This window comes from Cupriavidus alkaliphilus (genome assembly GCF_014191175.1).
Lineage (GTDB): Bacteria > Pseudomonadota > Gammaproteobacteria > Burkholderiales > Burkholderiaceae > Cupriavidus > Cupriavidus alkaliphilus.
In genome coordinates, this window is the sequence record NZ_JACHWE010000002.1 from 792,451 (window position 1) to 905,626 (window position 113,176).

Sequence of the window (113,176 nt, forward strand, 5' to 3'; positions counted from 1 at the left end):
GTACAGCAACGCGAACTCCTTCGAGGTCAGGTCGATCTTCTGGCCGGCGCGCACCACGCGGCGGCGGATGGCGTCGATCTGCAGGTCGGCCACTTCGATGAATTCGCTCTCGCGCAGCGGGCCGCGGCGCAGGATGGTGCGGATGCGCAGCACCAGTTCCGCAAAGGCAAAGGGCTTGACCATGTAGTCGTCGGCGCCGAGCTCGAGGCCCTTGAGGCGGTCCGACAGCTCGTCGCGCGCGGTCAGGAACAGCACCGGCGTGTCGCGCTCGCGGCGCAGTTCGCGCAGCACCTCCCAGCCGTCCAGGCCGGGCAGCATCACGTCCAGCACGATCAGGTCATAGGGATGCTCGCGCGCGTGGGCCAGGCCATCCGCGCCGTCGCGGGCCAGGTCCACCACGAAGCCGGATTCGGTCAGCCCCTTGTGCAGGTAGTCGCCTGCCTTGGGTTCGTCCTCGACAATCAGGATACGCATGATTCAGTCACTTTCGGGCGGCCCAGTGCCGCCATGGCGTAACGCTAGCCGAGGATGGCGGCAAATGGGTAAAGATTGCATAAATGTCATCGCCATGCCAACGCATTGCCACGGCATGGCCGCGCAAATCCCCGGCAATCCCCGGTAGAATGCGCGCTCACCTCCCGCGCGCGACTGGCCCGCGCGCATCGTCTTCCATTCTGCCGGTTTCCCTGCGATGAAACGCCTGCCTGATTCCTTGTTGCTGTCTCTTGTCCTGCTTGCGCTGCCCGCAGCGGGCGGCGCGGCGGCGGACAGCCGGATGTGCGGCGCGGTGCAGGCGGCTGGCCTGTCGCTGCCGGACCGGCACGTCGCGGCCAAGCTGGCAGCGGAAGCGTCGCTGGATGGCGCTGCCGACGCAGGCTGCGGCGGCAGCGCGGTGCGCGTGATGGCCGAACCCGCCGGCGCCGGCGCGCCGTTGCAGCTGGGCGAGCCGGATGTCCCGCAGGACACTGCCGCGGGCGGCGCCCCGCAGTCTGCCGACGTGCTGCGCGAACTGCCGCCCGAGGTCTTCGTGCACCGCTCTCATGTGGCGCCCATGGCCACGCCGGCGGCATTTACCGGCATCCTGCCGATGCTGCCGGTGCTGCGGCTGCTGCCCCCGCACTGCTGAGCGCGACGCTCCGCAGGGATTTAAAGGGGATTTAACCGCGCCTTAATCGACGCGGAAGAATTCGATCGACTGCCCGGCGTTGACCGCCCGCTGCAACCAGTCAGGATATTCGCCCTGCCCGTCCCAGCTCTGCCCCAGGGCATTGCGGTACAGCGGGCGCGCGCCCGCGGACTTCGGCGCCGCGGCGGTGGCCGCCGGCGGCGCGGTTTCTTCGGCGCCCGCCGATGCCGTCGCGACGTTGTCGAAGCACCCGGCCTCGACGAGGTCGTCGAGGGTCAGGGCATGACGGTCCATTTGCTCGCGGATCCACGCCACCGCAGCGAGTTTGGCTGAATCAGACTCGGACATGACTCTTGTGAGAGGCCCGCTGCATTTCCGCGGGCAATGAAAAACCGGCGATGGAACCACAGGCCGGTCGGACAGCCATGATTCTACAGCCTTTGCCAGGCGACAGCTTCTCCGGCGTGCTTGCGGTGCCGACTAATGCCCGCGGGATGACGGCATTGTCATGTGGCAGTCATGCTCGTGTGGGTGGCCGCCACCTAGACTAGCCACACCGCCGCCCATTCCGGGCCGGCAACCTTACGGAGAAGCGATCCATGCACGCACTCAGGCAAGTCTTTGTCGCCACCGCCCTTATTGCCGGCGTTGCCGGCGCCGCGCAAGCCGCGCCCCGCAGCGTCGATCCGTTCAGCGATGGCGCGCACGGCATCACCAGCACGCGCAGCCCGTTCAGCGACGGTGCCAACGCCGCCACCGGCACTCGCAGCAGCTTTGCCGACGGCGCGCACACCGCCACCGGTGCGCGCAACCCGTTCGCCGACGGTGCCCACAACCCCAACGGCCCGCGCGACAGCTTCAGCGACGGCGCCTGATGGCCCCTGATGGCCCCTGATGGCCCCCGATGGCCACTGAGGGCTCCTGACGGTCCCTTGAAGCGCCGCGCGGCGCGCCCGCTTCAGCGCACCTCGCCGTAGATACGGCGCGCATCGGCCGCGTCCGCAAGCGGCCGGCCCAGCGTCAGCCCGCCCTGCACCGCCTGCGCCACCAGCGCGTGGTTGCCGGGCGCACGGCTGCCGTCGCGCAACAGCAGGTTGTTCTCGAAGCCCACCCGCACATGGCCGCCGAACGCGGCGGCCGCGGTCACGCAGGCATTCTCCTCGCGACCGAACGCGCAGATCGCCCACGGCAGCGCATCGCCGCCCTCGGCCGAGGCCTGCAGGAACGGCAGCAGGTCGTGCGGCGACGACACCTGTCCCGCCGCATAGCGTCCCAGCACATACAGCACCGACCACGCGCCCGGCGGCACCATGCCGCGCGCGCGCATTTGCTGCCAGCGGCGCACGTCGGCCGCGTCATACAGGATCACCTGCGTCATCACGCGCTCGCGCGCCAGCCACGCGAAGAACGCCGCCAGCTCGCTGTCCGCAATCTCCGGCACCGCCACTTCGCGCAGGCCGACCGAAACCGCCTCGGGGCGCAGCGCGCGCACCATCGCCATCTGCTCGGCGGCCTGGTACACGCCGGCGGCCTCGCTGGTCACCTGCACCAGCAGCGCGTCGCCGACCGCCTGCCTGACCGCCGCCAGCGCATCGCGGTAGGTCTGCACATCGAGCGAATGGCGGCCCTCGGCATCGCGCACGTGCATATGCATCATGGCGGCGCCGGCATCCAGGCAGGCACGCGCTTCCGCCGCCAGCGCCGCCGCGGTCAGCGGCACCGCGGGATGGTCGCTGGCGCGCTTGTAGGCGCCGTTGGGCGCCACGGTGACGATCAGCGGCGATTCGGCCAGGGCAGCGCGTTGCGGGACAGGCTGGGTGGCGGCCTGGGATGGGATATCGGTCATGGCTGGATCTCGGGCAGTTCGGGCGCGATCAGCGCCAGGCCGGCGCGCAGCAGGTGGTCATAGCGCGCGCGCTCGGCGGCGATGGTTTCGGGCGTCCATGCGTAAAAGCCTTCGCCGCGCTTCATGCCGTGGCGACCGTCGGCGGCGCGCTCGGACAGGCAGCGCGCGGGATGGTCGTCGTTGCAGAAGGTCGGGTACATGGTGGCGCCAGCGGCGGCATGCACGTCGATGCCGGCGTGGTCGCGCTGCAGCACCGGTCCCGCCGCCAGGAAGCGAAAACCGAAGCCGAAGCGCACCGCCGCATCGACGTCCTCGGGCGAGGCAATGCCGCGGTCGATCAGGCTGAAGGCCTCGCGCGACAGCGCATGCTGCAGCCGGTTGGCGAGGAAGCCGGGCAGGTCCTTGCGCACCTTCACCGGCACCATGCCGCAGCGGCGCATGAACGCGGCCAGCGCGTCGGCATGGCCCTCGTCGCTGGCCTCTCCCATCACCACCTCGACCAGCGGCACCAGGTGCGCCGGCATGAAGAAGTGCAGGCCGAGCATGCGTTCACGCGTGTCCAGGCCGGCGCCGATCGTGCTGATCGGGAAGCTGGAGCTGTTGCTGGCCAGCAGCGTATGCGGGCGCGCCCGCGCCACCAGCTCGGCAAACAGCGCCTGCTTCAGCGCCAGGTTCTCGGGAATGCATTCGATCACCAGGTCGACCGATGCCCAGTCCACGGCGTCGAGCGTCGCCGCCACCGCAAGGCGTTCCGCGCCCGCGTCGCGGCCGATCATGGCGAGGTTGGCGCGCACGCGCGCGGGCAGCGCGCCGGCACGCCCGGGATCGGGTTCGACAATGGTGGTGCGGCACAGCGCGCGCGTCAGCACCACGGCGACATCGGCGCCCATGGTGCCGCCGCCCACCACCACGGCATGGGCGGCGCCTGGGCGGCCCGGCACCAATGGCGTGGGCGCGGGGCTGGCGTCGGGGCTGGAGTCGGGGCTTGGATTGGGCATGCTTTCTCCTGGCATCCCGCCAGTGTAGAGAACCCGCTTTGATTGAAGAAGTCGATTCTCTGGATAAAATGATCACCAAATCAGATCAATCGCCTTAACGTTCCGGCCGCCGGATGCTGCCGGAGCGCGCTCCCATGAACATCAACCTGTCGATGCGCGACATCGAAACCACGCTGGTGCTGGGCCGCACGCTGAACTTCCGCCAGGCCGCCAGCCAGCTGCACCTGTCGCAATCCGCCCTGTCCACGCAGATCCTGCGCATCGAGGATTCGCTGGGCGTGCGCCTGTTCGACCGCACCACCCGCACCGTGCGCCTGACCGCCGCGGGCCAGGTCTTCATGCAGCAGGCCGCGCTGCTGCAGGCGGCGTTCCGCGGCGCCATCGACGCCGTGACCGGCATCGCCAGCGCCGAGCGCGGCCAGGTGGCGGTGGCCGCGCTGCCGTCGCTGGCGGCGCGGGTGCTGCCGCGCGTGCTGATGGCCTACCACCAGGCGCGCCCCGAGGTCGCGCTGAAGGTGTTCGACACCTTGTCCGGACCGGCTTTCGACCTGGTGCGCGCCGGCGATGTGGATTTCGCACTGACCGCCGCCAACCCGCAGCAGGCGGATCTGCAGTACGAGCCGCTGCTGTCAGACCGCTTCGTGCTGCTGATCCCGTCGGCGCACCCACTGGCGCGCAGCCCGGGCCCGCTGCGCTGGGCCGATACCGCCGCCGCGCCGCATGTGTCGATGACCCACCCCAGCAGCGTGCGGCAGTACGCCGAATGGGCCTTCCTGCAGAACCGCATCCGCTTCCAGCCGGTATTCGAGGCCGAACGCCTGGCCACCATCGCCGCCATGGTCGAATGCGGCTTCGGCGTGGCCGCGCTGCCCGAGATCGCCGCTGGCACGGTGCGCCAGCCCGGCATTGTCGAGCGCCTGCTGACCGCGCCGGTGACCGAGCGCTCGATCGGCCTGGTCACCGCGCGCAACCGCAGCCTGTCGCCGGCGGCGGCGGAGCTGGCGGCGGCCGTGCGCGCGCGGCTGGCAAGCCCGCCGCCGCCGAATGCGGCGCCGGCGGCCCCGGAGGCCGGCGCATGAGCATCATCGTCGATATCCTGATCCTGGCCGGCGTGCTGCTGGCCATCGTCGCCGTGGTGCAGGTGGCCGCGTCGCGGCTGGTGCTGCCGGAATCCACGCTGCTGTCGGCCATCGGCATCGCCATCGGCGCGGGCTATGTGGCGATCGACGCCGCCCACCCCGACTTTGCCCGCCACTTCCTGCACCCGCTGATCGACCCGGCCTTGCCGCCCGAGGCCTACCTGTGGATCTTCCTGCCGCCGCTGCTGTTCCACGCCGCGCTGACCGCCGACGTGCGCGGCATGCTGCCCGACGCGGCGCCGATCCTGCTGCTGGCGGTGGTGGCCGTGGTGGTGGCCACCGGTGTCATCGGCGTGGCCACCGCGGCGGCCAGCGGCATGCCGCTCGCGGTGTGCCTGCTGCTGGGCGCGGTGGTGGCCACCACCGACCCGGCCGCGGTGATCGCGATCTTCCGCGACGTGGGCGCGCCGGCGCGGCTGATCCGGCTGGTGGAGGGCGAAAGCCTGCTCAACGACGCCGCCGCCATCGCCATCGTCGGCGTGCTGGTGGCGATGCTGACCGGGCATGGCGCGCAGGCGACGCTGGCGGCGGGCCTGCGCGAACTGGCGTGGGCCTTTGTCGGCGGGGTGCTGTGCGGCGCGCTGGCCGGACGGCTGGTGTCCGACCTGCTGCCGCGGCTGGCGGGCCTGGCCATGGCGGAAAGCGCGCTGACCCTGGCGCTGCCCTATCCGCTCTACCTGCTGGCCGAGCAACTGCTGGGGGTGTCGGGCGTGGTCGCCGTAGTGTGCGCCGGCCTGATGGTCAGCGCGCTCGGTCCGACGCGGCTGGCGCCGCCCAACTGGCGCCACCTGCGCATGATGTGGGAGCAGTTCGCCGGGATCGCCGGCGCCGTGGTGTTCCTGCTGGCCGCGGTGCGCGTGCCGTCGATGCTGGCGGGCGTGACCGGGCATCACGGCTGGCTGCTGCTGGCGCTGGTGCTCGCGGCGCTGGCGGCGCGCCTGCTGACGCTGTTCGGGCTGCTGCCGCTGCTGTCGTGGCTGCGGCTGAGCGCCCCCATCGACGGCGCCTTCAAGCTCGCCATCGCCTGGGGCGGGCTGCGCGGTGCGGTCACCCTGGTGCTGGCGCTGGGCATCGCCGAGAACAGTGACCTGCCCTACGAAACGCGCCATTTCGTCGCCATCCTGGCGACCGGCTTCGTGCTGGTCAGCCTGCTGCTCAACGGCACCACGCTACGCGCGCTGATCCACCGGCTCGGCCTGGACCAGCTTTCGCCGCAGGAGCGCGCATTGCAGCTGCAGGCGATCCGCCTCTCCACCGAGGAAGTCGAGGCAATGATGGCGCGCGTGGCCGACTCGTTCGACCTGCCCCCCGCGATCGCGCGCGAGGCGGCGCAGAAGTACCGGCATGGCATCGAGCTGGGCTCGGCGGAATTCGATTTCGACACCGCCCTGTCCGAGCGCGACCGCCTCAGCATCGGCCTGGTCACGCTGGCCACGCGCGAGCGCGAGCTGATTCCCGAATACGGCGACGGCGTGATCTCGGTGGCCAACCTCGACGCGATGATGCGCAACACCGCGCAGATGATCGACGCGGCGCGCGAGCAAGGCCGCATCGGCTACAACCGCGCCGCGCGGCATATCCTGGACTATCACCTGGGTTTCAGGGTGGCGCTGTTCCTGCATCGCCGGCTAGGCATCGACCGCCCGCTGGCGCGCGCGCTGGCCGACCGCTTTGAACTGCTGATCTGCCGCCAGACCGTGCTCGACCGGCTGCGCCGCTATAACCGCTCGATGCTGACGCCGGTGTTCGGCGCGCGCATGGCGACGGTGCTCGACGGGGTGCTGGAAGACCGCTCGCGCGCCGCCGCCGAGGGCCTGGCCGACATGCGCGGCAAGTTCGGCGCCTATACCGTGGCGCTGGAGCGGCGCCTGCTGATGCTGTTCGCGCTGCGCAAGGGCCGGCTGTCGCTGGAAGCGATGCGCGAGGAGGCGGTGATTTCCAAGGAAGCGTTCAACCAGATCGCCCAGGTGATCCAGCAGGCGTGGAACGCCAGCCTGGTGCGCCCGCCGCTGCGCGGCGTGACGGAACCTGCGGCCGGGCCCGGCGTGGCGCCGGGCCCGCAGCCGCAAGGCGGGGCAACAGGCGGGGGTTCAGGAAGGGTCTTTGGTGCGGGTACGCGAGACGGCCGCCATGATGCCGATGCCGAGCACGATCAGGCAGGCAATGCCGATATAAACCGGCGCCAGCCCGGCCGTCGACAGGCCCCAGGCAATGCCGCCCACCAGGACCAGCAGGCCGATGAGATATAGCGCGAATGACATGAGTCGGCTCCTTCGGGGGTGCAACCTGTGTTCAATGTAGGCAGCGTGCGCGGCGCAAGGGATAGGACAAGGGCGGATGCTGGCGTAGGCGGGTTCTGACCCGCTTGTGACTTGTCAGGTCCTTCGCCGCCCCCTGCCTGTCATGCCCCAGCGCCCTCGGTTCTGTATCTGTCCGCGGCGCCACCCGGCCCGTATACTCAGGAACCGGCGCACCCGCGCCGCACCGATCCCGAACCTCAAACAAGCAACGGAGCAGCAGCATGCGTGTCGCATTCCTCGGACTGGGCGTCATGGGTTTCCATATGGCCGGCCACCTGGCCGCCAAAGGCCACGAGGTCACGGTCTATAACCGCACCGCGGCCAAGGCGCAGGCCTGGGTCGAGCGCTTCGGCGGCAAGGCCGCCGCCACCCCCGCGCAGGCGGTGGGCGACGCGCAGGTGGTCTGCTCCTGCGTCGGCAACGACGACGACCTGCGCGCGGTGCTGACCGGGCGCGACGGCGCCTTCTTCGGCGCGCCCAGCGGTTGCATCTTCGTCGACCACACCACCGCCAGCGCCAACGTCGCGCGCGAACTCTACGCGGCGGCCGGCGAGCGCGGCCTGCACTTTGTCGACGGCCCGGTCTCGGGCGGCGAAGTGGGCGCGGAAAAAGGCATCCTGACCATCATGTGCGGCGGCGACGCCGACGCCTTTGCGCGCGCCGAGCCGGTCATCGCCGCCTACGCGCGCGCCGTCACCCGCATCGGCGAATCGGGCGCGGGGCAGCTGGCCAAGATGGTCAACCAGATCAGCATCGCGGGCCTGATCCAGGGCCTGTCCGAGGCCATCGCCTTCGGCGAGCGCGCGGGCCTGGACATGCGCCTGGTGCTGGATGTCATCAGCAAGGGTGCGGCCGGTTCCTGGCAGCTGGAAAACCGCGGCCCCACCATGATCGACAACAAGTTCGACTTCGGCTTCGCGGTGGACTGGATGCGCAAGGACCTTGGCCTGTGCCTGGACGAAGCCCGCCGCAACGGCGCCGGCCTGCCGGTCACGGCGCTGGTGGACCAGTTCTACGCCGACCTGCAGCAGATGGGCTGTGGCCGCGCCGACACCTCGTCGCTGATCAAGCGGCTGCGCCAGCATAGCGACAAGGGCTGAGGCGACGGGCGCGCCACCCCCGCCGTCGTCCGATTCCTACAGGGCAATCGGCGCTTCACGGAAGGGCCGCGCCGCGTCACACGCCTAAAGTGGACGCATGAGGGCACGGCCGCTGCGATGTCTTCCCCAGACGTCGTGCGGCGGGCCCGGCCACGAGGCAGGAGACCATCATGTGGAAACTCGCAGGCGCGCTTCTGGTAGGCGCAAGCATGGCGCTGGCCGGCTGTACGGCGGCGGGCGCGGTGGCCGGCGGTGTCGCCGGGCATGAACTGACCGACGGCAGTGCCGCCGGCACCATCGGCGGCGCCGTGGTGGGTGGTGTGATCGGCCACGAGCTCGCCGACTGACGGGCCGGTCCGTCCGACCGAAAACCAGGCCGCTGCGCGCGGCCTGGCTTGTTTTCGCCGTGGCTACGCCGGGTGGCTTGCGCGCCGGCGCAAGCGCCGCCACAGCAGCATCGGCAGCCGCACCACCAAGCCGGCCAGCAGCCGCAGGTGCATGCCGGTCAGCAGCAGGTTGTCGCGCAGGTAGCGGAAGTGGGAGACGCCGCCCTCGCGCCGGTCGAAGTAGCGCACCGGGGCGTCGAGATTGATGGGACGCACGCCGCGCCAGCACAGCCGCACCGCCACCTCGGGATCGAAATCGAAGCGCCGCATCCAGCGGCTGTCCTGCATCACCGCACGCAGCGGCGCGACCGGGTAGACGCGAAAGCCGAACAGCGAATCGCCGATGCCGGCCCACAGCGTCTCCACATCCACCCAGAAATTGGACATGCGCCGCCAGTAGACCCGCTCGCGCGGGGCGCTGGCGTCGAAGCGCGGGCGGCCCAGCACCATCGCGCCGGGGTCGCGCTGCGACACCGCCATGAATTCGGGGATCAGGTGGCCCGGATGCTGGCCGTCGGAATCCATCACCAGCACATGCGTGTAGCCTGCCGCCGCGGCCCGTTCGATGCCGTGCAGCACCGCGGCGCCCTTGCCCTGGTTGCTCGGCAGCACCAGCACCTGCAGCCCGGGGTCGGTGGCGGCCTGCGCCTCCAGCCATTGCGTGCTGCCGTCGGTGCTGCCGTCGACCACCACCCACACCGGGGTCCAGGCCGCGCGCGCGCCGCGCAGCACCTCCTGCAGGCGCACGCCGGGGTTATAGCTGGGGATCAGCACCAGGTGGGTCGCCGAAGGCGGCGCGCCGCCTTCCACCAGCGCCGGCGCGGGCGTGGCTTGCTGCGGCATGTCGTGGTCCTGTCCTGGCTGAGGGGAAACGGTGGCCGGGCTAGCGCGTGCGGTGTTGCGCCAGGTAGGCGGCCAGGCTGCCCAGTGAAGTGAAGATGGTCTTGTTGTCGGGATTGTCCGAGCGCAGCTCGACGCCGTACTTGCGCGATACCAGCAGGGCGATCTCGAGGATGTCGATCGAATCCAGCCCGAAGCCTTCTCCATAGAGCGGGGTCGCGGCGGTGATGTCCTCCAGCCGCAGTTCGGCGATGTCGAGTTCGTCGAGGATCAGGCGGGCAAGTTCGGTTTCGAGTTCGGTCATGTTGCTAGATGGCTGGAACGCCGCTGCGCCGCCCGTGCCGGGCAAGTCGATCCCGGTGCGGGCGTCGGGCACCCGAATGCTATCAAACGGGGCAATCCCGGGCCACTCGAGAGAAGTTTAGTAACAACATCAACAACCTATTGGGGAATCATGATCGCGTCCGGAGGGTCTTTTGGGGTATAAAGCGTTCGCTTCGCATGCCGCTAGGCGCCTTTCGGGCCCACCGCACGCCAAGCGCCTTACGCAACACATCCAGCTCCTACAGATGCCTTCGAGCCAGTCCGTCGACCGCCTTTCCCCGCCCGCCGCCGCGCCCCTGTCCGCGGCAGACGCCGCCGCCCCATGGTGGCGGCGCCATGCCTGGATCGGCGCGGTGGCGGCCTTCGTGGTCTACGAGTCGGCGCTGCATCGCGCGGCGCACCAGCCCGGCGCCGAGGTGGCCGCGCTGTGGCTCGGCGCGGCGCCGTTCCTGCTGATCGGCTTCGTCGCCTGCCGCCGGCTGGCCGGGGCGGTCCCGGCCCTGCTGGCGCTGCTCGCCGCGTGCGCGGCGCTGTGGCTGTGGCGCGCGCCGCTGTCCGGCCATTTCGGCTGGACCTACTACCTGCAGCATGCCGGCGCCAATGCCGCGCTGGGCGCGATGTTCGCGCTCAGCCTGCGCCGCGGCCGCACCCCGCTGTGCACGCAGATCGCCACCGCCATCCACGGCCCGCTGTCCACCGCGCATACGCGCTACACGGTGCGCGTGACCCAGGCCTGGACGCTGTTCTTCGCGGCAATGGTGGGGGTGTCGACGCTGCTGTTCGTGCTTGCGCCGGTGGCGGCCTGGTCCAGCTTCGCCAACCTGGCCACGCCGCTGCTGATCGCGCTGATGTTCGCGGGCGAGGCCGTGTACCGCCGCATCGCGTTTCCGGGCATGCGCCACCGCGGCCTGCTCGACGCGGTGCACGGCTACCGCGCGCTGATGACGGCCCGCGCGGCCCGGCCCGGGCTGCCGCGCTGACGCGCCGCCATCCGGCCCCTGCCCCGCGCAACAGGCACAGGCTTCGTCCATGACCTCACTCCCCATCGTTGCCCACGCCGCGCCCGATGACGTCATCGCCTGGGTGCACGGCCGGCCTGTCACCTTGCGGCAGTTCCTGGCCGATGCGACCCGCCTGGCAACGGCCTTGCCCGCCGGCGGCCATGTCTTCAACGCCTGCACCGACCGCTACCGCTTTACCGTCGGCCTGTGCGCGGCACTGCTGGCGGGCAAGCCCACGCTGCTGCCGCCGTCGCACACGCCCGAGACGGTGCGCCAGCTGCTGGCCTTCGCGCCCGACGCCTTCTGCCTGCATGACCAGGCCGACGCGGCCTTCGACATGCCGGCGCTGCACTACCACGATGGCCTGGCCGCCAGCGCCGCCGACGGGCCCGTCGAGATCCCGCGGATTCCGGCGGCGCAGGTCATGGCCTACGTGTTCACGTCCGGATCGACCGGCACGCCGGTGCCGCACCGCAAGACCTGGGGCGCCATGGCCGGCAGCGCGCGCGCCGCGGCGCAACGGCTCGGCTTGCTCGACGGGCGTGCGTGGACGCTGGCGGGCACGGTGCCGCCGCAGCATATGTTCGGTCTCGAAGCCACCGTGATGCTGGTGCTGCAGGGCCGCGCGGCGCTGGTGGCCGCGCCGGCGTTCTATCCGGCCGATGTCAGTGCGGCACTGGCCGCGGTGCCGGCGCCGCGCGCGCTGGTCAGCTCTCCCGTGCATCTGCGCACGCTGGTGCAATCCGGCCAGGCGATGCCGGCGGCCGACCTGGTACTGTGCGCCACCGCGCCGCTTGGCCGCCAGCTGGCCGCCGAGACCGAGGCGCTGTTCGCCGCGCCGCTGTGCGAGATCTACGGCAGCACCGAGACCGGCCAGCTGGCCACCCGCCGCACCGCACAGGAAGACGCGTGGACACTGGTGCCCGGAGTGCGGCTGCAAGCCCGCCCCAACGCCGCCGGCGACGATACCGAGACCTGGGCCGAGGGTGGCCATATCGAGCAGCCGGTGCCGCTGGGCGACGCGATCGCCCCGCTCGATGCGCAGCGCTTCCTGCTGCATGGGCGCAAGGCCGACCTGCTCAACATCGCCGGCAAGCGGACTTCGCTGGCCTACCTGAATCACCAGCTCACCGCCATTGACGGCGTGCGCGACGGCGCGTTCTTCATGCCCGACGACGCGCATGAGAGCGACACGGAAGGACACGTGGTGCGCCTGGTCGCCGTGGTGGTGGCGCCGGGCGTGGCGCCGGCCCGGTTGCAGCAGGCGCTGCGCGAACGGATCGACCCTGCCTTCATGCCGCGCCCTCTGTATTTTGCCGACTGCCTGCCGCGCAATGCCGCCGGCAAGCTGCCGCGCGAGACGCTTGCCGCGCTGGTGGCGACCCTGTCCGGCACCCAGCATCGCCATGCCGCGCCGCCGCCGGGCTTTGTCATCGACGCCGGCCACCCTGCCATGGCCGGCCATTTCCCGGGCCATCCGATCGTACCGGGCGTGGTGCTGCTGGACCATGCCGTGCTGGCGCTCGGCACCGCGCTGCGCCGCCCGCTGGCCGTGGCGCAGGCGAGCATGCTGAAGTTCCTGAGCCCGGTGCGCCCGGGCGAGCGCGTGGAGGTGCTGCACCAGTCCGAGGCGGCAGCCGATGGCGCCGAGACCATCCGCTTCACGCTGCGCAGCGCCGGGCGCGACGTTGCCAGCGGCACGCTGCAGGTGCGCGCCAGCGCGCCGCATGCGGGAGCCGTGCCATGCTGAGCTGGCTGTGGCGGCGCCAGGCGCCGCTGGATACGGAATGGTCGCGCCGCGAAGAGCGCGGCAGCATCACGCTGCTGCGGGTCATGACGTGGATCTCGCTGGCGCTGGGCCGGCCCGCCGGGCGCGTGGTGCTGCGCGCGATTGCCGCCTACTTCATGCTGTTCGCGCCGGCCGCGCGCCATGCCTCGCGCGCGTACCTGGACCGCGTGCTCGGACGCCAGGCCAGCTGGAGCGACGGCTACCGCCATGTGTTCACGTTCGCCTCGACCATCCACGACCGCATCTACCTGCTCAACGGCCGCTTCGACCTGTTCGACATCCGCCTGCATGGCGAACACCTGCTCGAAGCGGCGATGGCGCGCGGCCGCGGCGCCATCCTGCTGGGCGCGCACCTGGGCAGCTTCGAGGTGGTGCGCGCGCTCGGTCGGCGCCATCCGGACATGGAGGTCGCGATCACCATGTACGAAGAGAACGCGCACAAGCTCAACGACGTGCTGCAGTCGATCAACCCGGCGATGCGCCAGGATGTGATCGCGCTGGGCCGCTTCGACACCATGCTGCGCGTGCGCGACTACCTGGACCGCGGCTATATGATCGGCATGCTGGCCGACCGCACGCTGTCGCAGCGCGCCACCGACCCGGTGCAGCAGTGCGAATTCCTCGGCGCGCCGACCGGCTTCCCCACCGGCCCGCTGCGCATGGCGGCCATGCTGCGGCGGCCGGTGTTCTTCATCACCGGCCTGTACCGCGGCGGCAACCGCTACGATGTTCACTTCGTGCCGCTGGCGGACTTCACCGAGACCGCGCGCGGCCAGCGCGAAACGGCGGTGCAGGCGGCGCTGGCGGACTACGTGGGGCTGCTGGAGCGGTTCAGCCGCAGCGCCCCATACAACTGGTTCAACTTCTATGACTTCTGGCACGCCGGCCCGCCGCTGTCCGAGCAGCCGCCGCCGGGGAACGAGCCCTAACCCGTGAGCCCGCCACTGATGTTCTTCTTCGCGCGCCCTTTCCGCTATTCGTTGTCGACTGTGCTGGCAGGCGCTCTGCTCGCGCTTGCACCGCAGGCGGCCACGGCAGCAGCAGCCCCGGCAGCCACCGCAGCCACTGCCGCGTTCGGGGTCGACCAGCTGATGTCCACGCTGGCGCAGCGCAAGTCCGGGCGCGTGCTGTTTACCGAGACCAAGTACCTGGCGCTGCTCGACAAGCCGGTGCAGTCCTCGGGCGAGCTGCGCTTCACCGCGCCCGACCACCTGGAAAAGCGCACGCTCTCGCCCAAGGCGGAAAACCTGGTGCTCGACGGCGACATGCTGACCATCGAGCGCGACGGCAAGCGCTACACCATGCCGCTGCAGAACTACCCCGAGATCGCCGCCTTTATCGAGAGCATCCGCGCCACGCTGGCCGGCAACCGCGATGCGCTGGAGCGCTACTACAAGCTCGGCGTTGAGGGCCGCGCCAGCCGCTGGACGCTGACACTGACGCCGGCGGACTCGCGCATGGCCGCGGCCGTCAGCCAGGTGCGCATCGACGGCAGGCAGGATGCGCTGGAGCAGATCGAGATCCGGCAGGCCGACGGTGACCGCTCGGTGATGAAGATCCGGCCGGCCGCGAGCCGATGAGGGCGGCACCGCGCCGCCTGGCGCTGGCGCTGTGGGTGCTGGCACTGCTGGCCTGCGCCGCGGTCATCAGCCGCACCAGCTTCACCGCCGACCTGTCCGCCTTTTTGCCGCGGCTGCCCAGCGCCGAACAGCAGTTGCTGGTGAACCAGCTGCGCGACGGGCTGGTATCGCGCCTGATCCTGGTCGGCATCGAAGGCGGCGATGCCGATGGCCGCGCCACGGTCTCGCGCGCGATGGCGGCGCAACTGCGCGGCGACCGGCGCTTCGCCTCGGTGCAGAACGGCGAGCCGGTCAACCAGGCGGCGGACCGCGAATTCGTGTTCGCGCACCGCTACCTGCTCAGCCCCGCGGTGACGCCGGAGCGGTTCAGCGAGCACGGCCTGGCCCAGGCGGTGAATGATTCGTTCGCGCTGCTGGCCTCTTCCGCCGGGCTCTTCACCAAGTCATTGCTGCCGCGCGATCCCACCGGCGAGGTCGCGGCGATGCTGGCGCAGCTCGATGCCGGCCAGCGCGTGCCGATGCATGCGGGCGCGTGGGCCTCGCGCGACGGCAAGCGCGCGCTGCTGCTGGCGCAGACCGCCGGCGCGGGCTCGGATACCGATGCGCAGGCAGAGGCGATGGCGGCCGTGCAGCAAGCGTTCAACACCGCCGCCGCGGCCGGGCCCTACCAACTGGTGATGACGGGACCGGGCGTGTTCTCGGTCAAGGCGCGCGACACCATCCGGCACGATGTCGAGCGGCTCTCGGCCATCGGGCTGGCCATCATCGTCACGCTGCTGCTGGCGGTGTACCGCTCGGTGCCGCTGCTGGTGCTCGGGCTGGTGCCCGTACTCAGCGGCGCGCTGGCGGGGATCGCCGCGGTCAGCCTGGGCTTCGGCGGTGCCGTGCATGGCCTGACGCTGGGCTTTGGCACCACGCTGATCGGCGAAGCGGTCGACTATTCCATCTACCTGTTCGTGCAGTCCGCGCAGTACACGCGCAATGGCCAGCGCGACGAGCGCGCCTGGCTGGGCGGCTTCTGGCCGACGGTGCGCCTGGGGGTGCTGACTTCGGTCTGCGGCTTTGCGTCGCTGCTGCTGTCGGGTTTCCCGGGGCTGGCGCAGCTGGGGCTGTATTCGATCGCTGGGCTTGCCACCGCCGCGCTGGTCACACGCTTCGTGCTGCCGCAGCTGGTGCCGGCCACGCTGCAGCTGCGCGACGTCGCACCACTGGGCCGCAGGCTGCAATGGCTGACGGAGCGCGCGCCCCGGCTGCGCTGGCTGGTAGTGCTGCTTGTAGTGGGCACCTGCGTGGTGCTGGTCCAGCATCGCGGCAAGCTGTGGGGGCGGGAACTGCAGGCGCTGAGCCCGGTATCGGCCAGCGACCAGGCGCTCGACACCTCGCTGCGCGAGAACCTCGGGGCACCCGACGTGCGCTACCTGGTGGTGGTGTCGGGCCCGGACCAGGAATCCGTGCTGCAGGGCGCGGAGCGCGTCGCGCACGAGCTGGAACCGCTGGTGGCGCAGAACTTCATCGGCGGCTACGAGAGCCCGGCGCGCTACCTGCCCAGCGCCGCCACCCAGCGCGAGCGCCAGGCCAGCCTGCCGCAGCCCGATGTGCTGGCGCAGCGGCTGCATGCCGCCATCGCCGGCCAGCCGGTGCGCGCCTCGGTGTTCGCTCCCTTCCTGGCGCAGGCCGAAGCCGCCCGCACCGGGCCCCTGCTGCAGCGCGAGAGCTTGCGCGGCACCTCGATGGCGCTGGCGGTCGACGCCCTGCTGGTGCAGCGCGAAGGCCGCTGGAGCGCCACCCTGCCGCTGCGCGCGCCGGTGCATGCGCCGAACCATGCCAGCGCGGCCGACGGTGTCGACAGCGCCGCGGTGCGCGCCGCGATCCGGCGGGCGGGCGTGCCCGATACCCTGTTCGTCGATCTCAAGGGCGAATCCGACCGGCTCTATGCCAGCTACCTGCGCGAGGCCCTGCTGCTGTCGCTGGCCGGACTGCTGGCGATCATCGCCCTGCTGGCCGTGGCGCTGCGCTCGCCGCGGCGGGTGCTGGCGACGGTACTGCCGCTGGCCGCCGCCGCGGTGGTGGTGTTGGGCGGACTGGCGGCGCTGGGCCAGCCGTTGACGCTGCTGCACCTGGTCGGCCTGCTGCTGCTGGCCGCGGTCGGCTCCAACTACGCACTATTCTTTAATGGCCCGGCGGCAGACGGCCAGGCGGCTGGCGCTTCCCCGCACACGCTGGTGTCGCTGCTGCTGGCCAACCTGACCACGGTCGCCGCGTTCGGCCTGCTGTCGCTGTCGAGCCTGCCGCTGCTGCAGGCATTCGGCCTGACGGTCGGCCCCGGCGCCGTGCTGGCGCTGTGGTTTTCGGCCATCCTCGCGCCCGCGCCGCCGTCGGCGGCGGCGGGGAAGGCCGGGAGTGCAACATGAAGCCGCTATCCGCACCGGGCGTTGCCCTGCCCGAGGGGTCCCCCAGCCGTCGCTGGCGGCCCACCCCGCTGCTTTATGGCGCCGCCGCGGTCCATGTGGGCGCCGTCGGCGCGCTGCTTGCCTATCCGCAGGGCGCGGGCTGGGCCGTGGCAGGCGTCGGCGCGACCCACGCGGCGATGTGCGCGGCCGGCCTGTGGCCGCGCAGCACCTGGCTCGGGCCCAACCTGGTGCGCCTGCCGCCATCGGCCGAGGGCTGCGTGGCGCTGACCTTCGACGACGGCCCCAACCCGGACCTGACGCCGCGGGTGCTCGACTTGCTGGACCAGCACGGTGCCAGCGCGACGTTTTTCTGCATCGGCGAGCGCGCCGCGGCGCATCCCGAACTGGTGCGCGAGATCGTGCGCCGCGGCCATGCCGTGGAGAACCACAGCATGTACCACCGGCTGCACTTCTCGCTCTTCGGGCCCGCGCGCATGCAGCGCGATATCGCCGCCGCGCAGCAGGTGCTGACTGAGATCACCGGCCAGGCGCCGCGCTTCTTCCGCGCTCCGGCGGGTCTGCGCAATCCCTTCCTGGAGCCGGTGCTGTGCCGGCTCGGGCTGCACCTGGCGGCCTGGACCCGGCGCGGCTTCGATACCCTCAGCGGCAACAACGCCGCGCACGTGGCGCGGCGCCTGGCCGGCGGGCTGGCCGGGCGCGACATCCTGCTGCTGCACGACGGCAACCCCGGCCTGGACCCTGCCGGCCATCCCCATTGCACCACCGTGCTGCCGGGCCTGCTGGCCGCGATCGATCGCGCCGGACTGCGCTGCGTGACGCTGCGCGCCGCGGTGCCGCCGGGCTGAGCCGCCGCGGCTTGTTACAATTGCCGCTGCCTTCAGAGATTCCTTCCATTCGCCTCACCGAAGCTGTGTCCCCGCTCCTGTTCTCGCATTTCACCGCCACCAGCTGCCTCGGCGCCGGCCTCGACGCCACGCTGGCGGCGCTGCGCGCGCAGCGCGGCGGCCTGGCGCCGTGCCGCTTCGGCGACGTCGCCCTCGATACCTATGTCGGCGAAGTCGCCGGCCTCGACGCCGTCACGCTGCCGGCCGCGCTGGCCATGTTCGACTGCCGCAACAACCGGCTGGCGCAGCTGGCGCTGGAGCAGGATGGCTTTGCCGAGCGGGTGCGCGAGGCGGCGGCGCGCTATGGCGCCCACCGCATCGGTGTCTTTCTCGGCACCAGCACCGCGGGCGTGCTGCAGACGGAGCTGGGCTATCGCCAGCGCGATCCGGCCAGCGGCGCGCTGCCGTCGGACTTCCACTACGGCGGCACGCACAACCCCTACTCGCTGCCGGCGTTCCTGCGCCAGCAGCTGGGCCTGTCAGGGCCGGCGGCAGCGGTATCGTCGGCGTGCTCGTCCGGAGCCAAGGTGTTCAGCTCGGCGCGGCGCATGCTGGAGGCCGGGCTGATCGATGCGGCGGTGGTAGGCGGCGTCGACTCGCTGTGCCACACCACGCTGTACGGCTTCAATGCGCTGGAGTTGTTGTCGCGCCAGCCGTGCCGGCCCTACGACGTGGCCCGCAACGGCATCTCGATCGGCGAAGGCGCGGTCTTCGGCCTGCTCGAACGCGTGACCGGCAAGGTGGCGGACGATGCCATCCTGCTCGCAGGCATCGGCGAATCGAGCGACGCCCACCATATGTCGACGCCACACCCGCATGGGCTGGGCGCGCGCATGGCGATGGCGCAGGCGCTGGCCGGCGCAGGCATCGCGCCGGAGCAGGTCGGCTACGTCAACCTGCACGGTACCGCCACGCGCAGCAACGACGCCGCCGAAGCGCTGGCCATGGCCGCGGTGCTGCCCGGCACGCCGTGCAGCTCGACCAAGGGCGCCACCGGCCATGCGCTGGGCGCGGCCGGCGCGCTCGAGGCGGTGATCTGCGCGCTGGCGCTGCGCCACGGCCTGGTGCCGGCCGGCATCAACACCACGCAGGTCGACCCCGCGCTCGGCGTGAACTACCAGCTCGCCAACCAGGACACGCCGTTGCGCTACGCGATGAGCAATGCGTTCGGTTTCGGTGGATCCAACTGCAGCCTGCTGTTCGCCCGTGCGGACGCGGTTGCTCACTGAGCCAGCGCCATGCCACAGCCAATCTATCTCGAAAGCATCGGCCTGCTCGGCCCCGGCCTGAGCGGCTGGCAGCAGGCCAGTGCCGTGCTCGCGGGACGCACGCCATACGCGCACGCGGCCACTGAGCTGCCGCTGCCGTCGGGCCTGCCCCCGGCCGAGCGCCGCCGCACCGGGCCCACCGTCCGGTTGGCGCTGGGCGTGGGCCAGCAGGCAGTGGCGGCCAGCGGCTGCGATGCCGCGCAACTGCCGACGATCTTCACCTCGTCCAGCAGCGATGGCCACAACTTCCATGCCATCTGCGAAGCGCTGGCGCAGCCCGAGCCGCTGATGTCGCCCACGCGCTTCCACAACTCCGTGCACAACGCGACCGCCGGCTACTGGTCGATCGCCGCCGGCGCGATGCGCGCCTCCAACGTGCTGTGCGCGATGGATGGCAGCTTTGGCGCGGGTCTGCTGGAAGGCGTGCTGCAGGCCACCGCCGATGCGGAGCCGTGCCTGCTGGTCGCCTATGACACCGGCTATCCGGAGCCACTGCACACCTGCCGGCCGATTCCCGACCCGTTCGGCGTGGCGCTGCTGCTTACGCCGCAACCGAGCGCGCGCTCGCTGGCGCGCATCGCGGTGGCGCTGACACAGGCGCCGGCCACCGTGATGCCGGACACGGCGCTCGAAGCGCTGCGCAACTCGGCCCCGGCCGCGCGCGTGCTGCCGCTCCTCGCCGCCATCGCCCGCGGCGAGACCGGCACGGTGGTACTGGATTATCTGGACACGCTGCGGATCGAAGCCGAAGTCACCAGTCTCGGCAGCCAGGCCCATGCCTGAGGCGATCCGGGACCGCGCCTGGATCGCGGCGCGCATTCCGCACCAGGGCAGCATGTGCCTGCTCGACGGCGTGGCGGCGTGGGACGCGGCATCGATCCGCTGCACGGCAACCAGCCACACGCACGCGGAGAATCCGCTGCGCGCGCAGGACCGGCTGGCAGCGGTGTGCGGGATCGAATATGCCGCGCAGGCCATGGCCGTGCATGGCGCCCTGCTGGCCGAGGCCGTGCAGGCAGGCGGCGCGCCGCAGCGCCCGCGAACGGGCTATCTTGCGAGCGTGCGCAAGCTGGTGCTGCAGGTGGAACGGCTCGACGATATCCCGGCGCCGCTGGAAGTCACGGCTGAGCGCATCAGCGGCGAAGGGGCCACCGTGCTCTATGCCTTTGTCGTCAGTGCCGCGGGACGTACGCTGCTGTCGGGCCGCGCGGCGGTCATCCTGGATGCCGCCGCGGTTGGCGCTGACGCCGGCTGAAGCCTGCCGGCCAGCGCCCTCGCTTCAACGCGCCGGCAGGATCTTGCCCGACACCGTACCGAAGCCGACGCGGTAGCCGTCGCCCTGGCAGTAGCCGGTCATGATCACGTCGTCGCCGTCCTGCAGGAAGCTGCGCTGGCTGCCATCGGCCAGGGTCAGCGGCTCGGCGCCGTTGCGGGTCAGCTCGAGCAGGCTGCCGTAAGAGTCCGGCGTGGTGCCGCTGATCGTGCCCGAGCCCATCAGGTCGCCCACGCGCACGTTGCATCCCGACACGGTGTGGTGCGCCAGCTGCTGCGCCATGGTCCAGTACATCGCCTTGAAGTTGGTGCGGCAGATGGTGCTGGGGGCCGTTGCGCCGGCGGGCTGCAGTGCGACTTCCAGTGCGATGTCGTAGGCGTTCTTGCCCTGCTGCTGCAGGTACGACAGCGGCTCGGGCGATTGCGCGGGATTGTCGCGGCGGAACGGCTCGAGCGCTTCCATGGTGACCACCCATGGCGAGATCGAGGTCCCGAAGCCCTTGCTGTTGAACGGCCCCAGCGGCACGTATTCCCATTGCTGGATATCGCGCGCGCTCCAGTCGTTGAGCAGCACCATGCCGAACATATGCGCCGGCGCGTCGGCGGTGCTGACGGGCTCGCCCAGGGCCGAGGGCTTGCCGACGATAAAGCCCATCTCCAGCTCGAAATCCAGCTTGCGGCAGGCGCTGAAAACCGGGCGCTCCTCGTTCGGCAGCTTGATCTGGCCGTTGGGGCGATGCAGCGGCGTGCCGCTCACCACCACCGAGCTGGCGCGGCCGTTGTAGCCGATCGGGATTTCCAGCCAGTTCGGCAACAGCGCGTTGTCCGGGTCGCGGAACATGCGGCCGACGTTGGTGGCGTGCTCCTTCGACGAATAGAAGTCCGTGTAGCCCGGGATCTCGACCGGCAGGTGCAGGGTCGCGGCCGACATCGGCACCAGCGCCTGGTCGCGCAAGGCGGCGTTGTCGCGCAACGCGGCGTCCGCACCGGACAGCAGTGCCGTCAGGCGCCGGCGCGTCTCGCTCCATACCGGCTGGCCCAGCGCGATGAAGCGGTTCAGGCTGGCCGCGGCAAACGTGCCCCGGGCCGCTTCAGGCAGCAGGCCCGCCTGGTCCAGTGCGGCGAGGTCCAGGACCTGGTCGCCGATAGCGACGCCGACACGGGGCGCCTGGCCTTTGGTGGAAAACACGCCGTAGGGCAGGTTTTGCAGCGGAAAATGGGTGTTGCCGTCGTTGGCGCTGTCGATCCAGCTGGTTTGGGGGGCGGTCATCGGGTGCTCCGGAAAGTTTGGCGGGCACGCTTGGCGTGCCGGCAGTTGTCTTGCCTGGTGGCAGCCTGTGCTCTCGCCGGCCCGCTCCCGCGAGCGGGAGAAAAGACCGGCGGGATGGCGGGCACCAGCGCGTTAGCGGACGTTCGGGTTGAAATGCTTCTTCAGGCCCTGCCAGCAGGTGTAGTACTCCTGTTGCAGCGACGCCGACTGCGCGGCATACGGCGTCGGGCGGATCACGCCCGGCGTTTCGAACATGAACGCCATGGTGTTTTCGATGTGGTGCGGCGTCGAGGTGTCGGCGACGCTGGCCTTCTCGAACGTCTCGGCATCCGGGCCGTGGCCGCTCATGCAGTTGTGCAGGCTGGCACCGCCGGGCGCGAAGCCTTCGGCCTTGGCGTCATAGACGCCCGCGATCAGGCCCATGAATTCGCTGGCGATATTGCGGTGGAACCAGGGCGGGCGGAACGAGTCCTGCATGGCCAGCCAGCGCGGCCCGAAGATGACGAAGTCAATGGTGTCGACGCCCGGCGTATCCGACGGCGACTGCAGCACCAGGAAAATCGACGGATCCGGATGGTCGTAGCTGATCGAACCGATGGTGTTGAAGCGGCGCAGGTCATACTTGTACGGCGCGTAGTTGCCGTGCCAGGCCACCACGTCGAGCGGCGAGTGGCCAATGTCGGCGCGCCACAGATTGCCCTGGAACTTGGCCACCAGCTCGAAGCTGCCCTCGCGGTCTTCATAGCCGGCCACCGGCGAGAGGAAGTCGCGCGGGTTGGCCAGGCCGTTCGAGCCGATCACGCCCAGGTCAGGCAGCCGGAACAGCGCGCCGTAGTTCTCGCAGATATAGCCGCGCCCCTCGCCGTCAGGCAGCTCCACGCGGAAGCGCACGCCGCGCGGGATCACCACGATTTCGTGCGGCTCGACTTCCAGGCGGCCGAGTTCGGTCACCATCAGCAGCCGGCCCTGCTGCGGCACGATCAGCATCTCGCCGTCGGCGTTGTAGAAAAAGCGGTCCTGCATCGAGCGGTTGGCCAGGTACAGGTGGATGCCGCAACCGGTCATCGCTTCCGGGCCGCCATTGCCGGCCATGGTGACGATGCCATCGACAAAATCGGTCGGCACCGACGGCATTGCCGGCGGGCTCCAGCGCATCTGGTTCGGCGACGGCGGCACCTGGTCGAAGCGGCTCAGGAAACGCGACTGTTCGATCAGCGTGAACGGCTTGTGCATCGCCGCCGGGCGGATGCGGTACAGCCACGAACGGCGGTTGTGCGCACGCGGCGCCGTGAACGCGGTGCCCGACAACTGCTCGGCATACAGGCCATAGGGCGCGCGTTGGGGCGAGTTCTGGCCCACCGGCAGCGCGCCTGGCAGTGCCTCGGTGGCGAATTCGTTGGCGAAGCCGGACATATAGCCGTGCTCGGCAAGCTGGGTATGCGTGAGGTCCATGGTGTTGTTTGCGTCTCCGGGAGGTCCATCAGCGCAGCGCTGGCCGCACGGCGCTTGAATTACGTATTGTTCAATGGATTTACCATATCGTAATCATCGGAAGCGGGCGTGTCAAACCTCGGATGCGCGCGGGCAGCACACGGCGCACTTGCAGTTGTAGGCGGCGAAGCGGGAAATTGGGAAGGTGCCGCTGGCGGGCGCCAGAGCGGCAGGAAGAAAAGGCTGGAAAGCGCCGGCTCAGGCAGTCAGGCCTGCGGCGTCATGCCTGTCCGGTGCCAGAAACGGCTCTCGGGACAAAAGCGGCTCGGCGCGCGCCAGAGGGCACGCGCCGCTTGCGGAGGGTGGCCTGGAGGCCCGCTGCCGGACCGGCCCGCACAAGCATGCGCGCGGCCAGGCAGAAGGCGGATCAGACCGGTTTGTGGCCCTCGCCGGTACCGGGGCCGAAACCGCCGCCGGAGGCCGGGGTCGCGGCCGGTGCCGGCGCGCTGCCAGCGGGCTGGCCGGCCATCGAGGCAGCGGTCACGCCGCCGTTGCGGCTGGCAATGAAAGCGTTGACGTCGGCGGCAAGGTGCTGCGGCGCCAGCACCACTTCCAGGCCCAGGGCCTCGCAGGCCGCCAGGAAGGTCGACATGCGGGGGTCGGCCTGGCCTGATTCTGCCCGGAGGTAGGCCTCCCGGGAAATGCCCGCCTTGCGAGCGACGTCCTCCTGCTTGAGCTTGCGCGCGCGGCGCAGCGCCCGCAGTTGCCGGAACGGTTCGCTAGCGCCTCTCGGCACGGCTGTACTGTTCATGTCGGTCTCCAGTCACCAGTGAAAAAAAGTGCGCGGACGTGCATTCGAGTATAGAGCACGCAAAGCGTTCCGTATGTAACCGCCGAAACACTTTGTGCAGATTTCTTGCTGGCCCGTCATCTTGCGCCGGCATCTACCCGAAGGCGCCCATCCAAGCGTCGGACAGAGCACAACGCCTTCGCGCCGCCTTGACAGTAACGGGCCCTCGGAATTTGCGTTGACGTCACATGCATAGCTGTATGACGTTATGGCCTCCCGGACACAACAACGCAAGTCCGGGCAACTACCATGCATCCGGTTTCGTTGACAAACCGACCGGTCGTGCTATTCTTCGCTGCATGCAGAAAGGACATCTCACCCGCAAAGCCATCATCGAGCAGGCGCTGGACGCCGCCGCCAAGGTCGGCTTCGAGCAGTTGTCGCTGGCCACGCTGGCGGCCGATACCAATATGTCCAAGAGCGGCCTGTATGCGCACTTCAAGTCCAAGGAGATGCTGCAACAGGCGGTGCTGGACCTGGCGGTGGAGCGTTTCGGCGACATCGTGATCCGGCCGGCGATGCGCCAGCCACGCGGCATGCCGCGCTTGCAGGCGCTGTTCGAAGGCTACCTGGAGTGGCTGGGCGGCACGGTGACGCAGGGACGGTGCCTGTTTACCGCGCTGGGGCAGGAGTATCGCGACCGCCCCGGCTCGATCCGCGACCTGGTGGTGCAGTCGCTGAAGGACTGGCACAGCACCATCGCGCGGGTGGTGGGGGACGCCATCGAAGAAGGCCAGTTCGGGCCGAAGGTCGACCCGCGCCAGTTCGCCTTCGAGTTGTCCGGCATCGGCATGGCCTTCCAGCAGTCGTTCAAGCTGCTGGGGCGGCAGGATGCAGAAGCGATGGCGCGGAACGCCTTTGCGGCCCTGGTTGCGCGCGCGGCGGCAGACGCGCCCCATCGCGCGGGGACCTGACATCGGCGCCGGCGCTATCCCGCCGGCGGGCAGCACACCGCTCCGGCGGGCTTTTTTTGTACCGAAAAAAGCACGACTGGTCGGTCTTTTAAGCAGCGCGAGACGCCTCCGGCCAGCCCGGTTCCGATGACGCCGCGCAATCCAGAACCCATTGGAGGTGCAGGTCGTGACGCAAGCAGTCTCTTCTCCTTCCCCGGTTTCCCCTTCTCCCGCCGCGGCGGCGCCGGCCTTGCGCAACCCCGATGCGTCGGCGCCCGCCAGCCGCGACGGCACCGTGCAGCGTGCCCTGATGGGGTTGCAGCGCTTGCGCTGGCAAGCGGGCAGCGTGCTGATGCCCGCGGCGACGGCACGCCGGCTCGAGCGCATCTGGTTCAGCCCGCCGCGGGGCGCCGCCACCTCCGCCGCCCGGCACGCGCTGGACGGTGCGCGCGCCGACTGGGCCCTGGTGACCGGCCATGGACCCAGCCGGCGGGTGCGGGTCTACCGCTGGGGCAGCGCCGGGCCGGTGGTGCTGCTCGCCCATGGGTGGGGCGGCCATGCGGGCCAGTGGCATGCGGTGATCGACGGCCTGTTGGCGGCGGTCATGCGGGTCGTGGCCTTCGATGCGCTGTCGCACGGCGCCTCCGATGCCGGCGCGCGCGGCGCCGCGCAGACTTCGGTGCTGGAGATGTCGCGCTCGCTGCTGGCGGCAGCATGGCATGCCGGCCCCGTCCATGCCGTGGTGGCACATTCCCTGGGCGGCGCGGCGACGGCGCTGGCGCTGCGCGAAGGCCTGCCGGCGAGCGCCGCGGTGCTGCTGGGCGCGCCCGCCGACATGCGCGCGGCATGCGCCGCGCTGGCGTGGCAACTGGGCGTGGCGCCGGCGGTGCTGGGCCGCATGCAGCGCCACAGCGAACGCTGGCTGGGCATGCCATGGTCGGCCTTCAACGTGCCGGACCTGGGCCGGGCCCGCGCGGTGCCACCGACGCTGGTGATCCATGACCGCGACGACAAGGAGGTGCGCTGGGAAGACGGCGCGGCCATCGCCGGCGCCTGGCCTGGCGCGCGGCTGGAAACCACTACCGGCCTCGGCCACCGCCGCATCCTGCGCGATCCCGCCGTGATCCAGCGCATCGCCGAATTCATCCGGCCGCCATCCGCGCCACGCGAGATGCCGGTACCCGCCGGCCTGGCCGTGACCTGAACCAGGAGACCATCATGTACCTGGTAAGCAACGATATGACCGCCACCCTGCCCGCCCGCAGCTCGCTGCGGCTGGTGGCCGGGCCCGGCGAACGGGTGGCGGTGCGCTGCACCGCGGGCGAGCTGTGGCTGATCCGCGATGGCGATCCGAAGGACACGGCGCTGACGGCAAGCGAATGCTTTACCTTGTCCGATGCCGGCCATGTCGAGCTGTATGCGATCACCGCCGCCTCCCTGCACGTCACCCGCTGCAAGACAGCGCCCGATCCCGTTCGCGACGCATGGCGACAGCGGCTATGGCGCTGGCTGGGCCCGCGCAGCCAGGGCTATACCGGCGCCGGCCGCTGACCCAAACTGCTACCCCGTCTGCCATCCGCAGACAAACCCTGCCCGCCTGCCGCGCCCATCGCGTTGAAGGATGGGTGTGGGTCATGGCGGTTAATTGCGCAATTTTCGTTCCCAAACGTCGCGCCGCGCTGGATACGCCGGGGGAAGCGACACCGCGCCGGCACAGGACTAAGGCAGCCGCTGTATCAGGACTGATACACCGCGTGCCGCGCCGCGTGGCCGGCGCCGTGGCATCTCCCGCTGCGCGGCACGCCACGTCGGCTGGCGCGCGATATGCATCGCCGTGGGGTTGCTCAGGTTCCCCCGGTGTTGCGCCGGGACGCCCTGAACCACTGCCCCGGCTTGCTGCGATCGGTCGCGTGCGCGCAGCCGGGACGGCGTTCGATCGATCCTTACCGGAGATCCCGCCATGACCCGCTATATCGTGCTAGCCAGCTTCACCGACCAGGGCATCCGCGCCGTCAAGGACACCACCAAGCGCGCCGCCGCGGTGCGCGAGATGGGCGCACGCTTCGGGGTGCAGATGAAAGACATCTACTGGACCCTGGGCAAATATGACATCGTGCTGACCGTCGAGGCCCAGGATGACGCCAGCATGACCGCGTTCGGGCTGGCGGTCGGCGCGCTGGGCAACGTGCGCACGCAGACGCTACGCGCCTTCGACGTCGACGAGATGCAGGGGATTCTCGACAAGATGAGCTGAGCCGCCCTGGCACTGCCCTTGTCACGAATAACGCCCGCCACGGCACCAGGCGGGCGTTGTCGCGCCTGGCTTGCGTGATTCTTCCGTCAGTCCGACGGTGTTGTCAGACGATGCCCGATAGCTGGCCGGCTGCACACCGCAGACACTCGTACTGCCAACTCCGGGAGAGCGCCATGCCAGGCAAGAATATCCATGTCGTGCCAACCCATAATGGCTGGGCAGTCGAAGCGGAGGGCCGCTCCGGCAACCAGCAGCGCTTCACGTCGATGGACCATGCGATCGCTACCGGCATGGAGAAAGCCAGGCGCGCAAAGGTCGAGCTGCTGATCCACGGCAGGGATCACCAGATCATGGAGCGAAACTCGTTCGGAAGCGCTCCCGCTGACGCCGAAGGGTAGTGTCAGGGTACCATCGGCATCGTATCCGGGGCACATCTACTCATCGACAATCCGATGCGCAATCTGAAAGGCTTTTACATCCTTCTGGTCGCCGTCACCATTGCGTTCATCTGGATACTGCTGCCCTTCTACAGCGCGATCCTCTGGGGCACCATCCTCGCCATCCTGTTTCACCCCATGCACCGCAAGCTGACGGTGCGCTTCCGCAACCGGGAAAATCTCGCAGCGTTGACCACGCTGCTGGTCTGCGTGCTGATGGCCATTGTCCCGGTGTTCCTGATGATTGCCACGCTCGCGCAGGAAGTCGCCCTTGCCTACAACCAGATCAAGACCGGCAAATGGGATTTCGCCCAGTACTTCCAGACGGCCGTACAGGCCCTGCCCGATTCCGTCGAGGCATGGCTGAATGAAGTGGGATTGGCCGACGTAGCGGGGTTGCAAGCGAAACTGACCGAAGGTGCCGCCCGCATCAGCCAGTTCATGGCGGCCCAGGCTGTCGCCATTGGCCAGAACACGCTGCAGTTCGCCGTAGGCCTTGGCGTCATGCTGTATCTGGTGTTTTTCCTGCTGCGGGACGGTACCGTCATTGCCCATCGCTTCCGCGAGGCGATCCCGCTGAGCGACGCCCACACCCGCCGGCTGGTCGGCCGGTTCACCACCGTCGTGCGCGCCACGGTCAAGGGCAACGTCGTGGTGGCGGCGGTGCAGGGAATCCTGGGCGGGCTGGCCTTCCTGCTGCTGGGCATCAATGGAGCGTTGCTGTGGGGTACGCTGATGGCGTTCCTGTCCCTGCTGCCGGCCATTGGCGCCGCGCTGGTCTGGGGTCCGGCCGCGGTGTATTTCTTGCTGGCCGGCCCGGTCTGGAAAGGTATCGCGCTGATTGCCATCGGTACCCTTGTCATTGGCGCCGTGGACAACCTGCTGCGCCCTATCCTGGTCGGCAAGGACACCAAGCTGCCGGACTGGGTGGTGCTGATCTCGACCCTGGGCGGCATGTCCGTGTTTGGCATCAATGGCTTTGTGATAGGTCCGCTGCTTGCCGCGCTGTTTATGTCGTGCTGGGATATTTCGGTGATCGAGGATCGCGACGAGACCATGTGAGCGGCCACGGCGCCATTTCGTCATCTCGCCGTCTTTAGCGTGTTGACGAAGCAACTGGCAACGCATGGACAAAACTTCTAGAAACGCGAATTATTCTCATTTATTATTCGGCCTTTGCTTTTGCCCTGGGCCGTCATGCTCTTCCGCCGTCTTGCCATACCTGCCGCCGCCAGTTCGCTGCTGCTGCCTGCCGTTGTCTCCCACGCCGCCGAAGAACTCGCCACGCTGCCGTCCGTGACGGTCAGCGCCGCCGGTGACGGGCAGGCCGACGTCGGTTTCGCCACGCGCCGGGCGGCCGGCGTGACCAAGTCGGGCGAAGCCGCGGCCGACGCCGCGCAATCGATCACCGTGATCACGCGCGACCTGCTCGACAGCCAGCAGGCACAGAACCTCGGCGACGCGCTGCAGAACTCGGCCGGCGTGGTCACCAACACCTTTGGTCGGCGCGGCTGGGACGACTTCATCATCCGCGGCCAGCGTGCCTCGGAATCGGTCTTTGCCGACGGCCTGCTGGTCGACAGCAACAACCGCGTGGCGCAAGAGCTGTTCGGCGTGGAGCGCGTGGAAGTGCTCAAGGGGCCGGCTTCGATACTGTTCGGCGCGGTGCAGCCCGGCGGCCTGGTCAACATGGTCAGCAAGCGCCCGCGCGCGGAACTGTTCGGCGAACTGGGGCTCACCGTCGGCAACTACGGCTTCCGGCAGATGACGGTCGACGTGGGCACGCCGCTGGCCAACGACAGCAAGGCGGCATTCCGCCTGAACGGGCTGTTGATGAACAGCGACGATCCGACCGACTTTGTCTGGTATCGCAACCGCTGGATCGCGCCGTCGCTGACGCTCGACCTTGGCGCGCGCACGGACTTCACCATCCTGGCCAGCCACAACCAGCGCAACTACGTGCGCCAGCAGGGGCTGCCCGTGAATGGCACCGTGGTGCCGAACCGCAATGGCGTGGTGCCGGCCAACCGCTTTATCGGCGAACCGCATGCGCCGTCCTATGACGGCGAGCAGAACCGCATCGGCTACGCGCTGACGCACCGGTTCGACTCCGGCTGGACCCTGAACCAGAACCTGCGCTACCAGACATCGTCGCTGAGCGGTACGCTGGTCTCGGCCGGCACCATGGCGCTCAACAGCCAGTCGATGAACCGCAGCGGCACGCAGCAGAGCTTTTCGGGAAATTCGTTCGGCGTCGACACCAACGTGCAGCGGACCTTTGCATTCACGGGGCACGCGCACAGCGTGACCTTCGGCATCGACTACCGGCATACGAAGGAAGACCGCCTGCAGAAGACGTGCCGCGTCGCCGCGCTGAACGTCTACCACCCGGTCTACGGCGCCAGCATCAACTGCCCGCCCGCCTATAACCTGGATGCGACCGATACGCTGGATGCGCTCGGCCTCTACCTGCGCGACCAGGTGCGCCTGGCCGAGCGCTGGACCGTGACCGGCGGCGTGCGCTACGAATCGGCGCGGACCGGCACGACGGACCGGCTGGCATCATCGCGCCACACCAACGACAGCAACGCCGTCACCGGCAGCGCGGGCGTAATGTACGACCTGACGAACTGGGCGCGGCCGTACGCAAGCTTCGCCACGTCGTTCCTGCCGAACGCCGGCACCGATGCCAGCGGCGCCACCTTCAAGCCCGAGAAGGGCCGCCAGTACGAGGTGGGCGTCAAGTTCGACATGCCGGACAAGACCGGCCTGCTGACGCTGGCCGCGTTCGACCTGACGCGCACCAATGTGCTCAGCAGCGATCCGGTCAATACGGGATTCAGCGTGGCCGTGGGCGAACAGCGCTCGCGCGGGCTGGAAGTGGAACTGACGCAGGATCTCGGCAACGGCCTCAGCGTGTCGGCGGCCTACGCCTATATCGCCAGCGAAGTCACCGAGGACACCACCGCCGCCAACGTCGGCAAGCCATTGAACAGCGTGCCCCGGCACAGCTTCTCGGTCTGGAGCCAGTATCGCCTGCGTGGCGCGCTGGCCGGCTGGTATGTCGGTGCCGGCGTGCGGGGCGAGAGCGCCAAGCGCGGCTACAGCTTCAACTACACCGTGCCGGGCTACGCCGTCGCCGATCTTGCCGTCGGCTACGTCGCCTCGCACTGGCGCGCGGCGTTCAACGTCAAGAACGTGTTCGACAAGATGTACTACGCGGGCGGCCTGAACAACAACGTGCTGCCGGTGGGCAATCCGCGCGTCGCCATGCTCAATGTGACGATGAATTATTGAGGTCGAGGTGGTGTCCCGCCTGCGATGCGAAACACCACCGCTCCTCGCGGCTAGGCCGAAGCGGGCTCCAGGATCTGCCCGCCGCCATAGCTTGATTGCACCGGCACCGCGCCGCCCGCCGTCATCCTGATCGCGCAATACTTGAACTCGGGAATCTTGCCGAACGGGTCCAGCGCCGCGTTGGTCAGCTTGTTGATCGCGGCCTCGTAGTAGCAGAACGGCACGAACACCGCGCCGCGCGGCGTGCCGGCATCGGCGCGCGCATACAGCGTGACCTCGCCGCGCCGCGACGACAGCGTGACCACGCCGCCCGGCGTGCCGCCCAGCGCGTCGAGGTCCAGCGGATGCACCAGCGCCACCGGATCGGGTTCGATCGCATCGAGCACGCCGGCACGGCGCGTCATGCTGCCGGTATGCCAGTGCTCCAGCTGGCGCCCGGTGATCAGCACCATCGGGTAGTCCGCATCGGGGCGCTCCGCGGCCGGAATGATGTCGGCGGGGACAAAGCGGCCACGGCCGGTGGCGGTCGGGAAGCTGTCCGTGAAAATCACCGGCTCGCCCGGATCGCCCTCTTCCATGCATGGATAGGTCACGGCGTGCTCGCGCTCCAGGCGCTCCCAGGTCATGCCGCCGATGCTCGGCATTGCCTGGCGCATCTCGTTGAACACGTCCTCCACGCTGTCGTAGCGCCAGTCCAGCCCCAGTTGCGCCGCCATCTGCTGGACGATCCACAGGTCCTGGCGCGCCTGCCCCGGCGGATTCAGCGCCTGCCGGCCGAGCTGCACGGTGCGGTCGGTGTTGGTGAAGGTGCCGGTCTTCTCGGGGAAGGCCGAGGCCGGCAGCACCACGTCCGCCAGGTACGCCGTCTCGGTCAGGAAGATGTCCTGCACCACCAGGTGGTCGAGCGAGGCCAGCGCTTCGCGCGCATGCTCGGCGTCGGGATCTGACATCGCCGGGTTCTCGCCCATGATGTACATGCCGCGCACTTCGCCACGCTCGATCGCCTGCATTACCTCGACCACGGTCAGGCCCGGCTGGCGGTCCAGCGGCATGCCCCACAGCGCCTCGAAGCTGGCGATCGCCAGCGGGTCGTCGACGCGCCGGTAGTCCGGGTACATCATCGGGATCAGCCCCGCGTCGGAAGCGCCCTGCACGTTGTTCTGCCCGCGCAGCGGATGCAGGCCGGTGCCGGGCCGGCCGATCTGGCCCGTCATCAGCGCCAGCGCGATCAGGCAGCGCGCGTTGTCGGTGCCATGTACGTGCTGCGAGACGCCCATGCCCCACAGGATCATCGAACCCTTCGAGGTGGCATAGACGCGCGCGACCTCGCGGATGGTCTCGGCATCGATGCCGCAGATGGGTGCCATCAGCTCTGGGCTGTACGCGGCCACATTGCGCTGCAGCTCGTCGAAGCCGATGGTGCGGCTGTCGATGAAATCCCGGTCGACCAGGCCCTCGTTGACGATCACATGCATCATCGCGTTGAGCAGCGCCACGTCGGCATCGGGCTTGAACTGCAGGAAGCGCCAGGCGAAGCGCGCCAGGTCGGAGCGGCGCGGATCGGCCACGATCAGTTTGGTGCCGTTCTTCACCGCGTTCTTGATCCAGCTGGCCGCGACCGGATGGTTCACGGTCGGGTTGGCGCCGATCACGATCACCACCTCGGCCTTGTCGACGTCCATCACCGGGTTCGACACCGCGCCCGAGCCGATCCCTTCCAGCAGCGCCGCCACCGACGAGGCATGGCACAGCCGCGTGCAGTGATCGACGTTGTTGCTGCCGAAGCCGGTGCGCACCAGCTTCTGGAACAGGTAGGCCTCTTCATTGCTGCCCTTGGCCGAGCCAAACCCGGCCAGCGCGCGCTTGCCATGGGTGTCGCGGATCTGCGCGAGCTTGCCGCCGGCGAGCGCCAGCGCCTCTTCCCAGCTGGCTTCGCGGAACACGTCCATCACGTGGTCGGGATCCATGACGAAATCGCCCTGCTTGGGCACGCCGTCGCGGCGCACCAGCGGCACCGTCAGCCGCTGCGGATGCTGGACATAGTCAAAGCCGTAACGGCCTTTCACGCACAGGCGCTGGTGGTTGGCCGGGCCATCGCGCCCTTCCACGAACAGGATGCGGTTGTCCTTGACGTTGTAGGTCAGCTGGCAGCCGACGCCGCAGTACGGGCACACCGATTCCACCTGCTTGTCCGGCACCGCCAGCGCGGCATCGCGCGCCGGCATCAGCGCGCCGGTCGGGCAGGCCTGCACGCATTCGCCGCAGGCGACGCAGGTGGAGGCGCCCATCGGGTCGTCCATGTCGAACACGATGCGCGCATCGTCGCCGCGCAGCGCCAGGCCGATCACGTCGTTGACCTGTTCGTCGCGGCAGGCGCGCAGGCAGCGGGTGCACTGGATGCAGGCATCCAGGTTGACCGCGATGGCCGGATGCGACAGGTCCGCCGCCACGCGTTCGCGCGGGGCAAAGCGCGGCTTGCCGACTTCCAGCTTCGCCGCCCATTGGTCAAGCTCGTTGTGGCGCGTGTATTCCGCTTCCGGCATGTCCGACTGCAGCAGCTCCAGCACGGTGCGCTGGGCGCGGCGGGCGCGCTCGGATTCGGTCTGCACCTGCATGCCTGCGGCGGGATAGCGGCAGCAGGACGGCGCCAGCACGCGCTCGCCCTGGATCTCGACCATGCAGGCGCGGCAATTGCCGGCAGGCTCGAGGCCGTCCTTGTAGCACAGGTGCGGCACGTCGAAGCCTTCGCGCTGCGCCACCTTCAGCAGGCTTTCGCCGGGCTGCGCGCTGACTTCACGGCCGTTGAGGGTAAAGGTGACCGCTGGCTCGGCGGATTCGACTAGCGCGCGTTCGGCGCGGGTCAGTGCATTCATGTCTGTCTCTCAGGCTCGGGCCAGCATCAGGCCAGTTCGTGCGGGAAGTACTTGATCACGCAGTCGACGGGGTTCGGCGCGGCCTGTCCCAGGCCGCAGATCGAGGCATCGCGCATCACCGCGGACAGGTCATCCAGCGCCGCCAGGTCCCATTTCGGCTGGCGGATCAGGTCCAGCGCCTTGGCCGTGCCGGTGCGGCACGGCGTGCATTGCCCGCACGACTCATGCTTGAAGAAATGCATCAGGTTGCGCGCCGCCTGCGTGGCGCTGTCGTGGTCGGACAGGATCACGATCGCGGCCGAGCCGATAAAGCAGCCGTAGGGCTGCAGCGTGTCGAAGTCCAGCGGGATATTGCCCAGCGCCGCCGGCAGGATGCCGCCCGACGCGCCGCCCGGCAGGTAGCCGTAGAACGCATGGCCGTCGAGCATGCCGCCGCAGTATTCGTCGATCAGCTCGCGCACCGTGATCCCGGCCGGCGCCAGGTGCACGCCGGGGCGTTTGACCCGGCCCGAGACCGAGAACGAACGCAGCCCCTTGCGCCCGTTGCGCCCCTGCGAGGCAAACCACTCGGCGCCCTTCTCGATGATGTCGCGCACCCAGTACAAGGTTTCGAAGTTGTGCTCGAGCGTCGGCCGGCCGAACAGGCCCACCTGTGCCACATAGGGCGGGCGCAGCCGCGGCATGCCGCGCTTGCCTTCGATCGATTCGATCATCGCCGATTCTTCGCCACAGATATACGCGCCGGCGCCACGACGCAGCTCGATGCGCGGCAGGCCCGGAACCGGCGGGTCCTGCTGCAGCTGCCGCAGGGCTTCGGCCAGCAGCGCACGGCAGCCGGCGTACTCGTCGCGCAGGTAGATGTAGATCGCCGCCACGTCGACCACGCGCGCCGCGATCAGCATGCCCTCGAGGAAGCGGTGCGGATCGCGTTCCAGGTAGACGCGGTCCTTGAAGGTGCCCGGCTCGCCTTCGTCGATATTGACCGCCATCAGCCGCGGCGCGGCTTCGCCACGCACGATGCGCCATTTGCGCCCGGTCGGGAAGCCCGCGCCGCCCAGGCCGCGCAGGCCGGAATCTTCCATCGTGGCGAGTACCGCGGCCGGATCGAGCCCGCCGCCGGCCAGGTCCTTCAGCAAGGCATAGCCGCCGTCGCGCCGGTAAGCGTCGTAGTCGATATGGGGTTCGGGCGCATGGCGCACCGCTTTGGCCTGCACGGCAGTGCCGATCGCCTCGGCGCTTGCATTGTCGACCGGGTTCTGCCCGACCAGCGCGGCGGGCGCCTTCTCGCAGCGGCCGATGCAGGGGGCGGCGATCACGCGCACCTCGGTGCCGAGCAGCGCCGGCAGCTTGTCGATCAGCGCCTGCGCACCGGCCAGCTCGCAGGCAATGCCTTCGCATACGCGCACGGTCAGCGCGGGCGGCGGCGCGATCTGGCCGTCGGCATCCTCGCGCACCACGTCGAAGTGGTGGTAGAAGGTGGCGACCTCGTAGACCTCTGTCATCGACAGCCGCAGCTCGCTGGCCAGCGCCACCAGGTGCGGCATGGCGAGCTGGCCGTAGCGGTCGTTGATGCAGTGCAGGTGTTCGATCAGCAGGTCGCGCCGGCGCGGCATGTCGCCCAGCGCCACGCGCACTTCGGCCAGCGCGGCCGCGTCGACCTGCCGGCCCTTGGGCTGGCGGCGCTTGCGCTGCCGGCTGAGGCCCGTCGCCTCGAGGGGAATGACAACCTGGTTCATGGCGTGCCTGGATGTTGATTGTGGGTATGCGCTGCGCGATCAGGAAGGCGCCCGGCGGGCCGCCCTCCTGTCGTGCCTTGTTGTTGTCGTATTGTGCTACCGCGCGCGGCGGCTGTGCAGGCATCGCAGCCGCACGCGTCCGGGTACTGCCGGCGCCGGTGGGTGCCGTACTGCTTTCTTCATCAGGTCAGGTCTTCGGGCACGGTACGGTAGCCCATCGGCGCCGCCGTGTTGGCATGCACATACTTGCGGGCATGGGCCTCGCGCATCGGTTTGAGCACGAACAGCGCCATCGCCGCGGTCAGTGCCGCCATGCCAGCAGCCACCATGAACACCGCATGCCAGCTGCCGGTGGCGGCGGTGATCACGCTGGAGAACGGCACCAGCAACGCGGCCGTGCCCTTGGCGGTGTACAGCAGGCCGGCATTGGTGGCGGCAAACTTGGGCCCGAAGGTGTCGCCGCAGGTGGCCGGGAACAGGCTGTAGATCTCGCCCCAGGCGAAGAACACCACGCCCGTCAGCACCACGAAGGCAACCGGATGGTGGCCGTACTTCGACAGCAGCAGGATGCCGACGGCTTCGACCGCGAAGGCGAAGAACATGGTGCGTTCACGGCCGATATGGTCGGAGATCCAGCCGAAGAACGGACGCGTCAGGCCATTGAGCACGCGGTCGATGGTCAGCGCGAAGGTCAGCGCCGGCAGCGTCAGGCCGAGGATGGAGATCGGCGCCTCGTGCAGGCCGAAGTCCTTGGCGATCGGGCCCAGTTGCGCGGTGGCCATCAGGCCGCCGGCGGCCATCATCACGAACATCGCGTACATGACCCAGAAGATCGGCGACTTCAGCACCTCGCGCGGCGACGCGTTGTAGGTGGCGGCAGTCTTCAGCGTGGTCTTGACCTCGCTCAGGATCTTGGCCGACGGCGGGTACAGGGCCATGCCGAGGATGAATACCACCAGCCCCTGGCCCAGGCCGAACCACAGGAATGCCGCTTCATAGCCCGAGGTCTTGATCATGTTGGCGATCGGCACCACGGTGAGTGCCGAGCCGGCGCCGAAGCCCGCCGCGGTGATCCCCGCCGCCAGGCCGCGGCGATTCGGGAACCACTTCAGCGCATTGCCCACGCAGGTGCCATACACCGCGCCCGCGCCCAGGCCGCCGATGGCCGCCGCGACGTAAAGCATGGGCAGCGAGGACGCCACCGAGTTGAGCGCCCAGGCCACCGCGCACAGCAGGCCGCCGCCCACCACCACCGGGCGCGGGCCGTACTTGTCGACCAGGTAGCCCTCGATCGGTACCAGCCAGGTTTCGGTCACAACGAAGATGGTAAATGCGACCTGGATCGCGGTACGGCCCCAGCCGTATTTGTCGTCGATCGGGTTGACGAACAGGGTCCAGCCATACTGCATGTTGGCGATCATCGCCATGCAGATCACGCCGAATACCAGTTGCACCCACGGCGACGCAAAGCGTGACGTGGACTCCGTCTGCTGCAATTCCATGATGTCTCCTTATAGCGGCGAACCGCCAAGGTGGAAGATGGGCGCCTGTAGACGCCTCTGCGTTGACTCTCGGTCGAAGAACAGCTGAGCCGTTCCAGTGCTATACGGTATGTGATATATCAGGTAAGTCAAGCGTATTCGTCGCGGCTGTGCAGCATTCAGCCGCGTCACCTGGCGCCTTAGCCGTCACTGCGTGCGTGCGACTGGTGCGCAAGCAGCATCGATGTCGGTTCCGGCGGCATCAAGAGTCATTGGAAATCAAGCAGTTACCTCGCGTCGGATCATAAATCGGCCAACGCACGGCATCCGCAAGCATGCCGGGGATCGCGCCATCGAAAAACCGGGAAAACGATCAGTTCGGGAAAGTCCCTAGATGCAGACATGGATGCCTGACCGTGTCCGTTTCGATATGGAAGGTCGTTGAATCCACCCGGGTCTTGGCACACACAGCGCCGATGGCGAGACCAGAAACGCGCGCAAGGAGGCGCCAGGGCGTTCGCTGTAGCGAACTGAGGGGAAGATAAGGAGGGGATAAAGAGAGCGGCGGCCGTGCTCGCCATGATGGTCGCAAGGGATGCCGGCCGCTACAGCCCTTGCCATCGGCGCTTCAGCGCGAAAGCGCTGCGCGCCGGCGTGCTTCAGGCATAGGCGAGTTCGCCAGCGGCCGGCACGATGCGCGACGCGCTGGCGCGGCCCATGCCGTCGCTGTGCTGGTTCGAGCCCAGGCCGGCAAAGCGGCCGTGATCCTGCGCGGTTACCAGAACATCCATGGGCAGGCGCGTGGCCAGCAGCGTGGTCACGCCCACACCGACAGCAATCAGGGCCAGGCCAAGGGCGACGAGAAGAGCGACTTCCATTTTGAAAACTCCGAGCGTTGTGATCAGGAGTTTTCATTATATGCTGCGCCGCACTATGTGTAAATATCCTGTATGTAATATATCAATAGAGGTTTTGCACTAATCCAACACCTCCGCCTGCCGGCCCTCCTCTTTACACCGTCGTCGCTTCGCGCCTGCGGACAGGCGGCTCCTGGTACTCCTGGCCGCGCAAGGCGTCCCAGATCGCGGCGGCGTTGGGCTTGAGCGACCGGCTCTTGCGCCGCACCAGCATCACGGTCGATGTCACTTGCGGGCGCAACGGCCGCATGACGGCAGCCGGATGCATGCCGCCGGCCTGCGCCCGCGACGGCACCACGCCAATGCCCAGCCCCAGCGCCACCATGCCGAACACCGCCGCGAAATGGCCCAGCAACTGCAGCGAGCCGGCGCGCACGTGATAGCTGCTGAGCGCCTTTTCCACCACGGGTTGCACGCCGCACTGCTGGTCCAGCGTCAGTACACTGGCATCGCACAGGTCGCCCCACCCTACCGTGTCGTGCTGGGCCAGCGGGTGCTTGGCGGGCAGCACGGCGTAATAGGGGTCAACGCACAACGGCTCGCAATACAGGTCATCGCCGGCGCGCGGATCGGTGGCGATGCCGAAGTCGACCTCGCCGCTGCGCACGCTCTGCAGCACCGATTCCTGCGGACGGTCTTTCAGGTGGATGGCGATTGCCGGCCACGCCTGCCGGCACCCGGCAAGCCAGGTCGGCAGCGACATCGAGCTCAGCACCGGGTCCGACGCGATCTGCACCAGGCCCTGGCACGGCCGGCTGGCGCTCTGGCTGTCGCGCAAGGTCTGCTCCACCTCTTCGATCAGGTGGCAGATGCGCTGGGACAGGTGCTGGCCCGCGTCGGTCAGTTCCACCTGGCGCGTGGTGCGGTCGAACAGCCGCTGGTCGATCTCTTCTTCCAGCTCGCGCACGCTGCGGCTGACCGCGGATTGCGTCAGGCCCAATTCGACCGCGGCGCGCGTAAAGCTCTTGTGCCGCGCCACGGCGGCAAACGCCTTCAGTTGCGGGAGCGAGATATTCATGGCCTGCTCCCCTGCCCCATGCCGGCCTGGCTGGGGCGAAGCCTGTTGTCTTCAGGCAGGGCACGGCGCCGCGGGGCACGCGCGGTTGCGTTCGGTCCGGTCACGGTAGTCTCCTTGGTGTTTGGCGTGGCTGTCGGCAGCCATCGTTGTTATCGGCCGTGCTGGTGGCCGGCGGCTGGCTCCTGCCGGAGTGCCGGATTCGGGCGGGTCATGGAAAAGCTGACGATTGATGCTACTTGAATCTAAGATCAGTAATGCATAAAGTTTTTTATCGTTTATATAGCGGATCGTTTATAGGACGGGAGCCGGATGAAGAACGCCACCCTGCGGCAGCTGAAGGTCTTCGAGACCGTTGCCCGCCATATGAGCTTTTCCCGCGCCGCCGAGGAACTGCACCTGACCCAGCCCGCGGTGTCGACACAGGTGCGGCAACTGGAACACCACGTCGGGCTGCCGCTGTTCGAGCAGCTCGGCAAGAAGATCTACCTGACCCCGGCGGGCCATGAAATGCTGCATTACAGCCGCAGCATCATCCAGCAGTTCCGCGAGGCCGAAGACGCCATGTCGCAGCTCAAGGGCATCTCCGGCGGGCGCCTCAATGTCGCGGTGATCAGCGCCGGCGATTACTTCTTTCCGCGGCTGCTGGCGGAATTCATGGACCGCCACGCGGGCGTGACGCTGAACCTGGCCGTGCATAACCGCGAAGAGTTGCTGCACCAGCTGGCCGGCAACCTGACCGACCTTGCCGTGATGGTGCGCCCGCCCGAGGGCATGGATACCATCAATGAGGCCTTTGCCCCGCACCCCTACGTGATCGTCGCCGCGCCCAGCCATCCGCTGGTGGGCGAGCGCAATATCCCGCTGGCCGCACTGGCCGACGAGGCCTTTGTCTCGCGCGAGAAGGGCTCGGACACCTGGAACTCGATGCAGGAAGGCTTTGCCGGCCGGCTGTCGAACCTGCGCATCGCCATGGAAATCAAGAGCACCGAGACCATCAAGCAGGCCGTGATCGCCAATATGGGCATCGCCTTCCTGTCGGCGCATACGGTGGGCCTGGAACTGCAGGCCGGCAAGCTTGCCGTGCTCGATATCGAAGGCTTTCCGGTGATGCTCAACTGGTACGTGGTGCACCGCAAGAACAAGCGGCTGCCGCCGGTGGCGCTGGCGTTCAAGCAGTTCCTGATGGAAGAAGGCGCCGAACTGATCCAGACCATCACGGGCGTGGAAGGCTTGATCCGCCAGGATGCCTGAACTGGTGTATAAACGATGACTTATGGTTTTGCTATGAAACTTTAATTATCGTAAATCCTTTGCCCTCCCTATGCTTGTCTCAACCCAACTGCCAGCGCGCATCCGAGGAGACCAGCATGAACCCAGCCCAGCAGGAAAGCCGCCACGCCGCCATCACGGTCGGCGCCGACAACCAGCCGATTCCGCGCGAGACCCAGCTCGCGGCGTATAACGCGGCCTTCATCGAACTGGGGCTGCGCTTTCGCTGGGACGCCGCCATGTATGAATGGCTGTGCGGCATCGAATGCGAAAAGGGACGAGTGGCCCGCTATATCGAGGAACACCACCCTCACCTGCTGGCCGCCTACGACGCCGCGTTCCTGAGCGGGCTGATCTTCGAGAAAAAGAACGAGTACCTGCGCGCGGTCGGCCACCTCAACTGAGCGGGTCCGATCGGTTCACGGCGAGGCGCGCGACAGCGGCCTCGCCGTTTTTTGTTCAACTGACCTTGGCCACCATCAGGTAGAAGATGGCCAGGAACGAGAGCAGCGCCGGAAACCCCAGCCCGAACCACCACCAGAACAGGCGCCAGTAGGCGCGCGGCAGCCGGGGCCCGGTGCAGTCCAGCGCCACGTCGCGCATGCGCTTCTGCAGCCAGACCACCGGCAGCCAGCAGGCAATGGCGACGGCATAAAGGACCACCGACCACTTCAGCCACGGCACCGACCACGAGAACCCGGCCATCTTCACCAGCGCATAGCCGGTCAGCGGCTGCAGTATTGCCGTCGAAGCGGTGAAGATCCAGTCGGCGATCACCACCATGCGCGCGGTGGCGGCAACCGTGCGGACATTGCGCGTGAGCGTCGCGCCGACCAGGTAGAAGGCGCTGCCCACGCCGGTGCCGAACAGGAAGGTTGCCGACAGGATATGCAGCCATTTCAGCGTGACGTAGTCCATGCCCGCTCCTCGGTCAGGTGCAGCCACCACAGCACGGCCAGCATCGGCACGTTCTTGCTGAGCGGGCCATACGGATGCAGCCAGTATTCCGGCAGGCGCACGCTGATGATCGCCGTGTAGCCCAGGATGAGCGCGATCTGCGCCAGCCACAGCCAGCGCGGGCGCCGCGGCAGCACGCACAGCACGCCGAAGGCGAGGTCGAGCAGCGCGGCGCCATACAGTGCCAGCGGCTGCAGCGCCGGCGGCACGCCCGCGCGCGCAAGCAAGGCATAGCTGTCGGCCACCGGGTACAGCCCCAGCGAAACCGCCGCGGTGATGAACCACACCAAGGCCAGGCTCCAGCGCAACAGCGGATGGATCCAGCGCTGCAGCGCCTGCGCGCGCAACGCGCCGCGCAGTCCCGGCGGGATGAATGCAGGCACCGCCCGCGGCGGCCGCCCGAGCACGCGGGCAAGGGCGGACGGATCCGCCACGCTGCCCTGGTCCAGCATGGTCAGCGCATCGCGCCCGAGCACGCCGCCGGTGGCGCGTTCGGCCAGCGGCATCACGGCCCGGGCCAGCGCGCGCGGCAGCGGCAGCAGCCAGGCCTTGCCGCGCAAACCCAGGCTTTGGCGCAACGCCTGCAGGTAGCCGGCCAGCGGCATTGGCGCCGGGCCCACCAGCGCGAGCCGGCCGGAGCGCCAGGGCGCTGCGCCGCCCCATTCGGCCAGCAACGCCACGATGGCCTGCGCCACGTCGTCGACATGGACCGGCTGCACCGGCTGCCCGCCGCCGCCCGGCAGCGCCAGGCAGGGCAGCGTCGCCAGCGCGCAGAACAACTGCGCACTGGTGCCGTCGGCACCGAACACCAGCGACGGCTGCAGCACCACGGCATCGATGCCGAGCCCGAGCAGGTGCTGGTCGGCCGTGCGCTTGCTGCGATGGAAATCGGTCAGCGCGTGTTCGTCGGCACCCAGCGCCGACATCTGCACCACCAGCCGCACGCGCTGGCGCTGGCAGGCATCGAACAGCGCCTGCGGCGCGGCGCGGTGCAGCACGTCGAAGCGCTGCGTCGCGGTCTCGCGGAAGATGCCGACCAGGTTGACCACCGCGTCGACATCGGCCAGCAGCGGCGCCCAGTCCGCTGCCGCGGTCATCCGCGCGAAATCGACGGCACGGAATTCGCTTGCCGTGCAGGCATGGCCGCTGTGCGGCGCTTCGGGTGCATCGTGCGCGGGCACGCGCCGCACGCCCGCGATCACATGGAATCCTCCAGCCAGCATTGCGGCGCAGGCATGGCGGCCGATAAAGCCGCTGGCGCCGAGCACCAGCACCCGGTGGATGGGGCCACGGTGCTGCGCCGCGCCGTGGTCTCGGGCACCTGCGCCAGCCTGCTGTCCACCGGCATGCTGGCCTGCGGCGGCAGCGTCGACTGCGGCAGCGCCTTCGCGCCCGTCAACGCCGTCAGCCACTGGGTCTGGGGCGAACGTGCCGTGCATGTCAACCGGCCGTCGGTGCGGCATACCGTGCTGGGCTATGTCATCCACCATGCGATGTCGGTGTTCTGGGCGGCGTTCTACGAAGGCGCGATGGCCGTCGGCGCCACACATGGCGATGTCCACCCCAGCACGCGTCCTGCCGTATACCCCACGGCGCCGACGCGCGTGCTCGGCGGCCTGGCGATTGCCGGCATTGCGTGCTTCGTCGACCTGAAGTGCACGCCCCATCGCCTCACCCCTGGCTTCGAGCGCCGGCTGTCGCCCGGCATGCTGGCGCTGGTCTACGTCGCCTTCGGGCTGGCGCTGCCACTGGGCGCGATGCTACTGCGGCACGCCGGAAAACGCGCTTGAGTCCGGCCCCCACCCGCGTGGCTTTATCCGTCCTGCTGCACGCAGCGCCAGTAATTTTCACACGGCTCTCCCGCTTTTACCGTTTCCGCCGCGCGAGGGCGGGCCTCCGCGTTGTGCCCGGCAACGCGCTGCACCATCCGTGCAAGCTCCACGCCACCGCGCCCCGGCGCTGTGCTGCAGCGCGTGCGGGAATCGTCGCAGCATTCCGCGCCCGGCCCTGCGAACCCGTCGGCCGCCGAGCCGGTCGGCAGGGCCGCGCTCAGCCCACCTGCCGATCCTGGCCGCCCCAGTAACGGCCGCGGATGGCCTTGCGGTCGATCTTGCCCAGCGCCGTCAGCGGCAGCGCATCGGCAAACACCACCTGCTTGGGTGCGTTGACCACCCCCTTGTGCCGGGTCACGTGGGCGATCACGTCGGCCTCGGTCAGGTCAGTGCCGGGGCGGGCCACCACTACGGCCGTCACGGCTTCGCCCCACTTGGGATCGGGCACGCCGATCACCGCGGACATGGCAATGGCCGGATGCAGCGCCAGGCAATGCTCGACTTCGCTCGGGTACACGTTGAAGCCGCCGCTGATGATCATGTCCTTGGCACGGTCGACCAGGTACAGGAACCCTTCGCTGTCGCAGCGCGCCATGTCGCCGGTATGGAGCCAGTCGCCGGCAAAGACCCTGGCATCTTCTTCCGGCCGGTTCAGGTAGCCCTCCATCACCAGCGGGCCGCGCACGCACAGCTCGCCCACCTCGCCCGGCGCGACTTCCCGCATCTGCGCGTCGAGCAGCCTGACCTGGTTGCCGGGGATCACCTTGCCGCACGAGCGCAGGCGCTCGGGGTGGTCCGGATCATGGTCGCGCGGGCTCAGGTAACTAATGCACATGGGCGCTTCGGCCTGGCCGTAGATCTGCCCGAACACCGGGCCGATGCGGCGCAGCGCGTCGGCCAGGCGCACGGGGGCGATCGGCGCCGCGCCGTAGAGCACCAGTTCCAGGCTGGAGAGGTCGGCCGTGTCCAGGCCATCGCAATCCAGCAGCCCGTAGATCTGCGTGGGCACCAGGAAGGTCAGGTTGATGCGGTGCTCGGCGACGCGGCGCAGGAAGTCCGCCGGGCTGAACTTGTCGCACAGGTAGATGGTGCCGCCGCGCAGCAGCGTCGGCAGGAACAGGCTGCCGGACGCGTGCGAGATCGGCGTGGTCACCAGGTAACGCACCTGCGCCGGCCATTCGTAGGTGGCCAGCATGTACTGCAGCATCGTGACCGAGGTGCGGTGGGTATGCAGGATGCCTTTCGAACGTCCGGTGGTGCCGCCAGTGTACGACAGCTTGCTGATCTCGGTCGGGTCATCGCCGGGGACCACGGGCGCGTCGTCGAAGTCCGCCGCGGCGCGGGCCAGGCCGGGGCCGAACTCGCCATCGTCGAGCGGCAGCACCTGCAGCCGGGTGCTGGCGGCGAGCGTGCGCGCCCGCTCGGTGAAGCGGGCGTTGTCGACCACCAGCGCCTGCACGCCCGCGTCTTCCAGCACGAAAGCATGGTCGGCCTGCGCCGCCATCGGGTGCAGGGACACGGCCTTCAGCCCGGCCAGTTGTGCGGCGATGATGGCCGCGACCGCCTCGGCGCGATTGCCCACCAGGAAGGCCACGGCGTGCTGGCGCGCGAGGCCGCGGGCAGCGAACAGCCGCGCGATGCGCGCGCTTTGCCGGGCCAACGCCTCGTAGCTCAGCGTGACGTCGTCGCCGACGACGGCGGGTACGCCAGGCCGTGCACGCAGCGCCGCGGTATAGAGCTGGCCGACGGTCGCGCCGCCGTGGACGACCGAAGCCGCCGAAGCCTGACGGGCCATGTTGTCTCCCTGTCTTGTTCTGGTCAGGCTCCCAATGTTGGCGGCCGTCCGGCACCACGTCAACGCTTTTGGTACCGCAAAGGCCGGGTTAAGACGAGGTGAAGTCCACCGGTGCCGGAGTCATGCAAGCGCGCACTCAGGCCTGTTCCTTGACCTGGCTCTCCAGTTCCACCAGCCGCTTCTTCAGCGCCCGCTCTTCCTGGAAGCGCACGGTCTCGTCGCGGATCACGGCGACGATGCCGGTGACGGCGCCGGCGGCGTCCTTGAGCAGCGCCACGGTGAAGGCGATCGACATCGTCTTGCCGTCCTTGTCGACCGCCGGCACCTTGAGCAAGTCATGGCCGTAGCGCGTGATGCCGGTCGCCATGGTCTTGTCGTAGCCCTCCCAGTGCCGCCCGCGCAGCCGCTCGGGGATGATCAGGTCCAGCGACTGGCCCATGGCTTCGGCCTGGGTGAAGCCGAACATGCGCTCGGCGGCCGGATTCCACAGCGTGATGGCGCCCTTGGCGTCGGAGATGATGATGGCGTCGCCGATGGCGGACACCAGTTGCGCGTAGTCGATCTGCTCTGTCATGGGGATTCCCTCTCGTCATCTGCAAACGGCAGCGGCCGGGGCGCGCCGGTGCCATCAAGGTAGCGTGCCACATCGCGGCGTCACAAGCAAAAACGCCGGAGCCCGCTGTACGCGCGGGCCCCGGCGTCGGCGCCGGCACGAATGCCGGCGGTCGGCGTCAGATCACCTGGGACTCGCGCAGGCGCTTGATGTCTTCCGCACCGTAGCCCAGGCCGGCCAGCACTTCTTCGCTATGCTCGCCCAGCAGCGGCGAGCCGGTGATCTCCGGCTTCAGGTCGGAGAACTTGATCGGGCTGCCCACCGTCAGGTAGCTGCCGCGCTCCTTGTGCGGCACCTCGGTGATGCTGCCGCTGGCACGCAGCGACGGATCGGCGGCAATCTCCTTCATCGACAGCACCGGCGAGCACGGGATGTCGAACTTGCGCAGGATGTCGACCGCCTCGTACTTGGTCTTGTCGGCCAGCCATGCCTCGATGGTGTTGAAGATATCGAAGATATGCGGCTGGCGTGCCTTGGCGGTGGCGTAGTTGGGATCGTCGATCCATTCCGGCTTGCCCAGCGCCTTGCAGATCGGCTCCCAGGCATGGCCCTGGATGGTGAAGTAGATATAAGCGTTGGGATCGGTCTCCCAGCCCTTGCACTTCAGCACCCAGCCCGGCTGGCCGCCGCCGCCGGCGTTGCCGCCGCGCGGCACCACGTCGCTGAAGGTGCCATGCGGATACTGCGGGTACTCTTCCAGGTAGCCCAGGCGGTCCAGGCGCTGCTGGTCGCGCAGCTTGACGCGGCACAGGTTCAGCACCGCATCCTGCATCGACACCGCCACCTTCTGGCCCTTGCCGGTCTTGTCGCGGCCGATCAGCGCGGTCAGGATGCCGATCGCCAGGTGCATGCCGGTGTTGGAATCGCCCAGCGCCGCGGCGGAGACCGTGGGCGGGCCGTCCCAGAAGCCGGTGGTCGAGGCCGCGCCACCCGCGCACTGGGCCACGTTTTCATACACCTTCAGGTCTTCATAGTGGTGGCCGTCGCTGAAGCCCTTGACCGAAGCCACGATCATCTTGGGGTTCAGCTCGTTGATGCGTTCCCACGAGAAGCCCATGCGGTCCAGCGCGCCCGGCCCGAAGTTCTCGACCAGCACGTCCGACTCGCGGATCAGCTGCTCCAGGATCTTCTTGCCTTCCGGCTTCTTGGTGTCAAGCGTCAGGCTGCGCTTGTTGGAGTTGAGCATGGTGAAGTACAGCGCGTCGACATCCGGGATGTCGCGCAGCTGGGTGCGCGTCACGTCGCCGGAACCCGGGCGCTCGACCTTGATCACGTCGGCGCCGAACCACGCCAGCAGCTGGGTGCAGGCGGGACCCGCCTGGACGTGCGTGAAGTCGATGATCTTGATGCCGTTGAGTGGGAGGTTCACGTTCGTCTCCTATTGGATTAGGGGGTGAAATCGGGTGAATTACTTCTTGGCCGAGCTTTGCGGATTGAGGTTGGTCAGGCGGCCGCTTTCGGTGCCGGCAGCGGGGTCGATGACGGCGTTGACCAGCGTCGGCCTGCCCGAGCGCAGCGCTTCGTTCACGGCGGCTTCCAGTTCCGCCGGCGTGGTGACGTTGGCGCCGACGCCTCCGAACGCTTCCATCATCTTGTCGTAGCGCGCACCCGGGACGAAGGTCGTGACCGCCGGGTCGGTGCCGCCGGTGGGGTTCTTGTCGATGCCCTTGTAGACGCCGTTGTTGTTGAAGATGACGATGCAGACCGGCAGGTTGTAGCGGCAGATGGTCTCGACTTCCATGCCCGAGAAACCGAATGCGCTGTCGCCGCACAGCGCCAGCACCGGCTTGCCGGTCTCGACCGCCGCTGCCACCGCGTAGCCCATGCCCACGCCCATCACGCCCCAGGTGCCAACGTCCAGGCGCTTGCGCGGCTCGTACATGTCGATCACGGCGCGGGCGTAGTCCAGCGTGTTGGCGCCCTCGTTGACGAACGAGATGCCCGGGTTGGCCTTGACCACGTCCTTCAGCACGCCCAGCGCGCCGTGGAAGTTCATCGGCGCGGCATCCTTGGCCCTGGCCAGGGTCTCGGCCATCTTCGCCAGGTTGGTGTCCCTGCGGTCCGCCACCGCGTTCAGCCAGTCGGCGCCCGGCTTGGCGAAGTCATTGCCGATCTTGTCGAGCAGCGCCGTTACGCACGAGCCGATGTCTCCTACCACCGGCGCGGCGATGGCGACGTTGCTGTCCATCTCGGTCGGCGCGATGTCGACCTGGATGAACTGCTTGGGCTTGCCCCAGGTCTTGCCCTTGCCGTGCGACAGCAGCCAGTTCAGGCGGGCGCCGACCAGCAGCACCACGTCGGCTTCCGCCAGCACATAGGAGCGCGCCGCCGACGCCGACTGCGGATGGGTATCGGGCAGCAGGCCCTTGGCCATCGACATCGGCAGGTACGGGATCCCCGTCTTCTCGACCAGCTTGCGCAGGTCCGTCTCGGCGCGTGCGTATGCGGCGCCCTTGCCGATCAGGATCAGCGGGCGCCTGGCGGTCTTCAGCAGCGCGACGGCGCGGTCGACCGAGTCCGGTGCGGGCAGCTGGCGCGGCGCCGGGTCCACCACCTTGATCAGCGACTGCCTGCCCTTTTCGGCTTCCAGCGACTGGCCCAGCAGCTTGGCCGGCAGGTCCAGGTAGACACCGCCCGGACGGCCCGAGACGGCGGCGCGGATGGCACGGGCGACACCGACACCGATGTCTTCGGCGTGCAGCACGCGGAACGCAGCCTTGGCGTGCGGACGGGCGATGGCCAGCTGGTCCATCTCTTCGTAGTCACCCTGCTGGAGGTCGACGATCTCGCGCTCGCTCGAGCCGCTGATCAGGATCATCGGGAAGCAGTTGGTGGTGGCGTGCGCCAGCGCCGTCAGCCCGTTCAGGAACCCCGGCGCGGAGACCGTCAGGCAAACGCCCGGCTTCTGCGTCAGGAAGCCCGCAATGGCCGCGGCGTTGCCGGCGTTCTGCTCGTGGCGGAAGCTGATGACGCGCATGCCGTTGGCCTGCGCCAGACGGGCCAGATCGGTGACCGGGATGCCGGGCAGGCCGTAGATGTTTTCGATGCCGTTCAGCTTCAGCGCGTCGATGACCAGATGGAAACCATCGGTTTGTGCCTGCTGCTCTTCCGCGGCGTGACGCTGCAGCTCGTTTCCGACTTCTGCCATGGTTGCTTCCTTCTATGCAAATTTGACTGGGGTGGGAATTTTTGTGACTCAGGCTGCCGCGGGAGTGCCTGGGGCCCGCTTCGCTACGACTTCCGACATGCTTGGTCTCCTTTTCGACTTGTGTTCGTGGTGCGCGGGCGCTGTGCCCTGCTGCGGTCGGTGCCGGCTCCGTTTCGACCGGTCTTGATGACATACGGTATGTGATATATCAGAGAACGGCAAGCTCTTTTCTATCTCTGTGACCAACTTTCGTCAGTGCACCGCAGCAAACCTGGCTGGATCTGCGCGTAAATCAGCGTAATTCCTCAATCCAGGCCATTTATTCGCATTTCGCACCAATGCGGGCGGTCGATCCGAAATCGCCTTAAAAGGCGAGCTCGGACTACAGATATATCACATACAAGGTTCCCGACCGCCGACGCGGCGGCTTCGACAGGGTCAGGCTGCCACCTCTTCCAGCTGCCGCAGCAACGCATCGACGCTGCCCTTGGCGTCGCCAAACCACATGCGCGTGTTGTCCTTGTAGAACAGCGGGTTGTCGACGCCCGCGTAACCCGCCGCCATGCTGCGCTTTGACACCACCACGGTCTTGGCCTTCCACACCTCCAGCACCGGCATGCCGGCAATCGGGCTGGCGGGGTCTTCCAGCGCACCCGGGTTGACGATGTCGTTGGCGCCGACCACCAGCACCACGTCGGCCTTCTCGAAGTCGTCGTTGATCTCTTCCATTTCCAGCACGATGTCGTACGGTACCCGCGCCTCGGCCAGCAGCACGTTCATGTGCCCCGGCAGACGGCCGGCCACCGGGTGGATGCCGAAGCGCACGTTGACGCCCTGCGCCCGCAAGCGCCGCGCAATCTCGCTGATGGTGCCCTGCGCCTGGGCCACCGCCATGCCGTAGCCCGGCACGATGATGACTTCGCTGGCGTCCTTGAGCAGGCTGCTGACTTCCTCGCTCGACACCGGCAGCACCTCGCCCTGCTCGGTCGCCGCGCCCTGCGCCTGCACCGCGCCGAAGCCACCCAGGATCACCGACAGGAACTTGCGGTTCATCGCCTTGCACATGATGTAGCTGAGGATGGCGCCGCTCGAGCCCACCAGCGCGCCGGTGATGATCAGCAGGTCGTTGCCCAGCATGAAGCCGGTCGCCGCCGCCGCCCAGCCCGAATAGCTGTTCAGCATCGACACCACCACCGGCATGTCGGCGCCGCCGATGGCCAGCACCAGGTGCGCGCCTACTAGCAGCGCGATCACCGTCATCGCCGCCAGCGGCACCAGCCCCTGCTGCGGATCCGGCGCGGCCAAAAAGGCATAGCCCAGCCACACGCACAACAGCAGCGCGCCGGCGTTGAGCACGTGGCGCCCCGGCAGCAGCATCGGCTTGCCGCCCATGGTGCCCTGCAGCTTGAGGAAGGCGATGATCGACCCGGTGAAGGTGACCGCGCCGATCAGGATGCCGAGGTAGGTCTCGACCTCATGGATCGCCTTCTCGGCGCCGCTGAGCGTGGTCGGCTCCAGGTAGCTGGCGTAGCCGACCAGCACCGCGGCCAGGCCGACGAAGCTGTGCAGCACCGCCACCAGCTGCGGCATCTGCGTCATCTCGACGCGCCGCGCCAGCATGGCCCCGGCAATGCCCCCCACCACCATCGCCCCGATGATGATGGCGATGCCGTCGGGGCTGCCCGCCAGCACCGTGGTCATGACCGCGATCACCATGCCGGCAATGCCGAGCATGTTGCCGCGCCGGGCGGTGGCGGGATGGCTCAGTCCGCTCAGGCTGAGGATGAACAGCGCGCTGGCGGCGAGATAAGCGATATTGCTGATTCCGGATGGCATGGTTCTCTCCCTGGCCTTAGTCGCGCTGGAACATCTTCAGCATGCGCTGCGTCACCAGGAAGCCCCCGGCGATATTGATGGTGGCCACCAGCACCGCGCAGCCCGCGATCACCGCCGTCAGCAGCGACGGCTTGCCCAGCTGCACCAGCGCCCCCACCACGATGATCCCGCTGATGGCATTGGTCACGCTCATCAGCGGCGTGTGCAGCGCCGCGGTGACGTTCCACACCACCTGGTAGCCGACGAAGATCGCCAGCACGAACACCGTGAAATGCGCCATGAAAGCGGGTGGCGCGACCGCCCCGAGTCCCAGCAGCGCAGCGGCCGCCAGCGCCAGTGCAATCAGCGTCGTGCCGGTGCGGCTGCGCGGCGGCGCGGCTTCGGCCGGCACCGGCACCTCGGCCGGCGCCTGCTGCTGCGGTACCGCCACGGTCAGCGGCGGTGGCGGCCAGGTCACCGCGCCCTGGTGCAGCACCGTCGCGCCGCGGATCATCTCGTCGTCCATGTTCACCACCAGCTGGCCGTCCTTGCCCGGCGTCAGCTCGCTCAGCAGGTGGCGGATATTGGTGCCATAGAGCTGGCTCGCCTGCGCCGCCATGCGGCTGGGCAGGTCGGTGTAGCCGATGATGGTGACGCCGTCGCGGCGCACGCTTTCGCCCGGCACCGTCAGCACGCAGTTGCCGCCCTGCTCGGCGGCCAGGTCCACCACCACGCTGCCGGCGCGCATCAGCCCGACGGTGCCGGCCTCGAGCAGCTTGGGCGCCGGCTTGCCGGGGATCAGCGCGGTGGTGATGATGATGTCGACCTGGCGCGCCTGCTCGGCGAAAAGCCGCATCTCCGCCTCGATAAAGGCCGGGCTCATTTCCTTGGCGTAGCCGCCGCTGCCGCTGCCGTCCTCTTCGATCTCGACGGTGAGGAATTCCGCGCCCAGGCTCTCGATCTGCTGGCGCACCACCGGCCGCGTATCGAAGGCGCGCACCACCGCGCCCAGGCTGCGCGCCGCGCCGATCGCCGCCAGCCCCGCCACGCCCGCGCCGATCACCAGCACGCGCGCCGGCGGGATCTTGCCCGCGGCGGTGATCTGCCCGGCGAAGGGCCGGCCGAAGGCGTGCGCGGCTTCGATCACCGCGCGGTAGCCGGCCATATTGGCCATCGAGCTGAGCGCATCCAGCTTCTGCGCGCGCGAGATGCGCGGCACGCAGTCCATCGCCAGCACCGTTGCGCCGCGCTGCGCCAGGCGCTCGAGCATAGCCATCTGCTGCGCCGGCCAGACAAAGCCGATCAGCGTGGCATGCTTCTTCAGCAGCGCCGCCTCTTCCACGCCCAGGCTGGGATGGACCTGCGGCGGGCGCACCTTGACCACCACGTCGACCGAGGCCCACAGGCTGGCCGCGTCGACAATGGCCGCGCCGGCGGCGCGGTAGTCGTCGTCCGAGAACGACGCTTCCAGCCCGGCACCGGTCTCCACCGCTACCTGGTAACCGAGCTTGAGCAGTTCCTTGACCGAGTCCGGAGTCGCGGCAACGCGCCGCTCGCCCGGGTGGACCTCGCGCGGCACACCGATCGTCATTGGCATGGCATTCACCGTTTCAGGAAAGGGATCTGGCGCCGGCTCAGCCGCGCACGTGGTTGACCAGCGAGCCGATGCCGGCGATCGACACCTCGACCACGGCGCCGTCCTTCATCGAACCCACCCCCAGCGAGGTACCCACCGCGATCACGTCGCCCGGCATCAGCGTCAGGTCCTGCGAGATCCGGCTGACCTGTTCCTCGGGCGAGAAGATCATGTCCGAGAGGGGGTAGTTCTGCCGCTCCACGCCGTCCAGCCGCGTGACCACGCTGGCGGTTTTCCAGGAGAAGCCGGTGACGATGGCCGGGCCGATGCAGCCGAAGGTGTCGAAGCCCTTGGCGCGGGTCCATTGCGGGAAATTGGGATCGGCCGTGATCAGCTCGGCCGCGGTCACGTCGTTGACGATGGTGTAGCCGAAGATATGGGCACCGGCCTCCGCCACCGTCACGTTGCGCGCCTTCTTGCCGATGACGATGCCCAGCTCGCCTTCGTAGACGATCTTGCCGTCGTAGCTCTTGGGGCGCTGCACGGCGTCGTTGGGACCGGCCAGCGACGACGCGGGCTTGATCAGGAACAGCGGGTGCGTCGGCACCGGCTTTTCCAGCTTGCGCGCCAGCGCGTGGAAGTTGTTCCACAGCGCCACCACCTTGCCCGGCGTGCACGGCGCGACCACGGTCAGCGCGGCGCGATCATGCACGGCGCCGGTGGCGGTGGGATCGTCGAAGCCGTCGCCGTCATATTCGACGACGCGGTTGTGGTCGGACTCATCGATGCGGCCATGGCCGATGCTGCCGTCGGCGCGGCGAAAACGTATCCAGGTTTGCACAGCATGCTCCTTGCGCAGGCAAAGGAAGGCCCCGCCTGCGCCGATGTCGGTTGCAGGGATCTTGGAAAGGGAGGAAAAGCAGGGCGGCGCGGCACGCTCGTCATTCCCGCGCTGGCGGGAATGACGGCGGCCATCGCATCAGGCCAGCCTCATACCGCGCCGGCCAGCTTCATCGCGGCGATCTGCGCGGGCGTGCGGCCCAGCCACTCGAGAATCTCCTCGGTATGCTCGCCCAGCAGCGGCGAGCGTTCCACCTGCACCGGCGAGGCCGACAGCGTGATCGGGCAGCCCAGCTGCACATAGTTGCCGCGCTGCGGATGCTCCAGCTCGACCAGGTAGCCGCGCTGGTACAGCGACTCGTCCTCGATCAGGTCCTTCATCGACAGGATCGGGCCGCACGGCACATCGACCTCGTTCAGCGCCGCCATCACCTCGAACTTGCTGATGCCGCGCGTCCATTTCTCGATGACGGCGAAGCAGTCGGCCAGGTGCTTGAGGCGCGCTTCCGGCGTGGCGTAGTCCGGGTTGGTGATCAGGTCCTCGCGCCCGCACAGGCGCATCAGCGGCTCCCAGCCCTGCGGCTGGATGATGACGTAGACATAGTCGTTGGGGCCGCCCGGCGCGCAACGCAGCGCCGCGCCCGGCTGCCCGCCGCCCGAGGCATTGCCCGCGCGCGGCACGTGGTCGCCGAATTCCTCGTTGGGATATTCACGCAGCGGACCGTTGGCCAGCCGCTGCTGGTCGCGCAGCTTGACCCGGCACAGGTTCAGCACCGCGTCCTGCATCGCCACTTCCACGCGCTGGCCGCGGCCGGTGTGCTCCCGGTGCAGCAGCGCGGCCAGGATGCCGACCACGGCATGCACGCCGGTGCCGGAATCGCCGATCTGCGCACCGGTCACGGTGGGCACGCCGTCGGCCTCGCCGGTAGTGGAAGCCGAGCCGCCCATGCACTGCGCCACGTTCTCATAGGCCTTGCAGTCCGCGTACGGGCCCGGGCCGAAACCCTTGATCGAGGCATAGACCAGACGCGGGTTCAGGTCCTGCATGTGGTCCCAGTCGAACCCCGCGCGCGCCAGCACGCCAGGCCCGAAGTTCTCGATCAGCACGTCGCTGCGCTGGATCAGGTCTTCGAGCAGCGCCTTGCCTTCGGGCGTCTTCATGTTCAGCGTCAGGCTGCGCTTGTTCGAGTTGAGCATGGTGAAGTAGAGGCTGTCCGCGTTCGGCACGTCGCGCAGCTGGCTGCGCGTGATGTCGCCGCGTCCCGGCATCTCCACCTTGATCACGTCCGCGCCCAGCCACGCCATCAACTGCGTCGCCGACGGGCCCGCCTGGACGTGGGTCATGTCCAGGATGCGCACACCTTGCAGGGCTTTGGTTTCCATTGCGAAGGGTCTCCTCTTTCCGCTATTTGTAGTCTCTGATGACATACGGTATGTGATATATCAGAAGAGAGCAAGAGGAGTTTGGCGCTTCCGGGGCAAATATCGACGATGCGACGCAGCACCCGGCGCCTATCCAGTGAAGGAAAGCATAAGAACGGACGCTTTCAGTGCTGAGCCGGCATAAAGGCCCAAGCGCTTTTCACATTGATATATCACACACCATTTAGCGAAATGCCCGTCGCATGCGCGGCCAGGCCCCAAAGCAAAGCGGCGGACCGAAGTCCGCCGCTTTGCTTAACCTCGTTCCGGGCTGCTTCAGTCCAGGAAATCGCAGTGCTTTTCCACGTAGTCCGCGAGGTCCAGCGAGTGCTGCCGCACCAGCCGCTCTGCCAGTTCGGTGTCCCGCCTCTCCAGCGCCTCGATGATGCGCAGGTGGTCGACGATCGAGCGCGCCGCGCGGTCGCTCTGCGAGATCGTCATCTTCCGGATCGCGCGCACGTGGATAAAGATGTTGCGGATCGTGTCCATGATGATCTGCGACTTGGACAGCTGCACGATCGCCTGGTGGAACGCGATATTGGCGTCGGAATACTCTTCGATATGCTCGGCCGGGGTGGAGTCGCGGAAGCTGTCGAACATTCTGCGCAACTGCGCGATCTCGGCGTCGGTGGCATTCTCGGTGGCCAGCCGGGCCGCCATGCTTTCGAGCGCGGCCCACATCTGGATCATCTCGACGATCTCGCGCTTGGTCTTGCGCATGATGTAGATGCCGCGCCGCGGCACGGTGCGCAGGAAGCCTTCCTGCTCCAGCAGCGTCATGGCCTCGCGGATGGGCGTGCGGCTGACGCCCATGGCCTCGCTCAGCACCCGCTCATCCAGCCGGATCTCGTCGCGCGACTGGTAGATGTCGGCGTCGGCGATGGCTTGGCGCAGCATGGCGTAGGCCTGGTCGCGCAGGCTGGCGCCGGCGTTGATCGGTTGTACCGACAGGGACAGCCCGTTGGGCTGGACGATGGATTGGCTTTGCGCAGACATGAATGTGCTCGTGTGAGACCGGCGGCCGGACGGCCGGAATGGCTGCCCGCCGCATTGCTGCACAGCTTAGCAAAAACGCCTGACCCATTATGAAAACGCATCAAACGATGCGCGCTCCACATGCATCGGCACAAAAGCGGTGCGCGGCCTGTCGTATATGGTATATCACAATCGCCCTGCCTTACGACTTCGCGAGCCGGGAAAGCGTCACCTCGCGTACCCGGCCCGCGCTTCCGAGGACGCCTGACCCGATGGCGTCCCCCCGGCTCCTCAGGCGGCAAGCTTGGCCATCGCGTCGCGCTGCTTGATCAGCCCGAGCACGGCATCGCACATCGGCGTCGGCTCGCCCACCAGCCGCCCCATTTCCTGCACCACCGTCAGCAGCGGATCGATTTCCATGGCCCGCCCCGCCTCCAGGTCCTGCAGCATCGAGGTCTTGTGCGCGCCCACGGCGCCGGCGCCGTCGATGCGCCGCTCCACGTCGACGCGGAATTTCACCCCGAAGCGCTCGGCGATGCCCTGCGCCTCCACCATCATCTGGCGCGACAGCGCGCGCGTGGCGGGGTCGGCGGTGATCACGTCGAGGGTGGCGTGGGTCAGCGCGCTGATCGGGTTGAAGCACAGGTTGCCCCACAGCTTGAGCCAGATCTCGTCACGGATGTTCTCGCGCACGGGCGCGTCGAGGTCGGCGGCCATCATCATTTCGCTGAGCCCGGTCACGCGCGCCGAGCGGCTGCCGTCCGGCTCGCCCAGCGGAAACTTCTTGCCATAGACATGCTTGATCACGCCCGGCGCGACGATTTCGGCGGCGGGATAGACCACGCAGCCGATGGCCCGCTCCGGCCCCAGGCGCTGCCACTGGCGCCCGCCGGGATCGACGCTTTCCAGCGTGCGGCCGGCCAGCTCGCCGCCATGCTTGTAGAAGTACCAGTAAGGAATGCCATTGACACCCGTCACGATCGCGGTGTCCGGCCCCAGCAGCGGCTGCATCTGCTCCACCACGCCGGGCACCGAATGCGCCTTGAGGGTGATGAACACGTAGTCCTGCGGCCCGAGTTCACGCGGATCGCTGGTGCAGCGCACCTTCGCCACACGCTCCTCGCCATCGATCAGCAGCTTGACGCCGTGCTCCCGCATCGCCGCGAGGTGGGGTCCGCGCGCGACGAAGCTGACCTCGGCCCCCGCGCGCGCCAGCTGCGCCCCGACATAGCCGCCGATGGCACCGGCGCCGTAGATACAGACTTTCATATGCTGCCTCCTTGATGGCTCGATTGGATCTTTTGATATATCACATACTATATTCCATGCCGGCACATGGCAACCTGCACCGTAATCCCGTCGACGCGCTTTATCTTTATGTGACAGGCTGCGCGGCCAAGCGACGCTGCGCTAACATGAAGCCTGCATGCGCCCTCCCATCACTCCGGAGCTCTCATGGAAGCGTCGTTGGCATTGCTGCAGGATCCCGCCGCCTGGGCGGCACTGGCCACGCTGGTGGCCATGGAAATCGTGCTGGGGATCGACAACCTGATCTTCATCTCGATCCTGACCAACAAGCTGCCCCTGGAGATGCGGGAAAAAGCCCGCAAGATCGGCATCAGCCTGGCGCTGTTGATGCGTCTGGGCCTGCTGGCAACCATCGCCTTCATCGTCACGCTGACCCAGCCGCTCTTCACCGTGCTGGGCCACGGCCTGTCGTGGCGCGACCTGATCCTGATCGCGGGCGGCGGCTTCCTGGTGTGGAAAGCCACGCGCGAAATCCATCACCACGTCACTGCCGCCGAAGAAGGCGAGGACGGCGGCACCACCAAGGCGGTGCACAGCTTTGCCGCCGCCATCGGCCAGATCCTGGTGCTGGACCTGGTGTTTTCGATCGACAGCATCATTACCGCGGTCGGCATGACGGAGCACGTGCAGATCATGTTCGTGGCCGTGATCGCGGCGGTGATGGCGATGCTGTTCGCGGCGACGCCGCTGGCCAACTTCATCAACCGCAACCCGACCATCGTGATGCTGGCGCTGGCCTTCCTGATGATGATCGGCATGACGCTGATCGCCGAAGGCCTGGGTACGCACGTGCCCAAGGGCTACATCTATACGGCGATGGCGTTCTCGGCCGCGGTCGAGGGGCTGAACATGCTGGCACGGCAACGGCGCCGGCTGCGCCGCGCCGCGCGCGAGCCAAGCGAAGCACGGTGAGGCGCTGGCGCCACCCGCTGTAACAGAGGGTGTCCGAACTTTCCCGCGGCGCCGGCGTCTTTTACAGTTCTGCACAATCCCGGACAATAAAAGGACGCTTTCACCACATGATGAATCGCCGAACCCTGCTGGTTTCCGCCACCGCCTCTGCCGCGCTTGCCGCCCTCGGCATTACCCCATCGGTGCTGGCAGCCAGCCGGATCAAGCTAGGCGAAGCCCAGCCGTTCGGCTTCGACGCTTTGATCGAGCGCGCCCGCGCCCTGGCCGGCAAGCCGTACGCGCCGCCGCCCGCGCCGCCGGCGGATGTGCTGTCACGCATCGACTACGACGCCCACGGCAAGATCCGCTTCCGCACCGAGGACGCGCTCTTTGCCAGCGGCCCGGGCCAGTTCCCGGTCACGTTCTTTCACCTCGGCACCTACTTTCGCAGCCCGGTGCGCATGCATGTGATCGAGCGCGCCAAAGGTGGCACCGGCAAGGCCCGCGAGATCATCTATGACGATGCCTACTTCGACATGCCGGCCGACAGCCCCGCGCACAAGTTGCCGCCGGGCAGCGGCTTTGCCGGCTTCCGCTTCCAGGAAAGCCGCCTGGGCGACCAGAAAACCCGAGACTGGCGCAAGAATGACTGGGTGGCGTTCCTCGGCGCCTCGTATTTCCGCGCCATCGGCGAGCTCTACCAGTACGGCCTGTCCGCGCGCGGCATCGCCATCGACGTGGCCGAAGCCGGCAAGCAGGAAGAATTCCCCGCCTTCACCCACTTCTGGTTCGAAACCCCCGAGGGCAACAGCGACACCGTCACGGTCTACGCGCTGCTGGACGGACCCAGCATTTCCGGCGCCTACCGCTTCGTCATGCAGCGGGCCAAGGCCGTGATCATGGACGTCGAATGCGTGCTGTTCCTGCGCAAGGACGTGGCCCGGCTGGGGCTGGCGCCGCTGACCTCGATGTACTGGTTCTCGGAAAGCATCAAGGGCACCGCTGTCGACTGGCGCCCCGAAGTGCACGACTCCGACGGCCTGGCGCTGTGGAACGGCGCGGGCGAGCATATCTGGCGCCCGCTGAACAACCCGCCGCAGACCACGGCCTCGGCCTTCTCGGACGACAACCCGAAGGGCTTCGGGCTGCTGCAGCGCGACCGTCTGTTCGACCATTACCAGGACGGCGTCAACTACGACCGCCGTCCGAGCCTGTGGGTGGAGCCGCGCGATGGCTGGGGCGCCGGCTCGGTGCAGCTGGTGGAGCTGCGCACCGACGACGAGATCCACGACAACATCGTCGCCATGTGGGTGCCGAAGGCGCCGGCCAAGGCCGGCAGCACCTACCGCCTGCGCTACCGGCTGCACTGGGCGGCCGACGAGCCCTACCCGACCCCGCTGGCGCGCTGCGTGGCCACGCGTCTGGGCAACGGCGGCCAGCCGGGCCAGCCGCGGCCCAAGGGCGTGCGCAAGTTCATGGTCGAGTTCAAGGGCGCGCCGCTGGAGAAGCTGCCCTTCGGCGTCAAGCCCGAAGCGGTGCTGACCGCATCGCGCGGCACCTTTTCCTATGTCTTCACCGAAGCCGTGCCCAACGGCGTGGCCGGGCACTGGCGCGCCCAGTTCGACCTGACCACCGAAGGCACCCAGCCGGTCGACCTGCGGCTGTTCCTGCGCCTGAACGGCAAGCCGCTCTCCGAAACCTGGCTGTACCAGTACCACCCGTTCCAGTCGCCGGCGGGCTGAGGCCCCTGCGCGCGGGGCTGGCGCCGCGCCAGCCCCTTTACACCTTATTGCGACACCGTGATGTCAGGCGGGCGCGAGCGGGTATGATGGCTGGCTACGACAGTTCCACTGCATCCGCCAGCCTCACATGATTTCTCAAGAGTTCGCCGGCGCCGCCGAGAGCGGCCAGGCTGCATCGCTCCCGCGCTCGGAGCGTGCCTACCAGCAGCTGCGTGCCGCCATCCAGGCCGGCCAGCTTTCCCCCGGCACCCGGCTGCGCGAGGTGGAACTGGCCGAATCGCTGGGATTGTCGCGCACGCCGGTGCGCGAAGCGCTGTCCAGGCTGGAATCCGAGGGCCTGGTCGTCAACGAGCCCAATCGCGGCATGATGGTGACGCAGCTCGACGCCAGCATGGTCAGCGAGCTGTACGTGATGCGCGAAGTGCTGGAAGGCACCGCCGCGGCGCTGGCCGCGCGCCACGCCACCGACGTCGAGATCTCGCTGCTGCGCGATATCGTCGAGCGAGACCTTGCCATCGCCGACGATCCCGACCGGCTCGCGCTGAACAACCGGCTGTTCCATGAAACCCTGCACCGTTGCGCCCACAACCGCTACCTGCTGAAGACGCTGCGCTCGCTGCATGAATCCATGGCGCTGCTGGGCCGCACCACGCTGGCGGTGCCGGGGCGCGCGCGCAGCTCGTACGAAGAGCATATCTCGCTGGTGGAAGCGCTGGAACAGCGCGATCCGACGCTGGCCGAGCAGATCGCGCGCCGGCATATCCAGCAGGCCTACAAGGTGCGGCTGTCGCTGTGGATCCAGGAGCAGTCGGGCCGCTGAGGCCCCGCCCGCACGGCGCCCTCAGGCCGCCTGGGTCCGTGCTGTGCGCAGCGTGCCCAGGCTCAGCACGAGCAGCGCCGCCAGGATCAGTACCACCGCGCCCAGCGTCTGCGGCGCGATCTGTTCCCCGCCCAGCCACGCGCCCATGGCCAGCGCCACCGGCGGGTTCACGTAGACATAGCTCGCCGCCAGGGTCTGGCTGACCGTCGAGACCAGGTACATGTAGGCGGAGAACGCCACCAGCGACCCCGCCACCACCAGGTAGACCCAGGCCCAGCCGGCCTGCGCGCTGACGGAAGACGGCCACGGCTCCTGCCGCAGCAGCGACAGTGCCATCAGTACCGCGCCGCCGATCACCATCTCGGCGGCAAACGCCGCCGCCCCTGGCGGCAGGTCCAGCCGGCGCGCCAGCTGCGAGCCGAAGGACCAGCTCGCCACCGCCAGCAGCAGCGCCACCACGCCGCCGGTGCTGACCTGGAACTCCGCGCCCGCGGTCAGCACCAGGATGCCGGCGCTGCCGATGGCAATTGCCACATACTCATACCACTTCGGCCGGTTGCCGAAGCACGCGCCCCAGATCAGCGCGAAGATCGGCATCGACCCGATCATCACCGTGGTGGCGCCAGAGGAAATCGTCTGCTCGGCAATGGCAGTGAGACCCATGCCGCCCACCAGCAGAAACAGCGCCGGCACCGCGCAATGGCGCAATTGCCGCGCCGACGGCATCGGCGTGCCGCGCCATGCCAGCCACGCGGCCAGCAGCAGGCCCGCGCACAGGAAGCGCGTGCCCATCATGAACAGCGGGGGAAAGCTCTCCAGCGTAAAGCGGATCGCCAGGTAGGTCGTGCCCCAGACCACATAGGTGATCGACAGGCACAGCAGAACAAGCGGGGACATGGGGCGCAGGGGCGGATGAGGTGCGGGAAAGGCATTCAAGATAGCCGTGTCCGCCGCCGCGGCAAAACGAAAAGCGCTGGCAAGTCTTGTGAACGTTGCTCACAAAGCACTCCAGCGCCGCAGGCAAAACAAAACCGGCCGCGTTCGCCAGGAGGGCGCACGTATGGCCGGTTCTTCAACGCAGCCCGGACGGGCCGCAACTACCGTACTGCTGGTGCCAGCGATCAGCCGTTGGCGTAGACCACCTTGGCCTTGCGAGCCTGGCTTTGCAGGCGTTCGATCACCGACTGCACGGTGGCGATGGCACGCTTGACGTCGTGGGCGAAGCCCAGGCTTTGCGTACCGAGCTCGCGCTCGATGAGTTGGCGTTCCAGTTGATCGGTCAGCTTGATATCGGATTGGGTGTTCATGGCGTCCTTCCTTTCGGGATTACCCTTATGGGGTTTTCCCTGATTGTAGCAAAAGAATTGTCGCAATGCAGCATTAGGTGAAAGTACGTATGCCGGGACCCCACACACTGTGTCGGATGAATTACTTCTCAATGGGCGCGTCCGCGAAATAGCGATAGATTTCCCACCCACCGGCCCCCTATGGCGCGCCGAAGGCACAAAAAAACCGCTGCACATGGCAGCGGCTTTTTTGTTGCAGCGACGCAGGATCGAACCCTGCCAGCATGGAGCGCCCGTCACTTCGCCACGAAGCGCGCCGTGACAGTCTTGCCGTCTACAAACCGGATCGTCGCCACCAGCTTGGAGCCGGCCTGCAGTTGCAGCCTGTCGGCCGCGACCAGTGCGTTGTCCGCACCGGGGTTCAGCGCCGTTTCGGTTTTGCGCGTGCCGGTCAGCACCGTCAGCTTGCCGCTGGCACCGGCCACGGGCAGCTTCCTGTCATGGTCGTCGACATAAATCGTGACCGCGCCATCCCGGTTCACCAGTTCGAACTGCAGGTCGCTGGCGACCTGCACGATGCCCCCGTATTGCGCAGGCTTGGCGCCGTGGGCCATGGCCAGGCCGGAAAGGCCGGACAGTGCGAGACTGCCGGCAATCACCATGGCCGAGATCGGTTTCTTCATCGCATAACTCCGTTGCTGCAGCGGCTTGCGGGCGCCGCTGCCAAAGCCCTGATTCAATACGCGTCTTCCGGCCGCTGCGACAGGATGCGCTGCAGCGGGCGGCGCCCCCACAGCCAGAACGCCAGCGGCGTCAGCATGGAATCGAGCAGGGTCGAACTGACCAGCCCGCCGAAGATCACCACCGCCACCGGATGCAGGATTTCCTTGCCGGGCGCATCGGCCGACACCAGCAAGGGCACCAGCGCGAACGCCGCGACCAGCGCGGTCATCAGCACCGGCGTCAGCCGCTCGAGCGAACCGCGCACGATCATCGGGATGCCGAAGGTCTCGCCTTCGAAGCGGCACAGGTTGATATAGTGGCTGACCTTCAGGATGCCGTTGCGCGTGGCAATGCCGGTCAGCGTGATAAAGCCGACCATCGACGCCACCGACAGGCTCAGCCCCGCCAGCCACATCGCGATCACGCTGCCGATCAAGGCGAACGGGATATTGGCCATGATCACCAGCGTCAGGGTCGCGGAGCGGTAGCGCGAGTAGAGGACCAGGTAGATCAGCGCCAGCGACACCAGCGACAGCAACACGATGCGCCGCGTGGCCTGCTCCTGCGCCTGGAACTGGCCCTCGATGCTGACGAAATAGCCAGCGGGCAGTCCGGCACGCGCCGCCGCTTCGCGCACCGCGCCGACGATCCGCGACATGTCGGAGCCGTCGGTATTGGCATAGACCACGATGCGGCGCCGGCCGTTCTCGCGCCCGATCTGGTTGGGGCCGTCGCCCTCCTCCACGCTGGCGATGGCGGACAACGGCACCGCGCCGCGCGGCGAGTCCAGCATGACCCGCGACAGGTCCTGCGGCGCGCGGCCGGTATCGGGCAGGCGCACCACTAGGTCGTGGCGGCGCACGCCGTCGATCAGCTGCGTGACGCGCGTGCCGTCGGACAAGGTCTGCAGCGCCTTCAGCGCCTCGCCGGCCGGGATGCCGTACTGCGCGGCCTTGCGATAGTCGAGCCGCACATTGACCTGCGGAATCAGCACCTGGCGCTCGACCGTGATATCGACGAGGCCCGGGATCGTTGCCAGGCGCCCGCGCACGTTCTCCGCCAGGCCGCGCAGCGTATCAAGGTCATCGCCATAGATCTTCAGCGCGATCTGCGCCCGCACCCCGGACAGCAGGTGATCCAGCCGATGCGAAATCGGCTGGCCGATCGCCACCGACGCCGGCAGGCCGGCAAGCTGCGCGCGGATGGCGGCCATCACCTGCTCGCGGCTGCGGGCGGAAGGCTTCAGGTCGATGTCGATCTCGGAGGCATGCACGCCCTCGGCATGTTCGTCCAGTTCGGCGCGGCCGGTGCGGCGGCCCACCCGTGCCACTTCCGGCACCTGCCGGGTCAGCGTTTCCGCCAGCGCGCCGATGCGGTTGGCTTCGGCCAGCGAAGTGCCGGGGTTGAGCATCAGCGACATCACCATCGAACCCTCGTTGAAGCCCGGCAGGAAGGCACGCGGCAGCCACGGCACGGTGGCGGCCGCCAGCACCACCGCGACCGCCGCCACTGACAGCACTGCCCGCGCGCGCGGGAACGACCAGTCCAGGATGCGCGCATCGGCCCGCTTGAGCCACGCCACCAGCGGGCTGTCGGGATGTTCGAGCCGCTTCATCCGCGGCAGCAGGTAGTACGACAGCACTGGCGTCACCGTCATCGACACCAGCATCGATGCCAGGATCGACACGATGTAGGCGATCCCCAGCGGCGCGAACAGCCGCCCTTCGATCCCCGGCAGCGCAAACAGCGGCACGAACACCAGCACCACCACCAGCGTGGCATAGACGATGCCGGAGCGCACTTCGACGCTGGCGCGCCAGATCGTCTCCAGCACCGATGGCGGGTCGTCCATGGCGGCGCGCTGCCGCAGCCGGCGCTGGATGTTCTCGACGTCGACAATGGCATCGTCAACCAGTTCGCCGATGGCGATGGCCAGGCCGCCCAGCGTCATCACGTTGATCGACTGGCCCAGCAGCTGGAACGCCAGCGCCGAGACAGCCAGCGACAGCGGTATCGCCACCAGCGAGATCGCGGTGGTACGCGCGCTCAGCAGGAAGGCGAACAGGATCACCGTCACCATGATGGCGCCGTCGCGCAACGCCTCGACCACGTTGCCGAGCGAGGCCTCGATAAAGTCGGCCTGGCGGAACAGCACCTGCGGCGCGGACAAACCCTGCGGCAGCCCCTGTCTGAGTTCGCCAAGCGCGGCTTCCAGGTCGCGCGTCAGGCGCACGGTGTCGGCGGCGGGCTGCTTCTGCACGCTGACGATCACCGCGGGCTTGCCGTTGAAGCCGGCGTCGCCGCGCTTGAGCGCAGCGGCGTAGCGCACACCGGCCACCTGCTCCAGCAGTACCGGCGCGCCGTCCTTGTAGGCGACCGCAAGGCCCTTGAGGTCATCGATCCGGTTGGTGCGGCCGAGATTGCGGATCAGGTATTCGCGGCCGTTCAGGTCGATGAAGCCGCCACTGGTATTGGCGGCGAAGTCGCGCAGGGCACCCTGCACCTGCGCCAGCGTCACGCCGAATTGCGCCATGCGCGCGGTATCCGGCTCGACCCGCAATTGCCGCACCTCGCCGCCGATCGGGATCACCTGCGACACCCCGGGCACTGACAGCAGGCGCGGCCGCAGCACGAAGTCGGCATACTCGCGCGCCTGCATCGGGCTGGCCCGGGCCGGGTCGATCGGCAGCGCAATCAGCATGATCTCGCCCATGATCGACGAGACCGGCCCGAGGATGGGCGTGAGCCCGCCGGGCAACTGCTCCTTCACCAGCGCCAGCCGTTCCGACACGAGCTGGCGGTTGCGGTAGATGTCGCTGCCCCAGTCGAACTCGGCGTAGACGATGGACAGGCCGACGCCGGACACCGAGCGCACCCGCGTGACGCCGGGCATGCCGTTCAGCGCGGTCTCGATCGGGAACGACACCAGCAGCTCGACTTCCTGCGGCGCCATGCCCCCCGCTTCGGTGATCACGGTCACCAGCGGCTTGTTCAGGTCCGGGAACACATCGACCGGCGTGCGCCATGCGGTGAGCCCCCCGTAGATCATCAGGATCACGGCAAGGGCCAGTACCAGCAGCCGGTTGCCGAGGCTGGCGCGAACGATCCAGTTGAACATGCGCGCCCCTCAGCGGATCTGGTTGATCAGCGCCGCGCCGGACACCACCACCCGGTTCTCCGGCGACAGTCCGCCGACCACGACCACGGTGCGCGCATCGAGCACGCGCGCCTCGACCGGCTGCGCGATAAAGCGCTGCGTGCCGGACTTGATCCACACCACCGGCAGGTTGCTGGCGTTGCGCACCAGCGCCTCGCTGGGCAGCGCGATGCCGCGCACGGTATCGCTCAGCGTCGCGACCACGGTCACGGGCTGGCCCACGGCCAGCGGCACGTCGCTGCCGGTCAGCCGGAACGTCAGCGGCACCGCGCCGTTCTTCAGGCTGCGGCCGGCGCCGACGAATTCCAGCTTGCCGCCGGTGCCGCTGGCCAGGGCGCCGCCCTTGATGCGGTTGGCCAGCGAACTGTCCGCGGTGCTGGCCTCGATCAGCAGGCGGGCGGGGTCGACCACCTCGTACAGCACGTCCCCGGCGGCAACCACCTGCCCCGCCAGCACGTTGGCGCTGGCGATCACGCCGCTGGCCGGCGCGGTCAGCGTATCGGTCTGGTGCAGGCTCTTGCCGACCGCATCGCGCTGGCCGGAAAGGCTCTGGACCTCGGCGCGGGCCGCTTCGATTTCCTTGCGCGGGATGCTGTCCGTCAGCGACTCCAGCCGCTGCAGCCGCTGCCGCGCCAGCTTCAGGCTGGCGCTGAGGTTGGCGAACTGCGCCTGCTGGTTGCCGATGTCAAAAGGCTCGCTCTTGTGGCGCAGCACGGCCAGCGCCTGGCCCTTGCTGACGCGCTGCCCGAGCACCGGGAAGCCGCCCGGCGGCGGGTCGATCCAGCCCGGGTGGCCCGCCTGCAGGCGCCCGCCGGCGTTCGGATCGATCGCCACCACGGCGTTCAGTTCAACGGTCATCGGGTGCGCGGCCGGCTGCGGCATCGCGGTCCGTATGCCCATGCGGCGCTGGGCCAGCTTGGGCACCAGGACGCTGCCGTCTGGCAGCCGGGCCAGGCCACTGCCCGACACCGCGGCCGGTGCATCGAGGTGTTCGCCATTCGGGCCGTGCGCGCCGGGCCCGGCCAGCGCCGGCAGGGTTGCCCAGGCGGCCAGCGCGACCGCCAGGGTTGCGATATGGGTGGTCATCATCACGCCGTGCCTCCTTTCCTTTTGCCAACGCGGCGCTGCACGCGCCAGGCGCCGGCTGCCACGAGCGCCGCGAGCAGGACCAGCCACGGCCAGCGCGCCTGCCACCACGCGATGCCGTGCTCGTGTTCGTCCGCGGCAACGTTCAGGGTGCCTTCGATCAGGTCCGACTCGTTGCCGGTGACGAGCGTAAACACCAGCGCATGCTGGCCAGGCCGGCGCAGCGCCTGCAGCAGCTTCTCGTCGGTAAAGGCATAGTCGCCGGCATCGGCGTGCAGCTTGCCCTGGGCCTTGATGCCGTTGAACTCGACCTCGAGCGTGCCGTCGAGCACCGGCTCGTTGGTGACGTAGCGGTCGACCATGACGGAGAGTTCTTCCGTGGCGAGGGTGCCCACCAGTTCGAACGCCTCCGTATTGGCTTCGATGCTCGGCTGGGCGTGTGCCGCCGCGCCGGTGTCGGCGGGCGCGTCCAGGTGCTCGCCATTGGGGCCATGGGCACCGGGGCCCGCGTGCGCCGCCGGCAGCGCGATCGCGAGCGTCAGGAACAGGACAAGAAACAACTGGCGGATCATGGCAGGACTCCGAGCGCCTGGTTGAGGGTGGCAATGGCGATGCCACGGCGGGCACGCTGGCGCGCGAGGTCGGCCTCGGCTTCCAGCGCCTGGTTTTGTGCGCGCAGCACTTCCGGCAAGCCGATCTCGCCGGCATTGAAGGTCTTGCGCAGCAGCGCCGCCCGTTCGGACAGCGCGGCGCTGCGTTCTTGCGTAAGGCCGAGCTGCTGTTCGGCCAGCCGCAGCGCGGCCTGCGCCGCGTCGATCTCGGCGCGGACGTTGCGCTCAGTGCGCTCGAGTTCGGCCCGCGCTGTCATCAGCTCGGTCTGCGCGGCGGTTTCGCGCGGCAGGTTGCGCGCATCCGTGGCGAACGGGATCCTGACGAACAGGCCGACGGTCTGGTCGCCGGGCATGCCGCCGCCGGCCCGGTCGTTGCGGTACATCACGCCGACTTCGGGCGGGTCGCGGCGCGATTTGCGCAGGTAGCCCAGCTGGCGTTCGCCGCGCAGCACGGCCTGCTGCGCCGCTTCCCGGCGCGGATGGCTCGCGGCTTGGGCGGCAGGGTCTGCCGCCGGCGCCGCCGTTTCGTCGTACCGTAGCGGCAGCGCGGAGACGCCGGTGGCTTGCAGCAGCCGCGCCTTCGCCTCGACCACGCGGGCCTCGCTTTCGGCAAGCAGGCCCTGTGCCGCCAGGTCATCCTGCTGCGCCAGCAGCAGGTCGGTGCGCGCGAGGTCGCCGGCATTGACGCGGCGGCGTACATCGTCGCGCAGCGACGCGGCAATGCCGGCGCGGCGCCGCATCACTTCGCGCTCGCCTTCCACGGCCGCCAGCTGCCAGACGCGCTCGCGGAGTTCTGCGGCCAGATTCAGCCGCGCCAGCGCGGCGCCAGCCTCGGCCTCGGCCGCGTGGGCATCGGCGAGGTCGCCGCGTGCCGCGCGCTGGCCCGGCAGCCACACCGGCACGCCCAGCTGGACCTCGCTCTCGCGCAGGCCACGCCGCTCGGTCCAACGGTCGTCACGGTGCAGCAGGCCGAGCATGGGTGGCCCGGCGATCAGTGCATCGGCCTGGATCCGGCTGGCCGCCGCCTCCAGGCGCCGCCCCTCGGTGGCCTGGAAGGCGACGGAGCGCTCCCAGGCGGCATCGAACAGCGCGCGCAGATCGGCGGGCGCGGACTGGCCATGGGCCGCCGGCATCAGCAACGCCGACGCCAACACGGAGAAGAAGAACTTGTGCATGGAATCCCCAACGCAGATTGCGACAACAACGGCAATGCGGCGGGGCGCGGCGCAAAGACATTGCGCCACGGCAGGCAATCAGCAGATCAGTGCCCCGCCGTCAGGCGGGCGCGTGAGGGGGGCGTAACGGGGGACTGCAGCCAGGGTCAGGGATGCGGCCGCCCAGGAACAACGGCTCGCGCTGCGTCTGCGGCGCGAGCGGCGGCACCATGCCGGCCGGCAATGGCGCCTGGAAGTGGGTGCCGTAGTCGAAGTCGAGCTGGTGCGACGCGGAGGCGGTGGAATCGTCGAAGGCGATCTCGCCGTCCTCATCATGGTGATGCGGAATGTGCTCGGCGTGCGCGGCCATGTGGTCTGGCGGAAAGCCGGCGGCGTGCGCGAGCTGCCGCTGCGCCGCGGCCAATGCCTGCAGCGGCAGGATCAGCATCAGGAGCAAGGCAATCATGCGCGACATAGGGCGGGATTCTACCCGACCTGCCGGCATCGGCGCGAGACCGCGGCGCCGGATGCCGTAAGCGTCGCCCGGGCCGAAACCCGGAACAGATAGCGGGCGCCGGGGTTGAACAGCCAACCCTGGATACCGCCCGCCGGCATGCCGCTCAGAACGAGCGCGGCAGGCCCAGCACGTGCTCGGCGACGAAGGAATAGATCAGGTTGGTCGAGATCGGCGCTACCTGGTACAGGCGCGTCTCGCGGAACTTGCGCTCGACATCGTATTCGCAGGCAAAGCCGAAGCCGCCGTGGAACTGCAGGCAGGCATTGCCGGCCTCCCAGCTGGCCTTGGCGGCCAGGTACTTGGCCATGTTGGCCTGCGCGCCCATGGACTCGTGCTTGTCGAACAGCTCGCAGGCCTTCCAGCGCATCAGGTTGGCCGCCTCGAGTTCGATGAACGACTCGGCGATGGGGAACTGCACGCCCTGGTTCTGGCCGATGGGGCGGCCGAACACTTCGCGTTCCTTCACGTACTTCGTGACCCGGTCCATAAACCAGTAGCCGTCGCCGATGCACTCGGCGGCGATCAGCGTGCGCTCGGCATTGAGGCCATCGAGGATGTACTTGAAGCCCTTGCCCTCTTCGCCGATCAGGTTCTCCTCGGGGATCTCCAGGTCCTCGAAGAACAGCTCGTTGGTCTCGTGGTTGACCATGTTGGGGATGGGGCGCACCGTCAGGCCCTTCTTCTGGGCCTCGTGCAGGTCGACCATGAAGATCGACATGCCCTCGCTCTTCTTCCTGACCTCGGCCAGCGGCGTGGTGCGCGCCAGCAGGATCATGAAGTCGCTGTGCTGCACGCGGCTGATCCATACCTTCTGGCCGTTGACGACGTAGCGGCCGTCCTTCTTCACCGCCGAGGTCTTGATCTTGGTGGTGTCGGTGCCGGTGGTGGGTTCGGTCACCCCCATCGACTGCAGGCGCCATTCGCCCGAGGCGATCTTCGGCAGGTACTTTTCCTTCTGCGCCGTGGAGCCGTGCCGCAGCAGCGTGCCCATGTTGTACATCTGGCCGTGGCAGGCGCCGGAATTGCCGCCGCAACGATTGATCTCCTCCATGATGACCGACGCTTCGGTCAGGCCCAGGCCGGAGCCGCCGTATTCCTGCGGAATCAGCGCCGCCAGCCAGCCCGCCGCGGTCAGCGCGTTGACGAAGGCTTCGGGATAGGCGCGCTGTTCATCGACCTTGCGGAAGTACTCGTCGGGAAACTCGGCGCACAGCGCACGGATGGCATCGCGGATTTCGTGGAAATTGTTCGAGAGGGTCTGTTCGATCATGGCGCTGCCTTGCGGTCGGTCCTGTCTGTGGTGATCGGTCTGTAATGATCGTTCTATGGCAGGCGTGGCCGGTGGCCGACGCCGCGTGATAGCCGCCATGGTCGCGGCGTTCGGCCGGCGGGACAATCAGCCTTTCCGAAAGCGCGCCTTCCACGCGGCTTAAGTCGGCGCAGCCGGCGCCTCTTTCAGCCTTGCGTCCGTTTCGCAATCGCCAAAGCCGGCCATTGGCATTGTCGAATAGCGCAAACGCGGCTTTGGCGACATGCTCTGGGCTGCCCAACGCTTTCCCGTGGACATGCACGACCTGGCCTTTCGACTGCAATCCCTGATCCGCCCCGGCGACCACCTCTGGTGGGGACAAGCCACCGCCGAGCCGCTGACGCTGACGCGCGCGCTGGTGGCACACCGCCATGCCATCGCGCGCGGCGGGCGCTTCAGCGTCTTCGTCGGCATCGGCCAGTCGGACACGCTGCAGCCGGAACAGGCCGACGTGATCGATTTTTTCGGCTACGCCGCCAGCGGGCCGCACCGCCGGCTGGCCGGCGCGGGCGTACTGGACATCGTGCCGAGCCATTATTCGCACCTGCCGGGGCTGATCCGGCACGGCACGCTGCGCGCCGACGTAGTGCTGGTGCAGGTGTCGCCGGCCGATGAACAGGGCCGCCACAGCCTGGGCCTGGTGCATGAGTACCTGCCCGCCGCGCTCGACCGGGCCCGCGTGATCATTGCCGAAGTGAACCCCGAGGTGCCGTGGACCCACGGCAGCCGCTATCTCGGCGCCGACCAGATCGACCTGCGGGTCGAGGCGCTGTACCCGCCGATCAGCCTGGAGCGCGGCGCTCCCGGTCCGGCCGAACAGGCCATTGCCCGCCATATCGCCGGCTGGGTCGAAGACGGCGCGACCCTGCAGATGGGCATCGGCAACCTGCCCGAGGCCGTGGTGGCGGCGCTGCATGACCGCCGCGACCTGGGGCTGCACAGCGGCGCGGTCGGCGACGGCATTGCCGCGCTGGCCGAGGCCGGTGTGCTGACCAACGCACGCAAGAGCATCGATACGGGCATCGGCATCGGCGGCATCCTGATGGGCAGCGAGCGGCTGCGGCGCTGGGCGCATCGCAATCCGCAACTGCAGCTGCGCGAAACCGCCTATACCCACCATCCCGAAGTGCTCGCCAGCGTGGACAAGCTGGCAGCGATCAATTCGGCGATCGAGGTCGACCTGACCGGCCAGGTCAATGCCGAAGTGGCAGCGGGCGTCTATGTCGGCGCGGTCGGCGGCGCGGTGGATTTCCTGCGCGGCGCCGCGCGCAGCCGCGGCGGCCTGCCGATCGTGGCGCTGCCCGCCACCGCCAAAGGGGCGAGCCGCATCGTCGCGCAATTGTCCGGCCCGGTCAGCACGCCGCGCGCCGATGCCGGCCTGATCGTGACCGAGCATGGCGTGGCCGACCTGCGCGGCCAGACCCTGTCGCAGCGCGTGCGCCGCATGCTGGACATCGCTGCCCCCGAACACCGCGCCGGCCTGGAGCGCCAGGCCCATGCGCTGCTGCGCCAGTGCGGCGCGGCCTTCGTCGCCCTTTCCGGGACGGCGCCCACCGACTAACTTGATGGTTCACCCGATACCGAATTCCAAGGAGACTTCCATGCGCAGAGCTGCAATCGTCACCCCCCTTCGCACCCCCGTCGGCACCTTCGGCGGCAGCCTGCGTCCGGTTCCGGTCGAGGAACTGGCCGCGACCGCCGTGCGCGCGGTGGTGGAACGCAGCGGCATCGACCCGGCGCGCATCGACGACGTCGTCTTCGCCCAGTCCTACGCCAACAGCGAAGTGCCGTGCGTGGGCCGCTGGGCCGGGCTGCAGGCCGGCCTGCCGGTGGAAGTGCCGGGCATGCAGCTCGATCGCCGCTGCGGCGGCGGCCTGCAGGCCATCGTCACGGCATCGATGATGGTGCAGAGCGGCGCGGCCGACGTGGTGATCGCCGGCGGCGTCGAGAGCATGAGCAATATCGAGTACTACACCACCGATATGCGCTGGGGCGCGCGCTCCGGCAACGTGCGCTTCTTCGACCGTCTCGACCGCGGCCGTGAACGCTCGCAGCCGGTGGAGCGCTTCGGCAAGATCTCCGGCATGATCGAGACCGCCGAGAACCTGGCGCGCGACTACGGCATCAGCCGCGAGGACGCCGATGCCTTTGCCGTGCGCAGCCATCAGCGCGCCGCGGCCGCCTGGGAAGCCGGGCGCTTCGACGCCGAGATCGTCCCGGTGCAGGTGCCGCAGCGCAAGGGCGAACCGGTGGCATTTACGCGCGACGAAGGCTTCCGCCCGCAGACCACGCTGGACAGCCTGGCCAAGCTGCGCGTGCTGATGCCGAACGGCACCGTCACCGCGGGCAATGCGAGCCAGCAGAACGATGCCTCGGCCGCATGCCTGATCGTGGCCGAGGACAAGCTCGCCGAACTCGGCCTGACCCCGATGGCCTCGCTGGTGGGCTGGGCCGCTGCCGGCTGCGAGCCCTCGCACATGGGCATCGGCCCGGTGCCGGCGGTGAAGAAGCTGCTGGCGCGCCTGAACCTGACGCTGGACCAGATGGACCTGGTCGAGCTGAACGAGGCCTTTGCCTGCCAGGTGCTGGCCGTGCTCAAGGGCTGGGACTGGCAGGATCAGGACGCGATCGAGCAGAAGCTCAACGTCAACGGCTCGGGAATCTCGCTGGGCCATCCGATCGGCGCCACCGGCGTGCGCATCCTGGCCACGCTGCTGCACGAACTGCAGCGCCGCGGCGGCCGCTACGGCCTGGAAACCATGTGCATCGGCGGCGGCCAGGGCATTGCCGCGGTGTTCGAACGCTATTGATGCCGCAGCGGCGGCGTGCGGCCCGCTGCTTGCCGCACGCGCGCCGCACGCCTTGCCCCGCACAACGACGCCTGAACCATGCCACCGGACCGAGTCCCCCTCACCCGCATCAGCGACATCCCGCGCCACTGGGCCGCGCACACGCCCGGCCATGCCGCCGTGTTCGAAGACGGCCGGACCACCACCTATGCGCAGCTGTGGGCCGGCATCGAGGACGCGCAGCGCTACCTGCAGTCGCAGGGCGTGGGCACCGGCGACCGGGTGCTGGTGGTGGCCGAGAACTGCCTGGCGGTGATCACGCTGGTGTTCGCCCTGGCAGAGCTGGGCGCATGGCCGGTGGTCGTCAACGCGCGCCTGTCCGAGCGCGAGATCGAGGTGATCCGCGTCCACTGCCGCCCGCGGCTGATGCTGTTCACCCACGCGGCGTCGCCGGATGCGCTGCGCCACGGCGTGCGCTGCCGGGCCCGGGAAATTGCCCCGGCCGGCCTGGGGCCGCTGATGGCCAGCGCCGCCGACGAGACCGCCGCGCGCGAGCCCGAAGCGCTGGCGCGCGACGTGGCCGCGCTGATCTACACCTCGGGCACCACCGCACAGCCCAAGGGGGTGATGGTCACCCACGGCGGCCTGCTCCATTTTGCCGAGGTCACCGTGGCCTCGCGCCGCATGCAGCCGGACGACTGCGCCTACGCGGTGATGCCGATGTCGCACGTGTTCGGGCTGGGCACGCTGCTGATCTCGACCTTGCACGCCGGCGCCAGCCTGTACCTGTGCGCGCGCTTCAACGCGGCGGACCTGGCCACGGCGATCCGCGCTGGCGCGATCACGCTGCTGCAGGGCGTGCCGACCATGTTCAGCCGCATCCTGGCCCACGTGCGGGCCACTGGTGCGCCATTGCAGCCGTCGCCGCGCCTGCGCTATCTCTACACCGGCGGCGGCCCGCTCGACGCCACGCTCAAGCGCGATGTCGAAGCCGCGTTCGGCCAGCCGCTGCACCATGGCTACGGCATGACCGAGTACGCGGGATCGATGTTCGTGACGCGCATGGAGCGGCCGCGCGCCGATTGCGCCGCGGGCGAGATCGTCGCGGGCGCCGACCTGCAGGTGGTCGGGCCGGACGGCAAGCCGGTGCCGCCGGGACAGCCCGGCGAACTCTGGATCCGCGGGCCGGGCGTGATGCGCGGCTACTACCGCGCGCCGGACCTGAGCGCCGAAGCGCTGCGCCCCGGCGGCTGGCTCAACACCGGCGATATCGGGCGGCTCGACGCCGACGGCGCCTTGTTTATCGTCGGCCGCACCAAGGACCTGATCATCCGTTCGGGCTTCACCGTCTACCCGATCGAGGTCGAATCGGTGCTCAACACGCATCCGTCGGTACGCGTGTCGGCCGTGATCGGCCAGCCCGCAGCGGATGGCAACGAGGAGGTGATCGCCTTCGTCGAAATCCGCGAAGGCGAACGCTTCGACGCGCCGGCGTTGCATGACTACCTGGTCGGGCGCCTGTCGCCCTACAAGCGGCCCGAGCGCATCGTGCGCGTGGCGGCGATGCCGACCACGGCCAGCGGCAAGCTGCTCAAGCACCAGTTGCGGCAGACGCTCGCGGGCCAGGCGTAGGGCGCAGTCTAGCGGCGGTGCTGCTTCAGTCCTGGCGCCCCTGCCCGTCTTCCACCAGCAGGTCCACCAGCTTGCGCGCGAACAGCGGCAAGGCGTCGAGGTCGGCCACGCAGATCTGCAGCTGGCGCTCGGCCCACTCGTCGTCGAGCTGGACGATGCGCAGCGACATGGCCTTGGCATGGCGGCGCGCGGTGGTCTCGGGCAACACGCCGACGCCGACGTTGGCCTCGATCATGCGGCAGGCGGTCTCGAAATTGCTGACCTGCACGCGCCAGCGCAGGCTGCGCTGCAGGTCCGCCGCGGCCCGCTTCAGGAAGTTGTGGATGGCGCTGTCCTCGGGCAGGCCGATGAAGTCGTAGTCGAGCGTATCGATGAAATCCACGCGGCCGCGCTCGGCCAGCGGATGGCTCAGCGCGGTGGCAAGCACCAGCCGGTCGCGCCGGTATGGCATGACCTCCAGCCCATCGGTACGCACGTTGCCGGCGATGATGCCGATGTCGACGATGCCCTCCTGCACCGCGCGCACGATGTCCGGGCTGAGCCGTTCGTGCATGTCGATGGTCACGTCCGGATGGCTGACCAGGTAGCTGCGCAGCACCGCCGGCAGGAACTCGCTCATGGCGGTGGTGTTGGCGAACACGCGCACATGGCCTTTGACGCCCGCCGCGTACTCCTGCAGGTCGCCGCTGAGCTGCTCCAGCTGGCGCAGCACGCGGCGCGCATGGGCCAGCAGGGTCTCGCCCGCCCCGGTCACCTTCACGCCCTGGCTGCTGCGGCTCAGCAGCTTGACGCCGACGTGCTCCTCCAGATTCTTGATGCGCGTGCTGGCGGCGGCCAGCGACAGGTGCGAGCGCTGCGCACCGCCGGTCAGGCTCTGTGCCTCCGCGATATGCGTGAACAGTTTCAGGTCGACCAGATCAAAGCGCATGACATCATTCCCGGGCACAACGGCGGCCTAGCTCGCCGGATTATCTCGCAAACCGCGCCGCGCGCGTCATGCCACCGAGCGCTGCCGCGGCATCGCGTGCGCGCCGGCCAGCCGCCGCGCGGCCTCCAGCGAGACGCCGAAGCGGTCATAGAATGCGCTATCGACATCGCTGTTGGCCGGCCACCCGACCCGCCGCCTGGCCTCGCCCAGCGCCGCGTCGCCCGCCATCACATCGAACAGCAGCCGCATCAGCCGTTGCGTGCGGCACAGGTCGGTCAGCGCGGTCCCCTGCGCGAACAACGCGCGCCGCAGCTGCGCCGCGGACATGCCGAGCCGCTCCGCGATAAAGGCCGCGTTCCAGGCGTACTGCGGCTGCAGGAACACGCGCTTGGCAATGCGGTGGTGCAGGCATTCCGACGGTTGTGCCGGGGCCAACCCCCGCATTTCGAGCGTGCATGCCGCCGGCTGCGCGCTGCTGCCATCCAGGCGCAGCGCAAACGCTTCGAACGGATCGATGATGGCCTGCTGGCCGGCCAGCAGCACCCGCTCGTAGCCGCGCCGCCTGACCACTACCCTGCCGCGCCCGGCGCCGACCGACAGCGGAAACGCCAGCCACAGCTGCTGCAGGCTGGCGTGCATGGAAGACTGCAGATGGACATGCATGGCGGATCGCGATTGGCGGACAGGATCAGACTGCATGATCGCCGCAATCCGGCGCGCGCGCCTCTGCCATTCCCGAACACTCCGTTCGCCGCCGCCGCATGCCGGTGCCGGTTCAGGCCGCCGGAAACGCCTTGACCAGGTGCCGCAGCAGGCCGTCCGCGACCGGCGACAAGTGCCGGCCGGCACGCGTCAGGATATGGATACGGCTGTTGTTCAGGATGGGATTGGCCAGCGGCAGCGACACCAGCTGCCGCAACTGCGGTTCCTTCAGCGGCACCGAGCGCGCCGTCAGGATATAGCCCAGTCCCATCGCCGCGTACTCCCACAGCACCTTGAAGGAGTTGGTGACCAGCATCGGCTTGAGCGTGATGTGTTCGTCGAGTTCGGCCGCCTGCACATGCTTGCGCACGCCGAACGAACCCGCCAGGAACGCGCCCTGGTGCTGCGCCAGGTCCGCCAGCGTCAGCGCGCGGCGGCGCCGCGCCAGCGGGTGGTCCTTGTGCACGTGCGCGCGGATCGGCGACAGCCGCGAGTAGTGCGAGTGCAGCCGCGCATCGTCGGGCGGCTGGAATACGAAGCCGATATGGGCCAGGTCCTCGAGCAGCAGGCGCACGGTCTCGTCGGTGCCCGCCACCTGGATGCTGCAGGTGACGTCGGGATGCTTGCGCAGGAAGCCCTGCAGCACGGGTTCCAGCACCAGGTCGACAAAGCCCTCGCCGAAGGACAGTTCGACATGGCCGCGCTGGGCGTTCTTCAGGTTGTTGACCTCGGCCACGAAGGTGTCCTGCAGGTCTTGCTGGCGCCGGGCAAACAGCGCCAGCAGCCGTCCCGCGTCGGTGGCCACCACGCCGCGCCCGCGCCGCTCCAGCAGCGTCAGCCCGGTGTCCTGCTCCAGCTTGGCCACGGCACGGCTGACCACCGAGGGGTCCAGTTCCAGCACTTCGGCGGCGCCGCGCACCGATCCGGTTTCGATGATCTGCAGCAGGCACAGCGCCCGCTTGCGGTCCAGCACGTCTTCCATGGCTTGGTCTCCCTGCGGCGGCGTGCAACGGTGCCGCGCCGCGCGTTCTCTTATCGTTGCATTTTATACAACGATTTGTCGCTACCGTTGTCATGGTTTCGGCGCCCGGCTGCGGAGAGAATGCGGTGAACCACCACGTTCCCCTGCCCCCATGACCCGCACCCTGCCCGCCGACCTGCAGCGATCCATCCAGACCCTCGCGCCGGAGTTCGTCGCGATCCGGCGCAAGATCCACGCGCATCCGGAGCTGGCGTTCGAAGAGCGCCACACCAGCAACCTCGTCGCCGAGCAGCTCGCGGCATGGGGCTATGCCGTGCATCGCGGGCTGGGCACCACCGGCGTGGTCGGCACGCTGCGCAAGGGCCGCGGCAGCAAGGCGCTGGGCATCCGCGCCGACATGGATGCGCTGCCGATCCAGGAACAGACCGGCCTGGACTATGCCAGCACCATCGCGGGCAAGATGCATGCATGCGGCCATGACGGCCACACCGCGATCCTGCTGTGTGCCGCGCGCTATCTGGCCGAGTCGGTCGATTTCAACGGCACGCTGAACCTCATCTTCCAGCCGGCCGAAGAAAACGAAGGCGGCGCGCTGCGCATGCTGGAAGACGGCCTGTTCGAGCGTTTTCCGTGCGACGAGGTGTACGCGCTGCACAACTCGCCGGGAATGCCGGTCGGACAGATCGGCGTCATCGCCGGCCCCGCCATGGCGTCGTTCGACCGCGCCACGGTGACGCTGCGCGGGCGCGGCGCGCACGGCGCCATGCCGCACCACGGCATCGACGTGATGCAGGGCGCGGCCAGCATGGTGCTGGGGCTGCAATCGATCGTCAGCCGCGAAATCGACGCGCTCAAGTCGGCGGTCATCACCGTGGGCGCGCTGCAGGCCGGCAGCACCTACAACGTGGTGCCCGACACCGCGACCATCAAGATCGGCGTGCGCACGCTCGACCCGCGCGTGCGCACGCTGGTCGAAGAGCGCATCCAGGCCTTCGTCACGGCCCAGGCGCAGAGCTTCCGCCTGCAGGCCGAGGTGGTCTACGAGCGCAAGTATCCGGTGCTGGTCAACCACGCCGCGCAGACCGAGTTCGCGCGCCAGGCCGCGATCCGGCTGGTGGGCGCCGACAACGTAGTCGAGCGCCCGCCGGTGATGGGCAGCGAAGACTTCGCCTACCTGCTCGAGCATCGTCCCGGCGCCTATATCCGGCTGGGCAACGGCCTGGGCGAAGACGGCGGCTGCATGGTGCACAACCCGCTGTACGACTTCAACGACAAGGCCCTGCCGGTCGGCGCCGCATTCTGGGCGCACCTGGCGCAAAGCTACCTGGCCTGAAAAAGAAACCGAGGAGACAACTCCATGGCTACCCTGAACCGCCGCCGCTTCCTGCAACACGCCGGCCTTGCCGCCGGTGCTTCCGTGCTGTCCGGCCTGCCGGCGTTTGCGGCCGATGCCTTTCCCGCCAAGGCCCTGTCGCTGGTGGTGCCTTATCCCGCCGGCGGCGCCAGCGACGCGTCGGCGCGTATCTTCGGCGAATCGATCAGCAAGAGCGTGCGCCAGCAGGTGGTGGTGGAGAACTACGGCGGCGGCACCGGGCTGATCGGCGCCAACAAGGTGCTGGCCGCGCCGGCCGACGGCTACACCTTCTTCCATGGCTCGATCAACGAGGTGTTCCTGGCGCCATTGCTCAACCCCGCGGCGCGCTACAAGCCGCAGGACTTTCTGCTGGCCGCGCCGATCAGCGACGCCAATATCGTGCTGATGGTGCGCAACGGCATCGCCGTGGACAGCCTGGACAAGTTCATCGAGTTCGCGCGCCAGGGCAAGGGCAAGTCGCTGACCTACGCCACCGTCGGCATCGACTCGATCTATCACCTGATGGGCGATGCGCTGGCCGCGCGCCTGGGCGTGCCGTTCCTGCACGTGCCCTACAAGGGCGGCGCCCCGGCGCTGCAGGGACTGGCCGGCGGCGAGGTCGACTTTGCCATCCTGCCCTACCAGTCCAGCTTCGACAGCATGCAGCAGCAGGGCCGGCTGAAGATACTGACCAGCTTCTCGCGGGCCTTGCCGCCCGCGCTCAAGTCGGTCCCGCTGATTTCGCAGAGCAAGCTGGTGCCGGATTTCGAATACACCATCGGCGGCGGCTATTTCGTCAGGCAAGGCACGCCGGCAGAGCGCGTGGCGGTGCTGCGCAAGGCCATCGGCGAAGCCCTGGCCAAGCCGGAGATCCGCGCGAAGCTTGAAGCGGAGGGCCGCACCGTGCTGCAGCCGATCGACAGCCAGGAACAGGCCAACCGGATGTTCGAGCAGTACCTGGCGCGCGTCAACAAGCTGATCCAGGGCGTCGGCCGCAAGACCAACGCGGCCTGAGGCGCAGCGAGCGGCGGCAAGGCATCAAGGCGTACCGCCCGAGGCATCGATCCGGTAGACCCGCCCGCTGGTCGCGGACGTGCCCGGATCGGCCAGCACATAGAGCGCCTGCGCGCCATCCACGCCGAACGAGAACACGCTGCCCGGCACCGTGACGTTCCAGTCGACCGGCTCGGTGGCGGCGCCATCGCGGTACACGAAGCTCTGCAGCTTGCCCGTGCACAGATCGGAGTAGAAGTAGCGCCCCTGCAGCGCCGGGCTGGCGCTGCCGCGATACACGTAGCCGCCGACGATGGCACAGCCGCCTGCCTCGTGGCCGTACTCGAACACGGGCATGGTCAGCCCGCTCTTGTCGCAGGTGGCGGCACCCACGCACGCAGTGCCTTCGGTCAGGTTCCAGCCGTAGTTCAGGCCCGCGCTGGTGGACGGTGCCACGTCGACTTCCTCGCGCTGCTCCTGGCCGACATCGGCGATATACAACGAGCCGGCGTCGAACGAGAACCGCCACGGGTTGCGCAGCCCGAGCGCCCAGATCTCGCCGCGGCTGCCGGACTGGCCGAGCAATGGGTTGCCGGCCGGCACACCATAGCCCGACGCGCCGCTGACATCGATGCGCAGCATCTTGCCGAGCAGCGTCGCAGCGTTCTGGGCATTGCCTGCCGGATCGCCGCCACCGCCGCCGTCGCCCGTGCCGATGTAGAGCATGCGGTCGGGGCCGAACGCGAGCTGGCCGCCGTTATGGTTGGAGAAGGTCGGATGCGGGATCGACAGCAACACCGTGCCCGAGGCATCGGCGACGTCCGGATTCGCGGCCGAGACGTTGTAGCGGGCAATGGTGATGGCGCCGCCGGTGTCGGTGTAATAGACGTAGAAGCGGCCGTTGGCAGCATAGTCAGGATCGAATGCCATCGACAGCAGTCCGCGCTCGCCGTCGGTGGTGGTCAGCGCCTCAATATCGAGAAACGGCGTGGCCAGCAGCGCGCCGTCGCGCACGACGCGGATACGGCCGGCGCGCTCCACCACGAACAGTCGCGCATCGCCGGCGGGCGCGGTCAGGAAGATCGGCGCGGAGTAATCGCCGGGCACCTGCGTCAACGACAATTGCATCGATTCCGGCGCACCGTAGGCCACGCTGGCGGTCGCGCCCGTGCCCGCGGCCACTGCGACCACCTGCGACGGCAGCTGCGGCTTGCGCAACGCACTGCCCGTCAGCACGCTGTCTGCGGCGACGGTATAGCTGCCGGGCGGCAGGTTGGACAGCGTGGTCGACTGGACCACGGCCTGGCGGAACTGGCCCGGCCCCGATACCGTGACGGCCGCCGGGGTCCCGGACGGCAGGCCCGAGATCGCCAGCGTCAGCGAGCCGTTGCCGCCGCCACCGCCACCCCCACCGCCACCCCCGCCACCACCGCCGCCTGCGCCGACGCTTTCGCCTCCGCCACCACCGCCTCCGCAGGCTGCAAGTCCCAGGCAACAGGCGATGGCGAATCGGCGAAGCGCGTGGCGGAATGCGTCGGGCATGGCGGGCTCCTGTGACGGCCGGGGCACCGCCTGCCGGCGGCAGGGGCGCCTTGCCCTTGTAAAATACGTCATGCGCGCGGCATCGGCCAACCACTGCAGATCCGCCCGAAAGCGCGCATTCCGGACAACCAGCGATGCCAGCCAAGCCGCCCCCGCCTGACAAACCCCGGCGTCACCAACCCGCCGCGCTTGAATCCCTGCTGACCGAGGTACGCGCCTGCCGCGCCTGCGCGCAGCACCTGCCGCTGGGCCCGCGTCCGGTGGTGCGCGTCGGCGCCGGCGCGCGCATCCTGATCGTCGGCCAGGCTCCGGGAACGCGCGTGCACGAGACCGGCATTCCATGGAACGATGCCAGCGGCGAGCGGCTGCGGCAGTGGCTCGGCGTCGACGACGCCACCTTCTGCGATGCCTCGCAATTCGCCATCATCCCGATGGGCTTGTGCTATCCGGGCCGCGGCAAGGGCGGCGACAACCCGCCGCGCCCCGAATGCGCGCCCTTGTGGATGGACCGCCTGCTGGCGCAACTGCCGTCGATCGCGCTGACACTGCTGGTCGGCCAGTACGCGCAACGCCATTTCCTGGGGGCGCGGCGCAAGTCCACGCTGACCGAAACCGTCAGGGCATGGCAGGACTACGCGCCCGGCTTCATACCGCTGCCGCACCCATCGCCGCGCAACCAGCCGTGGTTCAAGCAGCATCCCTGGTTCGAGAGCGAGGTGTTGCCGATGTTAAGGGAGCGGGTTGCGCGGATCCTGCCGCATGGAAAGGCGTCCGGCTGAACGCGCAGCGCCATCACCCGGCTCACTGCCCGCACAGCACCGCCGCCATCTCCTTCGCCGCACCCTGCAGCGTCGGCACCGCCTGCAGCAGCGCTTCCAGCGAGGCCCGCGCCGTCGGCGCGTGACAGGCAATCGCGGCTACCACCCGGCCTGATCCGGCACCGTCCGGTTCGCGCACCGGCACCGCCACCGCGCACATGCCGCGCACGAATTCCTCGTGATCGACACCGATGCCGCGCGCACCCAGCCGGTCCAGCTCGGCATTGAGTGCGGGCAGGTCGGAGAGCGTGCGCGGCGTGTGCGCGGCGAGGTCCACGCGCCGCAGTGTCTGCTGGCGTTCCAGCCGGTTCATCGCTGACAGGAACAGCTTGCCGCTGGCAGTGCAATGCAGCGGCACATGGATGCCGGGCGACAGCTGCAGCCGCAGCGGCTCGTGGGTTTCCACGCGCTCTACGTACAGCACGCGGTCGCCGTCGAGCGCGGTCAGGTTGCAGGTTTCGCCCAGGCGTGCCACCAGCCGGGCCAGGATGCCGCGGCATTCGCGCAGCAGCGGCGGGCTGCGCAGCGTCTGCAGCGACAACGCCGCCGCGGCCGGCCCGGGCACATAGCCGCGCTCGGCCGGCATCCGTACCACGAAGCCGCTGCGCTCCATCGCCGCCAGCAGGCGCATCAGCGTCGCCTTGGGCACATGCAGGCGCTGCGACAGCTGGGACAGCGTCTGCGGCTGCTGCGCCCGCGCCAGGCTGGACAGCACCGCCAGCACGCGCAGGCTGCGGGCATCCTCTTCCGGCACCCCGTCTTCTGCTGCAGTGCGATTCTGAAACGGCATTGTCATGTTCTGTTTCACAACCGGCGTCTCCTCGCGATTGGGCTTCCCATTCCGACCTTGAAAAATAAAATCCGGAACAGAACGTTTCAAATTATAAAGGCAAGCCGGGCAGGCTGATGCGCCTGACGGCCAATACAGGAGACAGCGACGATGTCGCAAACCGTTGACTACATCGTGGTAGGTGCCGGCTCGGCCGGATGCGTGCTGGCCAACCGGCTCAGCGAGGACGGCCGCCATTCGGTCTGCCTGCTCGAGGCGGGCCCGCCCGACCGCTACCCGTGGATCCATATCCCGATCGGCTACGGCAAGACCATGTTCCACAAGCAGGTGAACTGGGGCTTCTATACCGATCCCGATCCCAACATGCTGAACCGCCGCATCTACTGGCCGCGCGGACGCACGCTGGGCGGCAGCAGCGCCATCAACGGCCTGATCTACGTACGCGGCCAGCGCGAGGACTATGACCACTGGGCCGCGCTGGGCAATCCGGGATGGGGCTGGGACGACTGCCTGCCCTACTTCCGCAAGCTCGAGAACAACGACCTCGGCGCCGGGCCGACGCGCGGTACCGAAGGCCCGCTCAATGCCACCTCGATCGACCGGCGCCATGCGCTGGTCGATGCCTTCATCGCCGCCGGCCAGGCGCTGGGCCTGCCGCGCCAGACCGACTTCAACGGCGGCGACCAGGAGGGCGTGGGCTACTACCAGCTGACCACCCGCAACGGCTGGCGCTGCTCCACCGCGGTGGCCTACCTGCGCCCTGCGCGGGGGCGCGCCAACCTGCGCGTGGAGACCGACGCGCATACCACCGGGATCCTGTTCGAAGGCAAGCGCGCCGTGGGCGTGCGCTACACCCAGCATGGCCAGCCCTATATCCTGCGGGCGCGGCGCGAAGTGATCCTGTGCGCCGGCGCACTGCAGTCGCCGCAGCTGCTGCAGTTGTCAGGCATCGGGCCGGCGCCGCTGCTGCAGGAGTTGGGCGTGCCGGTGGTGCATGCGCTGCCGGGCGTCGGCGAAAACCTGCAGGACCACCTGCAGGTGCGGCTGATCTACGAGGTGGCCAAACCCATTACCACCAACGATCAGCTGCGCACGCTGGCCGGCAAGGCGCGCATGGGCCTGGAATGGCTGCTGCTGCGCAAGGGTCCGCTGGCAATCGGCATCAACCAGGGCGCGATGTTCTGCCGCGCCCTGCCGCACGAAAGCGCCACGCCGGACACGCAGTTCCATTTCTCGACGCTGTCGGCCGACATGGCGGGCGGTACGGTGCATCCGTTCTCGGGCTGCACCTATTCCGTGTGCCAGTTGCGCCCGGCGTCGCGCGGCACCGTGCGCATCCGCTCGACCGACCCGTTCGAGCCGCCGTCGATGCAGCCCAACTACCTGTCGGCCGAACTGGACCGGCGCTGCACCGTCGCTGCGGTGCGCTACGCCCGGCGCGTGGCGCAGACCGAGCCGATGCGCGGGCTGATGAAGCGCGAGTTCCGGCCGGGCGACGAGGTGCGCAGCGACGACGAGATCCTGCACTTCTGCCGCGAGTACGGCGCCACCATCTTCCATCCGTCGGGCACGGCAAAAATGGGCCCGGCCGCCGATCCGCTGGCGGTGGTCGATGCGCGCCTGCGCGTGCATGGCGTTGGCGGGCTGCGCGTGGTGGACTGCTCGGTGATGCCTACGCTGGTATCGGGCAACACCAACGTGCCGGTGGTGATGATGGCCGAGCGCGCGGCAGACCTGATCCGTGAAGACGCGCGGCGCGAGATCCACCACGCCGACGTTGCGGCCCCGATGGCCGCGGCAGCCTGAAGCCGAAGCAACCTGAAGCGGCAAACCGGCGGGGCCAGGCATAGACAACCACCCGGCCTGGCCTCGCAGCGCATCGGCGTCCATAACCATCCTTCCAGAGGACGCCGCCCACCACCAGAGGAGACAAGCATGACTAGCCCCAACGAACAGGCGATCCGCAAGGTCGCGCTGGCGTCCGTGATCGGCGCCACCATCGAGTGGTATGACTTCTTCCTGTACGGCGTGGTCGCCGGCCTGGTCTTCAACAAGCTGTACTTCCCCGGCGATGACCCGCTGGTGGCCACCATGCTGGCCTACACCACCTTCGCCGTGGGCTTTGTCACGCGCCCGCTCGGCGGCGTGATCTTCGGCCACTTCGGCGACAAGGTCGGGCGCAAGAGCATGCTGGTGATGACGCTGATGATCATGGGCGTCTCCACCTTCCTGATCGGCCTGGTGCCGACCTATGACAGCATCGGCATCCTGGCGCCGGTGCTGTTGCTGCTGCTGCGCGTGCTGCAGGGCATCGGCCTGGGCGGCGAATGGGGCGGCGCGGTGCTGATGGCGTACGAGTACGCGCCGCCGCACCGCAAGGGCTTCTACGCGTCGCTGCCGCAGATCGGGCTGGCGATCGGGCTGTGCCTGGCCTCGGGCGTGGTGGCGCTGCTGTCGCTGACCCTGTCGGATGCGCAGTTCCTGGCCTGGGGCTGGCGCGTGGCGTTCCTGATCTCGGCGGCGATGGTGTTCGTCGGCATGTATATCCGGCTCAACGTGAAGGAAACGCCGGAATTCGCCGAGGTCAAGCAGCGCAATGCCGAAACGCAGATTCCCTTTGTCGACATGATGCGGCGCTACCCCGGCAATATCGTCAAGGGCATGGGCGCGCGCTATATCGACGGCGTCTTCTTCAACATCTTCGGCGTGTTCTCGATCACCTACCTGACCCAGACTGTCAATATCAGCCGCACGCAGGCGCTGGTCGGGGTGATGGCGGCTGCGATCGCGATGTGCTTCTTCATCCCGTTCTTCGGCCACCTGTCCGACCGCATCGGCCGCACGCGGGTGTATTTCTGGGGGGCGCTGATCACCGCGCTGTCGGCCTTCCCCGCGTTCTGGCTGATGCTGAACAGCGGTGGCAACACCATGCTGCTGTGGCTGGCGATCGTGGTGCCGTTCGGCATTCTCTACGCCGCGGTCTACGGGCCGGAGGCGGCGCTGTTCTGCGAGCTGTTCGATGCCAAGGTGCGCTACACCGGGATCTCGTTCGTCTACCAGTTCTCGGGCATCTTCGCTTCCGGCATCACGCCCATCATCGCCACGGCGCTGCTCAAGTCGGGCGGCGGACAACCGTGGCAGATCTGCGCCTACGTGGCGTTCGCGGGACTGGTGTCGGCGCTGTCGGTGGCGCTGATCGGGCGAGGCGCGGGCGCCGGGGTGCCGCGCGAAAGCGGCGTGCCGCTGCGCGGCCCGGCGCGCTGAGCGCGAGGGTCGCGGCCGCCGTTGCGGCAGGCCGGCAATGTCTTAGAATGGCACCACGCTAATGACAGGGACATTGCATGCAACCTTCGGACGGCACCGGCGGCACCGGCACTCCTGCCGCCCCGCTTCTGCCCAAGGTGGTGCGCCAGCGGCTGCACGACACCGTGGTCGACCACCTGCGCAACTTCATCGTCGAAGGGGTGCTGGCGCCCGGCATGAAGCTGAACGAGCGCGAACTGTGCGAAACGCTGGGGATCTCGCGCACGCCGCTGCGCGAGGCGCTCAAGGTGCTTGCCGCCGAGGGGCTGATCGAGATCTCGCCCAACCGCGGCGCCAGCGTCTCGCGCATGAGCGAGGCCGAGGCGTGGGAGGCGTTCGAGCTGATGAGCGGCCTGGAGGCCTTTGCCGGCGAGCTGGCTTGCGAGCGCATCACCGGGCCGGAACTGGCCGAGATCAAGGCGCTGCATTACGCCATGCTGGCCTGCCATGCGCGCAATGACCTGCCCGGCTACTACAGCCGCAACCAGGAAATCCACGACCGCATCGCCGCGGCGGCGCGCAACCAGACCCTGCTGCAGACCTACCTGACGCTGAACCGGCGGCTCAAGGCGATGCGCTTCCGCTCCAACCACCAGACCGACAAGTGGGACCGCGCGGTGCACGACCACGAAGAAATGATCCGCGCGCTGGAAGCCCGCGACGGCAAGCGGCTGGCGTCGATCCTGCGCCAGCACCTGCTGGAGAAGCGCGCCGCGGTGATGCAGATCCACCCGGATCCGGCCAGCGCGCCTGCCGTGCCCAACGCCTGAGCGCGGCGCCCGGTCAGCGCCGCGTGGCCAGGATGCGGTAACCGCGGCTGCAATGCTCCTGCGCCGCGGCGCGGGCTTCATCCGGATCGTCGAACAAGCCGGCCTGGGCAATTTCCGGCACCAGCACGGCCTCGCCGGATTCCGCGCCGAGGAAGCGCCCGTCGCGAGACTGGACGATATACAGCACGTCCGCCCCAACCTCTCCCACCGGCTGGCGCCAGCCGGCAGCCTGGCCCAGGCGCCGCTGTCCGGGCACGCTGCCGGCGCCGGTGTCCTGCTGCCCGTCGTCCGTGCCGCCCGCGCGGCGCGCCACATGCAGGTTGTTGCGCACCTCATTGACGCCCAGCACGTCTTCGGCCAGCTCTTCAATGCGGTACTTGATGCCGCGGTCGGCCACGGTGCCGGTCAGCGTGACGATGCCCGAGCCGACGTCGACGGTGACGTCCGAGACGTCGTCGTCGGCATGCGCCAGCCGTTCGCACAGGTCGTCGCGGATGCGCGTGTCGGTGCGGTGGTAGTTCTTGGGCAGCCGGCGCGATGCGGTCCGCGCCGGGATGCCGGGACGGTACTGGTCTTCCGGACCCTCGCCGTCTTCCGTGCCATAGCGGGCCTGCCCGTAGCCAAAGCCCGCGCCGCCCGGATTGCCGCTGCGCCAGTGGTGTGCCTGGCGGCTATCGCCGGGCTCGCCATAGCCGCGGTTGCGCCACGTTTCCCTGATTTCCGACGGTGGATAGTCTTTCATGGATTGCCTCCGATCTGGACGCGTTCGTGCGCCGTGTCTGCTATCGGTAGCATCATCCATGCCTCGCGCCGTGCCTGGCGGCACTCGGCTACAACACGCGGCACGACGCCGGCCAGACCGCCGCCGTGCCGCGCGAGCGCGGGCAGGATCGAAGTTTTTACACGGTTGTGCCGGACCCGGGCCGGTCGAGGTAGCCGCCGACGATGCGCACCAGCAGCGGCAGCTTGCCGGTGAAGAAGTGATCCGCGCCCGGCACCACCACCACCGGCAACGCCTGCGGCCGGGCCCAGTCGAACAGCGCGGCCAGTTGCGCGCGCTCGTCGTGCTCGCCATGGACCACCAGGCAATCGGCCGGCACGGCCGGGGTGTCATAGCTGCGATGGCCTTTCACCACGCCGTAGGGGGTGCCTGCCAGCACCAGGTGGCGGATCGGCACGGACTGCGCCACCAGTGCGGCAGCCACATGGGTCATGACGAAGGCACCGAAGGAAAACCCTGCCAGCGCCAGCGGCAAGCGGGGATGCGACGCGCGCAGGTGCGCGATCACCGCCAGCATGTCCTGCGCCTCGCCGCGGCCCTGGTCATGGGCGCCGCCCGAGCCCTCCACGCCACGGAAATTCGGCCGCACGGCCAGGTAGCCGCGCGCCACCAGCGCCTTGGCCAGCTGGTGCGGCACCTTGTGCGTGGCCGAGCCGCCCAGCAACGGATGCGGGTGGCCCACCACGGCAATGCCGAGCGGATCGCCCTTGGGTCGGTCGACCAGCATTTCAATCGGCCCGGCGTCGCCGTCGAGCCTGGTCTTTTCGGTGCCTGACGCAACCGCCATGCGTTCTCCAGAAGATGTTGAGTGACTGAGGCAATGCGGGCCGCGCATGGCCCGAAGCCCGTGATGTTACTGCGATGACGGCGAGCATGCCGACGGTGGCCGCGCCGGCGCCACAGGCATGGATGCGTATCAATTTGTCACAGTGTGCCCGATCCGCCGCAGCATCCGGCGGTGTGGCGGATGCGCTTTTCTATAATTTCGCGAATCGCGGCAGGGCCGGTTGCAACCGGTCCCGTCACCCGCGGCCAGCTGCCGGTGCCCTCGCGTGGGCGCATCGGGCCTGGCCGGACCATGCGCCGAGAGGATCGCCAGCGAGCGGCAATCCCCTCGCCTGTTCATTGCCGGTGTCCCGGCCGTTCCCGCATCCGATCGCCGCGCCGCATCCTGCCTGATGCCGGCGCGACAGGCGATCCCGCATGTCGATGCCGGAGCGCCGCAAGCCGTCACCGTCCGACGAGATTCCGCCATGAGCAACGTTTCACGGCTCGCACTGGGCCTTGCGCTCGCCGCGCTATGCCACCTGATGCCAGCCACCCTGCCGGCCGCGATCGCGGCGCCGGCATCCGAGGCCGCCTCCGCCACCGAGGCACAGCAGCCCCCCGCCCTCACGCACGCCGAAGCCACCGCCGAACTCAAGCGCCTGCAGACCGAGCAGGACCGCATCAAGCAGCAGGCTTCCGACCCCGACGGCACCACCAAGCTGGACGAGCTCGACCACGACCTGCACAAGCTCGATGCCGACGTCGACAGCCTGAGTGCCGCGCTGGCGCCGCAGCGCAACCAGCTGCAGGCGCAGCTCGACGTGCTGGGCCCGCCGCCGTCGGACGGCATCACCAAGGAGGCCCCGGCGGTGGTGCGGCAGCGCGCGGAACTGAACGCGCGGCGCCTGCAGCTCGATGCGCAGCTCAAGCAGGCGGCCGAGAGCAAGGAGAACATCGCCAACCTGAGCGGCCAGATCGCACGGCTGCAGCGCAGCCAGATGAAAGACCAGCTGGCGCTGCGCTCCGACAGCATCCTGAACCCGCAGTTCTGGAAGCCGATGGTCAGCCCCGCCGCCGAGGACCGCGCGCGCATGGCCGCGTTCCTGGACCAGGTGGTGCCGATGGTGCAGCTGGCCTGGCAGCCGTCGCAGCGCGCCGCCACCATCGCCCTGCTGCTGCTCGCGCTGGGCGTGTGGCTGCTGGGCAAGCGCCTGGCCGAACGCGCGCTGGCCTGGTTCTGCCTGAACAAGCTGCCCCCGACCCGGCTGCGGCGCAGCGCGCTGGCGCTGGCCACCACCATCGCGACGGTGGCGACCACGGGGCTGGCGGTGCAGATCGTCTACAACGCCTTCACCCGCAACTATGAACTGCCGCCGGACCTGATGACGCTGTACGGCGGGCTGGTCAAGCTGACCCTGACCAGCGCCCTGATCGCGGGCCTCGGGCGCGCGCTGCTGTGCACGCGCCACCCGTCCTGGCGGCTGCCCGCGCTGGCCGATCCCGTGGCGCGGGCGATGAAGCCGTTCCCCGCGGTGCTGGCCGGGCTGTTGCTGCTGGCCGGCACGCTGGAACAGCTCAACCGCATTGCCGATACCAGCGTGCAGGTCACGCTGCTGGGGCGCGGCCTGGTCTCGCTGGTGGTGGTGCTGACCATCGGCGCGGCGCTGCTGCGCGCCAACCGCGTGCGCAACGAGCTGGCCGCGGCCGGCGAGCAGCCCGAGGCGCGCGCCACGCTGGCGGGCATGATCCACGCCGGCGTCACGCTGATCGTGATCGTGTCGATGGTGGCGCTGCTGGCGGGCTATATCAGCTTTGCGCGCTTCCTGACCTATGAGCTGGTCTGGTTCGACATCGTGCTGTGCAGCCTGTACCTGCTGACCCAGGTCACGCGCGACCTGTTCGAAAGCCTGTTCTCGACCCAGCACACCAGCGGCCAGGTGATCAAGCAGCTGTTCGGCGTCGACGATGCGCGCCTGGAACAGGCCGCCACCATCCTGTCCGGCATCGGCGCCAGCCTGTTGCTGCTGCTGGCCGTGGTGGCGCTGCTGACCGGCGGCTTCGGCACCACCCCGGCAGACCTGGTCGACAGCCTGGTCACCGTGCTGGGCGGCGAAAAGCTGCGCAGCCTGAACATCATGCCCGAGCGCATCCTCAATGCGCTGGTCGCGCTGGGGGTGGGCATCTGGCTGCTGCGCACGGTGCGGCGCTGGCTGGATGCGGAGCTGCTGCCCAAGCTGTGCATGGAGCCCGGGCTGCGCGCGTCGCTGATCACGCTGTTCAGCAATGTCGGCTACGTGCTGCTGGTGCTGCTGACGCTGTCGCTGCTGGGCGTGCGCTGGGATAACCTGGCGTGGATCGTCAGTGCGCTGTCGGTCGGCATCGGCTTCGGCCTGCAAGAGATCGTGAAGAACTTCGTGTCGGGGCTGATCCTGCTGACCGAGCGTCCGGTCAAGGTGGGCGACATGGTCAGCATCGCCGGCGTCGAGGGCGACATCCGCCGCATCAACGTGCGCGCCACCGAGATCCAGCTGGGCGACCGCTCCACCGTGATCGTGCCCAACTCGCAGCTGATCTCGCAGAACCTGCGCAACGTCACCATGAGCAACAGCACCCAGGGGGTCGCCTCGCTGCAGCTCACCTTCCCGCTGAACACCGACCCCGAGCAGCTGCGCGACCTGCTGCTCGACGTCTACCGCGAGAACGAAAGCATCCTCGATGTACCCGCCCCGTCGGTGATGTTCAGCCAGCTGGCGCCCAACGGCATCACGCTGTCGGTGACCGGCTATGTCGGCAGCCCGCGCATCGCCGCGAATACTCGCAGCGACCTGCTGTTCGAGATTCTCAAGCGACTCCGCGCCGCGGGCATCTCGCTGTCGGTGCCGCAGTCGCTGCGGCTGGAGAACATGCCGCCGCTCGGGCCGGAACCGGAGCGCGCGCTGGCGACCGGCTGATGGCCGGCGGCAGTGCCGCCCCGGGTGGAAGTGATGCGCATGGAACGCATGATCTGGGGCCCGGAGTTTGCGCAGACGGGGCTGGACAGCGTACAGATGCCGGCAGGCTGGCCGCGGGAGACGGCGCCGACCTGAGGCGGCGCTGCCGGCGCACGGCGCGGCTGCATTGGATATTCTCTTGGAAAGATTGTTTGTTTTGCTATATTCTCCAAATGAGAATATCCAACTGACCTCTTTTCCGCCTGCCGCGCCCGAACGCCGATGGAACTGGCTGAACTCGAAATCTTCCGCGCCGTAGCCACCGAGCAAAGCATCACCCGCGCCGCGCGCCTGCTGGACCGGGTGCAGTCCAACGTCACCACGCGCGTCAAGCAGCTGGAAGAAGCGCTCGGCGTGGCGCTGTTCCAGCGCGACAGCAAGCGCATGCTGCTGACGCCCGAGGGTCACCGGCTGCTCGCCTATGCCAACCAGATGCTGGCGCTGGCCGAAGAAGCGCGGCAGTCGGTGCAGGGCGCCGCGCCGTCGGGCCGGCTGCGCATCGGCACCATGGAAAGCGCCGCCGCCAACCGCCTGCCGATGCCGCTGGCGCGCTTCCACGCGGCCTGGCCCGGCGTGGAAATCGAGATCCGCACCGGCACCACGCGCGCGCTGGTCGATGCCGTGCTTGACCACCGGCTCGACTGCGCCGTGGTCGCGCACCCGGGCGAAGGGCCGGCGCGCGCGGCCGACATGGATGAACTCGCTCCCGGCCTGGAAGGCACCTACCTGTTCACCGAACACCTGCAACTGGTGCTGCCCGGCAGCCATCCCAAGGCGCGCGGGCCGCAGGACGTGGCGTTGCGCCGCCTCGCCGCCTTCCCGAAGGGCTGCACCTACCGCCAGTGCGCCGAAGCCTGGCTGGCGCAGGGCAGCGACGACATGCGCCAGCGCCTGGCCATCACCGAGATGCCGTCGTACCACGCCATGCTGGCCTGCGTCAGCGCCGGCACCGCGATGGCGATCCTGCCCCGCTCGCTGCTGGCGCTGCACCGCGACGCGGTCGACGTGCAGACCGTGCCGGTGCGCGCGGTGCACACCTATATCGTCAAGCGTGCCGGCTATGCCACGCAGGCCTGCGACGCCTTCGTGCGCGAACTGCGCGACGGCTGACCCTCCTCGCCGCACCATCGCCATCGAACCTTGCCAAGGAGCGCCAAATTGACCCAGACCACCCCAATCGCTGACCGGCTGCCGCTGTTGCGCAGGCTTGGCATCCGCACCCCGATCATCCAGGCACCCATGGCCGGTGTCGGCACACCCGCGCTGGCCGCGGCCGTCACCAATGCCGGCGGACTGGGTTCGCTCGGCGTTGGCGCCATGGATGCCGAAGCCGCGCGCAAGGCCCTCCGCGAGACCCGCGCACTGACCAGCGGCCCGTTCAACGTCAACGTGTTCTGCCATGCGCCGGCCGTCGCCGATGCCGCGCGCGAGCATGCGTGGCTGGCCTACCTCGCGCCACGCTTTGCCGAATTCGGCGCCACACCGCCGGCGGCGCTGCGCGAGATCTACCGCAGCTACGTCACCGACGATGCCATGCACGCGATGCTGCTGGAAGAACGCCCGGCGGTGGTCAGCTTCCATTTCGGACTGCCCGATGCGGGCCGGATCCGCGCGCTGCGCGACGCCGGCATCGTGCTGCTGGCCAGCGCCACCTCCCTCGATGAGGCGCGCGCGATCGAGGCGGCGGGCATCGATGCGATCGTCGCGCAGGGCATCGAGGCCGGCGGCCATCGCGGCGTGTTCGACCCGTCCGCCGTCGACGAGGGACTGGGCACCTTCGCGCTGGTACGCATGCTGGCGACCCAGACCCGCCTGCCGGTGATCGCCGCGGGCGGCATCATGGACGGCGCCGGCATCGCCGCGGCGCTGGCGCTCGGCGCGCAGGCCGCGCAGCTCGGCACCGCGTTTATCGCCTGCCCCGAGACCGTGGCCGACGGCCCCTACCGCGAGGCGCTGCTGCAGGCGCGCAAGCGTCCGACCGTGCTGACGCGGGCCATTTCCGGCCGCCATGCCCGCGGCCTGGCCAACCGCTTCACCGAGCTGGGTGCGGCAGCCGGCGCGCCCGCCACGCCCGACTATCCGACCGCCTACGATGCCGGCAAGGCCTTGCACGCCGCCGCCAAGGCGCGCGGCAGCGCCGACTTTGCCGCGCAGTGGGCCGGCCAGGCGGTGCCGCTGGCCCGGGCATTGCCGGCGGCGGAGCTGGTCGCCGCGCTGGCGAGCGAACTCGCCGCCAGCACGCGCGGGCTGGGGGAGCTGGCCGAAACACTCGGATAAGCGGTTTCGGACACGACCGTCTTACCGCGTCTTACACCAGGTTAAAAAAGGCAGGTCCTAAAAGCCGCGGTTACAAAGCTAACAAGTCGACCCGGGGCCGGAAACACCTTGATCGCCGCTTTGCGTCCATCATTCAGGAACACAAGCTGTGCATGACAAGGAGTCCGAAATGCGCCCCTCCACCCGCATCGTCGCCGCGGCGGTCCTGGCCGCGACCCTGGTAGCCGCCGGTTCCGCCTCCGCGCGCGGCCGGCACCACCACCATGGCGGCTCCAACGCCGGCGCCGTGCTGGCGGTCGGCGCGCTGGCCGGCCTGGCGCTGGGCGCCATGCTGGCCTCGGGACCGGTGGTGGCGGCCCCGGTCGCGCCGCCGCCCGTCACCTACGCCCCCGCGCCGGTCTCGTACGCGGCGCCGGCGGTGCCGCCGGGCTATTGCTACCGCGACTACGACCGCGCCTACGTGCCGTGCGGACCGCAGCCTTCCGGCTACTACCGCGAGGCGCCGTACTACGGCTACTGAGGCCTGCCGCGATGCCAGTCGACCGCGACTATTTCGCCGGCCTGTACGGCCGCAACGAGGATCCCTGGGGCATTGGCACGCGCTGGTATGAAGCGCGCAAGCGCGCCCTGCTGCTGGCCACGCTGCCGCGCGAGCGCTTCGCCCGCGCCTTCGAGCCCGGCTGCGGCGGCGGCCACCTGAGCGTGGCGCTGGCGCCGCGCTGCGATGCGCTGGTGGCAATGGAACTGGCCGCGAGCGCAGCCGAGCAGGCGCGGCAACGACTGGCCCCGTTCCCGCACGCACGCGTGCTGACCGGCGAATTGCCGCAGCAGTGGCCGGAGGGCAGCTTCGACCTGATGGTGTTCTCCGAACTGGGCTACTACTTTCCCAAGCCTGACTGGCACGAGGTCGCGGCCATGGCCGCGCGCGCGCTGGCCGATGACGGCGTCATCGTCGCCTGCCATTTCCGGCATCCGTTCGCCGAGCAGCAGATTACCGCGCAGGCGGTGCATGACGCGATCGGCGCGCAGCGCGGGCTGTATCGGCATATCCGGCACGAGGAACCGGATTTCGTGCTGGAACTGTGGACGCGGCAGCTGGAGATGCGGCTGGCGTAGGTGCCTGCCGTGACTGGAAAAGAAAAACGCCCCATGCAGGCCAGTGACTTGCATGGGGCGTTGTCTTTGGGGCGACCGCCGGGGTACTCCCTCTCCCGCTTGCGGGAGAGGGGAGCAAACAAGCTGTCGGTTCAGATCAGCGAATCTGCCTTACACCGGCACATCCCGCGTCGGATCCGGCTTGCGGTCATCAAACCAGCGGTACAGCGTCGGCACCATTACCAGCGTCAGCAGCGTCGACGTGATCAGCCCGCCGATCACCACCACCGCCAGCGGCCGCTGGACTTCGGAGCCGGGGCCGGTCGAGAACAGGAACGGCACCAGGCCCAGCATGGCGATGGTCGCGGTCATCATCACCGGGCGGAAACGCTGGGTCGCGCCCTGCACCACCGCCTCGTCGAGCGACAGGCCCGAATCGCGCAGCGTGCGGATATACGACACCAGCACCACCCCGTTCAGCACCGCCATGCCCCACAGCGCGATAAAGCCCACCGACGCCGGCACCGACAGGTACTCGCCGGTGACGAACAGCCCGATGATGCCGCCGATCGATGCGAACGGCAGCACCGTGATGATCAGCGTGGCGAAGCGCAGCGAGTTGAACAGCAGGAACAGCAGGAAGAAGATCGCGGCGATGGTGACCGGCACGATGATCTTCAGGTGGCCCATGGCGCGCTCCATGTTCTGGAACTGGCCGCCCCACTCGAGGTAGTAGCCTTCGGGCAGCTTGACCTTGGCATCGGCGGCCTGCTGCAGCTCGGCGACGAAGCCGCCAAGGTCGCGGTCCTTCACGTTGATCATCACCACCACGCGGCGCTTGGCCATTTCGCGGCTGATCTGCGCGGGACCGTCGTTGACCTCGATGCGCGCCACGCTCTGCAGCGGCACCTGCATGCCGTCGGGCGTGTTCACCAGCAGCTGGCGGATTGCCTGCACGTTGTTGCGGAAGTCTTCCGGCAGGCGCACGGCAGCGGCAAAGCGGCGCTCGCCCTCGAAGATGTCGGTGGCGCGCTTGCCGCCGATGGCGATCTCGATCACGTCGTGGATGTCCGACACGTTGAGGCCGTAGCGCGCAATCGCCTGGCGGTCGATCTCGATCGACAGGTACTGCTGGCCCGACACGCGCTCGATGCGGATATCCTGCGAGCCCTGGATGCCGCCGGCGACGCGGGCGATCTCGCCCGCCAGCTCGCGCAGCTTGTCCAGGTCGTCGCCGAACACCTTCACCGCCACGTCGGAACGCACGCCGCTGACCATTTCGTCAACGCGGTCCGAGATCGGCTGCGCCATCACGATCTGCACGCCCGGAATGGCCTTGAGCTTTTCGCGGATGGCATTGGCGATATCGTCCTGGGTCCAGCCGTCGGGCCACTCGTCGCGGTCCTTCAGGCTGGCGATCGGGGTCGATTCGTTCTGGCCCTGCGGATCCGCCGGGCTTTCGCCGCGGCCCACGCCCGACACCACCGACTTCACGCCCGGCACGCCCAGCACCAGCTTGTTGGCCTCCTTCTCCAGCTTGATCGACTCTTCCAGCGAGATGTTCGGCACGCGGTCGATCGCGGGCACGATCGAGCCTTCCTTCATCTCCGGAATGAACGAGGTACCGAGCAGCGGCACGATCAGCAGCGTGGCGACGAAGGCGCCGACCGCGCTGAGCACGGTCTTGCGGCTGTTGCCCAACGCCCAGTGCAGCAGGCGCAGGTAATGGCGCTTCATGAAGGCGATCAGGAAGGTGTCATGCTCGGCCCCGCCCTTGAGCAGGTAGGACGACAGCACCGGCGACAGCGTCAGCGACAGGAACAGCGAGATCGCCAGCGCAATCGAGATGGTGAACGCCAGCGGCGCGAACATCTTGCCTTCCATGCCCGACAGCGTCATCAGCGGCAGGAACACCAGGATGATGATGCCCACGCCCACGATCACCGGCGTGGCCACTTCCTGCACCGCCTTGACCAGGATCTCGGTCTTGGTCAGTCCGGGCTCCTTGTGGCCGAGCCGCTCGAACGCGTTCTCGACCACCACCACCGAGCCGTCGACCATCAGGCCGATGGCGATCGCCAGCCCCCCCAGCGACATCAGGTTGGCCGATAGCCCCGCCTCGTTCATCACCATGAAGGTCAGCAATGGCGTCAGCACCAGCGTGGCCAGCACGATGATCGACGAACGCACGTCGCCCAGGAACAGGAACAGCACGATCACCACCAGCACCACGCCTTCGAGCAGCACCTTGGTCACGGTCCACAGGGCCGCGTCGACCAGTTCGCTGCGGTCGTAGTACGGCACGATCTGCAGCTTGCCCGGCAGCATGCCGCGCTCGTTGATCTCGGCCACGCGGGCCTTGACGCGGCTGACCACTTCCTTGGCATTGCCGCCGCGCATCATCATGACGATGCCGCCGACCGCCTCGGTCTGGCCGTTCTTGACCAGCGCGCCCTGGCGCACCTCATGGCCGATGGTGACGTTGGCCACGTCGCGCAGGTAGACCGGCGTACCGTTGACTTCCTTCAGCACGATGCTGCCGAGGTCGTCGACGCCCTTGGCCAGGCCGACGCCGCGGATCAGGTACTGCTCGGCGTAGTGCGGCAGCACGCCGCCGCCGGAGTTGGCGTTGTTGCGCGCCAGCGCCTCGTAGACCTGCTGGATCGACACACCGTAATGGCGCATGCGCTCCGGGTTGACCAGCGCCTGGTACTGGCGCACGTAGCCGCCCTGCGAGTTGATCTCGGCCACGCCGGGAATCGAGCGCAGCAGCGGACGCACCACCCAGTCCTGGGCGATGCGGCGCTCGGCCAGCTCTTCCTGGGTCAGTTCGCGGTTGCCGTCGTCGGCGCGGTCCAGCGTGTACTGGTAGACCTCGCCCAGGCCGGTCGAGACCGGCCCCAGCACGGGCGTGACGCCCTCGGGCATGCGCCCGCCCACTTCGATCAGGCGCTCCATCACCAGCTGGCGCGCGAAGTACACGTCGGTGGCATCGGTGAACACCAGCGTGATCAGCGACAGGCCCGCCTTGTTCAGCGAGCGCATCTCTTCCAGCCCGGGCAGGCCGGTCATGGCCATTTCCACCGGCACGGTGACAAAGCGCTCCACTTCCTCGGGCGAACGGCCCGCGGCCTCGGTGGCGATCTGCACCTGCACGTTGGTCACGTCCGGGAACGCATCCACCGACAGCTTGGTGGCAGCGCGCAGGCCGAAGAAGAACAGCACCACGGCAAGGACGCACACCACCAGCCGCTGCTTGATGGCGGCTTCGACTAGGGATTTCATCATGGTCGATTACCCTTGTTCGAGGCGCTTGCGCTCGTTGTCCAGGTGGAAGGCGCCCTCGACCACGATGCGGTCGCCCGCCTTCACGCCGTTCTGGACCACGCGCATGCCATCGCTCTCGGCGCCCAGCTTGACGCGGGTCAGCCGGTACTTGTTGCCCGGCATCTCGACATAGACCAGCTCGTCATTGCCGTCGCGCACCACCGCCGCCGCCGGCACCACCAGCTGGTCGACCGGCTTGCTGGCAATCAGCATGCTGGCCAGCATGGCGGGCTTGAGCCGGCCTTCGCGGTTTTCCAGCTCGGTGCGGACCAGCACCGTGCGCGATTGCGGGCTGACCGTGCGGCCCACGTAGATCAGCTTGCCGGTAATGGTCTGGCGTCCGGCGCCGTTGGCCAGCGACGGCACCTCGATCTCCACGCTCTGGCCTTCGGCCACCTGCGCGGCCTGCTGCTCCGGCACCTCGGCCACCACCCATACGCGCGACAGGTCGGCCACGGTGTAGAGCGCGTCGGCGGGCTGCACCACCTGGCCCTGCGCCACGTTACGCTCGACCACGGTGCCGCTGATGCTGGAATACACCGGCGAGTGCGAATTGATGCTGCCGCTCTTGGCCAGCTGGGCGATCGAGGTTGCCGACATGCCCAGCACGCGCAGCTGGTCGCGGTAGGCGCGCATCTCGGCCGAGGCAATCGCCAGTTCGCTCTCGCGGCGCTGCAGTTCGCCGCGGCCGATCACGTCGGCGGCAAACAGCTGGCGCGCGCGCTCGGCGTTGCGGCCCTGCAGCTCGGTCTGCGCCTCGCTCTTCAGGAACGCCATCTGCGCCGCGCCCAGCTCGCTGCTGTGCAGGCGCGCCAGCACCTGGCCGGCCTTCACTTCCTGGCCCAGCGTGGCATAGAGGTCAGTGACGCGGCCGGTCACGCTGGCGCCGATGCGCGACACGCGCTGCTCGTCGAAATCGATGCGGCCGGCCACGCGCAGCATCTCGCTGAACGGGGACGTGGCCACCGGGGCCACCTTCAGGCCCTTCTGCAGGTTGCCCTCGGGCTGGATCACGCCGGGCGGGAGCTTGGGCGCCTCGGCGACGGGCTCAGGTTTGTCGGAACAGGCCGCCAGGCTGAACGTCAGGACGGCGGCGGCCGTCAGCGAAAGCAGGAAATTGGGACGCATGGTTATTTCTGTTCGATGTTGGACGTCGGCTGCAGGCCGGGGGCAGCGGTGGCGCCCGGGGCGGTCGACATAAGCTTTTCGATCTGGATCGCGGCCAGCTGCAGGTCGTACTGCGCGGCGATCAGCTCATTGCGCGCGCCACGCAGCACGCGCTGGGCATCGAGGTAGTCCAGGATGCCGCGCTCGCCGAAGCGGTAGGCGGCCTCGGCCACGCCCAGCGCCGACTCGGCCTCGCGCACGATGCCCGACTCCAGCGCGGTCACCTGGGCCTGGTTGATCTCGTACTGGCGGTAGGCCGCTTCCAGTTCCTGGGTCAGCTCGAACTCGCGCATCTCCAGCGCGCTGCGCGCCTGCGTGGCCTGCGCGGTGGCTTCGCCCACCGGGCCGCTGCGGCGGTCCCACAGCGGGATGGTCAGGATCAGGCCGATCTGCGAGACGTTGTTGTCAGGCTGGCGGTCGGTGCTGGCGCGCAGCGCCACTTCCGGCCAGCGCAGCGACTTCTGGTAATCGACGCCCAGTTGCGCGCGCTCCAGCTCCATGCGGCGCTGGACCAGTTCGGCGTTGCCGGCGGTCATGGTGTCGCGCAGCGCCGGCAGCGGCGGCACGTCGGGCGCCTGGCCCAGCGTGCCCGCCAGCGAAAACTGCCCCGGCATGGCGCCACCCACCTGCTGGCGCAGCGCGGCCTTGGCCTGGTTGACGCGCAGCTCGGCGGTCTGCTGGCTCTTCTGCGAAGCCAGCAATTCGGTCTCGGCCTTGATCAGCTCGTAGCGCGGGGCCTCGCCCACTTCCACGCGCAGGCGCGCGCGCGAGTGGATCTGGCGCATCATCGCCAGGTCTTCCTCGGCCGCGTGCAGCTCGCTCTCGCGGCGCAGCACGTCGTAATAGGCGGTCTTCACGCGCGCGGCCAGGTCGGCGCGGAAGCCCTGCCGCACCGCCTGCGACGATTCCAGCCCGCGGGTCGCCATGGCCTCGCGCAGGCTGCGCTGGTGCGGGTAATCGAACTTCTGCACCACCGCGTAGCTGGGCGCATTGCCGCTGGCCACGCCCGGCTGCTTGCCGGACATGCGGCCATACATCACTTCGACCTGCGGATTGGGATAGGCGCGGGCGCTGCTGATGGCGGCGCTGGCCGCGTCGACATTGGCTTCGGCGGCGGCCACGCCCTTGTTGGTGGACTGGGCCAGGTCGAGCAGCTGGGGCAGCGAGTAGGCGGGTCCGGCGGCAGCGGCGCCGGCCGGGGCGGTCTTCGGTACGGCGGCGGCCGCCAGGATGGCGGCGCCCGGCAGCGGTGCGGCAGCCGGCTTGGACAGCGGTGCGCGGGCCGCGGGGGCGGCACCGGCCAGGTCTGTCGCCTTCGCGGAGGTCGCGCCTTGGGCGCCGGCCTGGGCCGGGGCCGCGGCAAGCGCCATCAGCGAAAGCGACGCGATCAGGGTCAGCTTGGTTGTTGTCATGAGTCGGGAAAGCAAGCGATACGTCTGCCTCTCGCCACGCTGCCGCCCGCCCCGGGTGACGTCGTCAGGGGGACGCAATCACGGCAGGGCGCACAACGGCGGCGGCATGCCGGCGCGGTCAGGCGGCAGGCAGGCTGGCGATATCAGGCAAAGGGGCGCGGCCCGCGGCTGGGCGGCTGCATGCGGCAGCGCGCACGGTGCGGGCGCAGGAAAGCGGTCAGGCCAGGGCTATGGGCGGCCGGAAAAAAGCGGAAGGTGGCGGCTCGGCGCGGCCCGGCGGGTGCTGGGCCACGTCGCCGCTAGGCAGCAGGAACTTCACTGGCGGCAACGCAAAGAGCGCGCTGGATTCTTCGATCTCGTCGAGCAAGTCGAGCGGATCGAGCAGGTCGGCCGACCAGATATTGCAGTACCCGGGGGGGGGGTCATCGCAGATATCGTCGTCGTGCAGGCCGTCGTCGCCGGGCACCACGATGCGGCCCAGATCGTCGACAGGCTGGGCCGCCGCCATGTCGATCAGGTCCACCCCCGCCTGCTGCGGCCCCGGCAACGCCGCGCGCGCGTCCGCCGCTGCTCCAAAGGAGAGCAGCGACAGGCACATGGCAGTCAGCAGCAGGAACAACAGTCGCATTGGGTCGGGGGCATTGGCGGCATCGGCTGGAACCAGGGGTGATTCGGGGCCGCCAGGGATGCTGCAGGACAGCATTGTAACTGAACGATTACGATTGACAGGGAATCGTTACGTTCGTTCCCTTGCTGTAGAGAGAACCTGCGTCTTTGGCGCCTGTTGAGAAGGATCTGCTCTGCAGCGAAGCCCCTGTTTTGTACGATGTTCACCTGAAACCAAGCGGTAAACGCCCTGCCTAAAGCCTCCTGCATAAAATGCAGTGACAGTGCATGATCTGCAGCGTCAGTGCATAATATGCAGCAACGCTGTAGATTATGCAGCGAAAGGAGGCTTACCATGCACAACGTACTTCTTGGTGAACTTTTCGGTGGCGAAAAGCGCTTGGCACTTTTGCGTGCCCTTTATCTCACTCCGGGCAAGCAGTACGCGCCCACCGAGCTGGCCAGAATGTCGGGATCCAACACCGGAAATGTGACGCATTGGCTTAAGCGCTGGACCGAGGTCGGGCTGGCCATTCGGACGCAGGACGGCCGAAACATCCGGTATAGCGCCTCCGATTCGCCCTTGCTGGCAGGCCTGACCGACATCGTCCGCCGCAGTGACGCCGGGCTGGAGGATGTCAGGAATGCGCTACCAGAAGAGGTGGAGATCGCCGTGATATTCGGATCGGTCGCCCGCGGCGAAGAACAGGCGACTTCTGACCTGGACGTGCTGGTGCTGGGCGAAGAACTTAGCGCCGTACGCGTCAATGCGGCGTTGAAACCGGTAGGGCGCGAGCACGGACGGGAAATCCATGCATCAGTATTCTCGAGGTCCGAGTTTGAGCAAATGCTGGCAGAGGGAAACAGCTTTGCGCTGGGTGTGGTGAGTCAGCCAGTTATCGCCTTGAAAGGAGACTTTGTCTATGGCAGCGCGCAAGCCGGCACAACTGGCGTTGGATGAGCCTCAGGCCGTCCGCCTGGAGCGCATGCAGAACAAACAGATGGTGCAGGAATTGCTGCGCGCTGCCGTGCAGAAATTCCAGGACACAACGGTGCAGGGGAGTGTCCGACCCAACAAAGTTCGAAGCCGCCTACGATGCAATCCTGTTCGCAGCGCTGGTCGTCTTTGCCGCACAAGGCTACCGGATCACGGCGGCGCAAGGGCACCACCGCATCGCACTGGAAGGGCTTGTCGGGTCCATCGGCGGCAGCCAACTCCTGCTGGACGAGTTGGACGGCCTGCTGTCCATCCGCAATGAAAAGTACACGGGATTCGCCACCGTCAGGGCGCCTGACATGCGCCTGGCCCTGGAACACGCCAGGCGCATACTCGACGACACATCGCACTGGCTGCGCCAGCACTTTCCCGGCATGCTGAAGCCTTAGCGCAACACCACGCCCTACACCACCCTGAACCCATGCGTCCCGTCGCGCTCCAGCTGCGCGATCAGGCCGTATTCCCAATCCAGGTACCCCTGCATCGCCTCGCGCGGATTGTCGGTGCCTTCATAGGGGCGGCGATAGCGGTCGGTGCGGCCTGAGGCCAGGCGCGTCTCGCCGCTCTCCAGCGGCAGCCCCGCGGCGATCCAGGCCTGGGTGCCGCCTTCCAGCACGAACACTTCCGCATCGCTCAGGCGCCGCAGGTCGGCGGCGGCAAAGCGCGCCAGCAGGCTGGTGCCGCAGGTGAGGACGTAACGCCGCGGCCGCGGGATGCGGGCCAGCGCGTCGGCCAGCTGGGCGCGAATGACAAAATACGCGCCCGGGATATGACGCTTGACGTAGTTGGCGCTGGTGGTGAAATCCAGCACGGCGGTGCTGTCGTCGCCGGCCTCCAGCCATGCGGCCAGCTGCGCCGTGCCGACGGTGGCTACGGGCGCCGGCGTCGGCACCGGCGCGGCGACCGGCCCGGTCTCGCTGCGCGCCGAGGCGTCCACCGGTTCCACCACCCAGACCTCCCAGCCCATCTGCGCCAGCCACGAGCCCGTCATGCCAGCGCGTACGTCATCGTCGTCGGCCAGCACGATGCGCGCGCCGCGCACCGGCGCGCTGTGGTCGGTTTCCTGCACCAGCTGCCCGCCCGGCGCATTGACAAAGCCCGGCAGGTGGCCGTCAGCGAATTCCTCGGGCGTGCGCACATCGAAGCGGTACACCGTGCGCCCGGGCGAGTGCAGCGTGTCCAACTGCGCCAGCGCGATGCGCCGCACGCCGGCGCGGTCGGCGATCTCGCGCGCGCCACGGCGGGCGCTGTCGCGGTTGGCGTCGCTGACCGCGGCCGGGGCGCGGCGGCTGGCGCCATGGTCCAGTTGCTGGCCGGCCAGGGTCCAGCCAATGGTGCCGTTGCGCAGCGCCGCCACCGGGTTCGGGATCCCCGCGTTCACCAGCGATTGCGTGCCGATGATGCTGCGCGTGCGGCCCGCGCAATTGACGATCACGCGCGTGCGCGGATCCGGGGCGAGCTCGCGCACGCGCAGCACCAGCTCGGCGCCCGGCACGCTGGTGGCGGTGGGGATGCTCATGGTCTGGTACTCGTCGAAGCGGCGCGCGTCGACGATCACCACATCGGCCCGGCTGTCGATTAGTGCCTGCACTTCCTCGGCCGCCAGCGAAGGCGTATGGCGGGCGGCTTCGACCACTTCACCGAACGACTTGCTCGGCACGTTGACGTCGCGGAACACCTCGCCGCCGCCATCGATCCACGCGCGCAGCCCGCCTTCCAGCAGCTGCACTTGGGTATAGCCCAGGCCTTGCAGCACCGCCGCCGCGCGTGGCGCCAGGTCAGCGCCGGCATGGTCGCCATAGATCACGATGCGCGTATCGCGGCGCGGAATGCGCGCCCACGCGTCCAGTTCCAGGCGGGACAGCGGGAAATTGGCGGCCCACAGCGGATGCTCCTGCGCAAAGGGATCTTCCTCGCGCACGTCGATCAGTGCGATCTCGTCGCGGTTGCGCAGGGCGCTGCGCACGGCTTCGGCAGAAGCGGTGGGAAAGGCCGGCGTGGCTGGCGCGGCCGGCGTGGCGGAAACGTTGGTCATGACTGGGCAAGTTCGCGGGAGCGGTCCCACAGGTTGGGCAGGGTCTGGTTGGAGTAGCCGGAGACAAAGGGCTTGCGGGTGCCGTCCTCGGCGTAGACCGAGCGGCGCACCGCGCCGATATTGGCGCCGTAGACGTGGATGCTGACCGAGACGCGGTCGTCGTAGACGTTGTTGACGCGATGGATATCGCCGACCGCCGGCGACACGGCTTCGACCTGGCCGGGCAGCAGGCGCACGCTCGGGCCGCTGGCAACCGGCCGGCCGGCGGTGTCGAGTGCAAACGGCTGCGCATCTTCCGCGCCGCGCAGCATGCCGATCAGGCCCCATACGGTGTGGTCGTGGATCGGCGTGCGCTGGCCCGGTCCCCAGACGAAGCTGACGATGGAAAAACGCTCGGCGGAATCGCAATGCAGCAGGTGCTGCTGGTAGTACTCGGGGTGTGGCCGGGCACACGCTTCGGGCAGCCAGTCATCGCGCGCGACCAGCGTTGCCAGCAAGGCCCCGCCTTCGCGCAGGATGCGGGACTCGTCGGGATGCTGGTCGAGCAGCGCGGCCAGGCCGGTGATGAAATCGCGCAGCGGCGCCAGCGCGTTGGGATCGGGGGAACTGCCCATGGGAGTGCTCCGGAGTGTCTCGTTGTGGTTGCCGGCCGCCGGGGCCAGCCGCGCGGCCCTCTTGCGGGGCGCTGGCTTCGCAAACATAGCACGGCAGGCGCGGCAGCGCTTACAGGCCCAGTTGCGCGCGCCCGGCGGCGAGCAGGATCGAATCGTTTTGCGGCGTATGGATGCGGCTGCACAGCACGTCGCGATAGTGGCGCTCGAGCGGGTGGTTACGGCTCAGCCCGTGGTTGCCCGACAGCTGCAGCGCCAGCTCCGCCGCGCGGATGGCGTTGCCGGTCACGGTGAACTTCAGCAGGCCGCTGTCGGCCATTGCCGGCGGAGCGCCCGCATCGGTGCGCGCCGCGGCGTCGTCGAGCAGCACCTGGTTGACGCGCAGCAGCGCGGCGATCTCGCCGACGGCCTCCTGCACGCGTGGCAGCGTGGCCAGCGGCGCGCCCAGGCTGCCGGGCGCACGCTCGCGCACGAAGTCGTTGAGCCAGGCCGACGCCGCGCGCGCCACCGCGTCATAGAGGCTGCCCAGCAGCACCACCATCCAGGCTTGCTGGTCGGCGTTGGCATCGAGGTCCGCCTGGCTGGCGCCCGCCGGCGCCCACGCCGATGGCTCACGGATATCGACGGCATGGTCCGGCGGAATCCAGACATTGTCGAGCACGGTCTCGTGGCTGCCCGAGGCACGCAGGCCAAGGTGGTTCCAGTTCTCCACGATGCGCACGCCGGCGATACCCGATGCGGGGCCCGGCACCAGGAACACGCCCACGCGCGGCTGCGGCTCGTCGGTGCGGGCCCACACCGCGAGCCAGCGCAAGGCAGGAATGCCGGTGCTGTACAGCTTGCGGCCGCTGATGCGCCAGCCGTCGGCCACGCGTGTCGCCACCGTGGCCGGCAGGCCGCCGCGGGCCGGCGAGCCCAGCTGCGGTTCGACGCGCAGCGAATTGATCAGCGCGCCCTCCTGCACCGCGCTGGCAAGGACCTGCTCGCGCAGCGCCGCCGGCCAGTGCGAGTCGGCGCGGGCAATTGCGCGATGCTGCAGGTAGGTCATGGTCAGCACCAGCGCGGTCGCGGCGTCGCCGCCGGCCAGCGCGGCCACGATGCGGCGCGCCTGCGCCAGGCCCGCCCCGCCGCCGCCGTGCGCGCGCGGCACCACCTGCGCAATCAGGCCATGGGCGTGCAGCTGCGCAAAGTTGTCGTGCGGGAAGCTGGCCGCGGCATCGTGTGCGCCGGCATCGGCGGCAAAGCGCGCGGACAGCGCCGCCAGCACCTCGGCAAGGCGCGCATCGCTGCCGGGCAGCCGGCGCAGGGCAGACGTCAAGGACATGGAACAGGACTCCGGGAGAAAGATGAGCGCGCGGTGCGCACCGAATGCCGCCTAGCGTAGCGCCGCCGCTGTCCGGCGAAAACGATGCTTATTGAATATGGAGCGTCGTTTTTATTCGTTAGCGCAGCCGCGCCGCTGTCGTACTTTCTGCCTCAGCCCTAAACCAACCCGACACCGACTTCCAGGAGAACGCACATGAGCGTCGATTTCATCGGCATGATCCAGAGCCAGAAGCAGTCAGAGATCCATCCCCCGTCCGGTCCGGTGATCGATCGCGACTACGTGCGCGCGTTTGCGCAGGCGCATGAACAGGCCGGCTTCGACCGCATCCTGGTACCGCACCACTCCACCGGCCCGTCGGCAACGCTGACCATTGCCTATGCCGCCAGCGTGACCGAGCGCATCCATTTCATGCTGGCGCATCGCCCCGGCTTTACCGCGCCGACGCTGGCCGCGCGCCAGATCGCCACGCTCGACCAGTTCAGCGGCGGCCGCCTGGGCGTGCATTTCATCTCCGGCGGCTCGGACAGCGAGCAGCAGCGCGACGGCGACTTCCTCGACCATGACCAGCGCTATGCACGCACCGACGAATACCTGCACATCCTGCGCCGCATCTGGACCGAGGCCAGGCCGTTCGACCACGCCGGCGAGTTCTACCGCTTTACCCAGGGCTTCTCCGAGGTCAAGCCCGCGCAGCAGCCGCATGTGCCGATCTATTTCGGCGGCGCCTCGGCCGCGGCGCTGGCCGTCGCCGGCAAGCATGCCGACGTCTACGCGCTGTGGGGCGAGTCGCTCGACCAGGTGCGCGAGCTGACCGCCCGGGTCCGCGCCGAAGCCGCGCGGCACGGCCGCACGGTGCGCTTCTCGGTATCGTTCCGCCCGATCCTGGCCGAGACCGAAGACAAGGCCTGGGCCCGCGCCGACCGCATCCTCGAGCGCACCCGCGCGCTGCGCGTGCAGGCCGGCTACAGCCGCGGCGGCCCGCAGCAGAGCGAGGGCGCACGCCGCCTGCTGGCGGCGGCCGGGCAAGGCGACCGCGTCGACCAGCGCCTGTGGACCGCGATCGCGCGCGAGACCGGCGGGCGCTCCAACTCCACCGCGCTGGTCGGCACGCCCGAGCAGGTCGCGCAGGCGCTGCTGGCCTACTACGAGCTGGGCGTCACCACCTTCCTGATCCGCGGCTTCGATCCGCTGGAAGACGCCATCGACTACGGCCGCGAACTGATCCCGCGCGTGCGTGCCCTGGTGGCGCAGCACGACGCCGCACACGGGACGCAGCGCCAGGCCGCCTGAGCGCACCAACCCACCCCACCACACCACGAAGACGGGAATCCCACATGAGCCAGAACCACAGCAACCATGCCAACCCACGCCGACGCCGCGTGCTGCGGCTTGCCGGCGCCGCGGCCGTGGTCGCGCCCGCGCTGATCCTGGGCCGGCAGGCCTGGTCCGCCCCGCGCAAGCTGACCTTTGCCTGGAACCAGAATTCCTTCTGCCTGACTCCGGTCGTGGTGGCGCAGGAGAAAGGCTTCTTCGAGAAGAACGGCCTGCAGGTCGACCTGATCAACTACAGCGGCTCGACCGACCAGCTGCTGGAATCGATCGCCACCGGCAAGGCCGATGCCGCGGTGGGCATGATCCACCGCTGGCTCAAGCCGCTCGAAGCCGGCTTCGACGTCAAGATCATCGGCAGCTCGCACGGCGGCTGCGTGCGGCTGGTGGGATCGAAGGCCGCGGGCGTCACCACGCTGCAGCAACTGAAGGGCAAGACCGTCGGCGTCAGCGACCTGGCGGCGCCGGGCAAGCACTTCTTCACCATCCTGCTGGCCAAGCACGGCATCGACCCCGACAAGGACGTCACCTGGCGCCAGTACCCGGCCGACCTGCTGGGCGTGGCGGTCGACAAGGGCGAGATCCAGGCCATCGCCGACGGCGACCCCAATCTCTACCTGCTGGAAAAGCGCACCAACGGCGCCTACGTGGAACTGGCCACCAACCTGACCGGCGAGTACGCGCGCAAGGTGTGCTGCGTGGTCGGCGCGCGCGGCGAACTGGTGCGCAACGACCGCCCCGCGGCGACGTCGCTGGCGCGCGCCATCGTGCAGGCCACCGACTATGTCAACGAGAATCCCAACGAGGCGGCCAGGGTGTTCGCCAGGTACTCGCCCAAGATCAACCCGGAAGACCTGCGCAAGCTCTACGCCACGCTGACCTACACCCACCACCCGACCGGTGTCGACCTGCGCGACGAGATCGCGTTCTACGCCGACGATTTCCGCCGCATCGGCGTGCTGAAGAAGTCCACCGATGCCAAACGCCTGGCGCAGCATGTCTACGCCAACGTACTGGGGTAAGGCCATGACCACGAGCCAAAGCGCGTTCGAACCAGTCCTCGGGCACCAGCCCTCCGCACCGCACGCACCGCACGCAACCGCATCCCGTCACGCCGGCCCGATCTGGGCCACCGGCATCCTCGCCGCGCTGGCGTGGGCCGCGTTCGGTGTGCTGACATGGCAATGGCCCAACCAGGCAGTGGGCTTCAGCGACTGGGCCTATACCGCGGAACTGGGCATCGCGGCGCTGGCCGGCGCGGCCTTGCTGGCCGTGGTGGCGCTGGCCGGCCAGCGGGCCCGGACCGCGCAACGTCCGCTGGCGGCGTTGCGCGCCGCCGGGCCGTGGCTGGTGGCGCTGCCCGTCGCGCTGTCGGCCTGGGAAATCCTGACCGCCAAGACCGCGATCCTGCCCACGCCGTTCTTCGCGCCGCCACAGGCGCTGATCGAAGTGTATGCGGACGACTGGCCACGGCTGGGCGAGAGTGCGCTGAACACGCTGAAGCTGCTCGGGCTGGGCGTCGCGTATGGCGGTGTCGCGGGCTTCCTGGTGGGCGTGTCGATCGGCTGGTCGCGACGCATCGGCTACTGGGTGCATCCGGTGCTGCGCGTGCTGGGGCCGCTGCCGTCGACCGCGCTGCTGCCGCTGACCTTTTACTTTTTCCCGTCGAGCTATGCCGCGGCGGTGTTCCTGATTGCGTTGGCCACGGCCTTCCCGGTGGCGGTGCTGACCTGGTCGGGCGTGGCCGGCGTCAACAAGAGCTATTACGACGTCGCGCGCACGCTGGGCGCCTCGGGCTGGTTCATGGTGCTGCGGGTGGCGATCCCGGCGGCGCTGCCGCAGGTGTTTGTCGGCCTGTTCATGGGGCTCGGCGCTTCGTTCTCGGTGCTGGTCACCGCGGAAATGATGGGCGTGAAGTCCGGCCTGGGCTGGTACCTGACCTGGGCCCAGGGCTGGGCCTCGTACGTCAACATGTATGCGGCGCTGATCGTGATGGCGCTGCTGTTCTCGGGCGTGATCACGCTGCTGTTCGCCGCGCGCGACCGCGTGTTGTCGTGGCAGAAGGGGACGGTGAAATGGTGAGCGTGGTCGAGCGGTTGAAAGCGTCGGGATCTTTCCCGCGCGTGAAGAAGGCTCCCTTCTCCCGCGCGCGGGAGAAGGGAGTTAACGCGGCGGCAGTTGATGACTCGACAGCACGGACCGGCGCCCGCATCGACATCCGCCAGGTCAGCCACTGGTTCGGCAGCGGCGCCGACCGGCTGCAGGTACTCGACAACGTCGACCTCGGCGTGGCGCCGGGCGAGTTCGTCGCCCTGCTCGGCCCCAGCGGCTGCGGCAAGTCCACGCTGCTGCGGCTGGTCGCGGGCCTGGAGCAGCCCTCGTCGGGCGACATCCTGCAGGACGGCGCACCGATTACCGAGCCGGATCCGTCGCGCATCGTGGTGTTCCAGGATCCCACGCTGTACCCGTGGCGCCGGGTCTGGGACAACGTCGCGCTGGGGCTGCAGGCGCAGGGCATCCTCGCCCGGCAGCGCGATCGCGTTGACGACGCGTTGCGCCGCGTAGGGCTGGAATCGTTCGCGCGCGCCTTCCCGCACCAGCTGTCCGGCGGCATGGCGCAGCGCGTGGCGCTGGCGCGCGCGCTGGTCAACGAGCCGCGGCTGCTGGTGCTGGACGAGCCGCTGGGCAAGCTGGATTCGCTGACGCGGCTGGCCATGCAGAGCGACCTGGTCGAGCTGTGGCAGCGCTCGCGCTTCTCGGCGCTGCTGGTCACGCACGACGTGGAAGAGGCGCTGTTCCTGGCGCAGCGCGTGATCGTGTTCAGCCAGCGTCCGGCGCGCATCGCGGCCGAGCTCCGGGTCGACCTGCCCTATCCCCGCCATCGCGGCGATCCGCGCCTGACCGCGTTGCGCCATCAAGCGCTGCGCCACCTGGGGCTCGACGCCAGCTGGTAATGACACGCATGGCGCCGTACTTCCCCGCGCGGGCCGCCCGATGAGCGGCCCGCCGCCACAGGCCTGGCTGAATGCGCTGCTGGTGCTGGTCGAGGCGCTGCAGCGCGGCCTGCTGTCGCTCTGGCATGCGCTGGGCCTGACCGGCGACAGCCACGGCCAGCCCGCATGGCCGTGGGCGCGGCGCGTGGCCGGCGAGACCCTGCTGATCGACCTGGGCCTGGCACGCCAGGTCGGCCTGACCCTGTGCGCCCTGGCGGTTGCGGTGCTGGCCGTGGCGTTGGCACTGGCCTGGCGCCGCCGCCGCGGCGTGCTGCTTGCAGCCGGCGCGCTGGCACAGCTGGCGGCGCCGTGGCCCAGCACATCGCTGCTGTTCGTGCCGGCCGCGCCGACCAGCTTCCACGCCAGCCCGGCGCGTTTTTCGGTCGACACCATTGCCCTCGGCGCGCGCGTCTATGCCCAGCATTGCGCCAGCTGCCACGGCACGGACGGACGCGGCGAAGGGCCGCTCGCCGCCGGCCTGGCGGTGTGGCCGCCCACGCTGGCCGGCCCGCTGCTGGCGCGACGCGCCGACGGCGAGCTGTTCTGGCACGTGCTGGCCGGCATGCGCGACCGGCGCGGCCGGCCTACCATGCCCGCGTTCCGCGACCGGCTTGGCGATCATGAGGCCTGGGCCGTGATCGATTACATGAAGGCGCTATCGGCCGGCAGCGACAGCGCGGGCAACTGGCCCGTACCGCTGCAGCTGCCGGAGATGGCGGTCCGTTGCGCCGGTGCCGCGCCGGTAGCGCTGTCCGCATGGCGCGGCGCGCAGCGCGTGCGGCTGGTGGCGGTCGATGGCGCCACCGCTCTGCCATTCGACGATCCCCGCTTCCTGACCTTGCTGGTCACGCCGGACGGCCGCCCGCCGGCGCAGGTGCCGGCCTTCCGCGCCGGCTGCACCGCGGCCTCCGCGCAGGCCTGGCAGGTGATCGCGGCCATCTCTGGCCAACCCCTTGCGCAGCTGGCCGGCACCCAGCTGTTGGCCGACCGCGCCGGCTGGCTGCGCGCGCGCGGCACGCCTGGCCGGCCATGGTCCGACGCAGACCTGGTGTGCGTGTCGGGTCCGACCACCGGCATGCCACGCTCGCCCTCGCCTGCGGGCGACGGGCTGACCGCGCTGCTGCTGCGCATGGACGCCGAGCCGGTGCGCTTCGTCAAGGGCGGCTTCATTCACTGAACTGCCGTCACCAGCCCGCACCGATCCGCGTGCGGTCCGCCTGAGCGACATCCCGGTTCTTAGCCGCCACCGCTGGGCTTTTTGCGTGCCGGTGGCTGCCGTGATTCGGTCGCCGGCGCCTCGAACCCCGAAAAAATATCGCATAGATCACTCAAAGAGGCCTTATGTCTCATTTTTTTATCTATTTCATTCCGTAAACCAAAACTTCCTATTGACCAACGGAAGTCTTGCGCCTACATTTCCCCCAACAAGCAATTTTCCGGAACGCCTTGTTCCACTTTATAACACCTCATCAGGAGACAACGCCATGCGCGACCTCGAAACCACCTCGAATCCCGCCGTTTCCGGTGGCTCGGCCGCCGCGAAGGACAGCCAGGTTCCGGCCGGCCCCCAGACCATGACCCCGTCCGAAGCCTTTGTCGAAACGCTGGCCGCCAACGGCGTGACCGACATGTTCGGCATCATGGGCTCGGCCTTCATGGACGCGATGGACATCTTCGCGCCCGCCGGCATCCGCCTGATCCCGGTGGTGCACGAGCAAGGCGCCGGCCACATGGCCGACGGTTACGCCCGCGTTTCGGGCCGCCACGGCGTGGTGATCGGCCAGAACGGCCCCGGCATTTCCAACTGCGTGACCTCCATCGCGGCCGCCTACTGGGCCCACAGCCCGGTGGTGATCGTCACCCCCGAAGCCGGCACCATGGGCATCGGCCTGGGCGGCTTCCAGGAAGCCAACCAGCTGCCGATGTTCCAGGAGTTCACCAAGTACCAGGGCCACGTCACCAACCCGGCGCGCATGGCCGAGTTCACCGCGCGCTGCTTCGACCGCGCCAAGGCCGAAATGGGCCCGACGCAGCTGAACATCCCGCGCGACCACTTCTACGGCAAGATCACCGCCGAAATCCCGAAGCCGCAGAACCTTGATCGCGGCCCCGGCGGCGAGCAGAGTTTGAACGAAGCGGCCGAACTGCTGGCCAACGCCAAGTTCCCGGTGATCATCTCCGGCGGCGGCGTGGTGATGGCCGATGCCATCGAGGAATGCAAGGCCCTGGCCGAGCGCCTGGGCGCGCCGGTGGTCAACAGCTACCTGCACAACGACTCGTTCCCCGCCAGCCACCCGCTGTGGTGCGGCCCGCTGGGCTACCAGGGCTCGAAGGCGGCCATGAAGCTAATCTCGCGCGCCGACGTGGTGGTGGCGCTGGGCTCGCGCCTGGGGCCGTTCGGCACGCTGCCGCAGCACGGCATGGACTACTGGCCCAAGACCGCCAAGATCATCCAGATCGATGCCGACCACAAGATGCTGGGCCTGGTGAAGAAGATCTCGGTCGGCATCTGCGGCGACGCCAAGGCCGCCGCGATCGCGCTGACCCAGCGCCTGGCCGGCCGCACGCTCGCCTGCGACGCCACCCGCGACGGCCGCGCCACCGACATCGCCAACGAGAAGGCGGCGTGGGAGAAGGAGCTGGACGACTGGACGCACGAGCGCGACCCGTACAGCCTCGACATGATCGAAGAGCAGAAGAACGAGCGCACGCCCACCGGCGGCCACTACCTGCACCCGCGCCAGGTGCTGCGCGAGCTGGAAAAGGCCATGCCAGAAGATGTGATGGTGTCGACCGACATCGGCAACATCAACTCGGTGGCCAACAGCTACCTGCGCTTCGAGAAGCCGCGCAGCTTCTTCGCGGCAATGAGCTGGGGCAACTGCGGCTACGCCTTCCCCACCATCATCGGCGCCAAGGTCGCGGCACCGCACCGCCCGGCCGTGTCGTACGCCGGTGACGGCGCCTGGGGCATGAGCCTGATGGAAACCATGACCTGCGTGCGCCACAACATCCCGGTGACCGCGGTGGTGTTCCACAACCGCCAGTGGGGCGCGGAGAAGAAGAACCAGGTGGACTTCTACAACCGCCGCTTCGTCGCGGGCGAGCTCGACAACCAGAGCTTCGCCGAGATCGCCAAGGCCATGGGCGCCGAAGGCATCGTGGTGGACCGACTGGAAGACGTGGGCCCGGCACTGAAGCGCGCCATCGACCTGCAGATGAACCACGGCAAGACCACCATCATCGAGATCATGTGCACCCGTGAACTGGGCGACCCGTTCCGCCGCGATG

General features: G+C 68.7%; 98 protein-coding genes and 1 pseudogene (2 of these 99 running past the window's edge). 50 read left to right on the forward strand and 49 right to left on the reverse strand.

Features of this window, described 5'->3' with window-relative positions; all coding sequences use genetic code 11:
• Positions 1 to 474: the 5' portion of a heavy metal response regulator transcription factor gene (locus FHX60_RS10000; protein WP_018008628.1), read on the reverse strand. 216 nt of this gene lie to the left of the window's left edge; only the first 474 of its 690 coding nucleotides appear in the window; the start codon lies at positions 472 to 474; its stop codon lies off the left edge, out of view.
• Between the two features lie 217 nt (positions 475 to 691).
• Between FHX60_RS10000 and FHX60_RS10005 the strand changes: the two genes are divergently transcribed.
• Positions 692 to 1,126 (forward strand): hypothetical protein, encoded by a 435-nt coding sequence (locus FHX60_RS10005; RefSeq protein ID WP_183283239.1) that lies wholly within the window; start codon positions 692 to 694, stop codon positions 1,124 to 1,126.
• A 42-nt stretch (positions 1,127 to 1,168) separates the two neighbouring features.
• Here FHX60_RS10005 and FHX60_RS10010 read toward each other — a convergent pair whose 3' ends face one another.
• On the reverse strand, positions 1,169 to 1,474 hold the full coding sequence (locus FHX60_RS10010) for an H-NS family nucleoid-associated regulatory protein (protein ID WP_183283241.1): 306 nt from the start codon (positions 1,472 to 1,474) through the stop codon (positions 1,169 to 1,171).
• 251 nt (positions 1,475 to 1,725) lie between these two features.
• Here FHX60_RS10010 and FHX60_RS10015 point away from each other — a divergent pair, with 251 nt between their 5' ends.
• Positions 1,726 to 2,001: a hydroxyquinol 1,2-dioxygenase gene (locus FHX60_RS10015; protein ID WP_092309852.1), complete on the forward strand. Its 276-nt coding sequence runs from the start codon at positions 1,726 to 1,728 to the stop codon at positions 1,999 to 2,001.
• A gap of 83 nt (positions 2,002 to 2,084) precedes the next feature.
• Here the strand turns inward: FHX60_RS10015 and FHX60_RS10020 are convergent, their stop codons facing one another.
• A complete protein-coding gene (locus FHX60_RS10020; RefSeq protein ID WP_183283242.1) occupies positions 2,085 to 2,972 on the reverse strand; it encodes a beta-keto acid cleavage family enzyme in 888 nt (295 codons plus the stop codon).
• Entirely contained in the window at positions 2,969 to 3,970 is a 1,002-nt protein-coding gene (locus FHX60_RS10025) for a 3-hydroxyacyl-CoA dehydrogenase family protein (RefSeq protein ID WP_260163810.1), read from the reverse strand. Before FHX60_RS10025 ends, FHX60_RS10020 begins: the two co-directional genes overlap by 4 nt.
• Before the next feature lie 134 nt (positions 3,971 to 4,104).
• Here FHX60_RS10025 and FHX60_RS10030 point away from each other — a divergent pair, with 134 nt between their 5' ends.
• The 4 genes and pseudogenes from FHX60_RS10030 to FHX60_RS10045 all read left to right on the forward strand — a co-directional run bounded on the left by FHX60_RS10030 (position 4,105) and on the right by FHX60_RS10045 (position 8,856).
• Entirely contained in the window at positions 4,105 to 5,049 is a 945-nt protein-coding gene (locus tag FHX60_RS10030; protein ID WP_183283243.1) for a LysR family transcriptional regulator, read from the forward strand.
• Positions 5,046 to 7,358, forward strand: coding sequence for a cation:proton antiporter (locus tag FHX60_RS10035; RefSeq protein ID WP_183283244.1), 2,313 nt, complete (start codon positions 5,046 to 5,048; stop codon positions 7,356 to 7,358). Before FHX60_RS10030 ends, FHX60_RS10035 begins: the two co-directional genes overlap by 4 nt.
• Positions 7,359 to 7,621: 263 nt before the next feature.
• Positions 7,622 to 8,509 (forward strand): annotated as a pseudogene (locus tag FHX60_RS10040) (NAD(P)-dependent oxidoreductase); the annotation flags it as partial.
• Positions 8,510 to 8,679: 170 nt separating this feature from the next.
• Positions 8,680 to 8,856 carry a glycine zipper 2TM domain-containing protein gene (locus FHX60_RS10045; protein WP_112775494.1) on the forward strand — a complete coding sequence of 59 codons (177 nt, stop codon included), beginning with the start codon at positions 8,680 to 8,682 and terminating at the stop codon, positions 8,854 to 8,856.
• A gap of 63 nt (positions 8,857 to 8,919) precedes the next feature.
• Here FHX60_RS10045 and FHX60_RS10050 read toward each other — a convergent pair whose 3' ends face one another.
• Both FHX60_RS10050 and FHX60_RS10055 read right to left on the reverse strand, forming a co-directional pair.
• Positions 8,920 to 9,738, reverse strand: coding sequence for a glycosyltransferase family 2 protein (locus FHX60_RS10050; protein WP_183283245.1), 819 nt, complete (start codon positions 9,736 to 9,738; stop codon positions 8,920 to 8,922).
• Positions 9,739 to 9,778: 40 nt separating this feature from the next.
• Positions 9,779 to 10,039: a phosphopantetheine-binding protein gene (locus tag FHX60_RS10055; protein WP_062802929.1), complete on the reverse strand. Its 261-nt coding sequence runs from the start codon at positions 10,037 to 10,039 to the stop codon at positions 9,779 to 9,781.
• Positions 10,040 to 10,304: 265 nt separating this feature from the next.
• Between FHX60_RS10055 and FHX60_RS10060 the strand changes: the two genes are divergently transcribed.
• The 9 genes from FHX60_RS10060 (at position 10,305) to FHX60_RS10100 (ending at position 20,247) form a co-directional block, all read left to right on the forward strand.
• Positions 10,305 to 11,039 carry a COG4648 family protein gene (locus FHX60_RS10060; protein ID WP_183283246.1) on the forward strand — a complete coding sequence of 245 codons (735 nt, stop codon included), beginning with the start codon at positions 10,305 to 10,307 and terminating at the stop codon, positions 11,037 to 11,039.
• Between the two features lie 49 nt (positions 11,040 to 11,088).
• A complete protein-coding gene (locus FHX60_RS10065; RefSeq protein ID WP_183283247.1) occupies positions 11,089 to 12,810 on the forward strand; it encodes an AMP-binding protein in 1,722 nt (573 codons plus the stop codon).
• The gene (locus tag FHX60_RS10070) at positions 12,804 to 13,778 is read left to right on the forward strand and encodes a lysophospholipid acyltransferase family protein (protein ID WP_092309878.1); all 975 of its coding nucleotides are present in this window, start codon (positions 12,804 to 12,806) and stop codon (positions 13,776 to 13,778) included. The genes FHX60_RS10065 and FHX60_RS10070 overlap by 7 nt, the downstream gene beginning before the upstream one ends.
• 18 nt (positions 13,779 to 13,796) lie before the next feature.
• Positions 13,797 to 14,429, forward strand: coding sequence for a LolA-related protein (locus FHX60_RS10075; RefSeq protein ID WP_183283443.1), 633 nt, complete (start codon positions 13,797 to 13,799; stop codon positions 14,427 to 14,429).
• Positions 14,426 to 16,840, forward strand: coding sequence for an MMPL family transporter (locus tag FHX60_RS10080; protein WP_183283248.1), 2,415 nt, complete (start codon positions 14,426 to 14,428; stop codon positions 16,838 to 16,840). Before FHX60_RS10075 ends, FHX60_RS10080 begins: the two co-directional genes overlap by 4 nt.
• Positions 16,837 to 17,685: a polysaccharide deacetylase family protein gene (locus tag FHX60_RS10085; RefSeq protein WP_183283249.1), complete on the forward strand. Its 849-nt coding sequence runs from the start codon at positions 16,837 to 16,839 to the stop codon at positions 17,683 to 17,685. The genes FHX60_RS10080 and FHX60_RS10085 overlap by 4 nt, the downstream gene beginning before the upstream one ends.
• A 65-nt stretch (positions 17,686 to 17,750) precedes the next feature.
• Positions 17,751 to 18,953 (forward strand): beta-ketoacyl-[acyl-carrier-protein] synthase family protein, encoded by a 1,203-nt coding sequence (locus FHX60_RS10090; protein WP_183283250.1) that lies wholly within the window; start codon positions 17,751 to 17,753, stop codon positions 18,951 to 18,953.
• A gap of 9 nt (positions 18,954 to 18,962) precedes the next feature.
• Positions 18,963 to 19,775 (forward strand): beta-ketoacyl synthase chain length factor, encoded by an 813-nt coding sequence (locus FHX60_RS10095; RefSeq protein WP_112775502.1) that lies wholly within the window; start codon positions 18,963 to 18,965, stop codon positions 19,773 to 19,775.
• Positions 19,768 to 20,247, forward strand: a complete 480-nt coding sequence (locus FHX60_RS10100; protein ID WP_183283252.1) for a hotdog family protein — start codon at positions 19,768 to 19,770, stop codon at positions 20,245 to 20,247. Before FHX60_RS10095 ends, FHX60_RS10100 begins: the two co-directional genes overlap by 8 nt.
• A gap of 24 nt (positions 20,248 to 20,271) precedes the next feature.
• Here the strand turns inward: FHX60_RS10100 and fahA are convergent, their stop codons facing one another.
• From fahA to FHX60_RS10115, 3 genes are all read right to left on the reverse strand, one after another.
• Positions 20,272 to 21,534, reverse strand: coding sequence for a fumarylacetoacetase (fahA, locus tag FHX60_RS10105; RefSeq protein ID WP_183283254.1), 1,263 nt, complete (start codon positions 21,532 to 21,534; stop codon positions 20,272 to 20,274).
• Between the two features lie 132 nt (positions 21,535 to 21,666).
• A complete protein-coding gene (hmgA, locus tag FHX60_RS10110) occupies positions 21,667 to 22,986 on the reverse strand; it encodes a homogentisate 1,2-dioxygenase (protein ID WP_183283255.1) in 1,320 nt (439 codons plus the stop codon).
• Between the two features lie 406 nt (positions 22,987 to 23,392).
• Positions 23,393 to 23,776: a helix-turn-helix domain-containing protein gene (locus FHX60_RS10115; RefSeq protein ID WP_018008605.1), complete on the reverse strand. Its 384-nt coding sequence runs from the start codon at positions 23,774 to 23,776 to the stop codon at positions 23,393 to 23,395.
• A gap of 338 nt (positions 23,777 to 24,114) precedes the next feature.
• Here FHX60_RS10115 and FHX60_RS10120 point away from each other — a divergent pair, with 338 nt between their 5' ends.
• From FHX60_RS10120 to FHX60_RS10150, 7 genes are all read left to right on the forward strand, one after another.
• Entirely contained in the window at positions 24,115 to 24,729 is a 615-nt protein-coding gene (locus FHX60_RS10120) for a TetR/AcrR family transcriptional regulator (RefSeq protein ID WP_260163812.1), read from the forward strand.
• A gap of 166 nt (positions 24,730 to 24,895) precedes the next feature.
• The gene (locus FHX60_RS10125; protein WP_183283258.1) at positions 24,896 to 25,912 is read left to right on the forward strand and encodes an alpha/beta fold hydrolase; all 1,017 of its coding nucleotides are present in this window, start codon (positions 24,896 to 24,898) and stop codon (positions 25,910 to 25,912) included.
• Positions 25,913 to 25,926: 14 nt separating this feature from the next.
• Entirely contained in the window at positions 25,927 to 26,259 is a 333-nt protein-coding gene (locus FHX60_RS10130; protein WP_112775507.1) for a DUF2917 domain-containing protein, read from the forward strand.
• A 409-nt stretch (positions 26,260 to 26,668) separates the two neighbouring features.
• The gene (locus FHX60_RS10135) at positions 26,669 to 26,962 is read left to right on the forward strand and encodes a GYD domain-containing protein (protein ID WP_092309924.1); all 294 of its coding nucleotides are present in this window, start codon (positions 26,669 to 26,671) and stop codon (positions 26,960 to 26,962) included.
• Positions 26,963 to 27,135: 173 nt separating this feature from the next.
• Complete coding sequence (locus tag FHX60_RS10140) at positions 27,136 to 27,360, forward strand: DUF2188 domain-containing protein (protein WP_092309927.1); 225 nt, start codon at positions 27,136 to 27,138, stop codon at positions 27,358 to 27,360.
• A gap of 42 nt (positions 27,361 to 27,402) precedes the next feature.
• Complete coding sequence (locus FHX60_RS10145) at positions 27,403 to 28,461, forward strand: AI-2E family transporter (RefSeq protein ID WP_220091224.1); 1,059 nt, start codon at positions 27,403 to 27,405, stop codon at positions 28,459 to 28,461.
• A gap of 135 nt (positions 28,462 to 28,596) precedes the next feature.
• Entirely contained in the window at positions 28,597 to 30,696 is a 2,100-nt protein-coding gene (locus FHX60_RS10150) for a TonB-dependent siderophore receptor (protein ID WP_183283259.1), read from the forward strand.
• Positions 30,697 to 30,746: 50 nt separating this feature from the next.
• On the opposite strand, the gene fdhF is transcribed toward FHX60_RS10150, so the two are convergent.
• From fdhF to FHX60_RS10175, 5 genes are all read right to left on the reverse strand, one after another.
• Positions 30,747 to 33,569 carry a formate dehydrogenase subunit alpha gene (gene fdhF / locus FHX60_RS10155; RefSeq protein WP_112775510.1) on the reverse strand — a complete coding sequence of 941 codons (2,823 nt, stop codon included), beginning with the start codon at positions 33,567 to 33,569 and terminating at the stop codon, positions 30,747 to 30,749.
• 26 nt (positions 33,570 to 33,595) lie between these two features.
• Positions 33,596 to 35,305, reverse strand: a complete 1,710-nt coding sequence (locus tag FHX60_RS10160; protein ID WP_112775511.1) for an NADH-ubiquinone oxidoreductase-F iron-sulfur binding region domain-containing protein — start codon at positions 35,303 to 35,305, stop codon at positions 33,596 to 33,598.
• 182 nt (positions 35,306 to 35,487) lie between these two features.
• On the reverse strand, positions 35,488 to 36,807 hold the full coding sequence (gene oxlT / locus FHX60_RS10165; protein ID WP_092309942.1) for an oxalate/formate MFS antiporter: 1,320 nt from the start codon (positions 36,805 to 36,807) through the stop codon (positions 35,488 to 35,490).
• A gap of 638 nt (positions 36,808 to 37,445) precedes the next feature.
• Entirely contained in the window at positions 37,446 to 37,664 is a 219-nt protein-coding gene (locus FHX60_RS10170) for a hypothetical protein (RefSeq protein WP_183283260.1), read from the reverse strand.
• Positions 37,665 to 37,797: 133 nt separating this feature from the next.
• Positions 37,798 to 38,721: a LysR family transcriptional regulator gene (locus FHX60_RS10175; RefSeq protein ID WP_112775512.1), complete on the reverse strand. Its 924-nt coding sequence runs from the start codon at positions 38,719 to 38,721 to the stop codon at positions 37,798 to 37,800.
• Positions 38,722 to 39,030: 309 nt separating this feature from the next.
• On the opposite strand from FHX60_RS10175, the gene FHX60_RS10180 reads away from it, so the two are divergent.
• Complete coding sequence (locus tag FHX60_RS10180; RefSeq protein WP_183283261.1) at positions 39,031 to 39,972, forward strand: LysR family transcriptional regulator; 942 nt, start codon at positions 39,031 to 39,033, stop codon at positions 39,970 to 39,972.
• 116 nt (positions 39,973 to 40,088) lie between these two features.
• Positions 40,089 to 40,394: an HAD family hydrolase gene (locus tag FHX60_RS10185; protein WP_012356314.1), complete on the forward strand. Its 306-nt coding sequence runs from the start codon at positions 40,089 to 40,091 to the stop codon at positions 40,392 to 40,394.
• Positions 40,395 to 40,449: 55 nt separating this feature from the next.
• Here the strand turns inward: FHX60_RS10185 and FHX60_RS10190 are convergent, their stop codons facing one another.
• Both FHX60_RS10190 and FHX60_RS10195 read right to left on the reverse strand, forming a co-directional pair.
• A complete protein-coding gene (locus FHX60_RS10190) occupies positions 40,450 to 40,908 on the reverse strand; it encodes a DUF2269 family protein (RefSeq protein WP_183283263.1) in 459 nt (152 codons plus the stop codon).
• Positions 40,890 to 42,170, reverse strand: coding sequence for an SDR family oxidoreductase (locus tag FHX60_RS10195; protein WP_244981245.1), 1,281 nt, complete (start codon positions 42,168 to 42,170; stop codon positions 40,890 to 40,892). Before FHX60_RS10195 ends, FHX60_RS10190 begins: the two co-directional genes overlap by 19 nt.
• Positions 42,171 to 42,182: 12 nt before the next feature.
• Between FHX60_RS10195 and FHX60_RS10200 the strand changes: the two genes are divergently transcribed.
• The gene (locus tag FHX60_RS10200; RefSeq protein WP_221209950.1) at positions 42,183 to 42,737 is read left to right on the forward strand and encodes a hypothetical protein; all 555 of its coding nucleotides are present in this window, start codon (positions 42,183 to 42,185) and stop codon (positions 42,735 to 42,737) included.
• A 259-nt stretch (positions 42,738 to 42,996) separates the two neighbouring features.
• Here the strand turns inward: FHX60_RS10200 and FHX60_RS10205 are convergent, their stop codons facing one another.
• From FHX60_RS10205 to FHX60_RS10250, 10 genes are all read right to left on the reverse strand, one after another.
• Positions 42,997 to 44,574: an AMP-binding protein gene (locus FHX60_RS10205; RefSeq protein WP_183283266.1), complete on the reverse strand. Its 1,578-nt coding sequence runs from the start codon at positions 44,572 to 44,574 to the stop codon at positions 42,997 to 42,999.
• A 136-nt stretch (positions 44,575 to 44,710) separates the two neighbouring features.
• Positions 44,711 to 45,148 carry a PAS domain-containing protein gene (locus tag FHX60_RS10210; RefSeq protein WP_092309963.1) on the reverse strand — a complete coding sequence of 146 codons (438 nt, stop codon included), beginning with the start codon at positions 45,146 to 45,148 and terminating at the stop codon, positions 44,711 to 44,713.
• 157 nt (positions 45,149 to 45,305) lie between these two features.
• Positions 45,306 to 46,556, reverse strand: a complete 1,251-nt coding sequence (frc, locus tag FHX60_RS10215; RefSeq protein ID WP_092309966.1) for a formyl-CoA transferase — start codon at positions 46,554 to 46,556, stop codon at positions 45,306 to 45,308.
• Positions 46,557 to 46,595: 39 nt separating this feature from the next.
• On the reverse strand, positions 46,596 to 48,335 hold the full coding sequence (oxc, locus tag FHX60_RS10220) for an oxalyl-CoA decarboxylase (protein WP_183283268.1): 1,740 nt from the start codon (positions 48,333 to 48,335) through the stop codon (positions 46,596 to 46,598).
• Between the two features lie 438 nt (positions 48,336 to 48,773).
• Positions 48,774 to 50,171, reverse strand: a complete 1,398-nt coding sequence (gene pntB, locus FHX60_RS10225; protein ID WP_183283269.1) for a Re/Si-specific NAD(P)(+) transhydrogenase subunit beta — start codon at positions 50,169 to 50,171, stop codon at positions 48,774 to 48,776.
• Between the two features lie 16 nt (positions 50,172 to 50,187).
• A complete protein-coding gene (locus FHX60_RS10230) occupies positions 50,188 to 51,747 on the reverse strand; it encodes a Re/Si-specific NAD(P)(+) transhydrogenase subunit alpha (protein WP_183283270.1) in 1,560 nt (519 codons plus the stop codon).
• Positions 51,748 to 51,784: 37 nt separating this feature from the next.
• Positions 51,785 to 52,567: a fumarylacetoacetate hydrolase family protein gene (locus FHX60_RS10235; RefSeq protein ID WP_183283271.1), complete on the reverse strand. Its 783-nt coding sequence runs from the start codon at positions 52,565 to 52,567 to the stop codon at positions 51,785 to 51,787.
• Positions 52,568 to 52,716: 149 nt separating this feature from the next.
• Positions 52,717 to 53,949 carry a formyl-CoA transferase gene (gene frc / locus FHX60_RS10240; RefSeq protein WP_062802884.1) on the reverse strand — a complete coding sequence of 411 codons (1,233 nt, stop codon included), beginning with the start codon at positions 53,947 to 53,949 and terminating at the stop codon, positions 52,717 to 52,719.
• Between the two features lie 315 nt (positions 53,950 to 54,264).
• Positions 54,265 to 54,984: a GntR family transcriptional regulator gene (locus FHX60_RS10245; RefSeq protein WP_018008574.1), complete on the reverse strand. Its 720-nt coding sequence runs from the start codon at positions 54,982 to 54,984 to the stop codon at positions 54,265 to 54,267.
• Positions 54,985 to 55,254: 270 nt separating this feature from the next.
• A complete protein-coding gene (locus FHX60_RS10250) occupies positions 55,255 to 56,232 on the reverse strand; it encodes a 2-dehydropantoate 2-reductase (protein WP_183283272.1) in 978 nt (325 codons plus the stop codon).
• Positions 56,233 to 56,418: 186 nt separating this feature from the next.
• Between FHX60_RS10250 and FHX60_RS10255 the strand changes: the two genes are divergently transcribed.
• From FHX60_RS10255 to FHX60_RS10265, 3 genes are all read left to right on the forward strand, one after another.
• Positions 56,419 to 57,183: a TerC family protein gene (locus FHX60_RS10255; RefSeq protein WP_112775524.1), complete on the forward strand. Its 765-nt coding sequence runs from the start codon at positions 56,419 to 56,421 to the stop codon at positions 57,181 to 57,183.
• A gap of 107 nt (positions 57,184 to 57,290) precedes the next feature.
• Entirely contained in the window at positions 57,291 to 58,904 is a 1,614-nt protein-coding gene (locus tag FHX60_RS10260) for an OpgD/OpgG family glucan biosynthesis protein (protein ID WP_183283273.1), read from the forward strand.
• 127 nt (positions 58,905 to 59,031) lie between these two features.
• A complete protein-coding gene (locus FHX60_RS10265; RefSeq protein ID WP_092309989.1) occupies positions 59,032 to 59,724 on the forward strand; it encodes a GntR family transcriptional regulator in 693 nt (230 codons plus the stop codon).
• Positions 59,725 to 59,745: 21 nt separating this feature from the next.
• Here FHX60_RS10265 and yedA read toward each other — a convergent pair whose 3' ends face one another.
• The 9 genes from yedA to FHX60_RS10310 form a co-directional block, all read right to left on the reverse strand.
• Positions 59,746 to 60,621, reverse strand: a complete 876-nt coding sequence (gene yedA / locus FHX60_RS10270) for a drug/metabolite exporter YedA (RefSeq protein WP_092309991.1) — start codon at positions 60,619 to 60,621, stop codon at positions 59,746 to 59,748.
• A gap of 224 nt (positions 60,622 to 60,845) precedes the next feature.
• Positions 60,846 to 61,031 (reverse strand): hypothetical protein, encoded by a 186-nt coding sequence (locus FHX60_RS10275; RefSeq protein ID WP_062802878.1) that lies wholly within the window; start codon positions 61,029 to 61,031, stop codon positions 60,846 to 60,848.
• 275 nt (positions 61,032 to 61,306) lie between these two features.
• Positions 61,307 to 61,693 (reverse strand): hypothetical protein, encoded by a 387-nt coding sequence (locus tag FHX60_RS10280; protein ID WP_183283274.1) that lies wholly within the window; start codon positions 61,691 to 61,693, stop codon positions 61,307 to 61,309.
• Positions 61,694 to 61,746: 53 nt separating this feature from the next.
• A complete protein-coding gene (locus tag FHX60_RS10285) occupies positions 61,747 to 64,851 on the reverse strand; it encodes an efflux RND transporter permease subunit (RefSeq protein WP_183283275.1) in 3,105 nt (1,034 codons plus the stop codon).
• Positions 64,852 to 64,860: 9 nt separating this feature from the next.
• Positions 64,861 to 65,979 (reverse strand): efflux RND transporter periplasmic adaptor subunit, encoded by a 1,119-nt coding sequence (locus FHX60_RS10290; RefSeq protein WP_183283445.1) that lies wholly within the window; start codon positions 65,977 to 65,979, stop codon positions 64,861 to 64,863.
• Positions 65,979 to 66,548, reverse strand: a complete 570-nt coding sequence (locus FHX60_RS10295) for a hypothetical protein (RefSeq protein WP_183283276.1) — start codon at positions 66,546 to 66,548, stop codon at positions 65,979 to 65,981. Before FHX60_RS10295 ends, FHX60_RS10290 begins: the two co-directional genes overlap by 1 nt.
• Positions 66,545 to 67,762, reverse strand: a complete 1,218-nt coding sequence (locus FHX60_RS10300) for a TolC family protein (protein WP_183283277.1) — start codon at positions 67,760 to 67,762, stop codon at positions 66,545 to 66,547. The genes FHX60_RS10295 and FHX60_RS10300 overlap by 4 nt, the downstream gene beginning before the upstream one ends.
• A gap of 100 nt (positions 67,763 to 67,862) precedes the next feature.
• Positions 67,863 to 68,207, reverse strand: coding sequence for a hypothetical protein (locus FHX60_RS10305; RefSeq protein WP_232348254.1), 345 nt, complete (start codon positions 68,205 to 68,207; stop codon positions 67,863 to 67,865).
• A 154-nt stretch (positions 68,208 to 68,361) separates the two neighbouring features.
• A complete protein-coding gene (locus FHX60_RS10310; RefSeq protein WP_092310014.1) occupies positions 68,362 to 69,528 on the reverse strand; it encodes an acyl-CoA dehydrogenase family protein in 1,167 nt (388 codons plus the stop codon).
• A gap of 295 nt (positions 69,529 to 69,823) precedes the next feature.
• On the opposite strand from FHX60_RS10310, the gene FHX60_RS10315 reads away from it, so the two are divergent.
• The 3 genes from FHX60_RS10315 (at position 69,824) to FHX60_RS10325 (ending at position 73,988) form a co-directional block, all read left to right on the forward strand.
• Positions 69,824 to 71,128: an acetyl-CoA hydrolase/transferase family protein gene (locus FHX60_RS10315; RefSeq protein ID WP_183283446.1), complete on the forward strand. Its 1,305-nt coding sequence runs from the start codon at positions 69,824 to 69,826 to the stop codon at positions 71,126 to 71,128.
• A gap of 40 nt (positions 71,129 to 71,168) precedes the next feature.
• Positions 71,169 to 72,377 (forward strand): acetyl-CoA C-acetyltransferase, encoded by a 1,209-nt coding sequence (locus FHX60_RS10320; protein WP_183283278.1) that lies wholly within the window; start codon positions 71,169 to 71,171, stop codon positions 72,375 to 72,377.
• Between the two features lie 78 nt (positions 72,378 to 72,455).
• Entirely contained in the window at positions 72,456 to 73,988 is a 1,533-nt protein-coding gene (locus FHX60_RS10325; RefSeq protein ID WP_183283279.1) for a class I adenylate-forming enzyme family protein, read from the forward strand.
• 25 nt (positions 73,989 to 74,013) lie between these two features.
• Here FHX60_RS10325 and FHX60_RS10330 read toward each other — a convergent pair whose 3' ends face one another.
• The 3 genes from FHX60_RS10330 to FHX60_RS10340 form a co-directional block, all read right to left on the reverse strand.
• Positions 74,014 to 74,916 (reverse strand): LysR family transcriptional regulator, encoded by a 903-nt coding sequence (locus FHX60_RS10330; RefSeq protein ID WP_183283280.1) that lies wholly within the window; start codon positions 74,914 to 74,916, stop codon positions 74,014 to 74,016.
• A gap of 66 nt (positions 74,917 to 74,982) precedes the next feature.
• Complete coding sequence (locus FHX60_RS10335; protein WP_244981247.1) at positions 74,983 to 75,555, reverse strand: AraC family transcriptional regulator; 573 nt, start codon at positions 75,553 to 75,555, stop codon at positions 74,983 to 74,985.
• Between the two features lie 136 nt (positions 75,556 to 75,691).
• Positions 75,692 to 76,600: a LysR family transcriptional regulator gene (locus tag FHX60_RS10340; RefSeq protein WP_092310031.1), complete on the reverse strand. Its 909-nt coding sequence runs from the start codon at positions 76,598 to 76,600 to the stop codon at positions 75,692 to 75,694.
• A 151-nt stretch (positions 76,601 to 76,751) separates the two neighbouring features.
• Between FHX60_RS10340 and FHX60_RS10345 the strand changes: the two genes are divergently transcribed.
• Together FHX60_RS10345 and FHX60_RS10350 are read left to right on the forward strand one after the other, a co-directional pair.
• Entirely contained in the window at positions 76,752 to 77,933 is a 1,182-nt protein-coding gene (locus FHX60_RS10345; RefSeq protein ID WP_183283282.1) for a M20 aminoacylase family protein, read from the forward strand.
• Positions 77,934 to 77,957: 24 nt separating this feature from the next.
• Positions 77,958 to 78,968, forward strand: a complete 1,011-nt coding sequence (locus tag FHX60_RS10350) for a tripartite tricarboxylate transporter substrate binding protein (RefSeq protein WP_092310037.1) — start codon at positions 77,958 to 77,960, stop codon at positions 78,966 to 78,968.
• Between the two features lie 24 nt (positions 78,969 to 78,992).
• Here FHX60_RS10350 and FHX60_RS10355 read toward each other — a convergent pair whose 3' ends face one another.
• Positions 78,993 to 80,489 carry a PQQ-dependent sugar dehydrogenase gene (locus tag FHX60_RS10355; protein WP_183283283.1) on the reverse strand — a complete coding sequence of 499 codons (1,497 nt, stop codon included), beginning with the start codon at positions 80,487 to 80,489 and terminating at the stop codon, positions 78,993 to 78,995.
• Between the two features lie 134 nt (positions 80,490 to 80,623).
• On the opposite strand from FHX60_RS10355, the gene FHX60_RS10360 reads away from it, so the two are divergent.
• Entirely contained in the window at positions 80,624 to 81,268 is a 645-nt protein-coding gene (locus tag FHX60_RS10360) for a uracil-DNA glycosylase family protein (RefSeq protein WP_116602673.1), read from the forward strand.
• A gap of 22 nt (positions 81,269 to 81,290) precedes the next feature.
• On the opposite strand, the gene FHX60_RS10365 is transcribed toward FHX60_RS10360, so the two are convergent.
• Positions 81,291 to 82,115 carry an IclR family transcriptional regulator gene (locus FHX60_RS10365; protein ID WP_112775540.1) on the reverse strand — a complete coding sequence of 275 codons (825 nt, stop codon included), beginning with the start codon at positions 82,113 to 82,115 and terminating at the stop codon, positions 81,291 to 81,293.
• A gap of 132 nt (positions 82,116 to 82,247) precedes the next feature.
• On the opposite strand from FHX60_RS10365, the gene FHX60_RS10370 reads away from it, so the two are divergent.
• The 3 genes from FHX60_RS10370 to FHX60_RS10380 all read left to right on the forward strand — a co-directional run bounded on the left by FHX60_RS10370 (position 82,248) and on the right by FHX60_RS10380 (position 86,170).
• On the forward strand, positions 82,248 to 83,903 hold the full coding sequence (locus FHX60_RS10370; protein WP_183283284.1) for a GMC family oxidoreductase: 1,656 nt from the start codon (positions 82,248 to 82,250) through the stop codon (positions 83,901 to 83,903).
• Between the two features lie 129 nt (positions 83,904 to 84,032).
• Positions 84,033 to 85,361 (forward strand): MFS transporter, encoded by a 1,329-nt coding sequence (locus FHX60_RS10375; RefSeq protein WP_112775542.1) that lies wholly within the window; start codon positions 84,033 to 84,035, stop codon positions 85,359 to 85,361.
• Between the two features lie 77 nt (positions 85,362 to 85,438).
• On the forward strand, positions 85,439 to 86,170 hold the full coding sequence (locus FHX60_RS10380; protein ID WP_092310055.1) for a GntR family transcriptional regulator: 732 nt from the start codon (positions 85,439 to 85,441) through the stop codon (positions 86,168 to 86,170).
• Positions 86,171 to 86,183: 13 nt separating this feature from the next.
• Here FHX60_RS10380 and FHX60_RS10385 read toward each other — a convergent pair whose 3' ends face one another.
• Positions 86,184 to 86,912, reverse strand: a complete 729-nt coding sequence (locus FHX60_RS10385) for a BON domain-containing protein (RefSeq protein WP_112775543.1) — start codon at positions 86,910 to 86,912, stop codon at positions 86,184 to 86,186.
• 157 nt (positions 86,913 to 87,069) lie between these two features.
• A complete protein-coding gene (locus FHX60_RS10390; RefSeq protein ID WP_183283285.1) occupies positions 87,070 to 87,738 on the reverse strand; it encodes an alpha/beta hydrolase in 669 nt (222 codons plus the stop codon).
• 466 nt (positions 87,739 to 88,204) lie between these two features.
• Here FHX60_RS10390 and FHX60_RS10395 point away from each other — a divergent pair, with 466 nt between their 5' ends.
• From FHX60_RS10395 to FHX60_RS10415, 5 genes are all read left to right on the forward strand, one after another.
• Positions 88,205 to 90,670, forward strand: a complete 2,466-nt coding sequence (locus FHX60_RS10395) for a DUF3772 domain-containing protein (RefSeq protein ID WP_112775544.1) — start codon at positions 88,205 to 88,207, stop codon at positions 90,668 to 90,670.
• A gap of 261 nt (positions 90,671 to 90,931) precedes the next feature.
• Positions 90,932 to 91,819 (forward strand): LysR family transcriptional regulator, encoded by an 888-nt coding sequence (locus FHX60_RS10400; RefSeq protein WP_183283286.1) that lies wholly within the window; start codon positions 90,932 to 90,934, stop codon positions 91,817 to 91,819.
• A 48-nt stretch (positions 91,820 to 91,867) separates the two neighbouring features.
• Positions 91,868 to 92,986 carry an NAD(P)H-dependent flavin oxidoreductase gene (locus tag FHX60_RS10405; RefSeq protein ID WP_183283287.1) on the forward strand — a complete coding sequence of 373 codons (1,119 nt, stop codon included), beginning with the start codon at positions 91,868 to 91,870 and terminating at the stop codon, positions 92,984 to 92,986.
• A 169-nt stretch (positions 92,987 to 93,155) separates the two neighbouring features.
• Positions 93,156 to 93,506 (forward strand): hypothetical protein, encoded by a 351-nt coding sequence (locus FHX60_RS10410; protein ID WP_062804128.1) that lies wholly within the window; start codon positions 93,156 to 93,158, stop codon positions 93,504 to 93,506.
• Between the two features lie 11 nt (positions 93,507 to 93,517).
• Entirely contained in the window at positions 93,518 to 94,102 is a 585-nt protein-coding gene (locus tag FHX60_RS10415; RefSeq protein WP_183283288.1) for a methyltransferase domain-containing protein, read from the forward strand.
• Between the two features lie 150 nt (positions 94,103 to 94,252).
• Here the strand turns inward: FHX60_RS10415 and FHX60_RS10420 are convergent, their stop codons facing one another.
• The 4 genes from FHX60_RS10420 to FHX60_RS10435 form a co-directional block, all read right to left on the reverse strand.
• Complete coding sequence (locus FHX60_RS10420) at positions 94,253 to 97,369, reverse strand: efflux RND transporter permease subunit (RefSeq protein WP_092310076.1); 3,117 nt, start codon at positions 97,367 to 97,369, stop codon at positions 94,253 to 94,255.
• Between the two features lie 6 nt (positions 97,370 to 97,375).
• The gene (locus tag FHX60_RS10425) at positions 97,376 to 98,536 is read right to left on the reverse strand and encodes an efflux RND transporter periplasmic adaptor subunit (RefSeq protein ID WP_183283289.1); all 1,161 of its coding nucleotides are present in this window, start codon (positions 98,534 to 98,536) and stop codon (positions 97,376 to 97,378) included.
• 2 nt (positions 98,537 to 98,538) lie between these two features.
• Positions 98,539 to 99,987, reverse strand: a complete 1,449-nt coding sequence (locus tag FHX60_RS10430; RefSeq protein WP_183283290.1) for a TolC family protein — start codon at positions 99,985 to 99,987, stop codon at positions 98,539 to 98,541.
• Positions 99,988 to 100,204: 217 nt separating this feature from the next.
• Positions 100,205 to 100,615: a cobalt-zinc-cadmium resistance protein gene (locus tag FHX60_RS10435; RefSeq protein ID WP_092310085.1), complete on the reverse strand. Its 411-nt coding sequence runs from the start codon at positions 100,613 to 100,615 to the stop codon at positions 100,205 to 100,207.
• 333 nt (positions 100,616 to 100,948) lie between these two features.
• Between FHX60_RS10435 and FHX60_RS10440 the strand changes: the two genes are divergently transcribed.
• Positions 100,949 to 101,554 (forward strand): nucleotidyltransferase domain-containing protein, encoded by a 606-nt coding sequence (locus FHX60_RS10440; protein WP_181487013.1) that lies wholly within the window; start codon positions 100,949 to 100,951, stop codon positions 101,552 to 101,554.
• Positions 101,555 to 101,655: 101 nt separating this feature from the next.
• The gene (locus tag FHX60_RS10445; protein ID WP_183283291.1) at positions 101,656 to 101,979 is read left to right on the forward strand and encodes a hypothetical protein; all 324 of its coding nucleotides are present in this window, start codon (positions 101,656 to 101,658) and stop codon (positions 101,977 to 101,979) included.
• 14 nt (positions 101,980 to 101,993) lie between these two features.
• Here FHX60_RS10445 and FHX60_RS10450 read toward each other — a convergent pair whose 3' ends face one another.
• The 3 genes from FHX60_RS10450 to FHX60_RS10460 all read right to left on the reverse strand — a co-directional run bounded on the left by FHX60_RS10450 (position 101,994) and on the right by FHX60_RS10460 (position 105,560).
• Complete coding sequence (locus tag FHX60_RS10450) at positions 101,994 to 103,625, reverse strand: rhodanese-related sulfurtransferase (protein WP_183283292.1); 1,632 nt, start codon at positions 103,623 to 103,625, stop codon at positions 101,994 to 101,996.
• Positions 103,622 to 104,239: a cysteine dioxygenase family protein gene (locus tag FHX60_RS10455; protein WP_183283293.1), complete on the reverse strand. Its 618-nt coding sequence runs from the start codon at positions 104,237 to 104,239 to the stop codon at positions 103,622 to 103,624. The genes FHX60_RS10450 and FHX60_RS10455 overlap by 4 nt, the downstream gene beginning before the upstream one ends.
• 109 nt (positions 104,240 to 104,348) lie before the next feature.
• Positions 104,349 to 105,560, reverse strand: coding sequence for an acyl-CoA dehydrogenase family protein (locus FHX60_RS10460; protein ID WP_183283294.1), 1,212 nt, complete (start codon positions 105,558 to 105,560; stop codon positions 104,349 to 104,351).
• Positions 105,561 to 105,755: 195 nt separating this feature from the next.
• Here FHX60_RS10460 and FHX60_RS10465 point away from each other — a divergent pair, with 195 nt between their 5' ends.
• The 6 genes from FHX60_RS10465 to xsc form a co-directional block, all read left to right on the forward strand.
• Positions 105,756 to 106,853, forward strand: a complete 1,098-nt coding sequence (locus FHX60_RS10465) for an LLM class flavin-dependent oxidoreductase (protein WP_112775557.1) — start codon at positions 105,756 to 105,758, stop codon at positions 106,851 to 106,853.
• 44 nt (positions 106,854 to 106,897) lie between these two features.
• Positions 106,898 to 107,914, forward strand: a complete 1,017-nt coding sequence (locus FHX60_RS10470; RefSeq protein WP_183283295.1) for an ABC transporter substrate-binding protein — start codon at positions 106,898 to 106,900, stop codon at positions 107,912 to 107,914.
• Positions 107,915 to 107,918: 4 nt separating this feature from the next.
• Positions 107,919 to 108,974: an ABC transporter permease gene (locus FHX60_RS10475; protein ID WP_183283296.1), complete on the forward strand. Its 1,056-nt coding sequence runs from the start codon at positions 107,919 to 107,921 to the stop codon at positions 108,972 to 108,974.
• The gene (locus tag FHX60_RS10480) at positions 108,968 to 109,846 is read left to right on the forward strand and encodes an ABC transporter ATP-binding protein (protein ID WP_183283297.1); all 879 of its coding nucleotides are present in this window, start codon (positions 108,968 to 108,970) and stop codon (positions 109,844 to 109,846) included. The genes FHX60_RS10475 and FHX60_RS10480 overlap by 7 nt, the downstream gene beginning before the upstream one ends.
• A gap of 40 nt (positions 109,847 to 109,886) precedes the next feature.
• Positions 109,887 to 111,062 (forward strand): c-type cytochrome, encoded by a 1,176-nt coding sequence (locus tag FHX60_RS10485; RefSeq protein ID WP_183283298.1) that lies wholly within the window; start codon positions 109,887 to 109,889, stop codon positions 111,060 to 111,062.
• Between the two features lie 397 nt (positions 111,063 to 111,459).
• Positions 111,460 to 113,176, forward strand: partial view of a sulfoacetaldehyde acetyltransferase gene (gene xsc / locus FHX60_RS10490; RefSeq protein ID WP_092311180.1) — the 5' portion only. 50 nt of this gene lie beyond the right edge of the window; 1,717 of the gene's 1,767 nt are visible here — the first part of the coding sequence; it begins with the start codon at positions 111,460 to 111,462; its stop codon lies beyond the right edge, outside the window.

Excerpts from the sequence above, each read along its gene's own strand:
- FHX60_RS10340 (WP_092310031.1), bottom strand. The coding sequence starts at position 76,600 with ATGGAAGACGTGCTGGACCGCAAGCGGGCGCTGTGCCTGCTGCAGATC.
- FHX60_RS10480 (WP_183283297.1), top strand. The coding sequence starts at position 108,968 with ATGGTGAGCGTGGTCGAGCGGTTGAAAGCGTCGGGATCTTTCCCGCGC.
- oxc (WP_183283268.1), bottom strand. The coding sequence starts at position 48,335 with ATGGCAGAAGTCGGAAACGAGCTGCAGCGTCACGCCGCGGAAGAGCAG.
- FHX60_RS10030 (WP_183283243.1), top strand. The coding sequence starts at position 4,105 with ATGAACATCAACCTGTCGATGCGCGACATCGAAACCACGCTGGTGCTG.
- FHX60_RS10085 (WP_183283249.1), top strand. The coding sequence starts at position 16,837 with ATGAAGCCGCTATCCGCACCGGGCGTTGCCCTGCCCGAGGGGTCCCCC.
- FHX60_RS10035 (WP_183283244.1), top strand. The coding sequence starts at position 5,046 with ATGAGCATCATCGTCGATATCCTGATCCTGGCCGGCGTGCTGCTGGCC.
- FHX60_RS10395 (WP_112775544.1), top strand. The coding sequence starts at position 88,205 with ATGAGCAACGTTTCACGGCTCGCACTGGGCCTTGCGCTCGCCGCGCTA.
- fahA (WP_183283254.1), bottom strand. The coding sequence starts at position 21,534 with ATGACCGCCCCCCAAACCAGCTGGATCGACAGCGCCAACGACGGCAAC.
- FHX60_RS10115 (WP_018008605.1), bottom strand. The coding sequence starts at position 23,776 with ATGAACAGTACAGCCGTGCCGAGAGGCGCTAGCGAACCGTTCCGGCAA.
- fdhF (WP_112775510.1), bottom strand. The coding sequence starts at position 33,569 with ATGAATGCACTGACCCGCGCCGAACGCGCGCTAGTCGAATCCGCCGAG.
- FHX60_RS10390 (WP_183283285.1), bottom strand. The coding sequence starts at position 87,738 with ATGGCGGTTGCGTCAGGCACCGAAAAGACCAGGCTCGACGGCGACGCC.
- FHX60_RS10135 (WP_092309924.1), top strand. The coding sequence starts at position 26,669 with ATGACCCGCTATATCGTGCTAGCCAGCTTCACCGACCAGGGCATCCGC.
- FHX60_RS10385 (WP_112775543.1), bottom strand. The coding sequence starts at position 86,912 with ATGAAAGACTATCCACCGTCGGAAATCAGGGAAACGTGGCGCAACCGC.
- FHX60_RS10095 (WP_112775502.1), top strand. The coding sequence starts at position 18,963 with ATGCCACAGCCAATCTATCTCGAAAGCATCGGCCTGCTCGGCCCCGGC.
- FHX60_RS10335 (WP_244981247.1), bottom strand. The coding sequence starts at position 75,555 with ATGCACGCCAGCCTGCAGCAGCTGTGGCTGGCGTTTCCGCTGTCGGTC.
- FHX60_RS10050 (WP_183283245.1), bottom strand. The coding sequence starts at position 9,738 with ATGCCGCAGCAAGCCACGCCCGCGCCGGCGCTGGTGGAAGGCGGCGCG.
- FHX60_RS10190 (WP_183283263.1), bottom strand. The coding sequence starts at position 40,908 with ATGGACTACGTCACGCTGAAATGGCTGCATATCCTGTCGGCAACCTTC.
- FHX60_RS10185 (WP_012356314.1), top strand. The coding sequence starts at position 40,089 with ATGAACCCAGCCCAGCAGGAAAGCCGCCACGCCGCCATCACGGTCGGC.
- FHX60_RS10025 (WP_260163810.1), bottom strand. The coding sequence starts at position 3,970 with ATGCCCAATCCAAGCCCCGACTCCAGCCCCGACGCCAGCCCCGCGCCC.
- FHX60_RS10485 (WP_183283298.1), top strand. The coding sequence starts at position 109,887 with ATGAGCGGCCCGCCGCCACAGGCCTGGCTGAATGCGCTGCTGGTGCTG.
- FHX60_RS10160 (WP_112775511.1), bottom strand. The coding sequence starts at position 35,305 with ATGAACCAGGTTGTCATTCCCCTCGAGGCGACGGGCCTCAGCCGGCAG.
- FHX60_RS10140 (WP_092309927.1), top strand. The coding sequence starts at position 27,136 with ATGCCAGGCAAGAATATCCATGTCGTGCCAACCCATAATGGCTGGGCA.
- FHX60_RS10015 (WP_092309852.1), top strand. The coding sequence starts at position 1,726 with ATGCACGCACTCAGGCAAGTCTTTGTCGCCACCGCCCTTATTGCCGGC.
- yedA (WP_092309991.1), bottom strand. The coding sequence starts at position 60,621 with ATGTCCCCGCTTGTTCTGCTGTGCCTGTCGATCACCTATGTGGTCTGG.
- FHX60_RS10320 (WP_183283278.1), top strand. The coding sequence starts at position 71,169 with ATGCGCAGAGCTGCAATCGTCACCCCCCTTCGCACCCCCGTCGGCACC.
- FHX60_RS10260 (WP_183283273.1), top strand. The coding sequence starts at position 57,291 with ATGATGAATCGCCGAACCCTGCTGGTTTCCGCCACCGCCTCTGCCGCG.
- FHX60_RS10460 (WP_183283294.1), bottom strand. The coding sequence starts at position 105,560 with ATGTCCTTGACGTCTGCCCTGCGCCGGCTGCCCGGCAGCGATGCGCGC.
- FHX60_RS10180 (WP_183283261.1), top strand. The coding sequence starts at position 39,031 with ATGAAGAACGCCACCCTGCGGCAGCTGAAGGTCTTCGAGACCGTTGCC.
- FHX60_RS10005 (WP_183283239.1), top strand. The coding sequence starts at position 692 with ATGAAACGCCTGCCTGATTCCTTGTTGCTGTCTCTTGTCCTGCTTGCG.
- FHX60_RS10045 (WP_112775494.1), top strand. The coding sequence starts at position 8,680 with ATGTGGAAACTCGCAGGCGCGCTTCTGGTAGGCGCAAGCATGGCGCTG.
- FHX60_RS10010 (WP_183283241.1), bottom strand. The coding sequence starts at position 1,474 with ATGTCCGAGTCTGATTCAGCCAAACTCGCTGCGGTGGCGTGGATCCGC.
- FHX60_RS10300 (WP_183283277.1), bottom strand. The coding sequence starts at position 67,762 with ATGCACAAGTTCTTCTTCTCCGTGTTGGCGTCGGCGTTGCTGATGCCG.
- FHX60_RS10170 (WP_183283260.1), bottom strand. The coding sequence starts at position 37,664 with ATGGAAGTCGCTCTTCTCGTCGCCCTTGGCCTGGCCCTGATTGCTGTC.
- FHX60_RS10255 (WP_112775524.1), top strand. The coding sequence starts at position 56,419 with ATGGAAGCGTCGTTGGCATTGCTGCAGGATCCCGCCGCCTGGGCGGCA.
- FHX60_RS10205 (WP_183283266.1), bottom strand. The coding sequence starts at position 44,574 with ATGGCCCGTCAGGCTTCGGCGGCTTCGGTCGTCCACGGCGGCGCGACC.
- FHX60_RS10425 (WP_183283289.1), bottom strand. The coding sequence starts at position 98,536 with ATGCGTCCCAATTTCCTGCTTTCGCTGACGGCCGCCGCCGTCCTGACG.
- FHX60_RS10360 (WP_116602673.1), top strand. The coding sequence starts at position 80,624 with ATGCCAGCCAAGCCGCCCCCGCCTGACAAACCCCGGCGTCACCAACCC.
- FHX60_RS10100 (WP_183283252.1), top strand. The coding sequence starts at position 19,768 with ATGCCTGAGGCGATCCGGGACCGCGCCTGGATCGCGGCGCGCATTCCG.
- pntB (WP_183283269.1), bottom strand. The coding sequence starts at position 50,171 with ATGCCATCCGGAATCAGCAATATCGCTTATCTCGCCGCCAGCGCGCTG.
- hmgA (WP_183283255.1), bottom strand. The coding sequence starts at position 22,986 with ATGGACCTCACGCATACCCAGCTTGCCGAGCACGGCTATATGTCCGGC.
- FHX60_RS10410 (WP_062804128.1), top strand. The coding sequence starts at position 93,156 with ATGCGCCCCTCCACCCGCATCGTCGCCGCGGCGGTCCTGGCCGCGACC.
- FHX60_RS10310 (WP_092310014.1), bottom strand. The coding sequence starts at position 69,528 with ATGATCGAACAGACCCTCTCGAACAATTTCCACGAAATCCGCGATGCC.
- FHX60_RS10415 (WP_183283288.1), top strand. The coding sequence starts at position 93,518 with ATGCCAGTCGACCGCGACTATTTCGCCGGCCTGTACGGCCGCAACGAG.
- frc (WP_062802884.1), bottom strand. The coding sequence starts at position 53,949 with ATGGAAACCAAAGCCCTGCAAGGTGTGCGCATCCTGGACATGACCCAC.
- FHX60_RS10315 (WP_183283446.1), top strand. The coding sequence starts at position 69,824 with ATGCACGACCTGGCCTTTCGACTGCAATCCCTGATCCGCCCCGGCGAC.
- FHX60_RS10450 (WP_183283292.1), bottom strand. The coding sequence starts at position 103,625 with ATGACCAACGTTTCCGCCACGCCGGCCGCGCCAGCCACGCCGGCCTTT.
- FHX60_RS10430 (WP_183283290.1), bottom strand. The coding sequence starts at position 99,987 with ATGACAACAACCAAGCTGACCCTGATCGCGTCGCTTTCGCTGATGGCG.
- FHX60_RS10435 (WP_092310085.1), bottom strand. The coding sequence starts at position 100,615 with ATGCGACTGTTGTTCCTGCTGCTGACTGCCATGTGCCTGTCGCTGCTC.
- FHX60_RS10470 (WP_183283295.1), top strand. The coding sequence starts at position 106,898 with ATGAGCCAGAACCACAGCAACCATGCCAACCCACGCCGACGCCGCGTG.
- FHX60_RS10455 (WP_183283293.1), bottom strand. The coding sequence starts at position 104,239 with ATGGGCAGTTCCCCCGATCCCAACGCGCTGGCGCCGCTGCGCGATTTC.
- FHX60_RS10370 (WP_183283284.1), top strand. The coding sequence starts at position 82,248 with ATGTCGCAAACCGTTGACTACATCGTGGTAGGTGCCGGCTCGGCCGGA.
- FHX60_RS10060 (WP_183283246.1), top strand. The coding sequence starts at position 10,305 with ATGCCTTCGAGCCAGTCCGTCGACCGCCTTTCCCCGCCCGCCGCCGCG.
- oxlT (WP_092309942.1), bottom strand. The coding sequence starts at position 36,807 with ATGGAATTGCAGCAGACGGAGTCCACGTCACGCTTTGCGTCGCCGTGG.
- FHX60_RS10230 (WP_183283270.1), bottom strand. The coding sequence starts at position 51,747 with ATGCCAATGACGATCGGTGTGCCGCGCGAGGTCCACCCGGGCGAGCGG.
- FHX60_RS10295 (WP_183283276.1), bottom strand. The coding sequence starts at position 66,548 with ATGATCCGCCAGTTGTTTCTTGTCCTGTTCCTGACGCTCGCGATCGCG.
- FHX60_RS10375 (WP_112775542.1), top strand. The coding sequence starts at position 84,033 with ATGACTAGCCCCAACGAACAGGCGATCCGCAAGGTCGCGCTGGCGTCC.
- FHX60_RS10285 (WP_183283275.1), bottom strand. The coding sequence starts at position 64,851 with ATGTTCAACTGGATCGTTCGCGCCAGCCTCGGCAACCGGCTGCTGGTA.
- FHX60_RS10200 (WP_221209950.1), top strand. The coding sequence starts at position 42,183 with ATGGCGGCCGATAAAGCCGCTGGCGCCGAGCACCAGCACCCGGTGGAT.
- FHX60_RS10380 (WP_092310055.1), top strand. The coding sequence starts at position 85,439 with ATGCAACCTTCGGACGGCACCGGCGGCACCGGCACTCCTGCCGCCCCG.
- FHX60_RS10465 (WP_112775557.1), top strand. The coding sequence starts at position 105,756 with ATGAGCGTCGATTTCATCGGCATGATCCAGAGCCAGAAGCAGTCAGAG.
- FHX60_RS10350 (WP_092310037.1), top strand. The coding sequence starts at position 77,958 with ATGGCTACCCTGAACCGCCGCCGCTTCCTGCAACACGCCGGCCTTGCC.
- FHX60_RS10195 (WP_244981245.1), bottom strand. The coding sequence starts at position 42,170 with ATGCTGGCTGGAGGATTCCATGTGATCGCGGGCGTGCGGCGCGTGCCC.
- FHX60_RS10210 (WP_092309963.1), bottom strand. The coding sequence starts at position 45,148 with ATGACAGAGCAGATCGACTACGCGCAACTGGTGTCCGCCATCGGCGAC.
- FHX60_RS10325 (WP_183283279.1), top strand. The coding sequence starts at position 72,456 with ATGCCACCGGACCGAGTCCCCCTCACCCGCATCAGCGACATCCCGCGC.
- FHX60_RS10250 (WP_183283272.1), bottom strand. The coding sequence starts at position 56,232 with ATGAAAGTCTGTATCTACGGCGCCGGTGCCATCGGCGGCTATGTCGGG.
- FHX60_RS10330 (WP_183283280.1), bottom strand. The coding sequence starts at position 74,916 with ATGCGCTTTGATCTGGTCGACCTGAAACTGTTCACGCATATCGCGGAG.
- FHX60_RS10475 (WP_183283296.1), top strand. The coding sequence starts at position 107,919 with ATGACCACGAGCCAAAGCGCGTTCGAACCAGTCCTCGGGCACCAGCCC.
- FHX60_RS10120 (WP_260163812.1), top strand. The coding sequence starts at position 24,115 with ATGCAGAAAGGACATCTCACCCGCAAAGCCATCATCGAGCAGGCGCTG.
- FHX60_RS10245 (WP_018008574.1), bottom strand. The coding sequence starts at position 54,984 with ATGTCTGCGCAAAGCCAATCCATCGTCCAGCCCAACGGGCTGTCCCTG.
- FHX60_RS10080 (WP_183283248.1), top strand. The coding sequence starts at position 14,426 with ATGAGGGCGGCACCGCGCCGCCTGGCGCTGGCGCTGTGGGTGCTGGCA.
- FHX60_RS10305 (WP_232348254.1), bottom strand. The coding sequence starts at position 68,207 with ATGATTGCCTTGCTCCTGATGCTGATCCTGCCGCTGCAGGCATTGGCC.
- FHX60_RS10070 (WP_092309878.1), top strand. The coding sequence starts at position 12,804 with ATGCTGAGCTGGCTGTGGCGGCGCCAGGCGCCGCTGGATACGGAATGG.
- FHX60_RS10400 (WP_183283286.1), top strand. The coding sequence starts at position 90,932 with ATGGAACTGGCTGAACTCGAAATCTTCCGCGCCGTAGCCACCGAGCAA.
- FHX60_RS10345 (WP_183283282.1), top strand. The coding sequence starts at position 76,752 with ATGACCCGCACCCTGCCCGCCGACCTGCAGCGATCCATCCAGACCCTC.
- FHX60_RS10280 (WP_183283274.1), bottom strand. The coding sequence starts at position 61,693 with ATGAAGAAACCGATCTCGGCCATGGTGATTGCCGGCAGTCTCGCACTG.
- FHX60_RS10420 (WP_092310076.1), bottom strand. The coding sequence starts at position 97,369 with ATGATGAAATCCCTAGTCGAAGCCGCCATCAAGCAGCGGCTGGTGGTG.
- FHX60_RS10020 (WP_183283242.1), bottom strand. The coding sequence starts at position 2,972 with ATGACCGATATCCCATCCCAGGCCGCCACCCAGCCTGTCCCGCAACGC.
- FHX60_RS10355 (WP_183283283.1), bottom strand. The coding sequence starts at position 80,489 with ATGCCCGACGCATTCCGCCACGCGCTTCGCCGATTCGCCATCGCCTGT.
- FHX60_RS10265 (WP_092309989.1), top strand. The coding sequence starts at position 59,032 with ATGATTTCTCAAGAGTTCGCCGGCGCCGCCGAGAGCGGCCAGGCTGCA.
- FHX60_RS10055 (WP_062802929.1), bottom strand. The coding sequence starts at position 10,039 with ATGACCGAACTCGAAACCGAACTTGCCCGCCTGATCCTCGACGAACTC.
- FHX60_RS10275 (WP_062802878.1), bottom strand. The coding sequence starts at position 61,031 with ATGAACACCCAATCCGATATCAAGCTGACCGATCAACTGGAACGCCAA.
- FHX60_RS10065 (WP_183283247.1), top strand. The coding sequence starts at position 11,089 with ATGACCTCACTCCCCATCGTTGCCCACGCCGCGCCCGATGACGTCATC.
- FHX60_RS10440 (WP_181487013.1), top strand. The coding sequence starts at position 100,949 with ATGCACAACGTACTTCTTGGTGAACTTTTCGGTGGCGAAAAGCGCTTG.
- FHX60_RS10075 (WP_183283443.1), top strand. The coding sequence starts at position 13,797 with ATGTTCTTCTTCGCGCGCCCTTTCCGCTATTCGTTGTCGACTGTGCTG.
- FHX60_RS10175 (WP_112775512.1), bottom strand. The coding sequence starts at position 38,721 with ATGAATATCTCGCTCCCGCAACTGAAGGCGTTTGCCGCCGTGGCGCGG.
- FHX60_RS10150 (WP_183283259.1), top strand. The coding sequence starts at position 28,597 with ATGCTCTTCCGCCGTCTTGCCATACCTGCCGCCGCCAGTTCGCTGCTG.
- FHX60_RS10130 (WP_112775507.1), top strand. The coding sequence starts at position 25,927 with ATGTACCTGGTAAGCAACGATATGACCGCCACCCTGCCCGCCCGCAGC.
- FHX60_RS10290 (WP_183283445.1), bottom strand. The coding sequence starts at position 65,979 with ATGATGACCACCCATATCGCAACCCTGGCGGTCGCGCTGGCCGCCTGG.